Raw genomic sequence first — 115,343 nt, 5'->3', positions numbered from 1 at the left:
TGTTGTCGGCTCTGATCGGGTGAGACCTCTTGGTAAAACAAACTATGATGTAGCGGATCAACTGGCTAATCTCGGCATGGAAGCAATCCACCCGAATGCGGCTGCCGGTCTGCGTGAAAGTGGGATTGAACTTCAAATCAAAAACACTTTCGAACCAGAGCACTCTGGCACGTTAATCTCAGGCGCTTTTCGCCCCACAGTGGATAGGGTGGAGATCATCGCTGGTAAAGAGAAAGTCTTTGCTTTGCACCTTTTCGATCAAGCCATGGTGGGTTGCGTCGACAATGTCAGTTATGAACTTATGCAAATCATAACGGATGCACGAGTGAAATTGGTTGGTAAAGAGATGAATGCCAACTCAATGACCTACTATCTTACTGGGAGCAATGAAGCTTTGAACAAGGTGTTGTACAAAACTGAAAAGAGATTTCCTAACGCCAATATAAAAGGTCGAATGGTTGCGCTAATATCTGCAATTGGGTCACAATTTGATACCAACCAAGCCCTTGCGAAAGGTGTACTGGCATTAATGGAGAAAAATATCACACCAGTCGCAGTTCACTCTTCAATGCGAAATGTGAATGTTCAGTTTGTTGTTGATGATGAAGAGTACCAACCTTCCATTTGCGCATTACATGATGTGTTCTTTATTCAGCACTCTCAAATCCAGAGTGTTGCGGTTTGATTAGTCAGCGCCTTCGGTATCAATAGGGCAAAAAAGCCTGCGAGTGCAGGCTTTTTGATTCGACAGGCTTTTATCGTGATTCGAGCGGGTATGAGCGGTAGCTCCACATACCATAAGTACGCAGTGCATCACGGTAGATGCCAAGCAGTTCGCTGGCACTGGCTTTGGTTAACTCTTTGAGTGGCTTGTCAGGATAACTTACCGTGTCAAAGGTGATGTCTTGTGGGCCTGTCTGCCAGCTTGCGATTTCAAATAGAGTTTGACCACGACGAACGTGACTTGCCGAGCTAATAATCGTCGCATGCTGAATATTGTGGCGTGCTAAGGCATAGCTACTAAAGAGCGCATTACCCACCGTGCTGGTGGCGTAATTTTCCTCAATAATTCGTTCTTTCTTGATGCCTTTTTCAATCAACCAGTCAGCCATTAACTTACCTTCGGTCTTATGATTTTTAGGCACGCCACCGGTCAATACAATTAAAGCATCTGGGTTGTCCTTCGCCATTTGTAATGTCGTTTCTAGGCGCTCGACAAGTATTTGATGCATAGAGCCATCGGGATTTAGTGCGTAGCCCAAAGTGACAATTGCGCCTTTGTCATCCAGCTTACCGTTGTCTGCTTTTTCTTTCAGTGGTGTTGCCACGACACGATCTACGGTAGTAAAGATGCGTTTGATGTCAGCCGCTTTACCTGCATTCAGCTTGGACAGCGTTGCCATATGTTTGTTGGACTCGGCCTGGTTGCCTTCAAAGCGTTGCCATACCGCTAGATAAGCGTGCAAGTCGACATCATCTGGCGCAACAGAAAGAGCTTGTTCGAACAGCTCAATTGCTTGCTCGACGTTCTTGTTATAGATCTGTGCGTTTGCAGCTGAAATGAGTAAGTCAGTTCGGTACGGCTCAAGTTGGTAGGCTTCTAGTAATCGGTCGGTGACAATCTCCATATTACTTGGCATCTTCGCGGTGAAACCAGCGTGAGAGATACGCGAAGGAGATTTGAATGCGTCCACTGCATCACTCAAAAGCTGGTCTACAACTTGACGTTTAGTGATGAGTTGGGCGTAGTTATCGGAAGATTGAACAGCACTATCATTAGCTGCAAAGGTGTATGGGGCAGAAGCTAAGCAAATGACGCCTCCAAGTGCGATGGCAAGGAGTTTTTTCTTCATAGAGAAGTCCTAGTTTTATTATTTTGAACAGTAAGACAGGTGATTTTGTAGCTTAAATTCAAACGATTAATAAACTGTGAAAGGACTCGCAACTCAGGTTGGTGATTTTCCACTAATGGTAAATTTCAGAATTAGGATCACGAAAGTTTTACCTGATTTTTTACTTCAGGGTAGCTAAACGATCGGTGAATTAGGTTTTTGTTGTGTTTGGTGCCGAATAATTATCCAATTACTATCCCTATATTGAGCCCAAATACTCTCTATTTATTCTGATTGCCTGCCTGCGAAAGTTAATTTTTCACCCTCTAACATATTGAAAATACGTTTTAATTTTTGATAAGTAATAAATAACAACCTGATTTAGATCATGGTAACTGAGTTATTGAAAATTGACCTGTTACCATTCTAGCTCTTTGGGAGAGGGCTGACTTTTTGGGTTACTGATTGAAAACAATCATTATTTTAATTAGCCATGGAGAATACTTCGAAAATACCGAGCAAAAATGCAACTTTAAATTACTTTTTCAGAAAATGCTCTCAAGATAGCTTGAATAAGACACAACAAAATAATCAAAAATAAACATGAATAAATTGAATGTTCCTTATGCTGCCGTTTTTTCTGAGTTGTCTATTGCTGGTGGCAAACAATGCGCCCAAACCTATCCATTTTGGGGTGCTCAGTTGGGTTCAATGATTGATTGGAGGCAATGATGATTTTAACCAGTGAATTGAAGAAAGTCGGCACGATCATCACCAGTTTGGTGGATATCGTTAAGAAGCATGGCGTAGAGCTAAACAGTGAGTCAACGTACTACATCAGCAAAACTTTTAAAGAAAAAGTCATCCCTTGCAGCCGCAATGTGCATTACTACCTCACCTTGAACAATGATGTTGGCGATATCCTGATCACTAAAATTGTCCACGCGAGTAACTCGATTGATATCGGTTTTAAAGATATTTATGGCAACAAGCTAGCCAATGCGACCATTACAGATAAAGGTGAGCTTAAAGAGTATCGTTTATAATCAGGAGCCTGCGAACTCACTTAAGTCAATTCGCAGGCGTTGTCTTACTTAATTGCAGTGCAGAAGCTTACATCGGCGTGCTGAGTTTGCGGATCGTAGCTGTGATAAAGCTCGAAGCAAGGGCGGTCATCGTTTTCTACGCCAGTTTCAATCACCTTACTCATCAAATCATCCCATGCTTTAGCGTACTGATTGTGCTCGGTGATGTTTTGACGCATGACGGCATATTGCCCACCAGGAAAGTCCTGCAGTTCAATCCCACTCGGTACTTGCGTATCGGCAGGGACCATTAAACAAATATCGGTGCGGCATTTATCATTGGGGGTCACTTCTGGATTATCGTGGTAGATAAAGATACAGGTATTTCCTGCCAAGTTTTTCATTCCAGCCCATTGATACAAGCGATTTGCTGGCTCTTCATAGCCTTCACCATAAGGCCCCGTAACTCGTACGTAAGCCAGCTTCGTCGCGTCAAATTGTTGCATTTCCATTGTCTTTCTCCATGTCGTTGGTTCAGAGCCAGTATATGGAGTCGTCATGTCGCTTTCGTTTCCAATCTTGCGCAAGGTGTGTCCAATCTTGCTGTTTTGTGCCAGCGTTGAAAACTCTTGATAGTTCTTACAATCACGAAAAGCGGTCGGCGTAACACCGTAATGTTGCTTGAACGCTTTGGCTAAACTTTGCGAAGAAGAAAAGCCAAATTCTAGCGCAATGTTGAGGACGGGTTGTTTGGTTTTGAACAACTCATCGGCTGCTGCTGCAAGTCTTAATCGGCGAATGAAGTCGGCCAGTGTTTCTCCTTGCACCGCTTTGAAGGTGCGATGAAAGTGATAAGGAGAGAGGTTTGCCAAGGCAGCGACTTCGGGCAGGTTAAGAGGCTGATTGTAGTTTTGTTCGAGGTAACGGATAACCGGAATCAGCCGCTTTTGATAGTCTACACCCATTGATTGTTCTCTTCTTCCCTGAATAATCACACAGGCTAACCGATTAAGGCTGAGTTTAAAACTTGGGCCTTAAAAGATGAGATTGTTGAGCGTACTAGGACTTAGATCCCTTTCAAATATTGCGCATTGGTCGTGGGTTTAATGACTGAATACAGTGACTGACTGTTGTGCGTATTTGTCTCATCAAGCAGCGTCGTAAACGACTCAATCAGCTGCGCTTTTCCGCTACTCACTTGAGTTTCAGTCTGAATGTCGCGCAGATCAATCAACACATCGGTGAACAGGTCCGGTAGATCGCTTAATACTTGCAAGTTCAAGATATTGTGCTCGCTGTAAATCGCATTGTGACTGCCTTTGTGTTTTTGAATCACATAAGGGTTATCTTTCAAATTGATGATCGAGGTGCGTTTCTCACAACGCTTTAAACAGCCTTTATTGACTTTAATCTTGCGACAGCCTTCCGTCTGTTGGAATAAACATTGGCGACTAGTCAGTAAGGTATTTGGATGATAAATACTGTAGAACAGCTGCATATTGTCGCTGCGCTTGATATGGCGCATCTGCTTCATGTTGAGCTCGTTCGAGACAAACGCTCCGGTACAATCAAATTCATCTTCAAGGCATGCTAACGCATAAGAGTTGGTGATGTTCATTTGTGGGCCTGCGACCCAGCGAAGCCCAAGCTGTTTTGCGATAAACCCAACGCCTGAGTTATTGGTCACAAGCTGGCTAGGTTTCACTGCCGCCAAGAAACGTTGCGCTGCGTTGAAGTCATCACCAATTAAAATCGCTGGGAACCAAGGTCGAAGATTAGGCTGTTGCTTGAACAGCTCAATTAGTTCATCACACTCAGCGGTCAGCCCCATTGGCAGTTGATAGTAAAAGGTTGCATCACTCTCTTTAATCAAGGAAATATCGCACGGTGATGAAATCAGCACTGATAGCTTTTGCGATGGGGTCGCTGACGCTTGTGGTAGCGGTTTAAGTTGCGGGGCGTCAATGGCGCCTTTGAGACTTGCTCCACCCGTATTCGACGACTCTAACTTCATGGACTCGGTCTTTTGCGCGACGGTTTCTATGATCGCTGTTTTATCGTCATAGAGTTTTTTCTTTACTAGCGTTACCTGCTCGGCGCTGGTGCATTGGTACACCTTCGAGAAGTGGGTAACCGCATGGTCGCGAGGATTATCGATGTACATCGCTTTACCAAAACCGCCTTGCAGAAAGGCGTTAGAAAAATCACGGTTAAACACGGTGTAAAGCTCAGTGGTATCGCTAGATAATTCGACACCATCGCAGAAGCGATCGATTTGCTTACGCCAATTGTCGACCACGGTGTAAACGTAGTGAGATTTCTTGATTCGGCCTTCTACTTTCAACGAATAAACGCCAGCATCAACCAAGGCCTCTAAATCGCCAAATGCAGAGTTATCTTTCATGTTTAGAGGATAGTCGTTGCCTGTATTGGTCGTGGCGTATTGTTCACGACAAGGTTGGCTACAACGGCCACGGTTACCGGATGCGCCATTGCGAGCGGAGCTGATGTAACAAATGCCAGAGAAGCCAATGCAGTACGAACCGTGGACAAACACTTCCATTAACACATCATGTTGCTTGCCGAACTGAGCAAGGTGCTTGATCTCATTGATGTTCAACTCACGAGAGAGGTTTACGCGACTCGCGGTGAGTTGGTTTAGAAACTGGATCTGCCCTTCATTGTGGGTATTGAGCTGTGTCGAGGCATGAACATCGAGGGAAGGAAAGTGATGCTTTAAGATATAAGCAAGGCCAAGGTCTTGCACGATCACGCCATCAATCGCAGTGGTATTAAGTTGACTTAGTAGACGCACGATGGCTGGAATTTCACTTTCTAAGATCAACACATTGAGCGTTAGGAATATCTTGCAGTTGTGCTCGTGAGCAAGGTTTAGAACGCCATTTAAGTTATCTAACGTAAGATTGGTCGCTCGGTTACGTGCATTGAATCTATCTAAGCCACAATAGATAGCATCTGCCCCAGCCGCAATTGCCGCTTTGATAGAATCTAAATCACCACCAGGTGCCAATAACTCAAATTGATCGCGTCTCACTGCTGTTCTCTTAACTCAAATTAGAAATGAGCACGCATTCTACGGGTTTCAAAAGTGTGATGTTGCGCTAGTTAACCTTTTATTAATCTGGGTCAATATGATTGTGCTAGTTTGGGCCAAACAGCCGGCAAGTTTAAAACGGATGATGAGTAAAGATGTCGTCGATCATCTCTTGCAATAGTGCGTCATCATCGTTGGCTTTCGCATAGGTACGCAGACCTGCAATCTGGACTTGAAGATGTCTGGCAAGCATAGCAGGGTCTTTATCAGGAGAGATCTCGCCGTGCTGCTGTGCTTGGTTCAAGACATCGACAAAAGTATGCTCCATTTTCTTGAAACACTGTTTCGCTTCTTCTAGTAGCTCCTGATGCTCATCATTCAGTTCCGCAATCGTCTTAGCCAACATACACATTCCGTTTGGGGCGCCATGTTTGGTGTTGATAACGATGTGTTTTATGAACTCTTTTAGTCCCTCTAAGGGAGAGGAAGCCTCATCCAAACAATGAGTCAAATGCACAATGCCCATCTGGGTATAGTTATTGAGTGCCTCTTTAAACAGGCCATCTTTACTACCAAAAGCGGCATAAATACTACCAGGACGCATATCGATCACATCCTGCAAGTTACGCATGGACGTAGCATGAAAGCCTTTTTGCCAATAAAGGTCTGTGGCTTGATTGATTACTTGCTCACGATCGAATTTAGCTGTTTTGCCCATACACTGCTCTAGAATCTATATTTTGAACGCTAGTTCAATTATAGGTTTTTTGCTTTGTAGGGTAAAGCGGTCAAATCGAACACTATCTTCACTTGTGAAGAAAAAATATGACCTTCAAGAAAATTCTTTTACATCAAACTCTTAAGTCTAATTCACCTACTTATATTGAACGGCCGTTCAAAATATTACTTGAACACTCGTTCAAGTAAGTCTATCGTATGTTCATTCGCTAGGAGATGACCTAGCAAGTAATCAAGATCAGACTGAAAGGAAAATAAAAATGAACGAGTTTAAACGTCATACGATTGAATCAGCGCCACAAGCAGCACGAGCAATTTTACAAGGTGCCCAACAAACCATGGGTGCGGTACCAAATCTGTTAGCAACACTTGCTGAGGCACCTGAAACACTGAAAGCGTACAACCAGCTTCACACGCATTTTGTGAATAGCTCATTTGATAATGAAGAGCTAACTGTAGTGTGGCAAACCATCAACGTAGAACATGAATGTCGTTACTGCGTTCCAGCTCATACCTTGATTGCCAATTCTATGAAAGTGGATGGGGCGATCACAGAAGCTTTGCGCACGGGGTCTGCAATGCCAACAGAAAAGCTTCAGGCTCTGCATGATTTCACATTGAGCATGGTACGAGCTCGCGGCAATGTTTCTACAGCGGATCTAGAGGCGTTTTATGCGGCGGGTTATGGCCAACAACAAGTGCTAGAAGTGATTCTTGGCTTGTCACAGAAAGTGATCAGTAACTATGTTAACCATGTAGCTAAGACACCACTTGACCCAATGTTCCAACCATTCGCTTGGAGCAAGTAAACAGAGCCGTGAATCCATTGGGATAACACTTGCCAAATCGCACTGTTTTCGCCTTAATAGGATGAGACTAAGAAGGAAACAGTGCGGTAAAGATGGGCAAGCAGAACGGTCAAATGGATTTAAATGCACTCAGGATATTTTTCGTTCTTTACCAAGAGCGAAATATGAGGCTAGCGGCTGAACGTTTGTTCAGCTCTCAACCAGCGATGAGTCAGCACCTTTCAAAACTCAGAACTTATTTCGACGATGAACTGTTCGTTAAAGTGCCTACTGGTCTGGAGCCAACATCATTCGCGGATAACCTGTATCAAAGCTCTTATGAGTTGTTTACTCAGTTAGAAAATTCGATTGCCACAAGCCAAGCGTTTGATCCTTCAAATATTGAACACACAGTCGTGCTAGCGGTGTCTCCTTTACTTGCACCGATTATTGGTCATCAGTTTTTTAAGCGTATTCATGAATTGGCACCAAAGCTGAAAATTTTAATCCACCAATGGTCAAAACAAACGTTGGATCAGCTCAAATCAGATCAAGTACAGCTTGGGATTAATTATCAGATCGTCAGTGAAGATAAACAAATTCGTGAAAAGCGAGTCCTTCAAGACAACTTTCGTTGTTTAGTTCGAAAAGATCATCCCCATATCTCGACAATAATTACCATGGAGCAAGCCGCGCAATATCCATTTACGACTATCATTGCAAGCGATTGGAATTCACAGCTCTCTTATGCCGAGCAGGTTTTTGCTGCCAAGGGCTTCGATGTAGAGGTTCTCTACCGCTCTGAATTTCCTGCCAGTATCTTAGATGTTGTGCAAAACTCAGATACCATCTTTCCGTGCTCTCAGCTCTATCGATTTACCAATCCAGAGGTCTTCCGCTCTATAGAATTTGAAGGCAATCCTGACGTTCTCAAGCCGAGCATCTGTTTCTATCATCACTATAAAAATGATAAAGACCCGCTAACACAATGGTTGATAGAGGTATTAACAGAAGTCCTTGATACGCCATAAGCTCATAATGATTTTGCATGAGCGATATAATATATGATTAATATATTTTATATCGCCTGAACCATAAGATTTACCCATCAGTTAGCACAGCAGTGCCTAAAACCGAAAAAGGTAAATATTATGAAGAAAAGAATTTTAGCAGTAGCAATAAGTGTCACGGCATTTGGCGTAAACGCTCATGAGCATAACCATTTTACTCTGGGTGATACTGTTGAGTTGAACGGCGCTGCTCATATCGAACTGAAAAACAGCGAAGATAGTATTGCCGGTTACGTGGCTGCTACTCAAGTTCATACTCACGATACTCGTCCTTACCCTCAAGATTTAGAAGTCTTCAAAGCGGGTTCTCCCGATAATGCGTTGGTGAAAGTGAAGTTTAAATCAGGGACACACGCACAAGAAAATTTCCGCGCGTTAGAGGAGCTTAAAAGCAATATCAACCTTCCTGAAGTGATTTGGAGTGCGGACTACAACATCTTCGAATCTAAGCAAGAAGCGCAGCCTCGCAACCAAGCGATTCAGGGCAGTGAGCATGTTCACCCTGAGCTAAAACGCATGCATGACATCATGAAGCCAACCATCTACAAGTTGTCTGATCGAGTTTATCAAATCTATGGCTTTGAAATGACCAACTCGACCATTGTCGTTGGTGATACGGGCCTAATTGCGTTTGATACACACTATTCGAATGAGATTGCAGAAGTAGCAATCGAAAAATTCCGTGAAGCAACTGGTATTGATTTACCCTTCCATACGATCATCTACTCTCACCACCACCCAGATCAGCTATCGGGTACCGGTGCATACGTGACCCCTGAGCAAGTGACTAAAGGTGAAATCAATGTCATTGCTCATGACAAGTTGTTTGAAATGTTTGCACTAGAATCTGGTTTCTTGTCACCACTAATGGCACACCGCGGCGTATACGCATTTGGTGCCGCTCTTGATGTTGGCCCGGAAGGTTACGTAGGACAGGGCATTGGTTATGTGCCTAAAGAGGTTTACAACCCAAGAACAACATTTACTGCAAAGCCAAACATTACCATTGATGATCAACAGGTTATGGTCATCGACGGGGTAGAAATGGAGTTTTTCCACGTGCCGGGTGAATCTTCTGACCATATTGCTATCTACATGCCTGAAAATGGCGAAATGCTGTTAGGCGACTCTATTCAAGGTGAGACGATTCCGAATGTGTACACGATTCGCGGTGCGAAATATCGTGATATGGAAGAGTGGAAAGAGAGCGTTGATCGCATGCGCTCATACCACGCGAAAGGATTTACCAACCATCATGGACGCCCTGTTATTGGTGAGGATTACGTTGAGTCCGTATTTAGCGTTTGGCGTGACTCACTACAATATCAATACGATGAAACGATTCGTTTGATGAACAAAGGGCTAACTCGTGATGAGTTAGAAGAGCATATTACTTTGCCAACGCATATCAGTAACCATGAATACCATCGTCCTCTACGTGGTTCGGTTGAGCAGAACGTGCGAAATATCTATAACGGCTATATGGGCTGGTTTGAAGGTGACCCTACAGAATTTGCTCGTCCTGATCATATTGAGCGTGCCGAGTTATACGTTGATGCTCTTGGTGGTCGCGATAATGTCTATAAAATCGCCGAAAAAGCAGTAAAAGAGGGTAACTTTGGTTGGGCAATGGATATTACCACTTGGGCGGTTCGAGCCGACGCTGATGACCAAGAGATGCGTAACTTAAAAGCCGAAGCAATGCGTGAGTGGGGCTACACTCAATCAACTCCAGGTTGGAGAAACTGGGCATTAACAGGTGCTATAGAGCTGGAAAATGGTGCATTTGCTATGTCAGATATGATGATTAATCTGTCTGAAAATACCATGAACGAAATGGAGATGGACGACCTATTTAAGATTTTAAGAACGCGTTTAAACTCTGAGAAAATAGGCTCAACACCAGCGGATACACAACTAACCAATGTAACCATTGATGGCGAGGACTACACCTTCGGCGTGCGTTCTGGTGTGATGGTTCATGAACACGGTCATAGCGCAGCTAACAAGCCAGTGAGCATGAGCCGCAACGAGTTCTATGACCTATTTTTCTTCGACAAGACTAAGGCCAAAGATCCGGTACTTAAGCTGTTGATTGAGAATATCGAGTCACCATATGGTCACAAAGTGCCAGTAGTTTCTCGCTAAAGATATAAACAGTAGAGAGCCCACTCAATAGAGTGGGCTTTGTTTTTATGGGAGAAAATTTTATCTAGGTGTTGAAATATTGCTAAATTGCTTTAGTGTTATACCTATGTATAACACTAAAGCGAATTGATGAGGGCGATACCATGACGGAATGGAATGACAACCAGCCTATCTTTCGCCAATTAGCAGACCGAATAACTGAGCAAATTTTGCAGGGAATTTGGTGTGAAGGTGAAGCGCTTCCGTCAGTGAGAAGCGTGGCTGCCGATCTGAAAATTAATCATCTAACGGTGATGAAAGGTTATCAGTTACTGGTTGATGAAGGCTTAGTAGAGAAAAAACGTGGGCAAGGAATGTTTGTTGCTGATGGTGCCGTAGGTCAGCTTAAGAGTAACCAACGACAAGATTTTATTGAGCAGCAAATCCCTTCCATTGCGAGCAAGCTGCAGCAGTTAGATATCTCCCTAGACGAATTTATTAATCAGCTAAAACAACATGCTGAGGACAAATCATGAGTGTATTAGTTAAAGCGACTCAAGTATCAAAGCAGTACTCTGGCCAAGCCAAAGGGCAGGGTGAGGCACTAAAAAATATTAACCTAGAACTAAAAGCAGGCCAGGTGCTTGGTTTACTTGGGCATAACGGCGCGGGCAAATCTACCCTAATTAAAAGCTTGTTGGGTGCCCATGAGTACCAAGGTGATATCAAGGTGCTTGGGATGGAGCCGATCAGCAAGCGAGCACAAGTGATGGCGCACCTCTCTTATATTTCAGATGTAAACGTGTTGCCAGACTGGATGAAGGTCAATCAACTGCTGCGTTACACTGCTGGCGTGCATCCTAGCTTCGATATTGAGAAAGCGCGTAGCGTGCTTGAGAAAACCAATATCAAACCAAACAGCAAAATTAAGTCTTTATCGAAAGGGATGAAGGTCCAGCTGCATTTGGCGTTGGTTATTTCAACAGACACTAAGGTTCTGATTTTAGATGAGCCGACACTAGGTTTGGACTTGGTTTATCGCGACACGTTTTATCGCCATTTACTGGAATGGTTCCATGATGGCGAACGAGCATTGATTATTGCCAGCCACGAAGTGTCTGAAATCGAGCACTTACTAACTGATGTACTTATCCTGAAGCAAGGTGAAGCGGTATTACAGTCGGCGATGAGCGATATCGAGAATGAATATGTCATTGTCGAAACGAGCGATTCAGAAGCGGAAAAAATCGCCCGCTTTAATCCGTTATCCAGCGAAAAGGCGCTCGGTAGCACGCGTTGGCTATTGCGCTCTGAGCAGGTAGAACAATTGGATGATGTCGATCGAATTTACAATGTAAAACTTGCCGATTTGTTCTTAGCATTACAAAAAGGAGCAGCGTAATGAATGCCAATATCTATATGCTAGAAAAAGAGTGGTTAGAGCATAAGATGATCACTCGCGTACCACTGGCACTGCTTATCTGTGGTGTGGTATTCCTGTTTAGTATCATTATGAACACCTCGATTCAAAGCAATGTGACTTACGAGCTGACCTACAGCGATGGTTTTGAGTCGAACTTTGAACTTGGCAAGCAACTGAGTCATTTAGTGTTTGGTTTTGCGGGAATTCTGTCTTTGATTCTTACGGGACTTTACTTCCCGAAGACTCTGCGCAAAGAACGCCAAGAAGGCAGTTTGATGTTTTGGCGCAGTATGCCAGTGAGCGATATTCAGATTCATGTGGTTAAGTTGTGCTTCGGCTTGCTCGCCATTCCAGTGATCTGCTCAATCTTGGTGTTTAGTGCCGACTTTCTAATGTGGGTGATTAACTTGGTGGTGGGTGACAAGTTCCCGCTGTTTTCAACAGGGGAATCTGTGCTTTATGTGCTCACCAACTGGTTAGAATTTATTGGTCGTATGTGGCTGATTGGCTTAGCGCTAATTCCGATGGCAACGGTATCACTAGCGATATCGCAGAAGGTCAACTCTCCGCTGCTTGTGATGTTAGTGGCGCTATTTGTGATTCAATTAGTATCTAAGTCTCTGCTAGGCGCACATGGCGTTGGGCACTTTATTGAAGCGATATCTATTTTGCCGTTCGAGTTACTGACAGCAGAGAACCCGCTCAGTGCGTTTGCCAATATGGGCATGTTCAATTTACTGATTTACGTATTGCTTGGCGCAATAGGTTTAGTGGTTAGCTTAAGGTTTGCCAAATACGCAGACTAAAGTTTGTGACTTAGTGAAAAGAAGAAAAGCCACCTATAAACTAGGTGGCTTTTTGTTTTATCGCTTCGTTTATCAAGACTTGGTATTAAACATCTTTTCGTTTTTCTTATCTTTATCAGACCAGAAATTGATATTGAACTGAGCATCATCGCTGAGTTCTACTCGATGCCAATATTGCGGAGGGCTGGTAGCAAATTGTCCGGCTTCGATTTCCACTTTAGTTTCAGGTTCTTTCGCTTCAGAATCGGCGAAACCAAAGTAAGTGACCGTTCCTTCCATTACACAAAGCTGGCCGAAGACACCTTCAGCAGTATTGTGATGATTAAGTAATGCTGCTGGCACATTCTCTTTAGTAAAGAACGGAGTAGAACGTTGAATCGTCCAGTTTTTTGGGATGCGTAAATGACTCATAATAACCTCTCTTGGCTTACCAATAATTTTCACTACTAAACTGCCCCGGTTGGCGGCGTAAATGTTTTCTAAAACCTAGTTTCTTTAAGCTCTCACTGCTCTCTTTAACCATTGCGGGGTTGCCGCACAGATAGAAGAAGCAAGACGTCGGATTAGGCGGACTGGTTGCTGCTTGGAACAGAACGCCATTTTCGAGCAACATTGGAATTCTTCCTGACAGAGCTCCGCGGACCGATTCTCTAGAAATAATTGGTACATAAGTAAACCTCTCTCCAAATTTTGTTTTTAACTCTTGGATTTTCTCTGGGTAGCTTTGCTCTGCTTGTGTTCGGGTAGCGTTGACTAACACGATCGTATTAAAGCGATGTTCAATGCCTGGTTGTTCTAACATGGCTAAATAAGGGCCAATGGCAGTACCTGTGCTCAATAACCATAGTTCGTTTGAGTCGGGTGGGATCTCATCAAGTGTCATAAACCCTGCGGCGCTATCCGATACCAATATTTCGTCACCCATTTGCAGCTGCCGTAGCCTTGGAGACAGTTGCCCAGTTGGATTGGCAATAATTAAAAACTCCAGTTCACCCGAGCTAGCGAATTCTTTCGGATGATTGACGATCGAATAGGCTCGTCGAATGAGTTCACCTTGCTCGTCATGTAAGGCCAATTTTACGAATTGACCGGCAATATATGAGTTGAACTTACCAGCAACGCGGATGGAGAACAGTTGCTCAGTCCAATACGTTTTCTGAGTAATGACTCCTGAGATAAACCCTGCATAAGGCTTTAGCATACGTCTCTCTCTAAAAAGCTAGGTATCAATGATATGGACGATAGGATTACATTATCTATGCCAGCTTTTATATTTGTTTTATTTCAATAATTTAGAATGTTTTGCTAGGAGTTTTTTATCTATTTGATAAACCTACTGGAGTATCAAATAGATAAATGTATTATCATAAAGATAATTTGATTATTCGATGAAGTATCAATTATGGCTCTATATCAAAACCAATGGTTACAAGTCGCTTTGGACATTACGTCCGGCATTTCTGAACAAGATCGCTTTGAACGTCTGCTATCTACTATCCGTACCATGCTCAAGTGTGATGCTTCAGCACTGCTACTGTATAAAGAGCAAAACTTTATCCCGCTTGCGATTAACGGGCTTAGCGAAGATGTACTTGGCCGTCGTTTTGCCATTGAGCAGCACCCAAGATTTGAAGCCATTGCCCGCGCTGGTGATGTCGTACGCTTTCCGGCCACCAGTGACCTTGCCGATCCCTATGATGGACTCATTCCCAATCATGAAGGCAATCTCGAAGTTCATGCGTGTATCGGCTTGCCCTTGCTACACGATGAGCGTCTGATTGGTGCTATCACGATTGATGCATTTGATCCTGAGCAGTTCAACCATTTCGATGATGACAACTTAAGGCTCATCTCCGCCTTGGCATCTAACAGCCTACACACTGCACTTCTCATGGAAAAACTGGAAAAAGGCAGCGAAGTTAATACTAAGGGGACTCGACCAAAGCGTCTTTCTAGCGACAAGCATGAGATCATAGGTAACTCAACAAGTATGCTAGAGCTGAAACAGCATATTGAAGCGGTCGCACAAACCGATCTGTCGGTCTTGATCACCGGAGAAACCGGGGTGGGTAAGGAGTTAGTTGCGCAAAGCCTATACCTTCAGTCACATCGTAATCAGGAGCCTTTTGTTTACCTAAACTGTGCCGCGCTGCCAGAATCGGTTGCCGAGAGTGAACTGTTTGGTCACGTCAAAGGGGCGTTTACCGGAGCAATCAGTAACCGCAAGGGCAAGTTTGAGCTAGCCAACAAAGGTACGCTATTTCTTGATGAAGTCGGTGAGCTTTCTTTGGCGCTACAAGCCAAATTACTCCGTGCACTTCAATATGGTGATATTCAGCGTGTTGGTGATGATAGAAACGTCAAAGTTGATGTGCGTATTGTTGCCGCAACCAACCGCATATTACATGAAGAGGTCAAAGCGGAGAAATTTAGGGCCGATCTCTACCATCGTTTGAGTGTCTTTCCAATCTTTGTTCCGCCACTTCGAGAACGCGAAAAAGATGTCATTTTGCTCGCTGGTTTCTTTGCTGAGCGCTGTCAGCACAAACTCAATGTTGCTAGTATCCAACTCAGCCGAGCAATTCATCCACTGTTGGTTGCCCACCCATGGGAAGGTAATGTCCGCGAGCTTGAACACACCATCAATCGTGCTGCCGTTATTGCTAAAGCGGAAAGTAGCCAAGCGCACCTGACACTGGAGCCGCGCCACTTTCAATTCAGTACCACAACCGATGCTTTAAACCACAGTAGTAGCGAAAGCCTTGCTGCTGCGGAGAACATTGGCGATGCTTACCAAGGATTAAACCTCAAAGAGGCGACTGAACACTTCAAGCTCCAGTTCGTCGAAAAAGCGTATCAAGACAATGACCAGAAGCTCTCGGCTACAGCTAAACAGTTAGGAATTTTCCCTGCTAACTTGCACCGATTACTTAAGCGTTTAGATCTCAAGTAGCCTTATCAAAAGGATAATAAACTATCCTTTTGATAAAAGTAAGTGGGTTATCATTAGGATAACACACACCAGTATGTGTTTATAAGTGGTTGATATTTAATAATTTAAATTATTGGCACGCTACATGCTCTTACTAAAACAAGATGTATTAATTGTTTAAGGTAAGACAAATGACGATTCACGTTAAAAATAATATTCACTGGGTTGGCCAACGCGATTGGGAAGTGCAAGATTTTCACGGCACCGAGTACAAAATGACTAAGGGAACCAGTTACAACAGTTACCTAATACGTGAAGAAAAAACAGTATTGATTGATACTGTCGACCATCGTTTTAGCCACCAATTCCTCCAGAACTTAGAAATGGAAATCGATCTAAAAGAGATTGATTTCATCGTTGTTAACCATGCCGAAGAAGACCATTCTGGCGCACTTTCTGCGTTAATGGAAAAAATCCCTAATACGCCGATCTACTGCACAGAAGCTGCAATTGATTCAATTGTTGGCCATCACCACCACCCAGAATGGAACTTTAAGACCGTTAAAACTGGCGATACGATCGATATAGGTAACAATAAACAACTTATCTTTATCGAAGCACCTATGCTGCACTGGCCAGATAGCATGATGACTTACCTAACGGGTGATTCTGTACTGTTCAGCAACGACGCCTTCGGCCAGCACTACTGTGACGAGCACTTATTTAATGATGAAGTCGATCAAAATGAGTTGATGGATCAATGTCTGCGTTACTATTCAAACATTCTTACCCCATTTAGCAGCTTAGTCACGGCAAAAATTAAAGAGGTGCTGAGCTTTAACGTGCCAGTTGACATGATTGCAACTTCACACGGTATCGTATGGCGTGACAATCCAACTCAGATCATTCACCAATACTTAGAATGGGCGGACAACTACCAAGAAGATCGCATCACCATCTTCTACGACTCTATGTCGAACAACACCCGTATGATGGCTGATGCTATTGCACAAGGGATCCATGATGTTGATCCGAAAGTAGCGGTAAAAGTGTTTAACGTCTCCAAACATGATAAGAATGAAATTCTTGCCAATGTGTTCCGCTCAAAAGGGGTATTTGTTGGCTCATCAACCATGAACAACGTCATGATGCCGAAAATTGCGGGCATGTTAGAAGAGATCACCGGGCTACGCTTCAAAGATAAAAAGGCTGCTGCGTTTGGTAGCTATGGTTGGAATGGTGGTGCTGTTGACCGTATCCATGCTCGTCTGACTGATGCCGGCTTTGAGACGGCGGTGAGTTTGAAAACCAAATGGCGACCAGATGGCAAAGCGATGCGTGAATGCCGCGAGCACGGACGACAAATTGCGAAGCAGTGGACACTAGATAGCGCGAGCTTGATTTCGGCCATCCCGCTAGTTGAGCCTAAGGTCGTCACTAAAGAGCAGCCAGTACAGACAACACCTATCGCAGTGGATGAGCACCCAGCCGATTGCCAGTGCATGATCTGCACGGTGTGTAACTGGATCTACGATCCTGCTATCGGTGAGCCAAATCAAGGTGTTGAACCTGGTACCGCGTGGGATGACGTGCCTGACTACTTCCTTTGCCCTGACTGCCATTTAGGTAAAGAGGTGTTTGCCGAATACAGCAAAGATAAAACGGAGGCAGCATAATGACAGCCCCTCTGATTATTATCGGCAGCGGTTTTTCAGCTTATCAACTCGTTAAAACCTTGCGCCGAAAAAAGAGTGAACAACCAATCTTACTATTTACTGCCAATAGCGGAGATGAGTACAACAAACCCGATTTAAGTCATGTGTTTACCCGTCAGCAAAGTGCCGATGAACTGATTTCTCTCACAGGGCTAGAATTTGCTCAGCAGTATCAGGTAGAACTGTTCGCCAACACCCGAGTAGACAGGATTGATACTGAGGCTAAGGCGATTACAGCCAACGGTGTTTGTTACCCATATTCGGCTTTGGTGTTGGCGATGGGGGCGAGTACCTTCGTGCCAAAGCTAGAAGGGGATGCCGCCAAAGAGGTTATCACTCTAAATAGCCTTGATGAATATCGTTGTTCGCAGCAACGTATTGCGCTCGCCAAACGAGTCTTGATCATGGGTGGCGGCTTAATCGGCACAGAGCTAGCGATGGATCTTGCTGCAAGTGGTAAACAGGTACAGATACTAGAGCCAGGCACGCAGCTAATGGCAAGTGTCTTACCTGACTTTGTCTCAACTTCGTTGGAGAAGCACCTACGTCAGGAGCAGGTGAATGTCGACTGTCAAAGCTATGCGGTTGCTATGCAGTATGCCGAAGGGGCCATTGAAGTAACCAGCAATAAGGGGTTGACCTATCAGGTTGATGGGGTGATCTCAGCTGCTGGACTACGACCAAACCTGACTTTAGCAAGCCAAGCGGGTTTGCAGGTTAATAGAGGTATTGTGGTGGACAAGCAACTGAAAACATCCGCTGATGGTATCTATGCGATTGGTGATTGCGCAGAGATTGACGGCAAGGTGATGGCGTATCTGCAACCTATCATTTTGAGTGCTAACACATTGGCTAGCACTTTGATGTCTGAAAGTTCAACGCTGACGATACCCGCGATGATGATTAAGGTGAAAACGCCAAGCTATCCAATTCAGCTGGGTGGTTCTCATGATGTGGATTCTCAATGGAAAGTCGAGTTATCGCCGCAAGGTATTGTGGCTAAAGCGTACGATCAACAACGGCGTTTAACGGGCTTTATTGTCACCAAAGACAATATCAATCAAGCGTTTTCTTTGTTGCGTGAAGTTCAAACCGCTTAAAAATGCATAACAAACTCAAGCCTCTATTTACTTAGAGGCTTGAGGTCAAACACCCTTAAGTAATCTTGGCGCTAACAATACCATTGTTGCGGATCTTATTTACATTCAGGTTCATTAAGTGACGAAGGACATAGCGAAATACAACTTTTTTGATGCCCGATAAGTTGCTGCCGTGCTCGGAATAGAAATCTTCAGGTTGGGTGTATACGCCAAAATCATCGGCTATCCCTTCACTTTGTATATACGTATCCTGACCTTTCCAATCAATATCAGGGTTGGATAGGCATTTAGTCGAAATCGCATAGCCGGAAAATGACTTACCTTGCTCGGCAAATCGATTCTGCACTTGCTCTAAGTAATCGTTATCTAAGATATAGCCTTCCAAATTTATCCAGCGTCCATCGAGATAGACTTCAACCCAGCTATGAATGATACGCTCTGGGGCAATGGCGAACAGGTAATTTGGGATCGCGCCGCGTTGTAATTCGTTATAAATCGTAAATCCGTGGAATCGAGTTGCAATCCCTACCGCACGAAGTAACGCCATGAGTAAAGTTCCTTTGGTATTACACTGCCCGTAGCCGTCTTTTAATACTTGGCTCGCGGCTAAGCGGTCGTCTTTGTTGTAGCCGAAACGAATGTCATCGCGCACGTAATGGTAGATAGCGCCAATCGCATCGTAGTCAGACAGCGTGTGCCATTGTTTTTCGGCCACCAAACCTTGAATAGCCGGGTGATCAAAGTCCAGCATAGCCGTTGTTTGTAGATAATCTTTTGATAGCTCACTCATGGGTAACTCTCCTTCAATGAATACGTGAACAGAGTAACCACTGCTGAGCGGTAAAAATTGAATAAACTGGCTAACTTTTTAAAAAAATCGTATTGGCTTGGCGAATCGTCATACCAAAGGTTTGGCGAAAAGTACGGCTGAGATGTGCACTATCTGAAAACCCAGCCATGTGAGCGGCATCTGTTGCGGAGTCCCCATTTAGGATTGCTCTCACGGCACAGATCATCCGTCGCCATAGTAGGTATGGTCGCCAAGGGATACCGAGCTCTTGGCTGAACAAGTGAAGGAAACGACTTTCCGATAAAGCGAGTTGCTTAGCCACATCAGCAGCGCGCCAATGGCTTGGTTTTAGGCACTTATCACCTAAGCACTGATTTAACTCATCCAATAATCGCTTAATACGGGCATCAGTGACCGTGTTTTCATTGAGTAGCAGAAACTGGTTTGAAATCTCTAAGCCGGAAAATAATGGCGAAAGCAGCGTAGAAAAATCATCACTGTATTCGGCATCGTCAAACGTTGATGGGATAATGGTCATCGCTTTATAAGCGTGTCCATCGAGTTGCTGAGAGAGTGCGATACCTAAAGCACTGGTGGGCTCGACGAGTAATATCCAGCCTTCATCAAGTTGGAGTTGATGTTCGACGTTTGAATCGATAATGACAGGGGCTGATATGTCTGCGTGATCGAGTTTGCAGTTATGCCCAGTTGTTGGCCAAGCGAGTTGGATCGCATGGTGACGGTGTGGTGAGGCATCGATCGAAGAGCCATAGATGATGACCATTCCTGGCTTGAACCAAACTTTTGACTTCACCGTATTTCGCCTTTTAAAACCATTACCATGTCTTTAATTATGCGTATTCTGGCTACCGAATATAGCTTGAGAGTCGTTTTTATTGAGCTACGACGGTTTTAATGTAATCACTTGGAGTCAACCCAAACTTTCCTTTAAAACGCTGACTAAAACGCCCTTCAGATTGATAGCCACACATTTGCGATAACAGTGCGACATTAGTATGGCCATTTTGCATCAGGTATAAGGCGTGATTTAAGCGCACTTCTGCCAGCACTTCTCGATATTGGGTGCCTTCTTGCTTGAGTCTTCTTATCAAGGTGGCTCGGCTTATCGCAAAGCGCTCGGCTACCTTCTCTAACGGGTGCTCTTCACCTGGGGAGTAAGCGAGATAGCGGCTGATTTTTTGGCTAAAGGCCGCGTTTGAGTTAGCAAAAAGATGATGCAATACCCCACGCTCGGCTAACTGTTGATAGAGACCTTGCACCCAGTAAGATTGAGTTTGTTTGCTCATGCTCTGCTGGTTAAACGAGAATAGGGCATTGAGCGTATCTTGCATTGCTTTATCGCTGGCCAGTAGTGGACTTAGCTCTCCACCCTCATTATGTCTACTTAACTCCAACATTGAATCACTTGGCGAGTAATGAAAGCTGTATACGCGGGAAAGAAAACGTCCTTTTTGTGGCAGGTTTTCGAAGCTTAATGATGCTGAAGCCTCGCAAAGTAACAGCTCGGATTGGGAAAGATCCAACGCTGAATCTTTCCAAAACAGACGTTTACTGCCAGTAATGATCTGAATGATACTCGGGGAATGAATCCTCACGTTTCTGAGCTTTTGCAGTTGCTCGGCGCGAAATATCGTTACTTGATATGGATGAGTCATCAGTTCCCCCTCTGTACTTCAACTTAACGAGTATAAGTAGCGGTTAGTTTGGCTTTGTCTAGTGCCATGCTGTTCAATGTAAAGCCTACTACAGCAGATGGCGTATCTTTAGTGAGTTCAAGTTTCTCTGTCGGTAACGCCCACACAGTAAATTGGTAACGGTGCATCCCATCAGCTACAGGAGGACAAGCGCCACCAAAACCAACGCTGCCGTAATCGATACGTGACTCGGTAGCCCCCAGTTTACTCATATCCACACTACGTGGTAGTTCACTGACGTTAGCCGGAATATTGAATGCTACCCAATGCCAAAAGCCGCTGCCAGTTGGTGCATCCGGGTCATAAGCCGTGATGGCAAAACTCTTAGTCCCTGCGGGCGCATCTTTCCACATTAACTGCGGAGACTGGTTGCCACCATCACAGCCCCAGCTGTTGTATTCAAACGTTTTAGCCATAGGGTGGCCTTCTTGAATATCGTTACTGGTAAGTTCAAATGCGTGTGCAGAGCCAACGGCCAATAGGCTAAGTGCCAATACTGATTTAGTGATTACTTGCATAGTGGTGATCCTTTTTCTTAAGTTCGAATTTAGATTACGCCTCTAAGCTAGCTTCAGCTATTCAGTAAGTATCGATTATTAATGGTTAATAGTTAATTTTGATACTTGTGGAGTGTTTCATTGGGCTCGATATCAGAGGCTATGTCGTTTTCTCGATTTTCTAGCTTACGAATCAACTTCGCTGGCGTGCCGCCGTAAAGGCAGTCTGACGGGACATCACTATTCACTACAGAATTAGCCGCAATGACAGAGCGAGCACCAATCGTGACGCCCTGATTGATCACGCTATTGCCGCCGATCCAAACATCATCTTCGATTGTGATAGGTAGACAGTAGGTTTCCCACTTTCTGCGACTTAAATGATCAAGAGAGTGTGAGGCGGTATAGAGTTGCACGCTTGGTCCAATAAGGACGTTATTACCAATGGTGATTGCAGCGCCATCAAGCATAACAACGTTCATGTTGATGAAGGTATCGCTGCCAATAGAGATGGTTTTACCAAACTCACAATGAAAAGGTGGTTGGATAATACTTTGCCCGACCTGTCCAAACAGCTGTTGTTGGAGCTCAGCTCTTTGGTTTTCATCTACGCAGGTATTGAATTGTTGCAGAGTGCGGCTAGTCGCGGTTCGAATCGAGTCGATCTCTTGCGCGGCGCCATCAAACACTTGGCCTGACATCATTTTTTCTAGTTCATTCATGGGCGAGTTTTGCTGTAGAAGTGATGAGCTCAATATACTCTGAATAGTACAAAGAAAAAGAGAAAAACTAGGTCGTTATTACTTCCTATTTAATCGAGCGGTAGAAATTGGTGAGGTGCGAAAAAATAAAAACGCTAACCGAGTTGGTTAGCGTTTGGATCAAGCAACAGTTAATCACCTAGCGGTTGGCGATCGAGGCCACCACGGTAGGAGTCGAGTGCCAATTTGAGGCGACGCAGCTTATCGCGAGAGCGGCGTTTATGATTCACCGCCAGTGCCATAGAAAGCACATCAACCAGCGCCAACATGGCATAACGCGATGCAGAAGGTTTGTAGATAAAGTCGGTTTCTTGGTGCTCAATCGGTAGCGTCAAATCAGCGATATCTGACAGTGGGGTCGATTTGGGGGTAATCGCAATTACCTTCACGCCATATTCTTTGGCAAGCTCAGCGGTTTCAACAATGGTGGGTGTGTAGCCTGTCGCAGAGAGCATAACTAAAACGTCATTACTGTCAGCGGTAGAGGCAACCATTCTTGACATGAGTCCGTCGTTGTATGACACCACTGCATAGCCAAGGCGGAACAAGCGATGCTGCATTTCTTGAGAAGCAATAGTAGAACCGCCACCCATACCGATGGAAATGACTTGTCTTGCTCCGTGCAGCCACGCTACCGCGGTTTCAATATCGGCTTCATTGACCAGATTACGGTTAATATCGAGTGATTGCTTAATCGATTCGTATATTCCTTGGTAACCACTTTGATCGGGTGGCTCAAGAATAAAACGCTGACCAACTGTTAGAGTCTGAGCGAGTTTGATTTTCATATCACGGACGTTTTTGCAGCCCACTGCTTTGGCAAAACGCGTTATGGTCGCTTCACTCACTTCAGCGCTTTCTGCAAGTTCAGTGATGCTAGCGTTTGCGGCGGTTTCAATATCGTCCATGATCAATTTGGCGACTTTCTTTTCCGCATCTCGTAGTGCGCTGAATCGCTCGGTAATCCGCGAAATAATATCGACTTCTAAACTCAACGTATTTTCCTATTCTTATTGCTGGTGGTGTATAACCAAGGTTCGATTATGCGCCACCAAAACTTTGCTGATTAGTATACCCAAAAAGTAGGGTGACTAAAGCGAGCTGGGTTAGAAACGAGTCTCGACCCAATGTGTGATGTTATATTCGTCGTCACAAATCGCAATCGAGCGCCATTTATCGATCGTTAGGCATGGGTGTGAGGTAGAAAACGCGATGATGTCACCGACATTAAGTTGGCTATCAGCCTCAATTTCAATAAAGGCATGCTGGTCCATCACCGCCGTCGTCACTGCCTTACCTACCTCGATGGGTTGGCCATCTCGATAGGCTCTTTCCGCTATGGGCAGCCCTGCATCAAAAGCGACATCACGCTTGCCCAGCCCGGCAACAATCTTATTCGGTTCAGGACGTGAAATCACATGAGCCCAAACTTCTAATGAAGATTGCAGGTCGCCGCCAAGGTCACAGGCAGCGCCTTGGTTTTTTTTCGCGCGAGCAATGACTTTATTTTGCGCTTCGAGATAGATCCCTGTGTCATGGATGGCGTAACAGCCTGGGCGGATGATTGCCTCAACATCCTCTAGGTTGGCTAAGCATTCTGATACTACGTCGTACCAAGCTGAGCCCGCACCAGTAACGATTGGCTTGTGTATGATTAGCTGATCGCTCTTTAATGATCGCGTCAGTGTTAGCGCTTGAGTTAAGAAGGCACGAATGGTTTGTTCAGCATTGTCACCACCGATTACACCTTCATAGACTTCGATACCACGTAGTGACAGATAATGGTGTTTGTTGATCGCTTGAGCCATCTCGGCGACTTGATCTTCATTACGACACCCACAGCGACCACCCTCGACACCAAACTCGATCAACAGATTCAGCGTCACTTGGCGCTGGGCGAAAAAGGCACCCAGAGCATTAACGTTAAGTTTGGAATCCACGCAGATGTAGATCTCTACGCCTTGCTGTTCGATGAGGTCAGCAAGGATCGCCATATTCGCTTTGCCGATCACTTGATTGGCAATAATGATCTGTTTTGCGCCAACCATCGCGGCAATCTGAGCCTGCGCCGCTGTCGCAACGGTGATTCCCCAAGCTCCGTGCTCTAGCTGCTGACGGAAGAAGTCCGGTGTCATGGTGGTTTTGCCATGCGGACAGAGCTTTACGTTGTGTTTCGCCGCAAATCGCTGCATCCAATCGAGGTTATTCATTAATCGTGATTGCTGAATCACAGCAGCCGGTAAGCTGATTTCATCATCAATTAAACTGAATTTACCCCTCGTAGCCGACTGAAAAGGTTGGGATTTTTCTCCACTACCCGGCAGGGTGATGTGATCTGTATGATAGTTTTTATCACAGTTTGTGTGTTGATTTGTCATCGCAAGCTCACTTCTAACATTCAATAAGTGTTTGATTTTTAGTGTTTGTTGCTATCTATCTTAATTCTCATGTTAGAAACTATCAAACAAATCTGAATGTTTTGTGTGTTTTATCACTGATTTTGTTGTGGGGATTATTAATATGAACTCATGCAAACGAGAGACGAAAGGGTAAACAATGTTGTTCGATACCATTATCAAAAGTGTAGATGTCTTTGACGGTACCGGCGCCCAGTCATACATGGCTGATATCGCAATTCGTCATGATCGTATTGAGCAGATTGGTCAGCTAGGAGAAGCACAAGCGAAACAGGTCATTAATGGGCAAGGGCTGGCGATTGCTCCGGGCTTTATTGATGTACACACTCATGACGATACCAATGTGATTCGTTTTCCTGAGTGTCTACCAAAGATTAGCCAAGGTGTGACGACAGTGATTGTCGGTAACTGCGGTATTAGCGCAAGCCCGGTTGTGCTTGCAGGTGATCCGCCTGATCCAATGAACCTATTAGGTAGCCAGCAAGATTTTAAATACCCAACTTTTGCTACTTATGCCAAAGCGGTAGAAGAAGCGAAGCCAGCAGTGAATGTGGCGGCGCTAGTCGGCCATACTGCATTGCGTAATAACGTAATGGATGATCTGCAGCGCACAGCAACGGATGAAGAGATTACTCAGATGCGCGCTGCGCTCGATCAAGCTATGTCGGAAGGCGCTTTGGGTTTGAGCTCTGGCTTAGCGTATGCCAGTGCTAAACAAGCGAACGCCGATGAGGTAATGCGTTTAGCTCAAATTCTTGGTGAACACGGTGGTATTTACACCACCCACATGCGAACCGAATTTGAAGAAATCATCGCGGCGATGGAAGAAGCGTTTGAAACCGGTCAGTTCGCTAAGGTTCCGGTGGTTATTTCTCATTTGAAGTGCGCAGGAGCCGGTAATTGGGGCCGCACAGTAGAAGTGCTCGACTTGATGGACAAGGTTTCACAGCACCAAGATGTATCATGTGACTGTTACCCGTACTCCGCGAGCTCATCAACCCTCGATCTAAAGCAAGTGACGGAAGATTTCGACATTTTCATCACTTGGTCTGAGTCTCACCCTGAGCACGCAGGCAAAGTGCTTAAACAAATTGCGCAAGAGATGGACTTACCGATCATGGAAGCGGCTAAAGCGCTGCAACCCGCAGGGGCCGTCTATCACTGCATGGATGAAAACGATGTTAAGCGCGTACTTAAGTACAAACTGACTATGGTCGGCTCTGATGGCCTACCTAATGATCCGCATCCGCATCCACGTTTGTGGGGTACTTTCCCGAAAGTGTTAGGCCACTACTGCCGAGAGGAAAAATTGTTCCCGCTGGCAGAAGCGATTCACAAAATGACTGGCATGTCGGCGAAACGATACAACCTACAAGGTCGTGGTGAAATTCGTGTCGGTGCATTTGCAGACTTAGTTTTATTTAATCCAAATACAATTAAAGATACCGCAACTTTTGAAAATCCAATTTCAATGGCAAAAGGTATTGAATCTGTATTTGTAAATGGCGAACTGTCTTATTTTGAAGGCAATGTTAGCGAAAATAGAAATGGTAAGTTTATTTATAGAAGATAAATAATTACCACGATAAATATAAAACATTACTTATATTAATTAAATTTTGAAATACTGGAGAAGAATATGTCTATTAAGCGTTATGGTGTAGAAGGTGGAACAGGTACTGGCGGTCAACATCTTCCATTTGCTCGTGCAACGGAAGCGGGTGGCTTCCTATACGTATCGGGCCAAACGCCAATGACGGACGGTGAAGTGGTTGAAGGTGGTATCGTTGATCAATCTCGCCTAGCCATTCAAAACTGCGTCGACATCATGCAAGAAGCTGGCTACACATTGGCAGACGTCGTACACGTCAAAGTTGTACTGACGGATTCTCGTTACTTCCAATCGTTCAACAAAGTATTTAAAGAGTTCTTCGGTGAGCACCCGCCAGCGCGTATCTGTATGGTGTGTGATCTTGTGGTTGACGTTAAGGTAGAAGTTGACGTGACTTGCTACCGTGAAGATCGTCGATAAATATCACAAATATTTAGTATCAAGTGCCGGGGTATTTCTTATCCCTGTTAGAATTATCTCGGCGCTTCCTCTCCTACAATAATAAAATAAGCAACAGCGCTATAAATGGTTAGTTAAATATATATTTCATTTCTAACTGTTTATATAGGAATAAGATTTAATTGCTGCTGTTGTAATAAATCGAAATTAATACGGATTTTTCCCAAGAGGTGTTCGATGAATAGCACACTGTTTCTTACTGGCTTTGGCGCCTATGTCCTGTTTTTAATCTGGCTTGGTTGGTTCGTTTCTCGTAACCAAAAATCAGGTGAAGATTTTCTATTAGGTGGCCGTGGCCTTCCTCTGTTTCTTGTTTTAGGTACCACGGTTGCAACCATGGTTGGCACAGGCTCAAGTATGGGCGCGGTTGGCTTTGGTTACGCCAATGGTTGGGCTGGTGCACTTTATGGCATCGGCGGTGCCATTGGTATTTTGTTACTCGCGCTATGGTTTGCGCCAGTACGTAAACTCAATTTCATGACGATGAGTGAAGAGCTGGCCTACTATGTCGGTGCCAATCGCATCGTCAAAAACGTCGTTGGCTTGCTCATTTTCATCGCCTCTATTGGTTGGTTAGGCGCGCACATCCTTGGTGGCGGTATGTACCTCGCGTGGATTGCGGATATTGAGCTTAGTACCGCGAAAATGGTGATTGCAGCGGCATTTACTATCTATGTTGTTATTGGCGGTTACACTGCGGTAGTTTGGACTGATACCATTCAAGCAATCATCTTGTTCGTTGGTTTCATCCTAATGGCGGTGCTTTCAGTGCAGCATATTGGTGGCCTAGATAATCTATACGAAGCTATGGACCCTGCAGCAACTAGCTTCCTTGCGATTGAAAAACTCGGCCTGCTACCGGCAATCTCTCTCGCGGTAGTGATTGGTGTCGGCGTACTGGCTACTCCATCATTCCGTCAGCGCATCTACTCTGGTAAAGATGTGTCTACGATTCGTCGCTCGTTTGTTGCTTCAGGCATCCTTTACCTATTCTTCTCAATCATTCCTGCAATCATCGGTATGGCTGCCCATGCGATTGACCCAACATTGGATAATCCGAATTTCTCTTTCCCATACATCGCGGCGACGGTTCTACCTGTCGGTATTGGTATGATTGTTCTTATCGCTGGTCTTTCTGCGACGATGTCGAGTGCAAGTTCTGATGCGATTGCCGGTGTATCGATTCTATTGCGTGACGTATACGTGATGTTCACAGGTCGTGTACCAAACAAAGAGTCGATGCTCAACTACTCTCGTCTTGCTCTTGTGGTTGTGATTGGCTTTGCACTGCTGTTCGCTCTAACGTCGAATGACATCATCAGCTACATCACTAAGATGATTTCAACGGTCATGTCAGGCATGTTTGTGTGTGGAATGCTAGGTCGCTTCTGGAGACGTTACAACTGGCAAGGTGCGTTGGCGACGCTAGCGGGTGCATCAATTGCTTCATTCACGGTAATGCTTAATGCTGACCTAACGGCTTTCTGGGGTAACCCTGTCATCCCATCATGTCTGTTTGCTCTGACGCTAGGTGTGGTAGTGAGCTTGCTTACTCCGGCAAATCAAGTAACACCAGAGATGGCTCGCGCAATTCTTGATGATGAACGCGCTCTGATGGAGATGGAGTTATCAGATGATGGTCAGTTAGAACAAGACCCGTCTCTTGAGAACCGCAAAGCCGCGCAAAGCGCATCATAGTTAGACACTCAAACTAGGTGGCCCAATGAGCCACCTTCTCTGACAAGGTTAGCCTCGCAATGACAAATCCTCTTCATATCGCATTCTTTGGTGAGTGCATGATCGAACTTAGCGGCCTTCCTCTCAAAAAAGGGTTTGGCGGCGACACACTTAACACCGCACTGTATTTATCCCGCTTAACTGAAAACACCCCCGTTTCTGTTTCTTATGCGACAGGCTTAGGCGAGGACTCTCTTTCTCAGCAGCTTATCTCCGCTTGGCAACAAGAAGGCATCAATACGGCTCTTGTTGAGCAATACCGCGACAAACTGCCGGGTTTGTACATGGTTGAAACAGATCAGCAAGGTGAACGCAGTTTTATGTACTGGCGAGACAGCGCGGCAGTGAAAAGCTACTTCTCTGCCAGTGAGTTGAGCAAGTTAGAGCAGGCGATGGCTCACGCTGAGCTCCATTCTGTTTACCTCAGCGGCATTAGCTTAGCGATTCTTGATGATGAAAGTAAGGTGCGGCTTATTGAGGCGTTAATGGCATTTTCACAGGCGGGTGGTCAAGTCATTTTTGATAACAACTTCCGTCCACAGCTGTGGAATACCCAACAAGCGCAGCATTGGTATAGCCAACTGTTGCCTATCGTCGATATTGCGCTGATCACGGAAGATGATGATCAGCTTGTGTGGGGAGTCGACGAAAGCGTTGAGCAGCGCAGTGCCCGCTTTGGTTGCAAAGAGACCGTGATTAAACGTGGCTGCGAACCGTGCAAAGTGATTTGGCAACAAGGGCAAGAGTTTGAGTATGCCTACGTCAGCGCTGAGCGTGTCGCAAATGTGGCCGACACTTGCGCGGCGGGTGACTCTTTTGCCGCTGGTTACTTAGCGGCGCGCCTAACGGGTCAGACTCAAGCTGAGTCTGCGACATTAGGCCACCAATTGGCTTCAACGGTAATTCAATATTCAGGTGCGATCATTCCAAAGTCAGCAATGGCGCACCTCACTCTTTCTTAAATTTTTTGATTGGTAAAAAACAATGACAAACGAAATGATCAATAAACTCAAGCAGTTCAAAGTAATCCCTGTAATTCAAATCAACAAAGTTGAGCACGCGATTCCACTGGCCAAAGTGTTAGTCGACAATGGCCTACCTGTGGCTGAAGTGACCTTCCGCACTGAAGCAGCGGCGGCATCGATTAAGGCGATGAGCGATGCGTACCCTGAAATGTGTGTCGGCGCTGGTACTGTGCTAAATGCTGAACAAGTGGATCAGGCGAAAGCCGCCGGCTCTGAGTTTGTGGTTGCGCCAGGTCTTAACCCAAACACCGTGCGTTACTGTCAAGAGATCGGTATGCCAATCGTACCTGGGGTGAATAACCCAAGTCAGGTTGAGCAAGCGCTAGAGCTAGGTCTTAACTTCCTTAAATTCTTCCCGGCTGAAGCGTCCGGTGGCGTGCCAATGGTTAAGTCACTACTGGCTCCTTATGTGGATGTTTCTCTTATGCCAACCGGTGGTATTGGTAAAGGTAACGTCAATGACTACCTAGCGATTGACCGCGTAGTTTGCTGTGGCGGTACATGGATGGTTGCACCAAGCCTGATTGAAAATGAGCAGTGGGATGAGATTGGTCGTTTGGTGCGTGAAGCTGTCGAGCTAGTCGCATAACCGAAATCAAAAGTTAAAAATTAAAGGAATACTCGTATGAAAAGAACGACTCTAACTCTATTGATTTCTGGACTGTTAAGCACCAACGCGATGGCTATGGCTCCGAACACTGACCTTAACCTTATGCCTTACCCACAGGAAGTGGAGTTAGGTTCAGGCACTGTCAGCATCGACAAAGAATTTAGTATTTTTATTAAGGGATACGATTCAGACCGAGTGCAATTCAATGCGAAGCGCACCATGGAACGTTTGTACCGTCAGACAGGCCTGCCAATGCTCCACTGGCAGGCTGAGTCTGAAAAAGAGGCCACCTTGGTGATTGATATTCGCAAAGGGCCAAAAGATGCAGTGCAAAACCTTGATAGCGATGAGTCATATCAGCTTGAAGTGACTAACGGCCAAGTTCGTATTTCATCAGATCGTCCATACGGGGCATTCCATGGCCTAGAGACTTTCTTACAGTTGGTAACTACTGACGCGAATGGTTATTCGGTGCCAGTGGTGTCGATTGAAGATGAGCCTCGCTTTAAATGGCGTGGTGTTTCTTACGATACTTCACGTCATTTCATCGAACTTGATGTCATCATACGTCAACTGGATGCGATGGCGTCGGCGAAAATGAACGTGTTCCATTGGCATATCTGGGATGACCAAGGTATCCGTATTCAGCTTGATAATTACACCAAGCTTTGGCAAGAGACGGCTGACGGCGACTACTACACCAAAGATGAAATTCGCTATGTGGTGAACTATGCGCGCAATCTAGGTATTCGTGTTATTCCTGAAATTTCATTGCCAGGGCACGCTTCAGCGGTTGCTCATGCTTATCCTGAACTCATGTCGGGAATAGGCGAGCAATCTTACCCACAGCAGCGTGCTTGGGGTGTCTTTGAGCCGTTAATGGATCCAACCAACCCAGAGCTTTACACCATGTTAGCAAGCGTGTTCGATGAGGTGGTAGATCTGTTCCCAGACGAGTATTTCCACATTGGCGGCGATGAACCCAACTACCAACAGTGGATAGACAATCCTAACATCCAACAATTTATCGCTGACAATGACCTTGATGGCGAACGCGGTCTGCAATCTTACCTCAACACCAAAGTAGAGAAGATGCTTGAACAACGTGGCAAGAAGATGTCTGGCTGGGATGAGATTTGGCATAAAGACCTACCTAAGTCGATCGTTATCCAAAGTTGGCGAGGTCATGACAGCATTGGCCGTGCAGCGAAAGAGGGCTACCAAGGCGTATTATCGACGGGCTATTACCTTGATCAGCCTCAGCCTACCAGCTACCACTACCGCAATGACCCAATGCCAACCGGTATCACGGTCGATGACAAGTTGCACAGCGGTGAAAAGTTTGAAACTTATGACTGGGTTAAACCACGTAATAAGGGTGGTCCGCGTAAAGGTAACTTAACCATTATTGAAGCAACAGATGGCTCATTCCGCGCCTTTACCGACTACAACGGCAAGTCGCGTGAAGAAGTGCATATCTTAGAGTATGTTCCGGGAGTGAAATTCCGCGGTCATTTCGATAACTTCATGTCGTACACCGAATTTAACTATGAGTTTGCAGGCGGTAAGCTGAAAGAGGGTAGTTATCAGACTATTGGTAATGTTCGTTGGCCAGCCACGGGTGAGCTAGTGGCGGGGAGTTCGATGCAAGGCAGCGTTATTCCACAGCCAAATGGCGGTTATCCTGCTGAGCTAAAAGGTGACGAAAAAGATCTGATCTTGGGTGGTGAAATCACTATTTGGGGTGAGAACTTAGACTCAATGACCATTGAACAGCGTCTATGGCCGCGCAGCTATGCGATTGCAGAGCGTTTGTGGTCAAGCCAAGAACTTACCGATGAGCGCAGCATGTATCAGCGTATGAGTGTGATGGATACTTGGTCTGAGATCTCATTGGGTCTGCGTCACCATGCGGATGCGACCATGATGCTAAAACGTCTTGCCAATGGTGCCGATGTCACGTCACTACAGACACTAGCTAAGTACATTGAGCCTGCTCAGTACTATGCACGTCACTGGGAAAAATGGATTTCAACGCCAACCAAAGGCGACCTTTATAACCAGTACGAACGTTTAAATCGATTCGCTGATGCACTAGCTGTTGAAAGCCTATCGGTTTATGAAATGAACGACCTGGTGGCTGAGTATGCCAAAGGCGATAAAGCGGCGTTAGATAAACTGGCGCTACATTACCAAACGGCAGCTTTAGCAGCGCAGCAAGCAGAACCAATTTTTGCCAACAATGTGGCCTCGGTTGAGACGGTAAAAGTGGCGCAGGCAACGGTTAAAATTGCACAGTTAGCCAACACTTTGATTGAACTTGCTAAAAAGGGCGAGTCAGTCAGGGCGGCGGATGCGGCTGAATATCAGCGCGTTATTGATGAGAATGCTATCATTCTCGACGAAACCATTGTCGCGATAGTGAAACCAACTGAGAACCTACTCCACACTTTAGCTAAATAGCGTTGAAACTGATTGCCGCCAGCGTTTGCTGGCGGCATTGTGTTTACATAGATATTGATTGGGAACATCGCTATGCAAGCAAGTGGTCACTTACGTTTTCTCGTAGGTACATACACAGACTCACCGAGCCAAAGCAGAGGAATTGCTCAGGTTGGGTTAAATCAACAGACGGGTGAGTTGATTCGCCTTGATGATTACTATCCTCTGCGCAATCCCTCCTACCTTATTCAATCTCAGCAGCTGACCTATAGCTTTAGTGAAGTGTCGCAGCAAGATGGTGCTCAACTGGTTTGCTTGGATGGGCAGCACGCGCATGCTTTACCTATTGCTGGCGATTATCCATGTCATATGGCTATTTCTGCTGATAAAAAATACCTTGCCGTTGCCAATTATGGTTCAGGTAATGTGAGTATTTACTCGCTCGATAGCCAAGGTATTCCGCTAGCCTCAGTGGCCGATTTGTTTGAAGAAGGGCAAGGGCCAAACCAAGATCGCCAGCAGTCGCCTCACGCTCACCAAGTGGTGTTTCAGCAAACTGAGCCAGTGCTAGTCAGTGTGGATTTAGGCAGTGATGCGATTCGTTTTTATCAAATAGAAGACTCTACTTTTACTCTTAGCCAAACAGTGGCGATGCCTGCAGGTAGCGGCCCGCGGCATTTGGTGTTTAATCGCGCTGAAGACAAGGCGTATGTGGTGTGTGAACTAAGTGAAACGCTTATTGTATTGCACAAAACCAACCAAGGCTGGCAAGTTCAGCAACAAGTCGACTTACTTCCGGGTGCTGAAAAAGGCGAAGCAGCGTCAGCGATCAAACTGTCTGATGATGAACGTTTTGTCTACGTTTCTTGTCGCCATCAAAATGTCGTGAGCTGCTTTGAGGTATCAGGCGAAGAGGTCAAATGGATTAGCATGAACGACGCTGGTGGATTGTTTCCAAGAGACTTTACCACCACCTCATGTGGTGAGTGGTTGATAGTTGCTAACCAACATTCCAATAATCTGGTCAGTTATCGCCGCAACAAAGTAACCGGCAGTCTGGAAGCGAGTGGCTATCAATGTCACGTTGATGCGCCAGTTTGCGTAGTAGAAGCAAATATTTCATGGGTTTGCTAAACCGTTTATAGACCAGATAGTTATGGTCATAAATCGCCACTTTGACCAGCGGAATAGCGTTAGAATTGGGCCGTCCGAGCAAAAAAGAGCCAACTCTGTGTTAGTATAGCGTACCGGGGATGAGCAATAGAGCCAAAAATGCCTTATTGGAAAGGGTGTTTTTCATCAGCATGATGCGAGCTTATTGTTGCGAATCAAACTTTAACTAACATGGAGTTGGTCTTTATATCCGTTGAGTCGGATATGTAAACCTCATGATATATGAGCTTTAAATCTAAAAAATACAGTATTGAATCTACAGACTATCAAGTCGGTCAGGATAACGTAAGTAAGTGGGGTATGGATGTCCACAACACGGTTTTCACTGCTTCTGTCGGCTTATCTCTTCTCTTTATTATCTCGTTACTCCTGCTTTCTCCAGCAGATGCAAAAGCGGCCATCGATTCGGTAAAAGGTGCCGTTCTTTCTTACTTTGACTTCCTATTTATGTGGGGCGCAAACATCCTACTTGTGTTTGCCATTGTTATCGCTCTTTCTCCATTCGGTAAAGTACGCTTAGGCGGAGAAGGCGCAACCGCAGATTACTCGACGATTTCATGGATTACCATGCTGTTTGCTGCGGGTATGGGCATTGGTCTTATTTTCTGGGGTGTGGCAGAGCCTACGGCTTTCTACACTGGCTGGTATGGCACACCACTGAATGTGGAATCTCATACATTAGAAGCTCGTGAACTGGCGTTAGGTGCTGCGACGTTCCACTGGGGCTTCCACGCATGGGCGATTTATGGTGTAACAGCACTTTGCCTAGCCTACTTTGTCTACAACAAAGGTCTGCCGCTTTCTATGCGTTCGGTGTTTTATCCGCTACTTGGTGACAAAGTATGGGGTAAGATTGGCGACTTTATTGATGTCATGACGGTGCTAGTGACTCTGTTTGGTTTGGCGACGTCGCTAGGCCTAGGGGGCACACAAGCAGCCAGTGGTATTAGTCATGTATTTGGCTTAGAAAATAGCTTGCTACTCCAGCAATCGGTTATTGTGCTGATTATGGGTTTGGCGATTCTATCGGTACTGCGAGGTATGGATGGCGGCGTTAAATTGCTGAGTAACCTTAATATGGCGATTGCTTTCATTTTCCTTGGTTTGATGGCGGTACTGAACTTCACCACCGTTCTTGATTCAATGAAAACGTCGGTCGTTAGCTATGTGGAAAACATACTACCATTGAGCCAAACCACTGGTCGCGAAGACGAAACCTTCTTACACGGTTGGACAGTGTTCTACTGGGCTTGGTGGGTGGCGTATGCGCCTTTCTTTGGCATGTTTGTCGCACGTATCTCAAAAGGACGTACGGTTCGCGAATTCCTCGCCTATGTACTGATTATCCCAACTCTTGTGACGACCGCTTGGATGTCGACTTTCGGTGGTATTGCGATTCAGCAAATGATCGACAAAGTAGGTTTGCTAGGGGTACAGCAGCAACTGAGCAATGTTTCTCTCAGCTTGTTCTACATGCTTGAAGCTTACCCTGTCGGTGATATTTTATCGGTCATTGCTGTCGTTCTGATTATCGTTTTCTTCGTGACGACGCTGGATTCTGGCTCAATTGTTATTGATAGCATGACGGCGGGCGGCAAGCTAGAAGTGCCAATGAAGCAAAAAATTGTTTGGGCGATTATTTCTGGTTTGATTGCGATTGTGATGCTGTGGATTGGTGGTACAGAGTCGATTCAGGCGCTACAGTCGATTACCATCATTGCAGCAATGCCGTTTACGATCGTTCTGTTGCTTGCGTGTGTTAGCTTGGTGAAAGGCTTGTTTACTGAGGTGGATAAGCCTAAAGAAGCGGTAAACGTATCACGCTAAACGACTAAGTCGTATTAAATGCAAAGCCCCGACAGCATCGCTGCTGTCGGGGCTTTTTTATGACTGTTTGGGCAATTAAGCTTTCTTCAGGTCTTGTACTGGGTAAGTCAGCATCATGCCGTCTACAGTAACACGAACGTAGTAACCGCCGCTGCTTAGGCCAACAACAACCATCTGACCTAAATCAACGCCTTTAGTTGCTACAACTACATCATCAATTGCGAACATGGAAACACCTTGAAGTTAATTATTCGATTATAAAAAATCTCTCGGCGCGGATTAAAACAGCAATGATGTAATTGGGCTAATCGAGTATTTTGTCGTGATGATTAATTTCTTTTGCCTATATTGAGTGTCGATGAGACCTGCCAGTTTAGCGCTCGCTATCTGAATTTTTTCCTTGCTCTTTTTCGTGATCATAGCCCAAGGTGCGGATGTGTTGGCCATGAATGGTATTTTGCATTGCTCTCCATAGAGCGGCTAGAAAACGCTTGTGTGCCGCGTGGTGACGGATGTATTTAATGTGAATGAATAGGTAGAGGGCGCAGAATAAAACCAGCGCAGCCGTGACGCCATACGCTTCATATAAACTAAGAATATTCATAGAAAGACCTTAATAAAATAGAGAATTATGATGCTAAAAACTTTATCCAGCGTTTGGATCTAAATCGATAGATACACGCCACCCACTTGAACAAGGTTTCCAAAAAGAAGCAGGCAAATACCAATACTGGTGACAAACCGAAAACCATTGCTCCGAGCGCAGCAAGTGGAATGCCAAAAAACCATTGGGTGGTGATGTCTTGGTAGAGGCAAAACTTAACGTCGCCGCCTGCGCGGAGAATACCGATGACCATGGTGGTAGGCAGTGAACGCAGTACGATGCCAACACATAGTACTAAATAGAATTGGTCGGCGAGTTGTCTGGTCTCACCATCTAAAGCGCCAAAGAGACCTAGCACCGGTTCCCTCAACAGAAACAGAATGGCAGCGACTAAGATAGTGACAATGATCGCGAGCACGACAAATCCCATTGCTTGTTGATAGGCTTTGTCTGAGTCTTTGGCACCGAGATGGTTACCGACGATGACAGCAGAAGCATTGGCAATACCCGTCAAAAAACTGAGTGAGAAAGCTTCGATCGGAGATATCACCGAAAGGACGACTAAGCCTTGCTCTCCCGTCCTACCCATAATAGCGGTGTAGGTGAATAGACCTGCGGCCCAAAGCAAGAAGTTTGAGGTGGTCGGTATTGCCAATGCTAAAAATTGGCGGATACGCTTTATGCTCAATGCTTGCTGAATAGCGCAAACAGATGGGGTAAGCGGGTTCTGTTTGACTTGCAGATAAATGACGGTGATGAATACTTCTAGCGCACAACTTAAAGTGGTTGCGATCGCTGCCCCTTTGAGTCCGAGTGCCGGTAATCCCATGTGACCAAAAATCAAAAGCCAGTTAAGTATTAGGTTAAATAGGATACCTAACCCACTTAACCAAGTACTGGTGCTCGCTTGGCGGGTCGAGCGCAGTCCAGCTGCTATCGCCCCACTGAAGGAAGCAAAAAACAGGCTTGCAGCGGTATACGTGAGATATTCATGCCCTAACGCTTGGATATCCAACGATGTTGTAGAGAGCGCAATGATGTTATCGCCAACTTGCCAAAATATGAGCGCGGGAATGAGAGCAAAAAGAGAAGAGACAAGCCAAGTGAGAACAACCGTTCTGCGTATCGCATTGGTCTTACTGGCCCCAAAGTATTGAGCGATGAGTACTGATCCTGCAGCGGAAATTCCTGACAGTAAGATCATCGCGACAAACAGAGCTCGACTCGCGACACCTGCCGCCGCGATATTATTTTCAGAGAGCTGCCCAATCATCAAAATATCGGTGAGTCCCTTTGAGGCAAAGAGGATGGTCTGCAAAGTGATTGGGATGGCAATAGCCGCAATAGCAGATAGTTGCGCCTTATCGAAAGGGAACAACAGCAAAGATGGTTTTGAAGATATTGAACCAGTACGCATATTTATAGCTAGATTGGGTAAATAAGTTGCGATTATGAACTTTGACTATAAACATAACAAACCACATATGATGGGGTTGTACGTTCAAGTGAGAGTGGAAGAATGCATACATTGGATCAATTAGCTGCGTTTGTGGCTGTGTTTGAATGCGGTTCTTATAGCGCAGCTGGAAGATATTTAGCCAAAGATCGAACCACGGTACGTGAATTGGTCAAAGCTTATGAAGATATCTTGGGCTACAAATTGTTTACGATTGAAGGCAGACAAGCGATCGCGACTGAGGAAGCAAACCGACTGTACTCTCCGGCTACGCATGTTATTCGTCAGAACTCTTTACTCCAACAATTAAGTGTCGCTCAATTAGAGCAACCTTTTGCGGAGCTGATCTTTGGCTATGATGGCGATTTTCCTAGACAGTTCATGTGTGATCTCGATAGGCGCATCAGTGAACATTATCCTCATATAAGAACTCACTGGTTGCAGCGAGACAGAGAAGTCGCTCTGAATTCCGTTGAGGACGGTTCGTTAAACTTTGCGATTAGTCCTGCGAAAATGAACATCCAGCCGCAGCAAAAAGTGTTATACAAAAGCTTAGGATATGTTTCTTATAACCTTTATGTAGGGAGCCAATCGCCTCTGCGGAATAAGGCCGATTTTTCGTTATTGGATGCGCAGGCTGAAACTCAGCTGATCGCAGAACATACGAACAACGCGGGAACCGTCGTTCATGCCTATTCTGTTGATACTAAAGTGGTGGGGTGTAATGCGCTGTTGTTAGACTTGCTGCCCCAATTTGGTTGGGCGATTTTGCCTAAGCATGTTGCAGAAAGCTCAGTAAAACTAGGCCGTATTTGCCAGTTAAAAAGTTCCGCACTTGCTAATGACGTGCAAATGCCATTTAGTATTTATTACCCTTTCTCAGGTGATTCGAATGAGCTGTCGCAACATATTCTTGGCTGGTGTGAAGAACTTGCACAGCGTTATTTTTCGGACTAGTCAGGAATATTGCCCTGCTTAAAGCAGGGCTTAACGATGACATTGAGTGACTGCTGCTACCCGACAATCAAGAAGAAGACTAATGTGGCCGCAATACCAATCAAGGCGTAAGGAAACTGTGTGGTTGCATGTTGCATAGAGGTACAGCCAGAGCCTTGTGCGGATAGAACCGTTGAGTCACTAAAGAAGCATGAGTGGCTACCTGCAGCAGAGGCTGAAAGTAGAGCCGCAACCGTTAGGTGTAGTGGAACACCTAGTTGCTCCCCTAGCGGCAGAACGATTGGCATCGCCACAGCAAATGTCCCCCATGATGACGCCGTCGCAAAGACCAGTCCACCTGTTATCATAAAGATGATGGCAGGGAAGTAAGACGCTGATAGGTAAGGACTGACAGTTTCAATTACGTACTGGGTTACGCCCAGAGAGTCATTGACATTTTTCAGCATGAAACCACCAATCACCGTCGCCAATGGCAACAACATTACCTTAATGCCGTCATAGACCGCTTCAAACATATCATTCATCGAGATGAGTTTTTGCGCCCCGTAGAAACAGATAGTAAAGATGATTGCCACAAACACACCTGCCAATAGGTCGATACCGAAGTACCAACTTGCTGCAACGAGCACAACCATGGGTAAGAGGAAGTTTACAAGGCCTAGGGTTGGGTTGGTATGTGACTTGATGTCGGAACCAAAGTCGATATCTGTTGCGCCATCAGGACGCACTTGGCCGTTCTTAGCGCGCTGCTCTGCTTTCTTCATCGCACCGAGATCTGGCATTTTTTCCATCGCCACTAGGAATACGATAGTTAAGGTTACCCAGCCGTAAGCCATAAATGGGATGGCTTCAATGTACGTTTTGATGCCTTCGCCGGCTTCCGCGACACCATTCGCTTCAAGCAGAGAACTAAAGAAAATCGCCCAAGTGGAGATCGGCACTAAGATACAAATGGGAGCGGCCGTAGAATCAACCAAGTAAGAGAGCTTTTCGCGTGAAATATTGTAGCCGTCAGTGATCTTTTTCATTGATGATGAAATAGCGATCGCATTGAGGTAATCATCGATGAAAATTAAAATACCGAGGAAAAAGGTCATTAGCATAGATTGCTTACGGCTCTTAACCTTGGTAACGAGCATATCTGAGAAGCTAAGAATACTGCCACCTTTTTCGAGTATAGCGATTAAGCCACCCATCAAACCGCAGACCAAAATGATCCAAGCGATGGTTTCGTTCATCATTACGTCCATCGAAATACCGACGATCTGCTCGACTGCTTCCGCAGGATTGAGTAGTAATACCCCAGCAATGGTACCGCTGAATAAGGCTTCAACGGTTCTATGTGTTGTTAAAGCAAAAACCAGCACCAGCGCGGTAGGCAGCAGGCTCATCCATCCATAATCGGCGCCCTGTTCGTGGTTCATTCCAATTGATGTGAAGAAAATGAAGGTCGCCACCACCAATAAAGAGACCATGATGTGTTGACTGTTAATTTTCAGTGGCGCTTCCAGCGCCTTACTTTGCGTAGTCATAAAGTGTATTTCCTTTGTTTATGCCGAGTGCAACATCCAGTCGATTTCTAGTGGGGTGATAGCGCGTTCAAATTCGGCGAGTTCACTCCGCTTGCAAGCAAGATACAAATCGATAAATTCCCTAGAGATGTTCTGGGCTAGCTCACTACGTTCGAGTTGATCTAGTGCTTCTGGCATACGCAGTGGTAAGTCAATTGCATCATCACTTAAGGAAGGTGGACATTGTTCTTTGGTATAGTTATCACTCGCTAATACTGCGGAAAGTACTACGGCAGCGAGAATATAGGGGTTAACGTCAGCCCCTGCGATTCGATGTTCAATACGGCGATTGTTACTGTCACTAATCGGAACTCGTAACGCGACCCCGCGATGGTTTTCGCCCCAGTCCGCTTTTGTTGGCACGTAAGCACCTGGAACAAAACGGCGATAAGAGTTCACATTAGGACAAATCAAAGCCATGGAGTCTGATGTTTGAGCGAGCATTGCGGCCATCACTTGATGAAAAAGAGGGCTGGTATCGCCATTGGCTTGACTGAAGTGATTGTGACCTTCGCTGTTGACTAGGCTCAGGTGAATATGCATCCCATTCCCGGCCTGTTCTTCAAATGGCTTGGCCATGAACGTTGCGTCGAATCCGTGCTGGTGGGCGATTTGTCTGATTAGACGCTTAGCAATGATGATCTCATCGCACATTCTAAGTACGTCTTTGGAGTGGTTAAAGTTGATTTCAAATTGGCCCGGAGCGGACTCTGATAAGGCTCCAGAGGTGTCGAGGCCCTGCTCTTGTGCCACTCTATTTAGATCAGAAAGGAAGTCGGCATAATCATCTAACCCGTCTAAGTCATACACTTCTGTATCTTTTTCTCGGGTATTTTTGGTTGGGTTTATCGCGGTTTGCAATTGGCCTTGTGCATCGCGCTTTTTATCGATCAAATAGAACTCAAGCTCTAGCGCAACACATGGATACTGATCTTTAGCATGAAGTGTTTCTAGCATGTTTGAAACAATATTGCGTATAAAGAGTGGGCTTGGCTGAGTGCCACTTTCATCCATCATACTCAGCAATACTTGTCCCACTTGTTCTTTTGCGGTGGGCATCAAAGTCCCCGCGATTGGAAAACACATATTGTCTGGCTCACCAAGATCTTCACCAAGCCCCGCGCTTTCTACAACGTTACCTTTTGTATCAAGGCTAATGGTTGAAATGGGAAGAGCGACACCTTTAGATAGCTTCTCTAGGGCATTAGCGGGGACTCTCTTTCCGCGAGGCGTGGCATTAATATCGGTGAAAATAAGATCGATAAATTCGATGTTGGGCCATTGTTGTTTAAAATTTTTAACTTCCTGCAGGTACGATTCCATTCTTTAGCTCTCCAAACAGCCAGACGAACATCGGGCATAAAATAATTGAATTAACAACTTGATTACACTTGTTGGGCTGAAGTGTTGGTGTTTTCAATTATTTTGTTGTTACTCAGTAATTTAAGTTCAATTGAGTGCAATTTCTCAATTTGATGCGTTCTTTTTGTGTTAACTATTTTGTAACAGTTGGTGGTGTTTTGCTCAATATAATGAGCGCATTTAGCTGTTTTTTTGACCAAAAAGGTGGGCTTAGTCACGAAATGGTCATAATATCGAACATCTGTGTTGATAATTTTGTACATGATTTGTAGTGTAAATGTTAAATAAATCGAACGCGGAAGCATCATGTCTAAATCAAGCAAACCAATCATTGGGGTTGTGAGCTGCACAAAAGAGTTAGCTGGCTATCAGATCCAAGCTGTTAACGAGTTCTACCTCAAGGCGGTGAAAGATTTTGGTGGCCTACCACTGGTGCTGACACCTGATATATCGAGCGATGACTTGGCGGCAGTTTTAGAGTTATGTGATGGCCTTCTATTTCCTGGTAGCCATTCGAATGTTGCGCCATATCGATATAACTCGACCAACCATGAAGCCAAACAAGATGAAGCGCGTGATGAGTTATCCATCAACCTTATCCGTCATGCTGTAGATAAAAATGTGCCGTGTTTGGGTATTTGTCGCGGTTTCCAAGAGATGAATGTTGCACTTGGTGGGACTTTGAACCCCGCGGTGCATGAGTCAGGGTTCAGTGACCATCGCGAACGCCCTGTTGAAGATTTTGAAGAGAAATATGCTCCCGCACATGCTGTGTTAGTGCAAAAGCAAGGTGTTTTTGAACAATGGTTGGTGAAGAACCATTGGGAAAACACCACCTTTTTCGAAGTGAATACGCTGCACAATCAGGGCGTGGAACATTTGGCAAAACCGTTGCAAGTGGAAGCGAAGGCTCCCGACGGGTTAGTCGAAGCATTTAGCTTGCCAGGAATGACATTTTTTGTCGGCGTGCAATGGCATCCCGAATGGAAAGCAAAAACAAATCATTTTTCACAAATCTTATTCAAAGAGTTTATGATGGCAGCCTCTCTTTAAGTTAGGAGTCGCATGAATGGACAATCAAGAGATTGGTAAAAACATTGTTCTGTTACGAAAAGAACACGGATTGTCGCAACGAGAATTAGCCGAGCGCGCAGGGATCACCCACAGTGCCATCTCATCGATTGAGAATGGCAAGGTGAGTCCATCTGTGAGTTCTTTACAAAAAATAGTGAACGTTTTTTCTTTGTCGCTTTCAGAGTTTTTCACCTTTGAACAGCCACAAAGTGAAGAAGTGAAAGTGATCGTGACGCCTGAAGAACTGGTTGAAATAGGCAGTGAGTCGGTGTCGATGCAATTGGTGACAAACGGCAACAAAGATCAGGTGATCGGATTTTTGATCGAAGAGTATGCACCACACAGTACAACGGGCGCTGCAGAAATTAAGCATGAAGGCGAAGAGATCGGCACTATCTTAGAGGGCGAAATTACCCTCGAATATAACGGCCAGTCTCACGTTATTAAACAAGGTGAGTCGTACATTATCGATACGACGCAACCGCATAAGTTTACAAATCACACAGACAAGGCTTGTCGAATGATAAGCGCGCATACGCCTACTACGTTCTAGTGGAGTCTTGCCTTGTTGTGATAAACAAGGAGAGCGTATGAAAACCCAAGAGCAATGGATTGAACTTCAGAACAATCTGAACATCGAGAATAGGGCATATATCAATGGCGAGTACTGCTCTGCCAAAAGCGGTCAAACGTTAGCAGTAGTCAACCCTGCAACAGACGGCATTCTGACTGAAATCGCCCGTTGTCAAAATGAAGATGTGGATCTTGCGGTTAAATGCGCTCGACAAGTATTCCAGTCGGGTCAGTGGAGCGAGGCCTCTCCGGCTAAGCGCAAAGCGACACTTTACAAGCTTGCTGACCTCATCGAACAACATAAAGAACCGTTAGCACTTCTAGAAACCCTAGATACTGGCAAACCGATTTCTCATAGCATTTCCACCGATATTCCCGGTGCAGCAAACGCATTGCGCTGGTATGCGGAGGCGATTGATAAAGTCTATGGTGAAGTTGCACCGACAGAGAAAGATGTTCATGCCTTTGTCTCCCATCAAGCGATTGGGGTGGTTGCTGCCGTGGTGCCATGGAACTTCCCACTTTGGCTGGCATGTTGGAAGCTTGGCCCGGCGCTAGCCGCAGGGAATAGTGTCATCTTAAAACCTTCCGAAAAGTCATCACTGACGGCGATCTATTTAGGTCAATTGGCAGCGCAAGCGGGCTTACCTAATGGCGTCTATCAAGTGATTACTGGCTTTGGCCACGAAGCGGGTGACGCACTGGCAAAGCACCAAGATGTCGACTGTATTGCCTTTACGGGTTCAACGCGCATTGCAGGCCAGTTGATGATTCGTTCTGGAGAAACCAACCTCAAACGCGTCTTCGCAGAAGCGGGCGGCAAAAATGCCAATATCGTCTTTGAAGATTGTGACGATTTAGATCGTGCGGCGGCTGAAACTGCGGCGGGCTGCTTTTACAACCAAGGTGAAGTCTGCGTAGCCGCGACCCGTTTGCTGGTACATGAAAGCATTAAAGATCGATTCATCGATAAAGTGATTTCTGCTGCGCAAAATTACATGCCCAAAAATCCGCTAGATCCAAGTTCTTCAATGGGCGCATTGATCGATCAAGAGCATAAATCCAAAGTGCTTAGTTATATCGCTCTAGGCCTAGAAGAAGGGGCAGTGCTGCGGTGTGGCGGCGATGTATCTGGCGTGGGGGCGTTCGTTGAGCCAACTATTTTGGACAATGTCGATAACAAGATGCGCGTTGCTCAAGAAGAGATTTTTGGCCCTGTCCTGTGTGTTATTCCTTTCAAAGATGAGCAACAAGCCATTGATATTGCAAATGACTCTAAATATGGATTAGGTGCCGCTCTTTGGAGTAGCAACATCAACCGAGTTCACCGCGTGGCGAAACAGCTTCAGGCTGGCTCAGTATGGGTCAATAACTATAACGAAGGGGATATGACCGTCCCATTTGGCGGATTCAAGATGAGTGGTAATGGCCGTGATAAGTCATTACACGCAATAGAAAAATTCACAGAAACCAAAACAACTTGGATTCGCCTTCATCCTTAAGCCTGCTGACGATTATTAAAGGAATAATACTATGAACAAACATACGGATTCGTTCTACGCACACTCAGTCCCTAACATGCCTGATTACCCGCAGCTTCAAGACAATATTGAATGTGATGTGTGCGTAGTTGGTGCGGGTTTCTCTGGGTTGTCTTCCGCGCTGCACCTAGCAGAGAAAGGGTTTAAGGTCGTGGTATTAGAAAGTGCCAAAGTCGGTTTTGGAGCGACGGGTCGTAATGGCGGTCAAATCGTTAATAGCTACAGCCGAGATGTTGATGTGATTGAGAGTCGTTATAGCCAAAACCAAGCGAAAGCTCTCTGTGACATGATCTTTGAAGGTGGTGACATCATTCGTGGCTTGATCGACAAATACGACATCCATTGCGACTTTAAACAAGGCGGTCTATTCACCGCTCTGAATAACAAGCAGCTTAAAGGCCTAGAAGAACACAAGAAAAACTGGGAACGCTACGGCAACGATCAACTGACAATACTCGATGCTAATGAAGTAGAGCAAGCGGTTGGGACAAAAGTGTACACAGGCGGCCTTCTTGATATGCGTGGTGGTCATATCCATCCGCTTAAACTTGCACTGGGTGAAGCGGCTGCCTTTATGTCCTTAGGGGGACAAATTTTTGAGCAGTCAGCCGTGACGGATATTCAAAAAGGGATCAACCCAGTTGCGAAGACAGAGAAAGGCAGCGTGAAGTGCAAATATATGGTGCTGGCTGGCAATGCTTACCTAGGAGGGCTGGCCTCTAACATCAGTAATAAAGCGATTCCATGTGGTACTCAAGTCGTCGCAACCGAGCCCCTGACCGATGAACAACTCCAGCACATTCTTCCAAGTGACTACTGCGTTGAGGATTGTAACTACCTACTTGATTACTTCCGATTAAGTGCTGATAAGCGTTTATTGTTTGGTGGTGGAGTCGTCTATGGGGCTCGTGACCCACAAAATGTTGAAGCTTTGATTCGTCCTAAGTTGGAAACTGTATTCCCGCAGTTGAAAGGCATCAATATTGATTACACATGGACGGGCAACTTCTTACTGACTTATTCGCGTATGCCGCAGTTTGGAGCGTTCGCTGATAACATCTATTACCTACAAGGCTACAGCGGTCATGGCGTCACTTGTACCCACCTCGCAGGTAAATTGCTAGCTGAAGCATTGACGGGTCACGCAGAGCGTTTTGATGCCTTTGCGACACTCAAACATTATTCATTTCCAGGTGGTCGCCACTTCCAGATCCCGTTTACGGCAATCGGCGCGGCTTACTATAACTTAAGAGACAAACTGGCAATCTAGCCCATTAAAGATAAGGAACATCCCAATGAGTAAAGTAGTCACATTTGCCGCTCTCCAATTAACTAAGAGCTGGGACTTGGAAGACAACCTTAACAAAGCGAAACAAGCGATTCGCGAAGCGGCTGAAAATGGTGCAAACGTCATACTTCCTCAAGAGCTATTCGCTGCACCTTACTTCTGTAAAAAGCAGGAAGCGAAGTATTTTGAACTGGCAGAAGAGACAGAAAATTGCCGTTTGATCAAAGAGATGAGTGCGTTAGCGAAAGAGCTTGGTGTGGTTATCCCAGTGAGCTACTTTGAGAAAGCAGGCAATACCTTCTTTAACTCGTTGGTGATGATTGATGCTGACGGTACTGTGTTGGACAACTATCGCAAATCACATATTCCGGATGGCCCTGGCTACAGTGAAAAGTACTACTTTAGCCCTGGTGATACAGGCTTCAAAGTGTGGCAGACCCAGTTTGGCAAGTTCGGCGCAGGTATTTGTTGGGATCAGTGGTTCCCTGAATTGGCTCGAAGCTTGGCGCTTCATGGTGCTGAAGCGATTTTTTACCCAACGGCGATTGGTAGCGAACCACAAGATCCAACGTTGGATTCTCGTGACCATTGGCAGCGTACTATGCAGGGTCATTCAGCCGCGAATTTAGTGCCAGTCATTGCGTCAAACCGTGTCGGTACAGAAGTGGATGATGGAATTGAAACGACCTTCTACGGCTCATCATTTATTACCGATCATACTGGCGGCAAACTTGCTGAAGCACCACGTGAAGGTGAAGCGATTATCTACGCAAAAATTGACCTAGCTGAGACGGCGAAAGCACGTCACTCATGGGGCTTGTTCCGAGATCGTCGTCCTGACCTATATGGCAGTGTTGGAAAGTTGGCGGTTTAAAAGGGGGAAAGTATGCAGTTATCTACTACACCTGCCCAGGATGGTTTCTACTTTCCGGCTGAATTCCAGCCCGTGAGTCAAGTTTGGTTGGCTTGGCCTGAACGCCGAGATAATTGGCGTGACAGCGCGCTTCCTGCTCAGCAAACTTTTGCTCGAATTGCCAATGCGATTGCAGACGTGACCAAGGTGTGTGTGGCCGTTAGCAGCAAGCAGTTTGACCACGCTCGCCAAGTGCTTCATTGCGAGATTCGTTTAGTGGAAATCCCATATAACGACGCTTGGATGCGTGATATCGGTCCGACCGTGGTGGTAAATAAAGCGGGTGAGCGTCGAGGTATTAGTTGGACGTTTAATGCCTGGGGCGGTGCCTATAACGGTCTCTATGAAAATTGGCAGCAAGATGACTTAGTGGCGAGTTCAGTGTGCGACATTATTGGTATTGACCATTACCGCGCGCCATTTGTGCTTGAAGGGGGCGCAATTCATACCGATGGTGAAGGGACACTGTATACCACAGAAGAGTGTTTACTTAGTCCAGGTCGCAATCCTCAGCTGTCCAAAGCGGAGATAGAAAAAAATCTGCGCGAATACCTGAGTATCGAGAAAGTGATCTGGCTGCCGAAAGGTTTGTTTAATGATGAAACCGATGGCCATGTCGACAACCTGATGCATGTCATCGCGCCCGGAAAAGTTGTGTTGAGCTGGACGGATGACCCAAGCGATCCGCAGTACGCCTTATCGAGAGAAGCTGAGAAGGTGCTTAAGGCGCACAAGGATGCGAAAGGGCGATCAATAGAAGTGATTCGATTACCTCTGCCTGGACCGCTGCACTACAGTGAAGGTGAGGCAAGCGGGATCGATATCAGTAAGGGGATGAACCGCCATGCTGGAGAACGTTTAAGCGCATCATACGCTAACTTTCTTATCGTGAATGAGCATGTTTTCTTGCCCTTGTTGGACGAGAAAACGGATGCCGAAGCGATGGCAATACTCAATGAGGCAATGCCAGAGTACCAAATTATCGGCATCCCATCGCGAGAAGTGCTTTTAGGGGGCGGGAATATTCACTGTATTACCCAGCAAATCCCTGCATAAACCAAATTAATCATCATCCTTAAGTGGGTGATGCCATTGCTGTCAAAAAGGAATCACCATGCAACATATTAAAAATCAAAGCCTTGTTTCGTTTATGGTGTCGAACAAAGAGCAAGCTATTCAAGTGACCAACCCTGCAACAGGAGAAGTGTTAGGCTATGCGCCTATTTCCTCTGAGCAAGCAATCCTTGATGGAATAGAACAAGCGAATGTCGCACAAAAAGCGTGGGCGGCACTACCTGCGAAAAGTCGTGCTAGCATGCTAAATCGCTGGTATCAATTGCTGATCGAAAACAAAGAAGACCTTGGCCGATTAATGACGCTAGAGCAAGGTAAACCATTGGCTGAAGCGCAAGGTGAGGTGCTATATGGTGCCAGCTTTATCGAGTGGTTTGCGGAAGAAGCTAAGCGTACCTACGGTGAGACTATTCCAGCGCCGAGTGGTGACAAACGTTTAGTAACGATCAAACAACCCGTTGGAGTCGCGTGTGCGATTACGCCTTGGAATTTTCCTATAGCAATGATTACTCGCAAGGCGGCGCCAGCTCTTGCAGCAGGGTGCAGTTTTATTGTTAAACCTGCAGAGCTTACGCCGTTATCTGCGTTTGCTGTAGCGGAATTGGCCTATCAAGCAGGGATTCCTCGCCAAGTGCTTCAAGTAGTACTGGGGGAGAGTGCTCCGCTGGTGGGCGGGATCTTTACCTCACATCCTCTGATTCGAAAACTCTCTTTTACTGGCTCGACTCAAGTGGGCAGTGTGCTCATGCAGCAAAGTGCCCATGACATTAAACGTACCTCAATGGAACTGGGTGGTAACGCACCATTTATTGTGTTTGAAGATGCAGATATTGATGCCGCAGTGGTTGGCGCTATGGCGTCCAAATTTCGTAATGCTGGCCAAACCTGTGTGTGTGCCAATCGCTTTTATGTTCACAGCAAAGTGTATGACGAGTTCGTGACTAAGTTTGATGCCGCGGTTCAACAGTTAAAGGTCGGAAACGGTCTTGAAGAAGGTGTAAACATTGGCCCAGTGATCAGCGCTGCTGCGAAACAGAATATTCAATCGCTAATTGACCGCGCAATTGAGCAAGGGGCACAACCCGTATCTGAATTGCAAAGGTTAGACGGCTTATTCATGCAGCCAGTAGTGCTCAAAGGGGTGACTCACGATATGGACATTGTCTCTCAAGAGATTTTTGGTCCAGTCGCGCCGGTGATTGCTTTCAATGATGATGAGCAGCTGATTGAGATGGCAAATGACACCATCTATGGCTTGGCCTCTTACTTCTATAGTCAGAATATCCACCGTGTTTGGAAGATAGCAGAAGCGTTAGAGTACGGCATGGTTGGCATCAACGAAGGCATGATCTCAACTGAAGTGGCTCCTTTCGGTGGGGTTAAACAGTCGGGTATCGGACGTGAAGGGGCAAAACAAGGTATTGATGAATACTTGGACGTGAAATATCTCTGCTTTGGCGGCAACTAATTTAAGGATGAAACAATGACAAACCAACAACTACACCAAAGAAGAAGTCAGGTTATTGCGCAGGGAATGGGCGCGTTATATCCGCTCTACGTTGAAAAAGCAGATAACGCTCACGTATGGGATATTGAAGGCAACAAGTACATCGATTTTGCCGCGGGCATTGCGGTAACGAACACAGGTCACTCGAACAAGCGTATCAGTGAAGCGGTCAAAGCGCAGTTGGATAATTTTTCGCATACTTGTGCCATGGTGACACCTTATGCTTCATTCGTTGAGTTGGCTGAGAAGCTGACACAGTTGGCGCCAGGACGCTCGGAGAAAAAAGCAATCTTCTTGACCACAGGTGCTGAAGCGGTAGAGAACGCGGTGAAGGTTGCACGTGCACATACCGGGCGTAGTGGTGTAATCGCGTTTAAAGGTGGTTTCCACGGACGTACTAATATGACCATGGGGCTGACAGGGAAAGTGGCACCGTATAAGGCAGGATTCGGGCCGTTCCCAAATGAGATTTTTCACGCGCCATACCCAAATGCTTTTCATGGGGTTAGCGTTGAACAAAGCTTACAGGCGTTAGATGACTTGTTTGCGTGTGATATTGAAGCGTCGCGTGTCGCGGCAATCATTTTTGAGCCAGTGCAAGGTGAAGGGGGATTCTATCAAGCCCCAAAAGCGTTTGCTCAAGGGCTAAGAGAAGTGTGTGATAAGCACGGAATTATGTTGATTGCTGATGAAATTCAAACTGGTTTTGCACGCACGGGTAAAATGTTTGCGACTGAATATCTAGATATCGAACCTGACATGATGACCATGGCGAAAGGGATTGCTGGTGGTTTTCCTATCTCTGCTGTGGTAGGTAAAGCTGAAGTGATGGATTCGGCCTTGCCAGGGGGCTTAGGTGGGACTTATGCGGGTTCACCACTTGGGTGTGTAGCGGGTCTTGAAGTGTTGAAAATCATTGAAGAAGAAAACCTTTGTGCCAAAGCCGTGGGTATCGGAGAAGTGGTGAATGCGCGCATGAGCAAGTTGCAACAGTCACTGCCTGCGATTGGTGAGATTCGCACTATCGGCGCAATGATGGCCATTGAGTTTACGGACCCAGATTCAGGGGCACCATTACAAGAGTTGACCAAAGCTGTGATCAGCAAGGCTCAAGAGAATGGTTTGATTCTGCTCTCTTGTGGCGTGAAAGCCAATGTGATTCGACTTTTACCACCGCTCACGATTGAGCCAGAAGTGCTCAATGAGGGCTTAGATAAGTTAGAGAAGATCATTCTCGAAGTCTCGTAACTTGTTATTCTAACAACAAAAAAAGCTGACCTAAATTTAGGTCAGCTTTGCTTTTGAATGGCTATTTAGTTAGTCATTGCTGCGGTTTGATGCCCATGCGTACATGAGTTCAAGTGCCACAGTTGCCCCTGCTAGGGCGGTAAGGTCGCTGTGGTCGTATGGGGGTGATACTTCCACAACGTCCATACCAACAATATTTACACCCGCAAGTCCGCGCAGAATCTTCAGAACTTTGTCTGAGTTCAATCCGCCGCAAACTGGCGTGCCTGTTCCTGGCGCGAATGCTGGATCAAGACAGTCGATATCAAACGTCACATAAACTGGCTTGTCACCGATAATGTCACGGATACGTGCAACGATGCTTTCCGCTGAAAGATCGTTCGCTTCCATGGCATTAATCACGTTAAAACCATGTTCGTCTTTCTCATACTCAGTACGAATGCCGATCTGTACCGAGTGCTTTGCAGAAATTAGACCTTCATTTGGCGCATGATAGAACATGGTGCCGTGATCGTAGTTACTGCCGTTAGCATAGGTGTCAGTGTGGGCATCGAAGTGAATCAATGCCATTTCACCATGGTGCTTCGCGTATGCGCGCAGAATTGGCAGAGTAATGAAATGATCACCACCCAAAGCCAGCATGGTTTTACCACTTTTTAGAATCTCGCTTGTTGCAGCTTCTAGTCGGTAGGTAAAGTCTTCAGCGTCACCACAATCAAATACCAAGTCACCAGCATCAATGACTTTTGCGCGGTCAAAGACATTGAAATCCCATGGGAATTTCTTGCCTTCCCATGCAAGGTTTACTGACGCACGGCGAATCGCGTCTGGGCCCATTCGTGCGCCTGGTCTGCCGGATGTGGCCATATCGAGTGGTACACCAAGTACCACTAGGTCAGCGTCTGCTGAGACAGGGTTGCGCAGATAGGGTCTGCGCATAAAACTCATTGAATTCGAGTAAAGCGAATAATCAGTCTTTGTAAACAAATCATTCATTTAGAAATCCTCTAAGTAGGTGTAACCCGTTAGGCCACCTTCTAGTTCTTGTAGTACAGTTTGCTGTTCGCTAGAAGCGACGCGCTCAGCGACCAGTTCACGATAGTTGCTGCGAATCTTATCGACGTCGATGTGTACGTAGCGCATCATATCTTCCACGCTATCACCTTCATCGACGCGTTCAATGATCGCTTCGCCATTTTCATCAACAGTGACAACTGCACTGTGCGTATCACCAAATAAGTTATGCATATCACCAAGGATCTCTTGGTATGCGCCAACGAGGAAGAAACCCATTAGGTATGGTTTGTCTTTATTCCACGCAGGCACTGGCAGCGTTGTTTCGATACCTTGACCTTCCACATACTGCTCAATTGCACCGTCTGAGTCACAAGTAATATCGAGCATGACAGCACGACGATCTTCGACTTCTTCCAAGCCAGATAGCGGTAGTACAGGGAACACCTGATCAATACCCCAAGCATCTGGTAGTGACTGGAATAGCGAGAAGTTCACAAAGAACTTGTCCGCTAGTCGCTCGTTCAACTCATCCAAAATAGGACGGTGGAAACGGTTCTTGTTGCTCATTTGGCGGCTTAGTTCGAAGTAAATTCGCAGAGAAAGCTGCTCAGCCCACGCGCGTTGCTGCAGGTTTAATACCCCGGTTGCAAACTGTGAGTGCACTTCTGCCAAATCGCTTTGTGTATCGTTGTAAATCTCAATTAGTGCACGAGCATCACTGCCGTCTTGCAAATTCTCCCAGTTGCGCCACATGTTTTGTAGTAGCGTTGGGTCTTCAGCACTTGGCTCAACCACCGCTTCTGGGTGGTAGGCTTCAGTACCAATCACGTTAGTGATCAAGACAGCGTGGTGCGCCGTCAATGAACGACCTGATTCTGAGATAATCACAGGAACAGGTTGCTCGTATTGTTGGCAAACATCGCCGACAGTGCTGACAATATTGCGCGCGTACTCAATCAAACCATAGTTCATAGAGTTTGAAGATTGGCTACGTGTACCGTCATAGTCGACCGCAAGGCCACCACCGATATCGAAGTACTTAATGTCCGCGCCCATTTCACGTAGCTCACAGTAGAAACGCGCTGACTCGTTGACCCCATTACGGATGTCACGAATGTTCGCCATCTGTGAACCAAGGTGGAAGTGCACTAGCTGCATTGCGTCTAGCTGCTCTTCTTGCTTGAGGCGCTCGATAACAGTGAGAACCTGCGACGCTGATAAACCAAACTTGGATTTTTCACCGCCGCTTGATTGCCATTTACCCGCACCTTGTGATGCAAGGCGAATACGGATACCTAGACGAGGTTTCACGCCCAAGCTTTTCGCTTCTTTTAATACCAGATCAAGCTCAGAAAGCTTCTCTAGTACGATAAATACTTTATGACCTAGCTTTTCACCGATTAGCGCAAGACGTACGTATTCACGGTCTTTGTAGCCGTTACATACAATCACAGAACTCGCTTTTTGCGCTAGTGCCAGTACTGCGAGTAATTCAGGCTTGCTGCCGGCTTCTAGGCCTAGCTGTTTTGTTTCTAGCTGCGCTTGGCTTTCTAGAATTTCATCAACTACTTCTTTTTGTTGGTTTACTTTAATTGGGTACACCAGCAGGTAGTTGTTTTGGTATTGGTATTCTTCAATCGCTTGGTTGAACGCTTGGCAAATACCGTGCACGCGTTGGTGCAGGATTTGTGGGAAGCGAACCAGTACCGGTAAATTAAGCTGTTTTTGTTCTAGCTTAGAGACGATATTGCTCAGAGGAACCTGGTGCGCGTTATCGTTACGAGGTGACACATATACTTCACCTTGGTTATCGATACCGTAAAAGCCTTGGCTCCAGTAATGAACATTGTAATCAGCACGAACACGATCAAGTTTGGAATTGTTTTCCACTTCAAATCTCACAAAGATAGGGAGAGAAATACATGACCCAGTGGAGCTGAGTCATACCTGACACGGGTCTGAATTTGGCTCTCTAAGCTTCCGCGTCGAGCGCATTAACGGATAAAAAGACAGCAGAGTCTAACAAAATAGATTTGTCGTCACGACAAGGTTTTGGTGGCTTGATTTGGGATGATTTTCTATGCAATTTTGTTGATGACTTTATCTTATTTATAGCCTTTATTTGCTAGGTTTGAAGCGTTAAAATGAGGGCAAATTGATTACGTTTGGAACTATGATGGCAAAACTGACACTTCAAGAGCAAATGCTGAAAGCGGGCTTGGTAAACGAGAAAAAATTAAAGAAAGCTAAAAAAGGCTCGAAGAAATCTCGTGTGCAAGCACGTGAAGTAAAAGCGGCGGTTGAAGAGAGTAAACGCCAGCAGCAAGAGCGTGATAAAGCGCTCAGCGAAGAGCAAAAAGAGCAGCGTCTATCGAAAGAGATCAAAGCGCAAATCAAACAGCTGATCGAAATGAATAAGATCGATCAGAAAGATGGTGACATTAAGTACAACTTCACTGATGGGACGCTTGTTAAATCACTGTATGTTGAGCAGCTGATTCGTGACCAGTTAGCAAAAGGTATTCTTTCTATTGCGCGTACTGATGAAACTTATGTAGTTATCCCAAGCAGCGTAGCGAATAAGATTGCGATGCGTGATGAGAGTGCCATCATTGAACAAAATGCCCCGGCGGAAGATATCCCAGCAGAAGATGACCCATACGCAGACTTTGTCGTACCCGATGATTTGATGTGGTAGGTGAAATTCTCGCTAATCAGTGATTAGAAGAGCGCAGCATAAGTAGCACTTCGTTCATACTCAACAGACACTCGCTTAAAATCATAAGGCTGAACGTGGGAACGTTCAGCCCTTTCTTTAATCTAGTAACAATTATGATCATAGCTAGAGGTTAGCAATCTCAACTAAGCATACCATTATCTTTAAGCTAACCCTTCATCAGCCCCATCGATAATAAATACCACTTTAACTATTTTACCCTTGAGCTAGGAATGGGTATGTTTGACCATGAGGCTCGCTAATTACCGCAATATAAAAACACAAATATTCTTATGGTCGAAGATAACCATTCTAATTAATGATTTTAAAGAGTATTTACTCTATATTTCAATGGTTTTATCATCAAGAAATATTAATTATTTGACTTATATAATTGAAGTTGATTTACAGGAATATTCCTACATTTGGTGGGATTGAATTCCTACGAAATGTGGGAATTTTACTGTGTATCGTTGGAAGTATTTGTAATATCCTTGATATAAATCATTCCAGTAATATTTAAAGGGTAATATGCCAATTCCTAAAGGTAATACTAAAAGATTTATATTAAAAGCGACTAGGTTATGGGGAGAGAAGTATGATTACCATCAAGTCGAATATATTAATAGCAGAACACCTGTGACCATTGTTTGTAGAAAGCATCAGCATGCATTCCAACAAACACCCAAAGCTCACTTTACGGCAAAAAGACACTGTTGCCCCTTGTGTTACAGAGAGGTAGTGGGAGTCTATCAGAACCAATGGAGGAGCAACACGCCACCAATAAGCACCGCATTGCTGGCTAACTTATCTCCATTAATCAACCATGTGTTCCGATGAAATATTAAACATACCTTATCCATGTTTATTGTAAGGTTTATTTTTAATATTTTATTCTAAATAAAAAGTTTGAAAGTATCTTGTCCATAACATAGTCCAGTGGTCAGGGTTATCTATATCTGTATGTAATTTTTATATTGAACTGTTTTTTAATTTAATCTCATTGCTAATTAGAAATACTAAATAAATAAGGCAATGTCGCCTCTGAGATTATTGTTGTCCAAAAAATAAAAACTAAATGTAAACTAGGAGAAAAATGTTGAAAAACCGTGTTCTATTAACACTGCCTATGTCAATTCTAGCGGCAGATGTTGTCGCTAGTGTGAATTTAAATGGCGGAATGGTGGGGGAGTTGGTTCAACCGGCGTCACCTTCATCCCATTGGAATAATTATCAGATTACTCTCAAAAACAACGGAAGTAGTGCTATTGAATTACATCAGAACGAGTTTCGTTTTGATACCCCATCGCCTATGCATAGCGCACCATGGGGAGTCAGCGGGGCTAGTGTGACTCTGAAATCCTCACAGGCGAATCGCGACATGTTCACCAATACGTTGGTATTTGCGTCATACAACGGTGCATCTCGTTTGCTTAAGCCTGGTGAGTCAGTCTCGATGACATTTGGCTATAGCGGAACCTTGGACAGCACGCTGATTGAGGCTTCGTTTCGTTTTACGGGTGATGACAATGTGGTCGAGCCCAACAATGCGCCTAGCGTTACGCTATCTCGCCCTAGTTCAAATATCTCGATCGTAGAAGGCCAGTCTGTAACTTTAACAGCACAGGCTTCTGATGTTGATGGTGATTTGGAAGGCGTTAAGTTCTTCGTCAATGAACGCCAGATCTCGGATGATAAAGCGTCACCATACGAGTTTAATCTTTCCGATCTAGGAGTTGGTACACACTCTGTTTATGTGAAAGCATACGACTCGAAAGGGAATATCACGCAAAGTGTTACTCGAACGGTTACTGTGGAACCAAGCAAAGGCACTGCTCCTGAAATTGGCATTAGCCAACCAACGGGTCAAGTTGAGCTGCAATTAGGCGACTCTTTGAATGTCATTGCTGATGCTAGTGATGTAGATAATGACCTCGCTGGTGTTGAATTCTATGTGGATGGACAAAAGCTAGCGACAAAAACACAACCACCATTCAATTTCCAATTTACTCCTGTAAATGAAGGTCTCTATTCATTCCATACTGCGGCTTATGATATCGCAGGGAACCGAACGGAATCTCCACCTCAAGCATTTAAGGTCACGGCTCCAGCTGTTGAATCGACACCCCCTGTCATCAGCATTGTTTCTCCACAGTCTCATGTAAACACTCTATCTGGCGAATCAATCGTGGTGGCTGCCCAGGCCTCCGATGTAGACGGTGACTTAACTGAGGTGCGTTTCTATGCCAATGGTGAGTTATTTGCGACAAAGAAAAGTGCGCCATATTCCGCTGTTGTTATCGCCCAAGAAGGTAGAACGGCTATCGTAGCTGAAGCGATTGATGCTGCGGGCAATACAACACGCACATCAGAGATCAATATCAATGCGAAATCCTTGTCTGGTGGAGAGAGCTCAGGTGGAAGCTGTGATGTGCCTCAGTACCAGAATGGTGGTAATTATGCCTTTGGTGACAAAGTTCAGAACAATGGGTCGGTCTATCTATGTAAACAGTTTGGTTGGTGTGGTCAAGCGCCTTATGAACCAGGTGTTGCGTGGAATGGCAGTGACTATTGGACAGACGCCTGGCAATTAGAAGGCGCATGCGCTGTTGAATCAAACAAAACACCATCTGTCTCGATGCAAGTACCAGAGGTGGTGGCGAATACAGGTTTTGAACTCAGTGCTAATGCGACAGATGAAGATGGCCAAGTCGCGAAGGTAGAGTATTACATTGATGCTATTTTAGCGGGAACTTCAAGTCAGGCTCCATTTACACTTAATCACCAAGGGCTAAGTGAAGGAGACTACCAACTTTTCGCCGTTGCTACCGATGATAAAGGAGCCCAAACACGTTCAGAAAATGTCGCATTAAATGTTGAGCAAGCATTTGAAGGCAATCGTTTGGCTATCACTTTCCCAAGCTTTGACCACAAAGACCTTTTAAATCCTCCCGCTGAGCTACAAGACCAAGTTTTGACTGGCTCTCTTTATTGTCCAACAGACGGTACTACCACTCAAATTGAAGGGACATGGGGTGAAACCGTCAATATCGATGGGTTAGGTGAAGATTGTTTGTATCAATTAAACCTTGATGGCTTTAGCGGTTACGTTGCGCGTTTTTCACCTTGGGTGGTCAACTTCTCTAAAACCGAAGAGCGACAAATTGATATCGATGCGCTCTATCGTGCCCCAATTGCGACTGAAGCGCTTTTCCCATTAGGTGGGGTGAAAGTTGAAACCTATCTAGAAGGGATCTATCAACCTCGCTCAATGGCAATGGGAGAGAACATGATCTTCGTTGGCTCCTCTTCAATTATGTTGGATAGCGAGCCTTTGGGTGGAACGATTTACGCGGTTCAGCTTGATCCTCAAACGAAACAGCCGATCGGTACTTATGTCGTGGCGGAAGGTGAAGAGCCTCATGGTGTCGCGTATCGTGATGGTAATCTCTACTACAGCACAGTAGGTGCTTTATACAAGATTGAGAACATCAATGAGACCTTTAAGTCACGCCCTGTGGCTGAAAAGATTTTCACTTATCCTGCTGACGGTACTAAAACGCCGATCCCAACAACGCAGTGGTGGACTCGGATGCAGCACCAAAAACATCCATTGAAGTTCAATACTGTCGATCCGACGGACAAGAAGCTTTATACCGCTGCTGGCCTACCATGTAACATTTGTACCACACCAGAAGAAGAGCTTTACGGAACAATCTTTGCGATTGACTTGGAAACGGGTGAGTATGAAATCCAAGCGAATGGTATCCGTAACTCTGTGGGCTTTGACTGGCACCCGAAAACGGGCGAGATCTGGTTTAGTGATAACAACCGCCAACAGTTTGATAACCCGGATGAGATTAACCGTATCTCAAACCCAGGTAATCAAAACTTTGGTGCGCCAATTTTCTTCGGTAAAGACACGCGCGGCCTGACAGATCATGAGATGGCGAACTGGCAAGACCTACTACTTGGTGGTGAAGGCAGTGATGGCTACCCAATCATCCCGCCAAAAGCAATTTTGCCTCAGATCGATTATGACGTGGTTAAACCAACAGACTATGCCGGCGCAGAGTTTGATGTGTTCACCAACAGTGCTCCTTTAGGGGTTAAGTTCTGGAATGCTTATTCGCAGTCAGACAATATCCAGCACCTTGTTTATGCAACTCACGGTAACAGTAAACCAGAACACCCAGGGTTAGAGCTTCGCATGGTGACCATTCAAAATGGTACTGATGTGATTCATGAACGCCCATTGGTGACGGGTTGGATGAAAGATCGTCAAGCGGTCGAATCTTACGCCTGTTTAACGGATGCATGTATTGGTCGTCCAGTCGAGTTCCTAGAACTAGATGATGGCTCAATGCTGGTATCAGACGATAAAGCAAGCGTAATTTACCGCGTCTCTTATGATGCAATAGGAGCGAATCAGAAACAGATCACCTTCACCACTACTGAAGCACCGGATAGCAGTCTAAGTGATGAGTTGGTCAGTGGCGCTCTGATTCATCCTAATGGTCATGAAAGTAAGTTCCATGTTGCGTGGAATGCGCCTTCGATGAACATTGATGGTCTGGAAAATGGTACTTATCAAGTTCGTTTGAATGATGTGGGGGAATATATTCCAGAACAACGCTTCCATACCATTACCATTTCAAATAGTCGTCCTACATCCACAGTCGCACTCAAATACATTGAGAAGCCTAAGGATTTGGAAGGTGTGGTGAAGTTTACTGCGCCAGCTCGTCCAGTAAATGCGACAGAGTCAAGCTTGGTTGTGACGTTCGAAGACAAGACGCTGAATAAAACCTATGAGCGCGAATTAGCATGGGGAGAATCTTTAGAAGAGACGCTTGATTACGGTGGTTATGAGGTACGTTTCCCTTACCTAAAGAACTATTTCCCACAGCCATCAAAACTAAACGTAGAGATCAATGAATCCAGCTTAGAGCATAACCTAGATGTAGAGTTTATTGAGTACAGCTCAGGTGGTGATTTAATGGCGCAGAATTGTAATGCCTGTCACTCAACGGAGTTTTTCGACAACGCCAATAAAGCTAATGCATGGAACAATGCGGGTTATCAGGCACTGCTTGACAAAATCATGTCGATGCCAGTTGCGGGTCACTGTGATTTGACGTGTGCTAAAGAAATTGCTGATTACCTATTTGATGAAGTATGGAGCGACTACTTAGAACAAACGGAATCATATGGTGATCGACAAGTTAGACTCCTAACAAGCTACGAGTATGCGAACACAATCCAAGATCTATTTGGTCTAACAGTGGATAAGCAGAAACTGCCGAAAGACAAATACGAACGTGAGTTCAAATTTGCCGGTCAGTCTAACCAAGGTGTCATTCTTGCGGAGGACATGAAGCAGTATCACTCGATGGCTGTCGATATTGCAGCACGCTTGGATCTTGCGAAGATCGGTTACAGCGAGAGCGTCAATAAGGCTCAGTTTGTTGCTGACCTAGGTAAGAAAATCTACCGTCGACCACTGACAAGTGATGAACAGTCTCGCTTCAACGGTTTTATTAACCAGTATGGTGCAAGAGACCTAGTCGCTGCGATGGTTCTATCACCTAACTTCCTCTACCGTTCGGAATTGGGGACTTTAACTGAAAAAGCGGACGTCTACGAGTTGAGTCAATACGAAGTCGCAACTGCGCTTTCGTACAGTTTCCTAGGTACGACCCCAAGTGCGTCTTTGTTGGCGAAGGCTGAGAGTGGCCAATTAGAAACGAATGAGCAAGTGGCTGCTGAAGTCGCGAGCATGTTGACCAGCGCGAAAGGGATAGAGCGCTTTACTGACTTTATTGGTTACTACATTCATACCCAAGTTCAAGAGCTACCGGAAAAACCGGGTCTGACCAACGATGTTGTGAATGCGATGGTTGAGGAACAAGCTGAGTTTATTCGTTACTTCTTAACGGAAGGTGAAGGCACAGTAGCTGAGCTATTCAACCCAAGCTTTACCTTTGTAAACGGAACGTTGGCTAAGCACTACGGGATCAGCGGAGTGACGGGTGAGGAGTTCCAAAAAGTAGAAAGCGGTCAGCGTGGTGGATTGCTTCAACATGGCTTAACACAAGTTGTGAACTCCGATTACGCTGCGACTTCACTAGTCAAGCGTGGTTTGATGATTCGTCAGAACCTGATGTGTCGCACGATTGGTGTTCCTGTTGATGTAGATCCAGATTCGATTGAGTTGCCAGATACCCCAATCACTACGCGTGAGCGCTGGGACACTATCAATGGTCAAGACGCCTCCGCTGGACAGTGTTGGCAGTGTCATGAGTTTATGAATGACACGGGTGCTTCGATGGAGAACTACAGCCAAACAGGCCAATGGCGCGAAACCGAGTCTGCTTATAACGAGCCGAGCGTGACGTTACCTATCGATGCTTCAGGTCCATTAGTGGATAACTCAGGCGCACATGTGCTGCTTCAATTTAACGATGTACGTGATATTTCAGCGCATTTCCCTACCAACGCGACAGTATTGCAGTGTTTAGCGGATAGTTACTTCCGTTATGCCATGGGCCAAGAAGCGGATGTGAATTCGACAGCTGGTATCCAAGACATGACGAAGCAACTTGAGAAGAGTGGCTCCATTACAGAAATGCTGGAAACCCTAGCAACATCGCAAATGTTTAAATTTAAAAAGGAGACTGACTAATGTCTTTTCTTAAAAGTCGTAGACGTTTTTTAAAAGCAGCGGCAGGTGCTGGTGTATTGGCTCCAATGTCGCTACCAGGGTTGACGAGAATCGCTCATGCAGGAACAACAGGTAAGGCCAAAACTAAGGTGGTGTTCTTTGTTGTTCCAGATGGCTTTGCTACAGATAGCTTTCGAGGTCAATTTAACCAAGGGTTGTGGTTTCCTCAAACGGCACAACAAGGAGCTGACGATACGACTAACTTCACCCTAAATGAAGTGAGTAGTGAGCTGGCAGCCTACAAAAATCGTTCTCTATACCTACAAGGCATCATCCTAGGACAGGGTAATGCCGGTCATAACGGTTGGACAGAAGTGCTGCGAGATAAAAACAAAAGTCAGTCTTCTATCGATGTCTTGTTAGGGCGAACGATGCCGGGAACGGATCCTTCTCAGCGAGCTATATTTGCTGGTCCTCATGCGACAGATAGCGTGAACTGGTATGTCTCTTGGGATGGTAATAATAAACGCACGCCGCAGGGAAACCCGAACCTATTGTTCGAGAATATTTTTGGTACTAACTACAGCGGGGCAACAGCGCGCACAGCACAAAATAATAATGGCACTCATTTGTTTGACCCGATTAATGATGATATCCAAACATTGCGTTCAAAGTTGTCTGGTCGTGAGCGTCAAAAGTTAGATACCCACCTAGATTCAATGGAACAAGTTGTCGCGGATATGGATGCAACATTGCCGATTACTGCGGAATGTAGCCCAATTATGCCACCGGATCATCCAATGATGTCAGCAGATTTTCGTAATCAGGTTCAGTCAAGTCACCATCAAGTGGTCGCCACTGCATTGAGTTGTGGGGTTTCACGAGTAGCAACCGTTCAGGTAGGGCGTTCTGCTGACCAAGTGGTGATTAAAGAGGCGAGTGTGCGGGCCAACCCACATGACTTAGCGCACCGCTATAAGAGTGAGCAAGAGTGGAAAGAGAGCCGTAAATGGTACGCGCGTCAGGCGAAACTGTTCTTAGATGAGCTTTCTCGTCATGCCGATCCGGATGTACCGTCTGATTCGCTGCTGGACCATACCTTAGTCGTTATTACTTCTGAAATGTCAGATGGTGCCCCTGAACACCAGTATAACCAGCCAATGTTGTTAGTTGGTGGCGCTTCTGGATTGCTTAAAAATGGTGATGGTCAAGGACGATACTTGAATATTACATCTCAGGGTGATCGAAACCATTGGGCAGCAGGGCGTCAGGTGGACCAACAACGTATTTGGGCAACCGTTGCTCAAGCGATGGGGACGTCCGTGCCGTATAGCGGAAATAGCAGCTCTGTAACAGGTATTTTCACTAACGTAAGTTAATGTTCACTTAAGCCGTTTGGTGGGAGAGATTTCTCCCACCTCATTTCAGGAGTAATTTCATGATCACCATTCTCCAGCGGTGTGTATTTTTCTTGCCGCTATTAGTGATGACAGGATGTGATAGTTCGGATGCCGCAAAGCAAGTTACCGTGACTTCGCAAGTCTCAGTTACGGAGCAAAAAGCGACAGAGCTGAAACCGAAAAATAATCTAGTTTCAATTCAAGGTTGGCTTAAACCAGGTAGCCCTGACCTTGAGTTTGTTGAGGTTCCCGTGAATGTGGCTTTGGAAGAGTTTAATTCGAGTGGAGAGGCCAAAATTGTCGCGACCACCACAACAAAAGCGAGTTACGAGACGGGTTTCTTAGCTCGCTATGTTTTGGAGTACAACACCAATCAGCTAGATGAAGATGCAAAGTACTTTGTTCGAGTAGAAGCAAAGCGAGGAGAGAGCGTCCTTTGGCGCAACAATATCTTTTTTTCAGGGCTGAGCAATCCCTACCAAGACTCAACAATCAACATCGTCGTTAAATAAGCCAACAGTCTTTGCATCGAAACGACAGTTGTACGTCGCTCATTGATACCCAAAATCCAATCAATACTAATAGCTCTTACCTACGCAGTGGAAAGTTGTGCAATATCAATAACTAGGAGCAATAAATGAAACAAAGGAAAACCAAAGTAAGTTTGCTAGCGGGCAGCGTAATATTAAGCATGGCCGCATCTGCACAGAATGTGGCATTTAATACCACAACGATTGAAAACGATTTGCAGGGTGATTTTGAGGCTATGATTAGCTATGCGCAAAATATCACCATGCCTCACAACAATAAGATGGGGGACCCGCGCCCTCATTTGACCGCATTGCGCGACACTTTGTTAATGGTTCAACCCGTGGCTGATATGCCAATCGAGGGCAATAGCGTGTCAGTAATCGGTCGTGATGCGAACAACAATATGCTGGGCGAATTAAACCTTACTACGCCAGAACAACTCCCCGCACATGATGGTCATGACAATAGTATTGTTTATGCCACCGATATGTGGTCAGTGACACTACCTGCCTCTTGGGTTCAGCCTGGCTTGACGTTGGAAATTTCAAGTGGTGAACGAACTGGTCAGCTAATAGATCTTGAGATTGGTGCACCTAATCAGTTGATGATCAACACTATGGACCTTGGCATGTTAACGGCTCCAAGAGACCGTTTCGATTTTATGAAGGATACGAAATATCACGAGGACTACTTTCAGAAAATCCCGGTCAGCAAACTGATCGTCAACCCTTATGAACCATTGAAACTTGACGAAGTAATGTTACCAACAGGCGCGTTACTTACGGAATACGATCCAAGTATGGGGACTTGGCACCGAGGTGACATGCGCGAGTATATTTCTAAGGTTCTTATTGCTCATGGCATTAACAATGCTAACTACGGCATTAACGCTTCTGGTGCGAAAGGAAAAGGCCACCCATTTACCTCTGCCCAATTAACAGCAGTGACACCAGTCGGTCGCTACCAAAATGGCGTTGTAGTACATGGGGGCAGTGGCGGTGCGGGAATGGTTACCTTAACCAAAACGCTAGGCAATGAATGGAGTCACGAGATCGGCCATAACTTCGGTATTGGCCATTATCCAGGAGGGACAGATGGCTCTACTCATAGGCCATCAACGGATATCAATTCCGCTTGGGGCTGGGATCTATCTCAACAACGTTTCATTGCCAACTTTATGTGGAACAAGCAGACAGGAGAGGATCAAGTTTGTTGTAGCGACGGTATCGGTATCCCTGCTTTTGAAGGTTACAAGTTCAATCGGGATGCGATGGCAGGCGGGGAACCATCCTCTCCCATTTCTAAATACACTCTCCATACACCATACGTGCTGAGTGACATACAGACGTTTTTAGAGAATAAAGCTATTTTTGATGAAACGTCCGAGTCAGGTTTTAAAAAGTGGAATAGTACCACTAGGCAAATGGAAGAGTTTGTGCAGCCAGAGCTGGTTGAATATAAGAGCATTGCAAGCCAAAGTGAACTCGACACGATAAAAGGTGACACTCAAGGGCGGGTTCTTTCAGACTATATCAGCAAATATGATGTTATCAGCGTTCAAACATATGATGGTCGTTGGATTAGGGATATTTACTTACCAAATGCACAAGAAGTGGCGCTAGGTAAACAGATCAGCGTGTCACGATATTCAGGCTACGGCGTGACCGTTCATGTTAATGGTGAAAGCATAAGCTTGAGTCGAGGTGACACTAAATACTACGTGAATGACAACTACTCTTGGGTTGAATCTAATCCAGATGACGGGTCCAGTAATCTACCTGCACGTGTTCCTAGTGATTTTGGTGTACCAGTGACAACGCTTGTCGGGTATTACGACCCAACACAGCAACTCGATAGTTATTTATTCCCAGCTCTTCATGGTGCGTATGGCTTTGTCTATGAACCAACTCAGTTGGATGAACTGAATACACAAGGCTGTTATGTCAAAGTTTATAATGGGCAAAACCATGACACTGATAACTATCAGCTAACAGGGTTCCGTTTCGATGCCAATCTGATGAACAAGCTACACATTAATATCAGACAATCTGATGACCCGACTAAAGCGGAAATCATTTGTGATAATAATGTCCTTAGCACACTGCAAATCAGTAAGCCAATGCAACCATTAGAAGTTTCTATTGTTCAGTCTGACTCTTTGAACCCAACCCAACCAGACAGCAATACGGCACCCGTTGCCAACGCTGGTGGTGATCAATTGGTTAACTCAGGCTCGACGGTGACTTTATCTGGTTTGGCTTCAACAGATATTGATGGTGATAGTCTAAGTTATCAGTGGCAGCAAGTAGCGGGCGATCCTGTGACCATACGATTTGACCGTGAAGCAACTGCAGAAGTGGTCCTGCCTGATTCTGCTAAGTCAGAAAGCTATACCTTTATGCTGACGGTCTCTGATGGAAAAGCGAGTACAACCGATACGGTGACTATCTCTGCTACCCCAAACCTTAATGAAAACAGTACCCCGAACGTAACCTTGCCAGTATCAGTGAATGGCAATTCTGGGCAGTCAGTTGATGTGAGAGCTTCGGCATTTGATCAAGACGGAGATGCTCTTTCGTACCGTTGGAATACTTCAGGCTTAGCTTATCAAGTGACTGGTCAAGGTGCGATAAGAGTAACGTTACCTGAGGTGCAAAGCGATCAAACATATTCAGTATCAGTCGTGGTTGCTGACCCTCATGGCGCTCAATCTCAGGCGACGACGCGTATAAATGTTAAAGCGATGACAGGCAGCTGTGATGTCAATGATCCCAATGCGAACAACCATCCTCAGTGGTCTTCTAGTCAAACCTACGTTGGCGGTAATACCGTCAGTTTCAACGGCTTGGTTTGGAAAGCAAAACACTGGACTCGCAACAATCAACCAGATACTAGCGCAGCTTGGGAATTGGTTAGCGATGTGAGTCTAGCTTGGTCCAGTGAACGAGCTTACACAGGCGGTGATGTCGTCACTTATCAAGGGGTTAAGTATCAAGCTAAGTGGTGGACAAAAGGTGAACGCCCTGATGCGAGTGGAGTATGGGCTATACAAGGTCCTGCCTGTTAGTTACTGAGTAAATCTTGGTAGTTGTGCTGTCGGGAGAAGAGCGTTTCTCCCGACATAATCGCATCGCTCGAATGAGAGCGTCGCCTCAGTATGAATAGGATGGTTGGCGGCGCGTCGTTCATTTGAGTTGGATGGAAGAAAAATTGAAATCGAAAGGATTAAATTATGATGAAGCATAGGCTTAAAACACTGGCCATGGCGATCTCGCTTTCAGGCTTGGTGTCAACGAGTGCTTTCTCTAACACAGAAGTTCCACACGAACTGCAAGTGACGGTGTCAGAAAACGTTTCTTCTGTGTCGTACACTGCGTTAGAGCTAGGATTAGAAACATCTCAACAAATCGTTATTGAAGTGATAGGGGCAACGTATGAGCGTATTGGCCTTATTGAACTTGAGAACCCTCTGTATACCCAATTTGAAGAATTCGATGAACAGACAGGCGAGTTTATCTCATCTCAAGCACAGTGGTTTGAACGCGGATTTATCACATTAAGTGCTGCTCAACAGGCTATTTTAAATCAGGGTGAGTCAATTCGAGCTTATACCTTAAATGAGAATGGAAGTGTAGTGGAGCTTTTGTTGAGTGGTCATAAAGCGATGTCTTCGCCAATGGTGCGCAGTGCAATGACTTCAGCCTATAAACTTATTGATAATGGCTCTGCTCAAGACAAAATCGACGTGGTTTTATTGGGCGATGGTTATCGAGCTGATGAAAAAGAAAAATTTCGCCAAGATGCGGCTTCAGTGATGGACGGTTTTTTTTCAAAAACACCTTATCGCGACTATCGCGACTATTTTAATGTGTGGTTAATTGAAAAACCAAGTCAACTGTCCGGTGTAGCAGAGAACGGGAGTCCGTTAGAGGGCAGTGCTTTTAAGAGCTATTTCCGTAGTGCTTCAGATCGCTTACTTTTGCTAAAAGATCGTTATCAATCGATTGATGAAGCTAAGTCGGTACTTCCAAGTGATGCCGATGAAATCTATTTAGTCGTCTCAAATACCGATAAGTACGGTGGTGCGGGTTATCAAAACATAGCAACAATGACCACCAGTCTTAGTGCAGTTGGTTTAGCTTTGCATGAGGTTGGGCATACGTATGGCAAATTGGCCGATGAATACAGCTATGGGACCTGTAACTTAAACCGTGAACCAAGTGCCAAGAATGTCACTATGAAATCGAGCGATGTCAAATGGTCACACTGGATGGAACATGATCCTGAAGTTGGAATATTTGAAGGTGCACAGTATTGCGCTGAAGGCAAATATCGTCCGACAAAAAACTCATTAATGCGTTCGCTAGGTTCAAGCCGAGAGTTTGATGCAGTTAATACCGAAGCGCTGATCTTGAAGATATACGAGACTATCAAGCCATTAGCCTCAGTAAGTCCAATTGAACAGAGTATTGATATGCAAGGTATTCAATCTTTCTCAGTGACAACGCCAATCCCGATTAATCGCTTGAATATTACGTGGCTGCTAGATGGCAAGGTGGTGGATTCTGGTCAGAATATGCAGTTAACACTCGATGCTGAACAACTGGAGTCAGGCAGCCATACATTAAAAGCAGTTGTAAAGGATACGACGAGTCAAGTGAAGTCTGATCCTAGCGGTCGATTGGTCAATGAGCGCCAATGGCAACTGAATGTTGCGGACCAGACCCCTGATGAGACAGGTGAAGGTTTCCGTTATGTCCGACTCGTCGCTGATTCAGAGATCAAAGATCAAAGCTTTGCATCTGCTGCAGAGTTGAGCTTTGTGGATAGTCAAGGGGCTTATGTGCCAACAGAACAGTTGTCCATAGTGTCGGTGTCAAGTGAAGAGACTCGCTATCCCCGTTATGCTGTTCAAGCGATTGATGGTGATCCAAAAACGTTTTGGCATAGTCGTTGGAGTGAATCTCCATTAGCGAATCCACCTCATGAAATGGTGATTGATTTAGGTGGTCGTGTTGAATTGTCGCAGATTAACTACCTTCCACGACAGGATGGAAATGTTAACGGCACAATTAAAGATTACCGCTTGTACTTTAGTAACAGTGCAGAACAGTGGTCTTCGCCAGTAGTTTCGGGGTCGTTTGATGCCTCGACACAAGAAAAACAGATCCTAATTCAGGAGCCGACAGAGACAAACCAAGCGCCAAATGCGATTGTAACAACCGACAAAAACACATTGGAAGGCGCCGGCTCTTTATTGTTAAGCGGTGATAAATCAACGGACCCTGATGGTGATAGCTTAGTTTACCAATGGCAACAGATTGCGCCGACATTCCCGTTAGCGGTACTAGAGACACCAACTGAAGCGAATACGGTCGTTCGTTTAGCTGACACTGACGCTAAAACGACGTATCGATTCTCTCTTACAATTAGTGATGGTGAGCTTTCCGATAATGCAGAAGTTTCAGTCGTGCAGTCACCAATTCCAGAGGTGACTCAATCTCCGCTATGGCAAGCGGGTAAAACTTACTCTTCTCCGTGTCAACGAGTGACGTGGCAAGGGGCTGAGTGGGACAACCAGTGGTGGACACAAGGTAACGAGCCAGGTTCTGATGGTCAGTGGGGCGTTTGGCGTAAAGTGAATAGCAGCCAGCATAATCAATGTGAATAGAACACTAAGCAATTCTGCATAAAGTGCATTTTTCAATCGGTTGTTTGAAAGGAGCTCTACTTCGGTAGGGCTTTTTCTTGTTAGGGGAACACAGGTTGAGCTATTTAATGGCAGGCATAAAAAAACCAGCCACTAGGGCTGGTTTTCAAAATCTTAGTAATTGACTAGGTCAATTAAAATTAAGCTGGTACTACGTTAGCAGCTTGTGGGCCTTTTTGGCCTTGTTCAACTTCGAAAGAAACCTGTTGGCCTTCTTTCAGAGTTTTGAAACCGTCTGAAGTGATAGCACGGAAGTGAACGAATACGTCAGCACCGCCGTTTTCTGGAGTGATGAAACCGAAGCCTTTCTCTTCGTTAAACCATTTTACGATACCAGTAGTTTTGTTAGACATAATGTGTCCCTTATATAAAAAATTAAATTGTAGTGCGCTGAAAAATCGAACTATTTAATGTGTAAACAATGAAGCTAAGGGAAACACTGAGGATAACAACGGTAACGCAGAATTCTAAGGATTTACTTTTACTTGCAGTTTCACAAATAACCCTGTCTTGCAGAGCGATCTAAATATTACCTGATTACAGTGTGATGTAAAGATATATTTTGTGTTTCCGTTAGCTAAAATCGCTAGTGAAGGGCTAATCTCCCTAGCGATTTTATAAACTGAGCATTTAAGCGCTTTGTTTTTGTTCGGTTTGGTCTTCGCCGATGAAGCCTCCAGTCTGGTGCGCCCATAGTTGAGCGTATATACCGCCGCTTTGAACGAGCTCGTGGTGAGTGCCCTGTTCAACCACTTCACCTTTATCAAGTACGATCAAGCGATCCATCGCCGCAATTGTCGAAAGTCGGTGAGCAATCGCTATCACCGTCTTGCCTTGCATTAGCTCGTTTAAGCTTTCTTGAATCGCTGCTTCGACTTCTGAATCGAGCGCGGAAGTGGCTTCATCAAGGATCAGTAGCGGTGCGTCTTTAAGTAGTACGCGTGAAATCGCAATACGCTGACGCTGACCTCCTGAGAGTTTAACGCCTCGCTCCCCGACTTGAGCGTCATAACCAACGTTGCCAAATGGGTCATTCAGCGTTTCTATAAACTCATGTGCATGGGCTTGTTTGGTTGCACGCAATAAATCTTCTTCAGAGGCATCAGGATTACCATATAAGATGTTGTCGCGGATCGAGCGGTGCAGCAATGAGGTATCTTGCGTCACCATGCCAATCTTGCTGCGCAGTGAGTCTTGCGTGACATCCGAGATAACTTGGCCATCGATCTTTATGTTACCGCTCTCAACATCATGGAAGCGTAGCAATAAGTTTACCAGCGTCGACTTACCTGCACCTGAGCGCCCCACTAATCCCACTTTCTCGCCTGGTTTGATATTGAGGTTAAGGTTACTGATCACCCCTTTCGATTTATCACCATAGTGGAAGCTGACATCATCAAACTCAATGCCACCCTGGTCTACCACGATTGGCTTAGCGTTCGGCTTGTCTTGTATGTCGATGGGTTTCGCTAGGGTTTTCATCCCGTCTACTACCGTACCCATGTTTTCAAACAGAGCACCGACTTCCCACATGATCCACATCGACATACCGTTGATACGCAGGGCTAAAGCGATAGCAATGGCAATCGCGCCAATACTGATCGAACCATCCATCCATAAGAAAATAGACAGAGCACCAATTGAGAACACAAGAATGTAGTTAGTGATTTCAACCGCGACATCAAAACCAGTGACCAGACGCATTTGGCGATAGACGGTGTCTAAGAAACCGTTCATGCCTTTTTCTGCGTACTCGGTTTCGCGCTTACTGTGCGAGAACAGCTTCACTGTGGCGATGTTGGTGTAACTATCGACGATGCGTCCCGTCATGGTTGAACGAGCGTCTGCTTGTTCTGACGCGACGCTCTTTAGTTTAGGCACAAAGTAAATCTGGATAGCGATATAACAGCACAGCCATATCACCATTGGGATCATTAGACGCCAGTCTGCTTGAGCTAACAGGACAACCATTGAAGTAAAGTAAACTGAGACATAGACAAAAACATCCATGCTTTTCATCACGGTTTCACGTACTGCCAGCGAGGTTTGCATCACTTTAGTTGCCACTCGACCGGCAAAGTCATCTTGGTAAAAGTTGAGACTTTGTTTTAGTAAGTAACGGTGTGCTAGCCAACGAATAGACATTGGGTAGTTGCCAAGCAGCGTTTGGTGGATCAACAAAGAGTAGCCGATCACCAATATCGGCATCACAACGAGTAAAAGAGTACCGTAAAATAGGAGCTCGCTTTGATTCTGTTGCCAAAAGGTTTCCGGATTACTGGTTGATAGCCAGTCGACGAGGTTACCCATCGCACCGAACAGAGATACCTCTACAATGGCGACAATCGTCGACATAATAGACATGATGATCAGTGGAACTTCAAATCCCCGCGTATAGTGGCGACAAAAAGCAAAAATGCCCGATGGCGGCTGGCTAGGCTCTTGCTCGGGGAAAGGCTTGGTAAAGCCTTCAAATTTCTTAAACATAGTAAATTCCTAAACACACAAAAGACAGGTGTTACGCCACACGGCGTAGGTGTTCGTCCATAAATAGGAAGGAAAACCAATGGTATAACGTTAATGTGTGAAATGTAACCAGTTTATTACTCCTTTCGATGCATAATATTCAGCACGATTTGATTAAAAGTCATCGTGGCAATAAAAATTGCTGCAAATTTAGATTCTCTCATGCTATTTAACTGGATTGACAGCCTTTGCATAGGTTATTTCAGTAAATCTTATTTTAACATTATGTCTACAATTAGCCGTAATGAGTGAGATTAATTGAGTTTGTCCTAATGTTGAAACAGCAATCCCTACTACAAAAAAAACAATCAACAGTACAAAACGCTAACTGTGTGGTGATGGTGCCGCCTAAAGAGTTTGCGTTTAACGCAGAAACTGCACAAGACAATGAATTTCAGCACCAAGTGACTGAGTCGACGAGCCAAGTTCGTCTAGCTGCCATGCAAGAATTCAACGCGATGGTCATTTCGTTGCGCCAAGCGGGCGTCCAAGTGGTTGAGTTTGATTACCCGCTCGGAGAAGTTGAAACACCGGATGCAGTTTTCCCAAATAACTGGTTTAGTACGACTGCTAAAGGTGAGCTATTTACCTTTCCAATGGCATGTAAAAACCGCCAGCATGAAGTCAAAGTAGATGCATTGGCTGAAGCGCTGCAACAAGCCGGCCGTACGATTACCCTTCAAGATTCTTTGACGGACTACCTCCAGCAAGATGCGCATTTAGAAAGTACCGGCGTGATGGTTAAAGATCACGTAAATAAAACTGTCTATGCCGCCTTATCACAGCGTTGTGATCGCGAAGTATTGGAAGATTACTCAAAGCGTATTGGTTACGATCGAGTGGTCTCATTTCAAACAGCACTTCCTTCAGGCAAGCCGATCTACCATACCAATGTGATGATGGCGATTGGGGAAAGCTTCTGCGTTATTTGTGATGAAGTGATCCCTGAATTTGAGCGACGTTTTGTGATCAAATCTTTGGCAAAAGATAAGCAGGTGATTTCAATTTCACTTGAGCAGATGAATAACTTCTGTGGCAATATCCTCCAACTTGAAACCATCAATGGTGAGAAGGTTATCGCGATGTCGCAATCTGCTTATGATGCGTTCTCTCCAGCGCAACGTGCACAGCTTGCAAGCCACGGTAAATTACTGCCATTCAATGTGAAGACGATTGAAAACATTGGTGGTGGCAGCGTTCGTTGTATGTTGGGTGAGGTATTTTTGCCAAGCCGTAAGAAACAGCTATAGCAAAGTGATTATAGAAAAGCCGCCCAACGACGGGCGGCTTTTTATTCGCTGTTCAGTTTAAAACTTAACTTGATAGTTTAGTGTATAGGTGCGGCCACGGCCTTTGTAGTCATACGCTTCAGGCGCATAATGGCTTGAGTAAAGAATTTGTGCACGCTGACCCCAAATCGTGGTGTAGTCTTCGTTGAATAGATTCTGAATTCCGAAACCTAGGCTACCGACAGGAAGCTGATAGCTACCCACTAGGTCAAAGACTGTGTAACCATCAAGCTTGTTGTCAGCTTCATCTTCATAATCAAACATGGTTTGGCTTTGTAGTTTTAGCGCTAAATTGGCATCGTACCAACCTGCCCAAGCACTAGCTTTTGAAGTACTTGCTTCGCCCGCTGATAGATCTTCCCAACCATTGTCACCATCGAGTTCAGAAATCACGTAATGACCAGAGGCACCGAGCTGTACGTTGTCATGAACCCAGTAAGAAGCAAGGGCTTCTAGGCCGTAAACTCGTTTTTTGTCCTCAACGTCTTCAATCAATAGCGTGGTTTTGTTGTACTTCACACTCTTATCGGATTGAGAGTAATAAGCCGCGGTCTGTAAGTTGAGCTCTCCTGTATCTAAGCGGTAACCTAGCTCAAAGCTGTTGGTTTTGATCCCTGATAGCTTAGAGTCAGAGACATTAATACTGTCGTTGAGCTGCCAGTGCTCGCCAACTAGAGTGTAGTCACCTTGGCCGTAGTATTTAGCAGGGTCGGCAAGATCAAAGCCTTGCGAGAAGTTCGCCCACACCTGAGAGTTACCGTTGATGTGGTAAATGGTACCTAGGTTAAACAATCCAACACTGTAGTCGGTTTCTCCCCCAGGAACAGCATCTGCACTGCTGCCTTTGCCTTTAGCAATGTTCTTTTGCTGGGTATAGCCGACAAAGTCATCGATCTTGTTGACCATGTACTGGTAGCGATAGCCCCCTTCGACAGTCCAGTTATCAGTAATGGCATAATCTGCTTGAATAAACCCGGCGACTGAGCCGACTTCGACACCCGGATAACGACCTACTTGAGCATAAGTCTTATTGATCAAATCGCCTGAGCTGTTGGCGATCGTCGGATCGTATAGGGCTTGATTACTTTCCAATGAGTCTTGATAAGCATCGATACCATAAACGAAATTGAAGCGGTTATAGCTTTTCGCCAACGCAGCTTTAAGAGACAGCACGTCGGTGATCTGCTGGCCTGAAGACTGATAGTAAGGAGTATAGGTTTGATCTTCCTTACGGTAGGCGGCTTCTGCAAGAAGCTGGTGGCCTAAGAATGCTTCATCCACATACGATGCGCTGAGCATAATACGCTCAGTACCATGCTCGCGATCTGACTCGAAACCTTTGCGTACATCGATAAACTTATAGTTTTCAATGTATAGGCCATATGGAGAGTCTTGTTGGCTGTCATAATATTGAGCTAAGAAGTTGATCTTCTTAGTGTCAGAGAGATTTACACCGACAGTCGTTAAGAAGTCGATGGTCTGGTTAAACTGCAGTGAGCCCTGTGAAATATCAGGAATAACGATGTCGCCATTGGCATCAAAGAAGCCTTGCGTTTCGGTATAGATTACCGACGCTCTCGCTTGTACTTTCTCATTGCCACCCGCAATAGATTGGCCCAGCTTATAATCAAAATCTTCGCCGGAATTGAAACCTGACGAACCGCCAACATAAGATTCAAACTCGAGTTCGTCACCCTGCGCTTTCTTGGTAATGATGTTGATAACACCCCCTGATGCGCCTGCTCCATAGATCGAGGTTGCTCCAGAAAGTACTTCGATGCGCTCGATGTTAAATGGGTCGATGGAGTCTAAATGGCGGCTTATCTGGCGTGAAGATTGTAGTGACACACCATCAATCATTACCAGCATTTTGCGGCCACGTAAGTTTTGACCGTAATTGGTTCGACCGCCGCTACTCATATCTAAAGAGGGAATGGTTGCGGCAAGAATTTCACCAAGTGTTTTACCACCTCGATATTCTTGCTCGATCTGTTCCGAATCTATGTACCAAACGGTGCCAGGAATGTCGCTGAGCGCTTTAGGGGTGCGGCTAGACACCACCACCATTTTCTCTTGTGTTGTTGTGTATTCTTGAGCATGAGTCATCGCTGGTGTGCTTGCTGCCGCAATGGCCAACGCGATAGAAGATAGCGGAAAAATTCCTTTTATTACGTTCATTTCTTTCTCTATGGTAATTGTTTTGGTTAACACGCCTTCATCTTTGGTGGGCTCAGATAGAGGTGAAGGCTGCAAATTCACTATCTAGAAAAGTAAACGCAAATTGTTATTTTTATCATTTCTAAATAAGAATCATTATTATTGTGTTTTTGTTGCGAAAAAACAATACATAAGCATGATTTATTTTTGATAGGTATATCGACAACGATATTGTTTTTACGTGTTAGGTGGGAGCAGCGGGGTTGTTCAGTTGAGTATTAACGTTATCTTGTTGGCAAGTGAGGGTTTATAGACATGAAAAGGCAGCCGGAGAGGCCGCCTGTAGAGAGATTAACTTGGGGTAGAAGTGATGCTATTTATCAGGCTTTCTCGTTGTTGCCGAGATACATTCATTACATCCTTGTAGGTCCGCGTCATCACTCGAATGTCGTTTTCTAATAGTTGGGTTAACTTCGCGGCAGCGGTTCGATTGTCACCATTAAGTAGTAATTCGATGATATCTAATCGACGTTGGCAGGACTTAGCGACAGATGACTGAATGTGCATAGAAACGAGGTCGGTTGCCTTACGCAATCGGTTATGCTGCTGCATAGTGCCAAGTAAAAAGCGATTTCCCGAACAAGCTGACAGCAGTTCATGGAAGCTAGCACTGAGTTCATACAGCTGGCTAGCGGAAACCAAATGTGGCTCGTTAATCGCTTGGATATGATTGTTTCGGCAACGTTCAAACTTGGCGAGGTTGAGTGCCCAAGTTGGCTCCAGTAGACCAGCGGGCTCGAAGATGAGTCGACATCGATAACTTTCTGCATGTCTTTCTAGTGTGTTCAATACGCCATCAACATACCATTTGTATCCAGGGCTACGACGAAAGATGCCATCGGTTTCTAGCAATCGAAGGACATTTTGGATTTCCCCTCGGTTAGCGTCGTAGCGCTGTTGTAATTCATTTTCTGAGAATGATGCGTCAAGCTCACCAAAAAATAGATCCATTAAGATACGCAGATACAATAAATCTTGACGGCATGGTTCGCCATCTGTAGCGAAAGAAATAGTGATCTCCTCAGCGTCGGTTAGCAACACAAACCCCTTGTAGGGAACGGCCTTGGTTACGCCTAAAGTGGACAAATGCTTAAGTACTGCTCTTAGCGGGGTTCGGGATACTTCGAATTGCTGTGCTAATGAAGACTCATTCAGGCTATCACCTGCTTGTGCATTGTCTTCTTTAAGCCGAGTAATAACTTTAACCAACAGATCTTGCTGAAGCTGAGTGATGGCTGTCGTATTCATAATAATCAATGAGTTGTTATTCTTATTGGCTTAATGGTAAACACAAATTGGCTGGAAAGTCACTGATTGTATTTTGGTAACGAAAATACCTGGCGTTGTAGAGGTCGGAGTCTAGCAAGACCTGAAGCCAATAAGCCCTCGCAATTTGGAGGGCTCTAGAGTTAACGTCTCATTAAATACAAGAAGTATCCACCGCCAATCAAAGACGCGAGTAAGCCTGCTGGGAATTGCCAAGGGAACCAAAGGGTTCGTCCTATCCAATCAGCGATAACCATGATTATCGCGCCCAATACTGCGGCAGTGAGCATTTGCGGTAGTGCGCGGTATTGATGCAGAGATCTAGCCATATGAGGGGCCAGCAAGCCGATGAAACTGAGTGGGCCAATAACGATGGTACATAAAGTGGTTAATGCCGCGACCAAAAGCAGTAGTACCAGTCTCACCACGGTCGAGTCCATACCTAGGCTGTTGGCGGTTACTTCTCCGATACCAATCAGTTCAACCCAGCGATTAAGTGATAAAGCGATGGCTCCGGTGAGCGTAACTCCAACCGCTAGAATGAGAATATCTTGGCCTGCTACTAGGTAAGTTGAACCAGACAACCAGGTGAGCAACGTTGTGGCATTGTCATGTCCAGAGCTCATCGCAATACGCAGCAGGGCATCAAGACCCGCGCTAAGCGCAATTCCGGTTAATAGGGTTTGGGTTGGTGCAAAGTTATGCCTTCTTCCCATTAACCACACCAGAGCAGTCACGGATAGTGCGCCTACCGTTCCGATCAGCATTTGCTGTTCTCGGCCAACGGTAATTCCCAAAACTGTCCCTAACACCAGCGCTAGAGCAGCGCCTGAACTGATTCCTAGTACTTCTGGGCTAGCCATTGGGTTGTTAGAGATACGCTGAATCAGTGTACCGGCAAACGCGAGACCGACACCTGCCAATAGTGCGACTAACACTCGTGGTGCGCGCAAATCAAATATTGAGCGATTAAAATTTAGTTCCCAACCTTGCGGCGTTTTGCCAACGGTCAGTGCAAATAAGGTGACTAGGATGAGCACCACAACTATTACTGTGACAAGCTTGGCAGTGTCAACTTGGCGGTAATGCTCTACATGTTCAGAGCGAGCTTTTAGATCGGCCTGAAGCTTAGTTCGCTGCAGTAACCAAAGCAAAAATGGTGCGCCGATCAATGCCGTCATCGCCCCGGTTGGTAGTAGCTCTCCGCCAACACCAGAGAATGGTTGAATCAGCAGGTCTACAGTCAGAAGAATAAGACTACCAATCAATCCACTGAGAAGGATTTGCTTCACCAAGGTTCGGGCGCCTAGCATTCTGGCGATAGCCGGAGCAACAATGCCGACAAAACCGATCAGTCCTACTTCGCTGACGACGGCCGCGGTAATGAAGATAGCGAGAGATAAACACAGTAGTTTTATTTGTTTGATGTTTACGCCTAACGAGGTTGCGACATTGTCACCAAATTGGAGTGCAGATAACGGGCGTTGTAACAGCAGCAATAATAGCGTCGGTAGGGTAACTAACGGGATCAGCATCAGCGTGCTAGTCCAGCCATTTTGGTTCAGTACGCCGGCACCCCAAACAAATATGCTTGTTAGCTGTTGTTCATGCAGCATCAATAGCATGGTGTTTAATGAACCTAAGAACAGGCTAACGATCATGCCGGACAGCACCATGTGAAGGGGTGAGAAGCCTCTGCTTGAGCTTAACGCAAACACTAATCCCGTCGCCAAACAGCCACCAATGAACGCAGGAATAAAATGAGGTACAGCCATGTTGACAGGGATCAGAAGGATCCCCAGTACCATTCCAAGCTCAGCCCCTGCCGCGACGCCAAGGGTGGTTGGTGAAGCGATGGGGTTGCGCAGCACAAACTGCATCACACAACCTGCCACCGCGAGTCCAAATCCACAAATAATGGCGACAGCTAACCTAGGAAGATAGGTTAAGTGGGTAATCAGATGTTGATAGTTAGCAGGGTCATAGTGAAACAAGGTATCCCATATCAGTGGAATGCCTAATGTATAAGGAGCCGTGATCTCCAGTAAGCCGACAATACTAACGAGCGCGGCTGCGAGTAGGGCAGCCGCTTTGAGGTTGATATATTGTTGTGGAGCGTTATTTATCTTTAAGGTGTTCATTGATTATTAGTAAGCTGCTCAGTGATATGATCACTAAAACGTTGTGCTGCGATTAAGCCACCAAATGTCCAAATTGCTGGCAGTTCATACACGGAATTAGTACGAGTAAACTCCATTGCTTGCCAAAGGGGGGACTGCTTGAGTTTGTTACGTTCTGGCTGAGTGAGCGGCCCAAAGATCATCACATTGGCACTTTGGTGCTCAGCCAGCTTTTCGGTTCCAGCAGTGGTGAATCCCCATAGGTTCGTTTCTTGCTGCCAGTCATTTTCTAGACCCATGGCATCGATAGTGGCTTGAGCCAGTGAGCCTTGACTGTGGATACGAAGAGTTTTGTCGTTAATAAAACGTGCGAATAGCAGCGCCTTATCCGACTTACCTGATTGGCGCACTTTATCTGCGTTGATGGCGAAAATCTTATCCGTTTGAGCAATGACCAACTCTGCTTGCTGCTCTTTATCGAACAACTTACCTAATGATTTGGTGATCGACTTTGCTGCGTTTAATGGCTGCTTTTTCTCACTGTAAACGCTGAATACTAGAACGGGTGCAATACGCTGTAGTTGTTCATAGGCTGGCGCCATATGTTTACTGATTAAGATGACGTCTGGCTTAAGTTCCATAAGCAGCTCAAGGTTCGGCTCTCGACGTGCGCCCAAATCAACTTCAGTACCACTCAGAGCAGGTTCAACGACCCATTGTTGATAGCCTTTTGTATCGGCAATACCCGTAAGCTCGACACCTAAACTCAGTACGGTTTCCGTTAGCGCCCAATCGAGAGCGACGACTTTCTTAGGTGTTGATTCAAAAGTGGTGACCCCCATCTCGTGGGTGATGTCCAACGCATAAACATTGAATGTCAGTAGTGCTGACAACATAAGTACGAATCTTTTCACAACGAATTCCTTGTAGTTAGGGGATGTAGCTAATGGGTTGACCTGTTTGAGGGTGTTGGAATAGAGCTAACTCCATTCCGTAGATTTTCATCAGAGTATCCGGTGTCATGAGCTCAGCAGGTGAACCACTTGCGATGACTTGCCCTGAATGAAGAGCGATCAACTCATCGCTGAACTTAGCGGCCATGTTGACATCATGAAGCACCATAATGACGCTTAGCCCCATGGATTGGTTGAGCTCGCGGATGAGTGCCAATAATTCGTGCTGGTGAGCGACATCGAGTGCAGAGGTAGGCTCATCAAGCAAGATGCACTTACTTTGCTGAGCGAGTAGCATCGCGACCCAGGCTCTTTGTCGCTCACCACCAGAGAGAGTCGCGACAAATCGTTCTGAGAATTTGCTCAATCCCACTTTATCTATTGCCTCGTCGACAATCGCGTAATCCGATTTGCTATAACGACCAAATGCGCCTTTCCATGGGTAGCGGCCAAAGCAGACCAATTCACGAACCGTCACGCCATCAGTCACTGGAGGGTGCTGAGGTAAGTAAGCCACTCGGTGAGCGAACTCTAGGTTGGTATAGGAAGAAACCACTTGATCGTTGAGCAGTACCTTCCCTTGAGAAGGAGAGTTCTGACGGCTTAACAGTTTGATTAAGGTCGATTTACCACAGCCATTGTGACCGAGTAGTGTTGTCACTTTTCCAGGAGAAAAATCTAAACTGGTAGGAAGCAGGATATTTTTACCGTCGATTTCGAACGACGCATCGACAAGCTGGAACATGATTTAACTTCAAGGTCGAGTATTGATGAATAAGCAGCGATGCTATCACATTAAAATGCAAATGATAATACGTATCATAATTAGTTGTCTGTAATGTTTACAAATGCTTATTATTTGGATGACGAGGGCAGTCACCGCACAGTTTACGACCTTGGCATTTATAGACCAAACAGCAGCTGGTTCTGACAAGTGTTAACTGTTTCGTTGTTTCATCATATGTGAGTCTATCCATAAACTTTTCAGATAAACCGCAAGCTTGAAGCCATAAACGCGCTTGCTCAAATAAATAGTCTTTTGGTAGCGCAGGGGCGTATTGGCTTAACTTGACCAAGCAACCCAGTATGCCGTCAGCAAATAAGTGGCGGGTAAACCCTGGGCGAATTCGCGTCCATTGACTCATCTCAGAACGAAAATAGTCAAACAGGAGGTTGAGGTCATGGCCTGCTTTAGTGATGAGCTCTTGCTCGCTACCCTGCTGATAGGTTGTTGATTCAAATTGATAGCCACTAACAAAGCCGGGCTGTATGGATTGAACCATAGCTGAAATGTTGGGTAGTCCTCGGCATGAATAAATGGCAATAAAAGCCACATAAATTGGTTGCCAGCAGAGCAAGGTCCAAGTTCTGGTTAGCCAGTAAGGCGCGCCAGCTTCAGGGTGAAGTAATTTTAGCTGTTCATAGAGGGATTGTATCTGCTCAGCACTAGAGCTATCGATATGTACGATAGGGTGATCAGTATTTTCGTTAGGCTGATGATTGATAGAGCCGCTTAAATAAGGGGTAACTTGCTTTGAATGTTCGAACAAATGTTCAAAGAATGATTGGCCGCTCATCTTGATGTGCTTCTATGGTAAAAATCGCATTCAAGAGTAATCTTATCTTCACCATGTTGCAATTGATTCTTATTTCCACTTTTCTTTGGTGGTAAAAAAAAGCGACTTACTCGAAGCCGCTTGTAATGACATGCGCGATTTTTACAGATCGCGATTCTCGGCAAATTTCTCTAACCCTAGCACTAACGCAATCGCGCAAAGCATCATCACAACGGCTAAGCCAAGTTGAGCTGGCTGAGAACTGATCAGTTCAAAGTCAGACGGCATTAGGTTGTGTTGGATTAATGGAACTTGCTCTCCGTGTGAGTTAGTTCTCCAACTGATGGTCTCTTTCCACGGCCAAATCTTAGGTAACGTGCCAATCATCAAACCGGTTAGGAACACAAGAGTTAGGTCTCTAAAACGTTTGAGTAGCCAAGAGAGAACGTGAGAGAAGGTCAGTAAACCGATCACGCAGCCAGACAAAAATAGTGCAAGAATCCCAATATCAAATGATTTCACGGCGCCAAGTACCGGTGTATACATACCAATAAGCAGTAAGATAAAGCTGCCTGAAATGCCGGGTAAAATCATGGCACAAATAGCAATGCCACCTGCAAGCAGCACATTAATACTGGTGGGTTCTAATTGCAGTGGATTAAGGACGGTGATGCTGTAGGCAAAGGCGACGCCTAACAGTAGCAAGACAAAACGACTTAGGCTTCTTTGCTCAATCTGCTTAAGCATGTGGAACACCGAAACCAAAATTAAGCCAAAGAAGAATGACCACAATGGAATTGGGTGAGTCACTAATAGCCACGAAATCAGCTTTGCAAGAGTGGCAATACTGGTGAGCACACCACCAAACAATGCGATGAGGAACAAGCCGTTGATATGTTGGAATGCTGCTTTAAAACCTTCACGTTTCCAGATGCCTAGAACTGATGGGTTAATGCGTCGAATGCTTTCAAGCAAGGTGTCGTAAATACCAGTAATGAATGCGATGGTACCGCCTGAAACGCCGGGTACCACGTCAGCAGCACCCATCGCCATGCCTTTTAGAAATGTAGTTAGGTAGTTCATTCTTGTTGATACGTAAATTAAAGTGCAATGAGTATATCGGCTCCGACGTAAAAAAAGTATGAAAATCATTCTTTGACAAATGTATCTATAAGAATCGAGTTTAATATGCTTTTGCGAATCTTTGCAAAATGCAATTTTCAAATTGCATTTTGGGAGCTAAAAATGACAAAAAAGTGCGAATGAGCACAAAAAAATCGTGGAAATAAAGTTGGCACGCTATCTGCATTACTAAGAGTGACCCTTCTTAAGCCGAGGGTCACCTAGCCAACTGACGTTGTTAGTGAATACAATTTGTTCACACAATATATAAGCCAATCGCACCATTTGCGGTTGGCTATTTTTTTGCGTGATGGATAAATAAAATTTCTCTTCTTCCACCTTCGTTTACAGTCAATTATCCGGAATATTGACAGGATTTTGCGCTCTGGGCTCGACAAACAGGGTCAAGATTATTAATAATGTGCGCTTTCTTTTCTAAACCCTAGTTTAAATTTATAGGGTCAACTGTTGAAACGAGCATCTTGAGGCTGTTTGTATAAGGACTAATTTCAATAGAAAAAATGAATCTATGAGCATTGCTCATCAGAGCCTGTAGGGCTTTGTACTCGTTAAGGAAGATGAGTTAATAACTAATAAGAGGTTATATGAATCAGATAATTTCAGTCGGACCACTAGAATCTTTCTTGATCGCAATCAGTGTTCTTTTTTTAGGACATTTTGTGAACGCAAAGCTTCCCATCCTTAAAAAGTTCAATATCCCTGAACCTATCGTTGGTGGTCTTATTGTCGCGCTCATCATAACGCTAATGCATTTTAATGGTATCGACTTAGAGTTTTCTTTACCGCTTCAAAAAATCTTTATGTTGATGTTCTTCAGTACTGTTGGACTTGCTGCGAACTATACCCAGTTAATGAAAGGTGGCGCGAAGGTGTTTGTTTTCCTCGCCGTAGCCTCTTTCTACATCATCATCCAAAACGGTGTCGGCGTTTCAATGGCAACAGCGCTAGGGTTAGATCCTTTGATGGGCTTGATCGCAGGTTCAATAACGCTATCTGGTGGCCATGGTACTGGTGCAGCTTGGTCACAGACGTTTACAGAGACATATGGTTTGTCCAATACGCTTGAGATAGCGATGGCTTCAGCGACGTTTGGTTTGATTATTGGTGGCATCATCGGTAGTCCAGTGGCGCAGAAACTGATCAATAAAAATGGTTTTGAGTCGGAATATGGCACAGGTACAAAAACTCACGAACGTTTCCCAGAATTGGTGACTTATAACGAGTATGAAGAAGATAAGGTAACCGCTAAGAAAGTCGTTGAAGTCCTGTTTATTCTTCTGATCTGTGTAACGGGTGCGAAATACTTAGAGCAGTGGGTAAGTAGTTTTAATGTCAGTTGGCTGATGATTCCTGATTTCGTTTACGCGCTATTTATCGGGGTATTTATCACTAATGTGATTGAGGTGACTAAAGTCCATAAAGTGGATACAGAAACGGTCGATATTCTCGGTACGGTTTCTTTGTCGTTGTTCTTAGCGATGGCGTTAATGAGCCTGAAACTGTGGAACATCTTCGATCTTGCGATTCCATTCCTCATTATTCTGGCGGTACAGTCAGTGGTACTCGGTGTTTTCGCTTATTTCGTGACATTCAAAGTAATGGGTTCAAACTATGATGCGGCGGTTATCTCTGGCGGTCATTGTGGATTTGGTCTAGGTGCGACACCGACAGCGGTGATGAATATGGGCTCGCTAGTCAATCGATATGGTCCGTCACCGCAGGCGTTTATGGTGGTACCGATCGTCGGCGCTTTCTTTATCGATATCGTTAACCTGATTATCCTTCAGGGTTATATCTCGTTTATTGGATAAGCCTAGACAACTAAAAAGCCCCGCTACAATGAGCGGGGCTTTTTTGTGTCTGTAAGGTTACTTTAACATAAGCTTAGTGCCATTGAACTTAAGATGGCCGAGTAACACCTTCGCATTATTCTTGCCGTGGTCGTTGAATGAGACTCCATAGCGAGCATAATGAAGAGAGCGCTGTAAATTACATACCGTGCCAAATAGGGGCTCAAAGTGAGTCCCTTTATTATTGGCGAGTTGTACGTGCAGTGCAATTTCTTCACCGACTTGAAATGGTCGGCTTAAAGGTGCAGTTATAAAGCGACAACCACCTTTGGACAGATCCCTGATTTCGCATTCAAGCCGATGGCTATTTGCGACGACTTTCGCCGCTAGGTTGACGTCAAAGCGAGGTTCTTTTCGTAGTTGAGTGACCTGCATGGTTTGTGGAATAGAGAGCGCAACCATCGCGACGGGTGATTTAAGCACGTGTTGAATTTGGCTTCTGAAGGAAACAATCGCCCCTTCTCCACGTGGTGATATGGCGCGAATCGCTATCCAAAAACCTTCTTGAAAGAAAAAGCTCAAGTCATCTTCAGAGATCTTAGGTAACTCGATAAGAATAACGTTGCTAGAGTGAGAGCCGATAAAGGAGGACTTACAACGGAAAGTGGTACCCACCGGTGTAGAGATACCTAGGGTGAGCTCCCCACCATGCTCGATCATCGCAAGTGCATCAGTGCTGTTGAGTGTTGAGATACTCCTATCATTAGAAGAGCGCGTTGGCTGCGCTTTCACTGCTACTGCTTGGGTGTTCATCTAGCCTCCATGATCCCCACCATGTTATTGTTTTAGTGGTAGGTTGACGTATACATTTCGAATCGATATATGTCCGATTCGAGGATTATAAATTTTATGTGTGCTTTGATGTTTATTCAAACACCAATATGTCGCATTAACATGATCTGAGTATCATTTTTGGGAGCTATTTTGCCGCATTCACTGATTTTTGATGAAGTAAACTCACAGTTTAGAGTCCATTTAGACGCTGATCATTACGCTGTAATAAAGTTCGTGGACAAGGGAAGCACGTATGCAATTACCTCTACCAAGATACCAGAAGAGCTTCAAGGGAAAGGATATGGCAAGGTAATGATGGAGGTACTACTCTCTGAAATCGCCAAGCGTGGTGTCACAATTGACCCCATCTGTCCCTATGTAGCTCACTACCTAGAACGCAATCAACAATGGTCTTACCTTAAAGCACAATGACGAAGCAATACGACTATCAATTACTACTCGACTCTCTGGGGTTTGAAGCATTAACGCATACCGAGGTACTGCAATCGCTGTGGGGGGGATATGGTGAGCTGGTTCGGCTGCATTGTGGCAGTGGTAGTATTATCGTTAAGCATATTAAACTGCCGAAGCCTGAACATCACCCAAAAGGCTGGAATAGCGAGTTCTCACACCAAAGAAAGCTACGTTCTTATCAGGTTGAATTGAACTGGTATAAGTCAGCAGCCAATCTTTGTGAAGCAAAAGTGCCTGCAGCCCTGAAAGTGGATCAGCAAGGGCAAGCGTTACTGATCGCAATGGAAGATTTGTCTGTGCTTGGTTTTACTGATGTTGTTGCCGAAGCAAAACAGTCCCACTTAAGTGCTTGTTTAGAGTGGCTAGCTTGTTTTCATGCTCAGCACATTGGTCATCAAGGAGAAGGGCTTTGGGAGTGCGGCACGTATTGGCATCTAGATACACGTCCTGATGAACTCGCGGCACTCGATGATGAGTTACTCAAGCAGGCTGCCCATAAGATAGATCGAGTGCTCAAAGAGTCGCCCTATCAGACTCTTGTCCATGGTGACGCTAAGTTAGCTAATTTCTGTTTTTCTGCCGATGGTACTCGTGCTGCAGCGGTGGACTTTCAATATATTGGTCGCGGTTGTGCGATGAAAGATGTGGCGTTATTTATGAGTAGTGCAGTAAAGCCCGAGCAGTGCCAAGTGATGGAAGGTTGGATTTTAGATGAGTATTTTGCTCACTTGCGTCGAGTACTCAATAACTATCAACCTACTTTGGATGTCGCTGATGTTGAAGCCGAGTGGCGACCACTATTCTCCATTGCATGGGCTGACTTTCAGCGCTTTGTTAAAGGTTGGAGTCCAAACCACTGGAAGATTAACCCATATACTGAAGCGCTTGCTGATCGTGCTCTAGATACGTTAAAGGCTTACCCATAGAGGTAAGCCTTACTATCAATCTTGAGGTGTTTTGGGCTATAAGCCAGGTTTGATGCGAGCCATATAGTAAGTATTGATGAACTCACCGTCACGGAACGAGCCAAATTTTGACTCGCCTTCTATTTCAAAGCCAAACTTCTTATAACAAGCGATCGCTCCTTCATTGTCACTGTTGACTTCGATTTGTACGCGTTTTATTTGCAACCAGTTGTCTGCCAAATCTAGAACCGTTTCAATCAACTTGCTACCAATACCTAAGCCGTGGAAATCGTCATGGACACCGATACCAAAGCTACCACAGTGTGCCGTTCTCGGGCGCTGTGAATGTTCGAAGCCTATATTACCTACGACTTTTCCATCCACTTCAGCAACAAAGCTATAAACACCTTGAGGCATGTTTTCCAGTCGTTGTGTCCACATTGCTACCGATGGTTTTGGCAGTTGGAGTGTCTCGCGTTGCGCTTTAGGTTGTGAATAAATTTCACATAATGCGGCTGCATCACTCACTAATGTCGGACGTACGATTATTTCCATTTTTCTTCTCTCTCGACTGGTTGAACATAAAAACACCATAACGAGAAGTTAACAATATTTAAAGCATTGTTTTTAATATTTTTATTCACTTAGATTTTTACACTAAAGGTAGCGCTAATTCTCAGAATCTTTACTGCTAGGTATAAATTGTAAATAAGTTTGTTTATTGGCAAGAGGCGTTTTATTGTAACAGGCTATTCACATAAGGACCGAAACATGAACCACTCAGCGAGCTGGAAAACGCCACAAAACTTCCTCATGCTCATTTCCATTGTCGTGCCTATCGCTTTTTCAAGTTGGATGGCACTCCTGAATAACTTCGTAATTGAACGCGCCAACTTTGATGGTTCAGATATTGGTTTATTGCAGAGTGTTCGTGAAATACCGGGTTTTTTGGCTTTTACGGCTGTATTTGTTCTGCTGTTTATTCGAGAGCAGCGTTTTATGATTTTAGCGCTTGGTGCGCTAACACTAGGTACCGCAATCACGGGCTTTTTTCCTTCGCTATTTGGTTTGCTGTTTACCACATTGCTTATGTCGACAGGCTTTCACTACTTTGAGACCTTGAAGCAGTCGCTCTCTTTGCAATGGCTTTCTAAAGATGAAGCGCCGGAAATGCTGGGTAAATTTATTTCGATCGGTGCACTGGCATCACTCATTACTTATGGCGCGTTGTGGTTCTGTTTAGAAGTGTTAACAATGGACTTCGAGTGGGTTTACCTGACTTTTGGTGGTGTTGGCTTCTTGCTGGTGGCTTGGATGAATTTTGCATTCCCTCAGTTTGAAACCCATGTACAGCAAAATAAGAAACTGGTGCTAAGGAAACGCTATTGGCTCTACTATGCACTCACCTTCATGAGTGGGGCTCGTCGCCAGATCTTTACCGTCTTTGCGGGCTTTCTAATGGTTGAGCGTTTTGGCTATTCGGCTGCGGATATTACTTTGTTGTTTCTAATCAACTATTTGTTTAACTTCTTGTTTGCGAAACGTATCGGACGCTTTATTGGTAAAGTGGGTGAACGTAAGGCACTGACATTTGAATATGTAGGGCTGATTGGTGTGTTCGTTGGTTATGCTTTGGTTGAAAGTGCGGAGTGGGCAGCGGCGCTGTATGTAATTGATCATCTGTTCTTCGCTTTAGCTTTGGCGATTAAAACCTACTTCCAGAAGATTGCCGATCCTGCAGATATGGCCTCTACCGCAGGTGTAGCTTTCACTATCAACCACATTGCAGCCGTATTCATCCCGGTTTCATTTGGTTTGATTTGGTTAGTCTCTCCATCAGCGGTGTTCTATATTGGCGCAGGTATGGCGCTAGTGAGCCTAATGCTTTCACGCAACATCCCAAGAGCTCCTGAAGAGGGGAACGAAGTTCGGGTACTTAAGTGGACCTAGCACCTACCTGAAACCTTGGCCATTTAGTCTAAATATCCAATGATAGAATGAAATAAAGGCGCGTTGATTTCCAATACGCCTTTATTTTTCTTTGTTAGAGAGCCTTACATTGCCCGTCAGTTATTGGCCGATTCTACGCTTCATCTCAAGTCAGATTTAAGGAAAAATAAGTGACTTATTTGTTTCCTACATTGGACAGAAACAAGTTACTAAAATATCCCTATTAAATAGCTACTTAAAAATCAGTCTCACAAATAATAATTATTAATCAGTTTTGTTGTAAGAAAATACTTGCTTACGTCTGAATATTTGCTAAATAATAAGTGTAGGAAAAATATAAGGGGTGTAAGAAATGAAATATTTATCATCGTTACTATTATTAATTTCAGTGTCGGCAATGGCAGAGAGTGAGTTTAATAAGCCATTGAATGACATTTCAGAAGTGAAAAGCAAACCTGTCAGTGGTCAAATTACATTTAAAGGAAGAATCATGCAGGAACCCTGTGCGTTGGATGTAAGAAACTTCTCGGCCAAGAGTCAGCAGAAGACTAATGGTTGCGTAGAGTATACAGCTGAGAAAATTGAGATTATTAATAAACATAGTATTGAAAGTTCGTCTGTACTTTTAGTTAGTTACATCTGATAACTAGAGCAACTATTCAAATTTATAAATAATTGAGTGATGATGATCTCTGTTTTTAATTAATAATAATTAACACTAAGTAATAGGATGGTTTGTTCTTTTCTTATGTTTAAGCTTAGGTATGTAAGTCGCATCGGTTTACATTAAGTCTTAAATATGAGGTAAGTATGAAAAACTACATTTTAATATTTGGTAGTTTGGTCGGTTCATCTTTAGCGTATGGGTTAGAGATAGAATCAGTAACAAGAAGTGATGAGTCTACTGCTGTAGGGTTTCCTATTATTGCATCAGATAATTCCGACTTAATCTTTCATTATAAAGAAGATGGAAGTGTTAACGACTATGTTTGGATGGTCGATAATAAAATTAGGCATAAAGGTGTTGCTTATACTCCAAATGAAAATGATAAAAATAAAGATATTAAACTCTGTTTAATCGAAGAAGGAAACGTTCAGTGTTCCAATACACTAAAGGTTATCAGTGCCTTTGCTAATAATAATGCTAAACCACGAAGTGCAAGATCGGCAGTAGCTGATATCAATGATTATTGGGAAGTTAACAACGCAATAACCAATGAAGAGATACTAAATGACGAAGACACCTCTGTAAAAGTAAGGTTTAGTGTTGACTATATTGGGACCGATAGTATTGACGATTTGCCATCTAGTGCACCTAGTGTCACTAGTCTATTCTACACCTTAAAGTCAAATACAACAGTCCTTCAGTCAACGTCTATCCTGCCTGGTTTTAGCCACAATACTTCAAATCCATCAACAAGCTACAACACAACCATAGCAAGGCTAGACTTGTCATCGGTACCATTGGTTAGCATATGTTCCTTTGGTTTATCGTCACACGGTGCTAATCCTCTCATTGAACCCGAGTCATGCGGTACCCGACTGGTTACAAAGCGACCTGATAACTTAGGGAACTGGGTTCAACCACCAACTAAAGTGCAATTCGATCTATTGTTTCCAGGTCAAAGCTACTTACAAGAAACCGTTGGTAGTAAAACTTACGTGGCATCTCCACGTTTGACAAGTGATGGCGTAAACCTTGTCGAAAGTTACTGTAAACACATTTCTCCACGTGCCACCCCCCCAACAAGCAGTGAGCTTAAGTCGCTCGCTCAAAATACAACAGTATTTGATGATACTTGGCCAGGAATGACCAATTATTGGACAAATGCGACTACAAATAATGGTCCGTTCAGTTTTGCAGGAATAACTTGGGCAGAGACAGTTTCTATATCAGGGACAAATACAACTCAAGTCGCACCTAGTGAAGTCTATAACGGTTACTTGAGTTGCATTGTTAAAGAAGACGAAGAATCTTAATACATACTCATTCTTTTGCAAGAATTTGGAAGTAATAATAATTAAATTTTGGAGTTAATAATGAATAAGAATTTCATGTTAATCCTATTAGGTGTAATGGCACCCGTAGGTAGCGCATTTTCAATGTCATTAGATATTGAAAGCAAAGCTGATGATAGTGAGATTTTGCTAGGCAAAATTAATAATGAACTAGCGACGAACTATATTAATGATAAATATATTGAACTAAAATGGATTAATGACTCTGGGGAGATTGTTTCAAATAAACCTTATTTGATCCCTAAAAATCCAACGGCTGGAGTGCGTTTTTGTGCATCAACCGAAACGACTTCTAAGTGTACTAGCCCTTGGTCAAGTCGTAATATGTTGAGATCTTCAGTTGCACCTCGATTTATGGCGGGTAATTCTGCTGACCTGACGGTGCGAGTACTTGATAACGACTCGCTAAAACATGACGAGCCGGCTACTTCCATTAGTGACTTTGATATTATTAGCGGTAGGTTTGGCTTTCATTACACGGAACAATTGGACCAAAACGGTCATGTGTTAAAAAATTTAATCAGTTATAGTCAACAGTCAATCTATCTAACACTACCTACAATCGAATCAAATACAGAATCGATCAAAGCGTGTTCTGTAGGCGGTTTCTTGCTTAATGAGCCCACTTATATCGAATCGTGTACACCTAGCTATGAAATTGACGTCTCACCAGTGCCACCTGTGCCTGAAGAGTCAGTTGTGTGCCTTTACAAGCATGTGGACTTCGATGGGAAAAAGGAATGCTTTAGTGAAGATGAAATAAACCATTCAAAGGAAATGGACTCACCGAAATTTCCATATTTGATGGCTAATTATGGCCTAGTAGATTCGAGTAGCTTGACTGTTAAACCAGGTTATAGGGCGACGTTAGGAAACTTTTCAGGCCATAACTCAAAAGTAAATGGGACGTGGAATAAAACAAATTCTTATGTAGGCGCGAACCTTAATGATAAGGGTAAACACCTATTTATTGAGAGAGATGATACGTACGGCTGCTTTTTTGAACATCATGCGCTTCATTCAGTTGCTTTTGAACGAGCAGTGAGTCAGTGTGTGGAAGTTGGAGAAAAAATCGACGAGCTAACAACGTTAAAATCTGGGCTTCAACGCACTTTGTCAACAATCACCATACATCCAGGTCTTGAGATAACGTTATATTCCGATTTGAGCGGCAATAATAAACTAGGAACTTACAATCAGGCACGATTCTGGACTGGCTCTTCTTATCCAAACGATCGAGCTAAGTCATTCAGTATTTCTGTTGATAAAAGTTATAGTTTTTTCCTAGTCAACGGCAATACGTTGCTACGTAGCCTTGAAAACAGTAGTTTGGCATTAAAGAACCTAATTGCTGAAAAAGGTGATTTGCATTTGGTTACATCGGATGGCCATTGGACAAGGAACTTCGTTCTTCCGGAAGGTGTGCCAGAGTACACAAGGTTGAAGTTTGAGCGCAAATCGACTTATCATTTTAACGTCATTGATGGCGAAATGACCTACACACCTAAGCGCGGCGAGACTTTAGTTGTCACGTATATTAATAACCGATGGGTGCTGAGTGGGGATACAACATTAAACAAAAGTGATTCATTTTCGATCTTTAATGATCTCTATAATGGTTGTTTTGACTTTAAGGGGGGAGCAAGTTCGAAGAACAATTTAATTCTCGAAAGAAACTGCCATCAAACTGGTGCCCAGAAGCTAATTTATGACGGAGCAACTAAGCAGATTAAAGTGGAAGGAACGAACTATTGCCTTGATGTAAAAGCCGCTCACAACGGACATCGCCAACCAGTGATTTCTTATCAATGCCATAGTGGGAGTAACCAAAAATGGGAATTTGGTTCAGATAAGACGATTCGAACTTTAATGGGAGGGAAACGTCGTTGTTTAGATGTCGACCAACATCGCCGAGATTCTGCTGGTAACCCCACGTTAACTATTTGGACTTGCTCTCCAGGTTCAGGCGATCAGCAATTTGAGAAACAAAACCTATAGGCTTAGTATCTTTAAGTCGTGAACGACGTTTTTCTATTCTAACGCAATAAATCAACAGGTTAATTATTGTAAAGGTTCCTATTAGCATAGGAACCTTTTTACGTTCTCTAGTTCTCTTTAATGTTTAGCAATAGAAAATACCGACACATAAGTAAGAATAATCGTACCTTGATGTGTTTCTATCGAATATACAATAGTGTGTATTTCATTTTGAAGGGGGCGACATATGACGAACCAATTTAGTACGATACTATTCCTGCCACTTCTCCTATTGAGCAACAATGTGTTTGCTTTAAATAGAGGGGAGTGTACATTTTTAAATCAAAAACTAACATACACAGGAGTAGATTTACCAAGTTCCAACGATATTTATAAAAATGGGGACATATTAGGGCAGTTGATCCTATCAACTGACTACTCCTGCAAGACTCAATCATTTACAAATAATGATGTCGTGCTTCAAGCCGGGACTCGTGGAGCGTCAGGGAGCTTTATCGGTGACAACAGGTACCGCAGTAATGTTGAGGGGATAGAACTGGAAAGCTTGCGCGCTGTTGGAGGTGTTGCAGGGTCGAATAATGAAGTTATATTTCATCAGTTCAAAACGCCAGAATATGGCCACGAAGAAATTGTCAATGGAACATTCAATAGCCCAATATTTAATGTGATTAAATCGGGTGAAATTCCATATTCTAATTCAGTAGCACTTAACCTTGCTACATCGTACAACCTAGCTAGTTTTATCTATAACACAGGAGGTAGTCCCTATATTAGCCCTTCAAGTGTTCCTAATTCGCAGCCAATCCCGGTATACAACGCTTCTTGCAATATCACGCACCCTACCAATGTCGAAGTACCTGCACTAATCCCGAACGTAAGAAATGAAGTGAGTAGCTACTTCAATGTAGTACTCAATTGCGCAGATAAATCGGTAATGCAAAACAATGTACAATTGACCGTTAATCCGGTCATGACGACAGGTGTATCATTAAGTGTTGATAAGACATCGTTATTGCATAACTCTGGTGGTCAGATAATATTAATGCACATATTCAATAGCGTTGGTGCGGAAACGCAGATGTCATTTTCAACCATGTACCAGTTTAGTAATAGCAGTCAGGGAAATAGCTTTACCATACCTATGCGCGCTAAGTTCTTGCTTGGATCCACAGGGTACGGAAACTTCAGTTTTCAAACGCAGTTATCTGTCCGATACAATTAATTTATCTCCAAAAAACTCCAATTTAGAAAGGTTTAGTGCAGTGCGACATTAGAAGTGCAAATACCAGTTGCTCAATCTTTCATAAGTTTCTTCATGCATATAATGATAAATAAAAGCCTACTGTCATACAGTAGGCTTTTATTTATTAAGTAGAAAGAGTATTGGTTATAACGATTTAGATTTCTCGGTTTCAAAATATAATATTTGAACTAGTGGTTGGCCAAGTTTGTCGTTGATCGAAGAACTAACCTTTAGTCGTTGTACATCGATTCCATTTTCTGCGTAAAACACACGTAGTCTTTCTACTCTTCGTTGACCTAGCCAACGGTTGTAATCTAGGGTTCCGCCTATAGAGTGTTTGTTGATGATACGTACGCTCATATCAGGGTGTTGATGAAGATATTGAATACTCTCTTTGAGTACTTTTTCATTGGAAATGTAACTGGAATCAACTTTGAACACATGCGTTGCTTCAACACTCGCTTTTTCAGGAGGAAGTGTTGCTGCTGGCTGCTGCGGTAGGGTCTCTGTTACTTGTTTATCTATGTTGCGTAAAGACTCAGGGGGCAATGTAGGACTTGGCTCTGAAATTATTGTGCGGGCTGGCTCTGAAGTAGAGAGTGCCCATGTAATACCCAACGTTAATTCTGGAACGACGTCCACAGAGGTTTCTTTTTTTACAACGGCTGAAACTCCGCCCCAGATCGCCACCTCCTTATCCAGTCGGTGCTGTACAATACTTGAAAAGCCAGCTCGAAATGGGTTGGTGTCATCTTCATACTGAATAAATGGCCCGTACAGTAGCGAAGTGTTCGAAGTAAACGACGAGCGTCCATATAAAGTGACTCGAGCTAGGAAGTTTTTGTTGTCCAGCTTTGTATTGTTGTTATAACCAAGTTGAGATTCAATCGCTAATGATGGAGAAATATCGAACCCGTAAATAACGTTAGGAGAAAAGTAGTCTTCTGTTGGTTGGTAACCTGCTGCAAAACCGAAATAATCGTTACGCTTTGCATTGTCATCTGCAGTGTTGGGAGCTGACCATGCTCCCGAATACATCGTCATACAAATACTAAAAGTTAACAGTTTGAATTTCACTTAAACCACCATAGTCGTTAATAATGCCAAATTCCAAAGACATGTTTTTTAAATTGATTCCCCTTGGCACTGCATACTTCTGCTGACTGAAAGGCGGAGTCATGTTGAATCTGTCATCAAGCATTTTTGATGTGCTACCACTAACTGCTTGTAGGTGGCCAAGGCTTAGGTAATAAGGGCTATTATTCGTTGATTGGAAGTATTTTTTCCCATCTTCTTCAATAACTTTCCAAGAAAGCTGTTTAGCCGCATCAAGTAAGCCTTGTAAATTAAACTGCTCTGGACGAACAATGACTTTAATTCGAGTTCTTACTGCAATGTTTAACTGGTTTTGGTCAGTTTCAGATTTTCGTGGGATCTCTTGTACGGAAAGGAAAAAGATACTTTCTCTGTCCTGAGCAAGCTTGTTTTCGATAGGTAGAATTCTGACAAAACCTTGTTCGTTAGCGCCTAGCTTGAAGATAGGTGGTGTCAGCACGAGCGGAAGGTCGCTAGTGTTCTCGTCGCTATCTTCTATCCAAGACTGAACAAGGTATTCCCCCGCAGAATCGTTGATAATATCGACTTGGTGTTCTTTAGAGGTTGTAATTATTTCCCTTGTGTTTATTGGGCGCACTCCCGCATGCGCTTGAATAATTGGTAAAAGACTAACAACAATAATTAGTAAGGATCTCAATAACATATTTGTACCTAATTACAACTTCTCTCTACGATGTCCTGCAGACTTTTAGAGTCGGGACTTACGTTGATCGAAAATTCACAACGACCAGAACCAACAACGAAGGTGGCTGATTGGTCAGGTTTAATGCCTGACAGATAAACAATATTGTCAGTACCTACAAAAGACATCTCGTCAGATTGGTTGTCTAGTGAAACAACTGGCTCTCCAAATAAGTTTTCTTCCGTATTCAGTTTCACTAGTACGCGTTTGCCTACACGAGCTTTTAAGTTGACTAAGACAGTAGAGCCTCGTCGTGGAACGTAGTTTTTGCTGAACTCTACGAGTTGAACGTCAGAGTTTTCTTCAGCGTTGATATAAACTTTGTTGGAGCCATAATCATTTGCGTAAGGAATAACAACGACACCGTCCTTATTCGTTCTTAGTGTCGGGTTGTGGTTAACAATCAACTCTTCAGCGTCATCCACCTGAACGATGGCGGTAGTTTCACCCAGGTACTGAGCAGCAACAACGCCACCCTCATAAATGAGTAGTCCGCCATTGGCACTTAGGCTTCCGGATGTTGTTTCTCCATTTGACTCAATATTTGCAGAAAACTGTCCATAGGGCGTCGAGTTTCTCACCATAGCAGAGACTGACTCGTTACCCGTGCTTGTGTCATTCGTTGTTTGGCTTACGGTCGTGCTGTAATCGTAATTTCCAGTTCTCCCATTGTACGAAAGCTGATTGTTAAACGCGCCAGTGTTTTGTTCATGGGTGGATGAGAACACAACGCTAGAGTCATTTTTTTCGCCAAATGGTAAAGATAGAGATAGACCCAACCTTTTATCACTACTTACCCCATAGTTGGCTAGAACAGTATCGCTTATGGTGTAGTTCATACCTACTGAGATACGACCAAGGCTAAAGTTGAGCGACGAGTAAAGTGATGTGCCACTCAGCGATGAATTATGATAAGTGTCATATCTATAGGACAAGTACAGTGTCGCTTCGCTGATTGGCTGATTGACTGAGACTTCAAATCGATTTCGTAAACCAAGCCCTGCTCTTTCAGGGTCAGATTGATTCGCGGTAGATACATACTCTTCGAAGCTAAGAAAATCAGGGGAGCGATATTGATAACCGACCAACTGTAAGCTTGTAGCCGAACGATAAAACTGTTTTGCATACAAGCTTTTAAGAATAAACCCACTGTAATCCTGATTATCGTCAAAACTAGAATAGCGAGTGGCGCCGCCTTCAAAAGACATCGCACCAAATCGACCAAGATCGTAAGTTACACCTAACTCACCATAATAGTATTGCTCGGACAGTAAAGAGGAGAATTTAGGCGTAATTACTCCTAACCCGTATTCCAAACCACCAGTAAGCACCGCAGGTTGAATCGAAGAGTTCGAGTTGCGATATTGTCCTGCCGAAATGGAGTAGTTAAAACTACCTTCGCGAAGTAACGATGGTAGCTTGGTAAATGGTATTGTTCTGCGTCGAATTTGCCCGTTGCTTTCTTCGATGACTAGCTCTAAATCAGCACCAGTGCTCGATACGTCAAGATCATCGATTTCGAACTCGCCTGGCGGCACAACTCGGCTGTACAGAACTAATCCGTTCTGAAGGACGGTAACTTTGGCCGAACTTAGGGCAGTATCTTTTAAAACAGGAACATAGCTGTTCCAATGTGACTTGAACATACTTGTTGCTTTTGCGACACGAAGGCCTGTCAACGGTAGTGAACCGTTGATGGCAGAAATATTGCTGGTGCGTATTTCACCGAAATTTGCCCGAGAGGTAATCGAGTCGATATCTCTGTAGACAAAAAAATCGCTCAAGTTAGAGTTGTAAACACTGCCATTTTTGTAGAGGTTGCCTCCCCCTTTTAAGCGCCACATACCAAATGTTGCAAGTGCTTGAGCGCCAAGATAGCCATTCACATTGGAAGAGTTGCTTGTATCGCTAATATACGAATTGTAATTCAGCTTAACGCTATTAACACCCTCATCCCATTTAGAGCGAGGTGTTTTGAGTTTGCCATCTTTCTTTTCGATATTAATATCCGGCACAGTGAGGACAAGCAACGACTGCGAAGAAATATAGTTAGCTGTTGCCATTGTGCTGATGTCTGTTGCGACATAGCAGCTTTTACTCACTTCTGGCACTTTGATGTTCAAATCGACCAATTGAGCTTTTGAAAGGCAAGGTTGAATATTATTAGTTGCGTACTGTTTGAACTCAATTAGCATGCGTTGAGCACTAAGCCCATTGAGCTCGACGTCAATCATATGCTCACCTGGTGCGATAGCCTGTTCAAACCAGCTTGTATCAAGTTTTTCACCCGAAATATCGCTATTCATAAAGCTCAAATCGAACTCTGAGCTCATCGCTTGAGTTGAAAGCAATAGTGGGATAAAGCGTAAAAATTGATAATTATTCATGCTGTACCGACAGAAATCAGGGAGTCAGTCCCAAAAAGGAACTGACTCTAGGTGGGGATGTGAGCGCGACAGTATTAGTTATATTCGATTGTGTAGTTTGCTACTGAAGTTACGGTACCCGCAGTAGGTGCTGAGCCGCTTACATTGACATAAGCTGCGTTGAAATTGAGGATGTAAGACTCTGCAGTATCGGTGCTGATTGGAAGCGTTGTTTCGTCCGCTTTGTTGCTACCACCGTTGATGTCGATAATGCTAGTGCCATCTTCTTTAAGTAGCTGGATACCAACGCCGGTAGCCCCACCTGTGCTTGCGGTATTCTTTAAGACATATTGGTTGGTTGGATCACCTTGACCAGAGAAAGCGACTCGCATTTTTTCAGCTGTGGTTGATTGGCTCTTACAGTCTGTAAGTGTGATGGTAAATGCTGTCATACCAGCTAAATCACCAGCCGTAGTACCAATACTTCCAGTAGTAATGCTTGGCATAGTCACGTTAAGGGCAGTTGACGCGCTACCACCACCAGTCGCACCACCAGTTACGGTACATGAAGCTGCAGTTACTTTACCATTAAAGGTAACGGTACCATCGGCAGCGTAAGAACCAGCACTAGCTAGTAGCATGCTGCTAGCGATAACCGTTTTAATTAGAACACTTTTTTTCATTCGATATATCCTTTTGGAATTTACAATAACACCTAGTAATACTGGTATAATTTCTTGCCTTCCAAAGCAAAAGGCCTGTGCTATTTTACGGATTCATTTGGATATATTAATGAGAATCAAGGATAGTGGATGTAGTATTATTCCGATGAAGGTGTAGGGATTTCCCTTTAGGGTGGATGGTGAAGAATTAACACATTGAAATTATTAGGTTTAATACATTCTCGTATGTAGGTAGTATTTCATTAAATAGAGTGATTTTTTCCACTCCATAATTATTATTATGAATTCAGATTGGAGTTTATTGGATTAAATAGTAACTTTCTAGCTCATTATATCTATTAACTAGTACAGTGTGATCACTATTCATAAAAATCGTCAAACAACCTGCAATTATCTGGAGGGGGTCTTTATAATTTTTGAGATAGAGTCGTAGACGGCAGCCGTTAACATCTCGTTTTGTTGGGCATGATGGTAAAGTCCAATGACAATACCTTTTGTGGGCAGTGGCCATGAAATATAGGGTGCTTGATAATAATCTGCGAAATCTTGAGGTACAATGAAACAAAGGTTTTCACGATTAACTAATTTCATCGCAATGTTAAAGTTATCGACTATCAAAGACGAACGATTAATAGAGATACCGTTATCGCTTGCTATATCGAAGAAGTTTGTTTCAGTGTCATTCCAGTCTTTGAGCCGACAAAACATAAAATCACGCTCTTGCGATAGTTGTTCCAAAGATTTATCAGTATCCCCTTCGGGACAAATTACGACGAGGTTACTTGCGGTAATACGTCTATACCTGATTTTACCAGGATGGAATACGAGATTAAAATGGATACCAAAATCGATCTGCTCGTTTTGAAGTTGTTGATTTGTCACCGAGTCCCAAGTTAATAACTCAATACTTGCTTGTGGGAACTGTTTGGATAGCTGGAGTGATATTTCAGCACCATATAGTTCCATTAATATATGTGAAATTCCGACTTTTATAGGTTTGCAATAGTTCTTGTTAGAAATAGTATTTTTTGACATTAGAGTGTGACCAATATCACGTAACATCTGTTCTATCTCTGGTGCAATACTTTTCACATATTCTGTAGGCAGCATGCGATTATTCGAACGTACAAAGAGAGTATCATCAAATTGTTCTCTCAGTTTCGAGAGCTCCTTACTTACCGAACTTGTCGTTTTGCCAAGCTTTCGCCCTGCTTCCGATAAATTTTGCGTATAATATACTTCCAATAGGGTATACAGTAACTGAAGGTTTTCTACCTTTTTCATAGGCTTAGGGTACTGAAATAATCAAACCAATAATACGTAGTATATTTCGTACTTAATGCATCATCCAGTCTTACATCGAAATTTCGTGCAACAAGATAAAATTAATCAATATTTCTTATGGGCGTCATGTAATGCGAAAGTCGTTCGGTTCATTTGGTTTCATAGTTGTATGCCTTGTTCCCTCATTAGATTATGTATTTGGTGATTATTATTTATCTATCAGTGGTAACTCTAGTGGCGGTGAATTGAGCCAATCAAACTATATTCTCTTCTTGGATCAAGACTTTCCTAGTCTGAGCTCTTCATTCATGGAAGGAATAATGATGAACCTAGTTATTATACTGGCATTGGTCATTTCAGCACTACTATTGTTTTTGGTAAGAACTTGGTCGAAATCAAGTATAGGAAAGAGCAGAGCACCCGCTTGGACTGAGAATATTATTTCTCAGTTACCTAGTCTTATTTTTCTCGAGAACGATGAAGGCCTGGTAGATTGTAACTGCCCTTATTATGAGTCGTGTAAAAAGTCTGGAGGCTGTGGAGTACATCAACAGATAGATGGACAAGAAAATAGTATCCACGATCTTGAAAATACACACTATAAAAAGCGTTGTGAATTCGGGTTTATTGATAAAATACGTGTTACCAAGCGAGCGATCCCTGATAGCCAAAAAATGCTGACGGTGGTTGACGATGTAACTTCCGAGTATCAGCAACGCACCGCATTAGAAAAAGCTCACTCGCTTGCAGAACAGGCTGTCCAAAGTCGGGAGCGTTTTCTGGCGACGATGAGTCATGAACTTAGAACCCCTATAGCATCTATGATTGGCTTATTGGAACTTTTATCGTTCGAGAATGGCAATATTGCGGATGATTATAAGTTAAAAAGTCTCATGTCTTCGGCCAGAAATCTGCAGTTATTGGTTAATGACATTCTTGATTACAGCAAGTTAGATAGCCAAGGTATCTCTTTAGTTGAAGAGTTGGTCTCGTATACAGATCTTCTTGGTGACTTAGTGAGATTACACGAAGCGTCAGCAAGGGAAAGAGGACTGGTATTTGAAACGCAATGGGATAACAGCGACGTCGAGTACATTTTGACTGATGCTCTAAGGCTTAGCCAGATAGTAAACAATGTTCTATCCAATGCTGTGAAGTTTACCGAGCAAGGGAAGATTAAGGTTACCGTGCGTGTGGCTACGCAAAGCATCCAGATAATCGTTGATGATACGGGCATTGGCATTTGTCCCGATAAGTTGGAGTCTATATTTGACCCGTTTCGTCAGGCGGATGATTCCATTGAACGTAAGTATGGCGGTACAGGTCTAGGTTTAGCCATTATTAAAAAGCTCACTACGTTAATGTCTGGGTACATCTCCATTAATTCGGCAGAGGGTAAAGGGACAAGCGTCATGATCTCGTTACCATTGAAAAACTATGAATATAAGAAGAAGAAGAAGGTTTGTTTCGACTATGCCGGAAAAAACACGAAGGTGAGTAACTGGTTTTCTTCATGCGAAGAAGATAAAGAAAACTGCATCAAGATTATCGATTCAATAGATGAACTAAAGCACAGCGAAGACAAAGATCGTTATGTGTTGATTAATAATAACCGATTAGGCATGGGGTTTAACGAGCAATATGGTGTCTGGGAAATCAGCACCGAGCCTTTTTATCCTGATTTGTTTTATAAGTGTAAAGAAAAAATCGGTACAGTTAATAAAGGCTTCACCAGCGGTGGTGCAAACATATTAGTCGGTTTGAAGGTATTGATCGCGGAGGACAACCCTATTAACCAATATATGCTGAGTGAACAGATGGATCTATTGGGCGTCAATGCAGTAATCGTTTCAGATGGCCTTGAAGCCAAGAAGGAACTACAAGCAAATGGAGAATACTACGATATGCTGATTACCGATGTTCATATGCCAAAGATGGACGGAATATCGTTAGTTAGGTGGGTTAGAGAGAATTTAGCATCATTCAAATACAAACCGATTTTAGGTTGCACTGCTGAGCATTCGAAATCATTACGAAGAAAAATGATTGATTTTGATGATGTCATTCTAAAGCCTTTTGAAGTTAAAAGGTTATTCGAAGTGATATCGAGTAACAAAGCCAAATACAAAACATCTTCTAGGAAGAACAAAAAAATCTCCAGTTATATGTCCACTTTATCAGATGACAAAAGACAGCACTTAGCTCAGGTATACAAAGATACAATGACAAAAGATTTACACCGCCTCGAATTAGCGGATGATGAGGAAAAAATTCGAAAAATCGCTCATAGAATTAAAGGAGGTTCTAACTCTGTAGGTGAGTTTGAAGTTGGTGATGCTGCAGAGCATCTAGAGAATCAATGTCTTGGGTCGAGTAAGACTGAAGATATTTTTGAAGGAAAGCAGGTCTTGATTGAGGTTCTATCAAATAAACTAAGAGAAGTTGGGGCTGGCAATGTATAACAATGTTTTATTGATTGATGATAGTAATATTGATAGAGAAGTCACGAGTGTTTATTTAAATGACCTCGGGGCTGATACTGTGCAGCATGCGAAAAATGGCGAGATTGCGTCTAGAATTTTAGCTACCGAGACATTTGAACTGATCATTTGTGACGTGGATATGCCCGTATGTGATGGTCTGGATTTTCTTCGCAAACTTGCATCGATTGATAAATCTGTACCTATATTAATGATTAGCTCTATTGCTCAGGGGTTTTCTCAATCTGTGGTGTTAATGGCCAATCAACTTGGGTTTAAACACGTTAACTTTTTACAAAAGCCCTTTTGCATCGACACATTAGAGGAAACGTTACAGTCGCTAAAGCTAAGCGAAAGCATAAAGCCAACAGGTTTGGATGACGACTTTCAACTACATGACTTGCTTACCGCTTTGTATCGAAATCAGATAGTGAATTACTATCAGAAAAAAGTGGCAACAGAATCAGAAAAAACGGTCGGCTATGAGGTGTTGTCCCGTTTTGAGCATCCTATACAAGGGACAATACCAGCCGCTCGTTTTTTAACAGATGAATTACCAACAAGTTTTTATTGCCAGCTTTTTTTACTTAGCTTAGAGAAAGCGATACGTTATTGGAAGCGAAATGGAACCGATGTATCGTTTTCGATAAATGCACCGCCTGATATCTTTGTAAACCCAGGTATGGTGAATTCGATCATTGATTTAGTAGAGTCATTTGACTTTGATTTCGATCAAATCATTATAGAGATTACAGAGGGGAGAAGTTACCTATTGGATAGCGCATTTTTATACGCTTTTAATAAGTTATCTCTAGTTGGTGTGAAGTTTTCTATTGATGACTTTGGTGACGATCATGCGACATTTAGAAAACTTGCAAATCTTTCATTTCATGAACTTAAGATATCTAGGCAACTTCTCCTCGCTGGAAACGAAGACGAAAAAACGTATGCCTTGATAAAGAATATCGTTTCAGTTTGTCGAGAGTTGAATATTCAAACTGTAGCAGAGGGAGTAGAAAATCATGACCTACTTCGATTAGCTCAAGAGTTAAAATTTGATATATGTCAGGGTTTTCTATTAGGTAAACCAAGCCCCCAAATAGAGAGGTCTAATTGATGAATATTTTGATCGTTGATGATCATCCACTAGTATGTGCGGCACTTAAAAACGTAATAGAAGATAACTTTGAAAACGCAACGATAGTGCAAGCTTTTAATGCCAAGAAAGCCTTTGTATATTTGGCGGAAAATAAGGTCGATATACTAATATTAGATATCGAGTTGGGCGACGATGACGGTTTTGACTTGCTGCATAAAGCAAAAGGCTTTGGTTTTGATGGCAAAGTGATCGTTGTTTCAAGTAAAGATGAAAAATTGTGCTCTGATTTAGCGATTAGTGCTGGCGCTTCAGGTTATTTAGATAAGAAAGAAAGCGTCTCTCGTGTGGCTGACGCGATTAAAGCGGTGAACAGTGGTTACACTTATTTCCGTCAGGCGAATGCTGCTTCCACTCAAGGAACTGGTGCAATAAAACTCTCTACTCGCGAGAGCTCTGTACTGAGATTGCTACTCGATGGACATACCAATAAGGAAATTGCTAGAAGGATGGACATCAGTGAAAAAACGGTGAGTACGTATAAACGTCGAATCCTCGACAAATATGATGTGAGATCAGTTTTCATGCTTGTCAAAAATTCGAGCTATATCTTAAAGTGATATCCTTTGGGGAAAACTAACTTTTCCCCAAAGTAAAACAAAACCCCCTATTATGAAACCTCGGTAATGGATTACTCAAATCAATCAATCTACGAGGTAGTCATGTTACAAGACAATTCAATTCATTTTATTGTTATCGAACCGCAGCCACTATTACGTCACTCTTTGACAGAACTTGTTGCTAGCCAACCATTTGTTGGAAATGTCTACGCTCTCAGTGATTGTTCTGATGTTGAGGCGATCTTACAGACTAAACCGGTGCACGGTATAATATTTGATCCGACGAATGATTTGTCTGCAGCATCCGAATTGATGACTTTTCTAGCAGAGTCACGTCCTCATATCTACACGATTGCGTATAGTATGAATATGACCTCGTCTTACAGGCGACTTTTCGACACTATGAACATTATGGGTATTGTCTCACGTCTAGATTCGATTGAAACGCTTCAAGCTTCTCTAATGGCAGCTGCACATGGTTATGCATTCAAAAAACATAAGAATTGCGAACAAGCTAATGAAGTTTATTTGTCACAACGAGAGCTAACGGTACTTAAGTTGCTAACCGCAGGGCATAGAAATAAAGAAGTGGCTCGTCGACTTAATATTAGTGATAAAACCGTATCGACATATAAAAAGAGGGTTCTCGATAAATTCAATGTATCTCATATTATGGATCTTGTACCGAAAGTAAACTCATGTGAGAGCTTTCTTACGGCGAGGTAGTGGCACTCCTATAATATGCATGCTGACTATTAGGTATCATAATACGTAAGATAGTAATGATAGCTAAATAAAATTTAAGGCGGTATCTCGTTGAAATGTGAGCATGTATGTAGTCTGAGTTCTTGCACGGGGTGTGAGCAATTAAATAGGCTTCAAACGTATCTAGGATTGAAGCTGAAAGTTGAAGAAGAGATGGTGGTAGAGATGAGCTCTCTAACAAACATGTCGATGCTAACTGTGCGTACGCTATGTGTATTCTCTCGTTATGGGGAAAATCACATAGTGTCGAAATACAGCATTAAAGACTATGTTTGGCAACGTCCAGTAACCGATAATAACTTAACCCACACTATTCACAAATGTCGCAATGTTCTTAAAGAGTCGAAAACCGAATTTGACGTTGTCAACATTCGTGGCTTTGGCTATTGCTTAATGAATACCAATTTAGCAGGACATAATATAGGTTAGTTTAGAGGCGTTTAGTAAGTTTTGAGATATTGGCAATGAGTGAACAATTGATTAGACAAAGGCGTATTGAGTGCAATACGCCTTTATTTTTAGTTGATAACCTTATGGCAATGCTTTTGAAAGACTGAGGTGGTGGCTTTTGTCATCAAGCCATGAACAGAATAGAAATTTTGTACGCTATTTAGTTTTCTTCTGCCTCTGTATGCTCTTTAATCCAAGATATGAGCGTAAAAGGATAAAAGATGAGAAGAGTTAAGTGGGGTATCGCGGGTTTAGGAAATATTGCTCAGCGTTTCGCAACAGCATTGACCCAGTTTAGTCAACATGGTCAGTTACATGCGGTAGCAGCGAGAGATTTGCAGCGAGCTCAGTTCTTCGGTGAACAGTTTGGTGCGCTAGAGCAGTATGGGGCATACCAAGAGATGGCTGAAGATCCTAACGTAGAAGCTGTGTATATTGCCACGGTACACCCTTATCATAAGTCCTTGGCTGAGCTATTTCTAAGCCATAAAAAGCACGTTCTCGTCGAAAAACCAGCATTTACCAATCTTAAAGATTGGTTAGAGATGAAAGCGTTGGCTGAGCAGCACGGTGTCTTACTGTTAGAAGCAATGAAAACAGTGACGTTTCCTGCCTACCGAGAGCTAAAATCCTACCTTAAAAACAATCATATTAAACTCACTTCTATTGAAGCCGGGTTTGGCAACCATAATGACTATGACCCGAACGTGTTTATCTTTAATGATCAGCTTTCAGGTGGATCGACCTTAGATGTTGGCGTTTATAGCTTGTGGCTCTTCTATGATTTATGCCACGGTATGGGCGTCGATGTTTCACCACCTCAGGTAAAAATGCTCAATACGCTAGAACAATGCCATGTCGATACTGATGCCAGTTTTATCTTCAGTGGTGAGGTAAAAGGCAAGATTTCCTCTTCAATCACAACTGATTTGCCGCGCAGTGCAGTTTTAAAAGCGCAGGACCTGACTATTACGATTCAAGATAAGTGGTGGAATCCGCAGCTGATTGAGATTGAGCATAAAGGCATCACCACTATTATTGAGTCACAAACCAAAGGCAACGGGTTCGAGTTCGAAATCGATCACTTTTCGCGACTGGTGAGTAACAATGAACTAAAGTCAGATGTGCTTTTACATCAAGTGACGGAGCGTGTACTCACTACGATGGAGCAAGCGCTGATAGACAATGGATTAGGTCATTTAACGCGTTTGGAGAACCTTAAAGCGGTATGAAAAACCTTAAGCGTAAGCTAGAACTCTATGAACAGCTATTTCGTACGTTTGGCCCAGGAGAGTCTCACTGCCAGATTGGTCAACTCGCTTCTTTGTGGCATGTGACTGAAAGGTACGTATTTACCTTGCTTAGAGCGATGGAAGAAAGTGGTTGGATAAACTGGCAAGCAAGTTCAGGGCGTCATAAAAAAGCATCATTGGAGTGCCGAGTGGAGCCAATGAATGCCTGCTATCAGGCGGCTGAGCAGTTAGCAGAACTTGGGCGAGTCGATGAGCTGCTAAAGATATTGAGTTTTGGCGGACGTGATGCAGGTAAAGAACTTCAGATCTTTTTAAACCATCCTAACCCAAGCGCACAACAGATTGTTTATATCCCTTTCCATCGTGCGATAGAGCCGCTGCATCCTCATAAGGTGTTACGCAGAACAGAGCGTTTTCTGGTGATGCAAACCTATCAACGCTTAACTAAAGTTGCGAACAATGAGCTTGAAGGAGATTTAGCTTACCACTGGGCGTCAAATACCAATGGCACGGTTTGGACATTCCAAGTGCGAAATAATATTCAGTTTCATGATGGTCACCCGCTAAGTATGCAAGACATTGTTAGAAGTCTAGAAGGGTTTATCTCTCATCGACATTGGGCTGCTTGCTATCAACATGTGGAGTCGTTCAGGGCGATTTCTGGCAATGTTATTGAAGTCAAATTGAATCAAACGGATTGGCACTTGCCTCGAATGTTTGCCAAGGCTGAAGCGTCGATTTTTCGCTATGGTGCGTCTCTAAACCCGGTGGGTTCTGGCGCATTTTATCTCGACGTATTCTCGACCAACATGCTGCGATTGAACAGAAATCCGTTATACAGTCACCGAGCGCCAATCATCGACCGCGTGGAAATTTGGTTTTATCCTGATTGGGCGGTAAGTAAGCAATGTTCTCATAACCAACTTCGCATACAAATGCCAGAGAATACCGCAACGATAGAGAGCAATTTTCCCGCTACGTTTATGCTGATATCGAATCCATTAATACCTAAAGAATCACGTGTCGTGGCGGTTGAAGACACCTCTGATGCTCAGCAGTTGTTTGCCGAGAATGGCCTACAAGGGGATAGTGCGCTTGTGATTGATTATGGTGATTATCACGCTACAAAAGACGCTCTCCTGTGCAGTATCATTGAAGAAGATGACGGCTACGCAGCTTGGTTAAGTCTATTTTTGCGCTGTCCATTTGAAACCTTGAAGCTAGCTGATGACGTGTTACTAGCAATTCAATCTCAGCTTAAGGCGATTCGTAGTGAACCTGATGTAACAAAGTCATTAAGCCTGATGAATAATCTAAGAGCGTGGCTCAATGAGCAACGAATCATGACTGAGCTAAAGCAAGAGAACTTTCGTCTTGAAGTCTCTGAACGTATTAAAGGTAGTGCAGTCGATGGCTTTGGTTGGTGTCAGTTGGGCAAGCTTTGGATAAACCAAGGTTAAAAGTGCTAAGCCTGAAACCTTTGTTGTAGGTACTCGACAAAGGTTTTGATTTGTCCAGGAATGAATTTCGATTGAGCGTACTGAGCAATAACCTTCCCTTGATAGTTTCCGCCTACATGCCAGTCTTTTAGTACTTCGACCACTTCCCCTGAGTCAATATAGGAGCGAATGGCAAATTCAGGGAAAACGGAGATACCTACACCACGAATAACTGCTTCACGTCTTATTTCACTGTGGTTGACGGCAAACGAACCGCTCACATTAATTGATACCTTTTTTAAGTTATGGGAAAAATCCCAGACGCGGTCACGCGGGTTTTCGCCTAAACATAAACAGTTGTGCTGCGCGATATCGTCAGGGTGAATAGGCATACCATGTTGTTCGATATAACTGGGACTGGCGCACATGATTAAGCGACATTCATCAAGTGTTCTGGCAATCAGTCCTTCAGTTGGTTTATCAGTGATATGAATAATCACATCCACCTCATCGCCAATAGGATCAATGTAATGGTCAGCAACTTTCAACTGCAATGCAACGTTGGGGTAGGTTTCAATAAAATCGAGAATCATCGGCATTAATACTTGGCGAGAAAGGGCTTTGGGCGCTGCCACTCGTAGGGAGCCAGATACTTCACTTTTGTCAGCTTGTGCGGCAGAGACGGCCATTTTTGCTGAGTTCATCATGTCATTACATAAGCTGTAAACCTCTTGTCCAGTTGTACTTAGACGCATCTGTCGAGTAGTACGCTCAAGTAGCTTCTCTTCTAGGGCGTTTTCCAATCGCGTGATCGAACGACTGACTGAAGACGGTGAAAGTCCAAGCTTCTTCGCCGTTTTTGAAAAGCTGCCAGACTCGACCACATTTACGAAGATTGCCATCTCTGAAAGAAGAGGAATAAGCTTATTTGTGTCCATGGTGCAAAAATCCTTTGCAAAATAGCTGTATTGTTTCGTTTAAGTTACTTATGGATACTAAATAAGTCAATGAAAGAGAGACGAATGGAAAGGACACCATGAAAAAGCTAAGAAGTATTGAAGATATTCAAACCATCTCAAAGTCAGTTGACCACGTGCTTACGCTATTTAGTGGCGGCTTAGATAGCACTTATCTGCTGGATCTTTTGAAGACGTCAAAAGTAAAAGTGACAGCAGTTGCGATTGACTTAGGCGAGGGGGTTGATGAAGAAAACCTAACGCTGATTACCGATCATTATGGTGTCGATCTACGCATAATCGATGCAAAACCGGAGTTTGTAGAGCATAGCCTTGTATCTGCAATTCAGGCACAAGCGCTTTACCTAGGTGATTACCCGGTTAGCTCGTCGTTATCTCGTCCTATCATTGTCCAAAAAGCGGTGGCTCTGGCCGAAATGCTCGGCTGCGGAGCGATCATTCACACCGCAAACCAATCGCAAAACAGTTTAAGGCGCTTAAATGGCGCCATCGAAGCGAGTGGTTATAAAGGTTTTTATGGCTCGCCGTATGAATATTCGGCGTTAACTCGTGAAGATAAAGCAGCGGAGCTGTTTCATTCAGGCTTAGTTGGCTTTAAGTCACGTAATGTCAGCGGTGATGCAAATCTGTGGTGCCGCGAGTTTGAATCAGGGATTCTTGATGACCCTGAAGCCTTCACTTTATCCGAATCATTGTTTACTTGGTCGAAATGGAACAGAGAAAAACAATTTGATAAGGACCAAGTGAAAATTGGATTTCGCAAGGGGTATCCGGTGACAATCAATGATTTACCTATGCCACTTGAAGACCTAATTGCTTTCATTAACAACCACGTTGGCGCGTATGAAATCGGTCGATATGTAGGGTTCGACCACCTAGATGAGGATGAAAAAGTCTTAGAGGTGCGAGAAGCACCCGCAGCACACATCCTTATGAAAGCATATAAGTTGCTGGAAACAGCAACGTTACCTACTGATGTTCTCAAAGTAAAAGCAATGCATAACGACATTTGGACTCAAGAGGCTGTCGAAGGCCGATGGGGAAGTTTGTTGCAAAGCTCGAGCTATGCGTTCATCGCCCACACTGCCGAGTCTATCTCTGGCAGTGTTTTATTCAGTCTCTCACGCGGTCAAGTATTGGCGACCAGTATCAAAGCTGACAACCCAAAATACATACGCGATAGAGACCATTGGGAGATTCAAACCGCGAAGAAGAGAAGTCTACGCAGGTTGGACTCCGTTACCAAAGCCCAAGTTCATCAAATGACCAAATAGAGAGGTCGGTATGGATACAATAAAAACGCCAGTCGATAGGCACGCTTCGGTTATTTCACGTCTTTTAGCGCAAAACCACTATGTTTTCATCAGTGGTAAGCAGATGACGAATATGCTCACGACTAATGTAGACGAAGTGATTCGTTTCAAGAATTGTTGGAATCAATTAGAGCGAGATCATTACATGGCGGATGGCGGGACTTATCGTTATCGCCGCTATGGTCAGTTCAATAAACTTGGCCAAGGGCGACAGATAACAATATTGCCACATGAACCGTATGTTCAGCCTGCCTATATCAACACTCTTAACGGTGATATTGAACGCCATTTTGAACCTTTGACCAGTAAGTTTGTTACCTCTCCTATATTGGAAAAATTGCTGCTTCTTATGAGTGATGTCTATGACGCTGTTGAAGGAAAAAAAACAGACTGGAATATTCGTCTACACCCTTATCGAATTGTGGCGAACCATTCGGAAGTGGGCCGACCAACACCGGAAGGGCTGCATAGAGACGGAGTGACTTATATCGCTTCATTATTGATCAATAAGGTCAATATGGTCGGTGGTGAAACAACCATCACTGATGACCGACAGCAGGTTCTAGAGCGGCTTACTCTAGATAAGACACTGGATATTGTCATGGCAGACGATGAAAAAACCATGCATGAAGTGTCACCAATACACCCCGATAATTCAGAAAAATGCGCGTACAGGGACGTACTCGTTATCGCGTTTACAAAAATAGGAGAATAGGATGTCAACGGCTACGGGATTACTAAAAAAAGGAAGTTTTAAGTTTCCGTTAACCGAATCATTGCTGCTGTTAGTAGCGGTATTTTGGGGAACAAGCTATGGCTTAACAAAGAGTGCATTGGTTTACACCAGTGTGCTGGTATTCATTTCGATTCGTTTCTCGATCACTTTTCTATGTATGCTACCTGTAGTGATCCGAGACTTTCGCCGAGGGTTAAATAAAGACTGGAAGATCGCCATACCGACCGGATTTATACTCTCGGCGATTTTTTTCTGTGAAGTGTTTGGGGTCTCGCAGACCTCTGCATCGAATGCGGCGTTTTTAATAAGTTTGTCTGTCATCTTGACCGCGTTTGCCGAGCTCATCATTAATAAGAAGCGAGTAAGTAACACCCTATGGATGCTCACTCTGTGCAGTGTGATGGGTGTGTTACTACTGACCAGTAATGAGGGCATTGAACTGTCATTGAATACCGGCGATTACTTTATTCTGACAGCGGCTTTACTGCGTGCACTGATGGTTACATTAACTAAGCGTTTTACGGAAGGAAAAGAGATTACCACCAGTACACTGACGTCACTACAGTCGTTAGTGGTTGCGTGTGTCGCAATTGTTTGTGCGGTGACTTATTTACCGGCAACCGAATTTGTTATTCCTACCAGTACCGAATTTTGGATTACCGTAGCTTACTTGGTACTGTTTTGTACTCTGTTTGCCTTCTACGTGCAAAACTACGCAGTACGCCGCACATCACCAACACGAGTTTCTCTTTTGATGGGTAGTGAGCCTTTGTTCGGGGCCATATTTGCCATGGTGTGGCTGCAAGAGTCGCTCAGCGTTGTACAAGTTGCTGGTGGCGCGTTGATCTTGTTCAGTGTGATAGTGACCTCAACCAAAGAATCGTAAAACGAAAAGCGGGCTCAAGAGAGCCCGCTTTTAGTGTTGAATTATTGAATATTGATTTTATGTCCTAAGTGCGTGATTTGAGTTGACGCGTAACCCAGTGTCACGGCTTCAAACTGTTGGCTTAGGTCTTGAGCATGCTTGGCATCTTTGGCTAGAAATGACACTGAATAGACTGGGCGAACTACGCCATTATCGAGTTTTTGCGTATCTAAGTAAGATGCTGTAACAAGCCCCGCCTGGTTTAAACTGATGACACGCTGCAAGTCGATAGCGAGCACACGATCCATTTCTAGCGCCTCAATTCCTTCCTTCCAAGTGATCGTCACGCCATAGTTGTTGTACACCGGCGTGTTATCTAGCCATTTCGCTCCCATAGGTTGGATATTGGCGATTTTTACCAACTCTTTCTTATATAAAGGAAGATCTTTTAGTTTGTTGCTCACCTCTTGCTGGTTATCCGCCTCAATCACAAAACGAAGCATTTGTACTGAGCGGCCATCGAGCTGGGAGCGGTAAACAAACATGTCTTTTATTTCCCCTTTCTTGATCAGTTCGCCAAAGGCGGCTTTTTGTTCTGGCATGGTATCTAAGACTTGTTGAGCGTCGTTGGTATTCCAAGCCAGTTCGACGCCAAAATCAGCGGCAGTTGCGATAGTGGTGGTAAAGAGTGATGTGATAAGTGCTGCAAAAGTTAGTGTTTTCATAATTATTTCCTATGTTATTGATCGCTGAATATGTGTGTGCTTGGTGGTTACCAACGCGAACGGTAACTGCGGTGGCAACTGCCGCATGTGTCTTGTGCTCTCTCTAACCCGAGCTCTGCTACTGAAGAGTCTTGATTCAGGCTAGCTTGATAGAGGGTTTGAAATCCGTCGTCCATCTGCTTAAGCAGTCGTTGAAACTTGTCTGGAGAGTTCCAAACGGATGCTTTGGCTTTACTGTTTTCCTGACTTCCTTGAGGAAAGAGTGACAGCAAGGCATGACTATGATTTTTTAATGATTCACTGTTCTCAGTAATAAGTGGCCAGTTGATATCTGATTTGCTTAACGCTTCTTCAGTTTGTTTCGCGAGTGAGTCAATGTCATTGAACGCATCTTGGCGCTGCTCGATGACGTTTTGTTGAGCAAATACGCATAAAGGCAAAGCAGCAAGTAGAGTGGTTAGGGTCTTTTTCACGTTTGTTATCCCGTTCGGTTGTTTGATCAACTGAGGATCATTCCTCGTTGTTGAAGTTAATTTACACAGCAATAGTTGCAATTGCAACTATTGCTGTGTAAATTATTGCAAATCGATTGAGATGAATGACACAAGAGAGTAACAAATGAAAGTATGGGATTTAGCGACACGCCTGTATCACTGGGCTCAAGCGGGACTATTTGTAGGGTTGATGGCGAGCGGATTCAACGGAAATGGTCCACATGTTCAACTGGGTCTGGTCTTATTCACGCTGCTAGTGTGGCGAATTGTTTGGGGAGTCATTGGCAGTGAAACCAGTCGTTTTCGCCAATTTTTACGCTCACCAAAGACGGTAGTGCTCTACTTATTAGGTCGTCAACCTGAAGCAGCAGGGCACAACCCGGCAGGTGGCTGGATGGTGATGATAATGATCAGTGCTTTATTGCTGCAATGTATTTCGGGTCTAGCCTTAGCAGGACTGTTAGATGGCCTTCCATTGGCACAATATTGGTTAACTGATGGTCTGTTTAGTGCTTTAGAGTCCATTCACTTTGGTTTAGTGAATCTACTTCCTGTCATGATTGGGTTACATGTTGGTGCTGTATTGTTTTATAAACTACGTGGTAAACCACTGACCAAAGCGATGATCACTGGTATACAACTCCGCCTAACTGATAGTGTGTCGGTAAAATTTGTGTCGCAACTGCGTGCATTCTTAATGCTTGTTGTGAGCGCATCAGTTACCATGGCAATAATTGCATTTTCATCTTAGTGAAACGGAAGGTGAGTAGTACCATGAGTCACGATTTTGATAGACAAACGAGCTTTGGCTGGTTGATTAACGTTTTAGCGAATGACGCATCCAAACTCTTTGATAATGAGCTTAAAAAACATGGCTTGACCATCGCATTGTGGCCAACTTTGATGTGTTTATGGGAAGAAGAAGGGGTGACTCAACGTGATATCGCCAAGAAATCCAAAGTCGAAAACTCCACAACGACACGCACTCTAGATAAGTTGGAAAAGCTCGGCTTAGTCGAGCGTCAAGTTGACCCTGCAAGTCGCCGTTCTTTCCGCATTTACCTGACTGATGAGGGCCGAGCACTTAAAAATGAGCTTATCCCTATTCCATCAGGAATGAACAAAGATTACCTTAGTGTTTTAGAGCCAAGTGAGCAGAAGGAGTTGATTCGTCTACTGCAGAAATTGGTCAGCCAAGTTTAATCTTTACTTCCCATTGAGAATATTAACTCAATAATTAAACCTTTATTTAACTATTCATTTACTAATTTAGGGGCATATATTGTGTCCCTGATCTCATATCTCCGTTCTATTTTTATATTAGTCACACATTTTGTATGGGAAAAATAGCTTCCCTTGTTTGTTTCATTATATTTATAGGAAAATTATCCCATAAGAACTTTCTTATGGGAAAATGGGATGAATAAAAAACAGTTTGGAGAGCAGGTTAATCAGCTCGGGGCACTAAGTGGCGCTGAGCAGTTGATCGTTCGCTACTTTAGCAATAATTATACTGTGCTCCCTTTTGCCAAAATCGACGAGCTATGTAAGCAAGTCGGTGTCGGTAAAGCGACCCTTGGGCGGTTCCTTAACCGACTTGGATTTAGCGGCTTTATTGAATTTAAAAAGTGTGTTTCCGATGATTTAGTTCAAGAGTTATCAACTCCTATAGACAGGTGCATGAATGGTCAGTTAGAAAGCCAATCAGGTTGCCTTTTAACTAAACACTATCAAGAGGTTAAGTCCAACCTTGAAGGCACGTTTAATCAGCTTTCTCACCAAAACTTTCAAAGTACCATCGATGCATTTACTGACCCTAAAGGCAAGCTTTATGTTATCGGCAGTGCCTCAGCGGAAGCGTTGGCGAACTATTTCTACCTTCTCGCTCGTTACTTGCGTAAAGACGTTGTTCTTATCAAAGCGGACCCTTCCACACTGCCGCATCAACTAGTAGATGTCACCGAAAATGATACGCTTTTTGCGATCTCATACCATCGCTACTCCAATATTACATTACGTCTTGCTAAGTGGTTTAAAGAGCATGGCGGAGAGGTGGTCGTGCTTACCGATCAGGCAGTTAACCCATTTGTATCCTACGCAGATATATTATTTTCAGTAGAAAGTCAGAGCGAAGGGATATTTAATAACCGAACATCTGGCCTATTTTTAATTGAAGCTTTTATTAAAGGTATGTCAAACGTAGAAAATAAAGAAGATAGATTTTCAAGGATAGAAAAAACATTTGGAGATTTTGATTTCTTTAAAACTAACTAGCTTATAAATAAATTTAAATTCTGATCCCTATTATTCGAGGTGTAATATGATTACTTACCTAGCGATTCCTATTATCTTTTTTGTCGGGTATTTTATAATTAAAAAATACAATACTCAGTCCGTTCTATTACTGGCCGGCCTTTTGATGATTGCCTTGGGCGTGCTTACAGGTCACGAAGACTTCATGCCGAAAGGCGGTAAACCGACCGGTTCGGTTATTGTCGATTTCTTTGAAGTGATTAAAGTCATTTCCTCCTCAACGTTAGCGAAACTGGGCCTAATTATTATGGCGGTCGGTGGTTTCTCTAAGTATATGAGTCATATTGGTGCCGCGAATGCGATGGTGAAAATTGCCACTAAGCCGCTATCGCATATAAAGAACCCATACCTTGTTTTGGCTATGGCGTATATCACTGGTCAGTTGATTAATATCTTTATTCCTAGTGCAACAGGTTTGGCATTACTACTATTAGTGGCGATGTACCCAGTATTAGTCGGTGTCGGTTGTAATCCAGCGGCAGCAGCAGCGGTTGTTGCAACAACAGGATGTTTGGACTTAG

Annotated in this window: 96 protein-coding genes (2 of these 96 running past the window's edge); 57 read left to right on the top strand and 39 right to left on the bottom strand. The window is 44.3% G+C overall.

Features of this window, described 5'->3' with window-relative positions:
• Nucleotides 1-685, top strand: partial view of an aspartate kinase gene (locus VIA_RS09680; RefSeq protein ID WP_004412781.1) — the 3' end only. It extends 740 nt beyond the left edge of the window; only the last 685 of its 1,425 coding nucleotides appear in the window; its start codon lies beyond the left edge, outside the window; its stop codon occupies nucleotides 683-685.
• Between the two features lie 70 nt (nucleotides 686-755).
• Here the strand turns inward: VIA_RS09680 and VIA_RS09675 are convergent, their stop codons facing one another.
• Complete coding sequence (locus VIA_RS09675) at nucleotides 756-1,853, bottom strand: ElyC/SanA/YdcF family protein (RefSeq protein ID WP_004412780.1); 1,098 nt, start codon at nucleotides 1,851-1,853, stop codon at nucleotides 756-758.
• Nucleotides 1,854-2,560: 707 nt separating this feature from the next.
• Here VIA_RS09675 and VIA_RS09670 point away from each other — a divergent pair.
• The gene (locus tag VIA_RS09670) at nucleotides 2,561-2,878 is read left to right on the top strand and encodes a hypothetical protein (protein WP_235801289.1); all 318 of its coding nucleotides are present in this window, start codon (nucleotides 2,561-2,563) and stop codon (nucleotides 2,876-2,878) included.
• A 44-nt stretch (nucleotides 2,879-2,922) separates the two neighbouring features.
• Here VIA_RS09670 and VIA_RS09665 read toward each other — a convergent pair whose 3' ends face one another.
• The 3 genes from VIA_RS09665 to VIA_RS09655 all read right to left on the bottom strand — a co-directional run bounded on the left by VIA_RS09665 (nucleotide 2,923) and on the right by VIA_RS09655 (nucleotide 6,630).
• Entirely contained in the window at nucleotides 2,923-3,822 is a 900-nt protein-coding gene (locus VIA_RS09665; protein WP_004412777.1) for an AraC family transcriptional regulator, read from the bottom strand.
• Between the two features lie 101 nt (nucleotides 3,823-3,923).
• Entirely contained in the window at nucleotides 3,924-5,912 is a 1,989-nt protein-coding gene (locus VIA_RS09660; protein WP_004412776.1) for a U32 family peptidase, read from the bottom strand.
• A gap of 133 nt (nucleotides 5,913-6,045) precedes the next feature.
• Nucleotides 6,046-6,630: a TetR/AcrR family transcriptional regulator gene (locus tag VIA_RS09655; RefSeq protein WP_004412775.1), complete on the bottom strand. Its 585-nt coding sequence runs from the start codon at nucleotides 6,628-6,630 to the stop codon at nucleotides 6,046-6,048.
• A gap of 280 nt (nucleotides 6,631-6,910) precedes the next feature.
• Here VIA_RS09655 and VIA_RS09650 point away from each other — a divergent pair, with 280 nt between their 5' ends.
• From VIA_RS09650 to VIA_RS09625, 6 genes are all read left to right on the top strand, one after another.
• Nucleotides 6,911-7,459, top strand: coding sequence for a carboxymuconolactone decarboxylase family protein (locus VIA_RS09650; RefSeq protein WP_004412774.1), 549 nt, complete (start codon nucleotides 6,911-6,913; stop codon nucleotides 7,457-7,459).
• Nucleotides 7,460-7,551: 92 nt separating this feature from the next.
• Nucleotides 7,552-8,469, top strand: coding sequence for a LysR family transcriptional regulator (locus tag VIA_RS09645; RefSeq protein ID WP_004412773.1), 918 nt, complete (start codon nucleotides 7,552-7,554; stop codon nucleotides 8,467-8,469).
• A 120-nt stretch (nucleotides 8,470-8,589) separates the two neighbouring features.
• A complete protein-coding gene (locus tag VIA_RS09640) occupies nucleotides 8,590-10,656 on the top strand; it encodes an alkyl sulfatase dimerization domain-containing protein (RefSeq protein ID WP_004412772.1) in 2,067 nt (688 codons plus the stop codon).
• 143 nt (nucleotides 10,657-10,799) lie between these two features.
• The gene (locus VIA_RS09635; protein ID WP_004412771.1) at nucleotides 10,800-11,171 is read left to right on the top strand and encodes a GntR family transcriptional regulator; all 372 of its coding nucleotides are present in this window, start codon (nucleotides 10,800-10,802) and stop codon (nucleotides 11,169-11,171) included.
• Nucleotides 11,168-12,037: an ABC transporter ATP-binding protein gene (locus VIA_RS09630; protein ID WP_004412770.1), complete on the top strand. Its 870-nt coding sequence runs from the start codon at nucleotides 11,168-11,170 to the stop codon at nucleotides 12,035-12,037. Before VIA_RS09635 ends, VIA_RS09630 begins: the two co-directional genes overlap by 4 nt.
• Nucleotides 12,037-12,864, top strand: coding sequence for a hypothetical protein (locus VIA_RS09625; RefSeq protein WP_004412769.1), 828 nt, complete (start codon nucleotides 12,037-12,039; stop codon nucleotides 12,862-12,864). Before VIA_RS09630 ends, VIA_RS09625 begins: the two co-directional genes overlap by 1 nt.
• Before the next feature lie 72 nt (nucleotides 12,865-12,936).
• Here the strand turns inward: VIA_RS09625 and VIA_RS09620 are convergent, their stop codons facing one another.
• Together VIA_RS09620 and VIA_RS09615 are read right to left on the bottom strand one after the other, a co-directional pair.
• On the bottom strand, nucleotides 12,937-13,275 hold the full coding sequence (locus VIA_RS09620) for a TehB family protein (protein WP_004412768.1): 339 nt from the start codon (nucleotides 13,273-13,275) through the stop codon (nucleotides 12,937-12,939).
• A gap of 16 nt (nucleotides 13,276-13,291) precedes the next feature.
• Nucleotides 13,292-14,065: a ferredoxin--NADP reductase gene (locus tag VIA_RS09615; protein ID WP_004412767.1), complete on the bottom strand. Its 774-nt coding sequence runs from the start codon at nucleotides 14,063-14,065 to the stop codon at nucleotides 13,292-13,294.
• Between the two features lie 201 nt (nucleotides 14,066-14,266).
• Between VIA_RS09615 and norR the strand changes: the two genes are divergently transcribed.
• The 3 genes from norR (at nucleotide 14,267) to norW (ending at nucleotide 18,611) form a co-directional block, all read left to right on the top strand.
• On the top strand, nucleotides 14,267-15,817 hold the full coding sequence (gene norR / locus VIA_RS09610; protein ID WP_004412766.1) for a nitric oxide reductase transcriptional regulator NorR: 1,551 nt from the start codon (nucleotides 14,267-14,269) through the stop codon (nucleotides 15,815-15,817).
• A 170-nt stretch (nucleotides 15,818-15,987) separates the two neighbouring features.
• Entirely contained in the window at nucleotides 15,988-17,472 is a 1,485-nt protein-coding gene (gene norV / locus VIA_RS09605; RefSeq protein ID WP_004412765.1) for an anaerobic nitric oxide reductase flavorubredoxin, read from the top strand.
• A complete protein-coding gene (norW, locus tag VIA_RS09600; protein WP_004412764.1) occupies nucleotides 17,472-18,611 on the top strand; it encodes an NADH:flavorubredoxin reductase NorW in 1,140 nt (379 codons plus the stop codon). Before norV ends, norW begins: the two co-directional genes overlap by 1 nt.
• 55 nt (nucleotides 18,612-18,666) lie before the next feature.
• On the opposite strand, the gene VIA_RS09595 is transcribed toward norW, so the two are convergent.
• The 7 genes from VIA_RS09595 to VIA_RS09565 all read right to left on the bottom strand — a co-directional run bounded on the left by VIA_RS09595 (nucleotide 18,667) and on the right by VIA_RS09565 (nucleotide 24,752).
• The gene (locus tag VIA_RS09595) at nucleotides 18,667-19,401 is read right to left on the bottom strand and encodes a transglutaminase-like domain-containing protein (protein ID WP_004412763.1); all 735 of its coding nucleotides are present in this window, start codon (nucleotides 19,399-19,401) and stop codon (nucleotides 18,667-18,669) included.
• Nucleotides 19,402-19,471: 70 nt separating this feature from the next.
• Entirely contained in the window at nucleotides 19,472-20,215 is a 744-nt protein-coding gene (locus tag VIA_RS09590; RefSeq protein WP_004412762.1) for a helix-turn-helix transcriptional regulator, read from the bottom strand.
• Nucleotides 20,216-20,294: 79 nt separating this feature from the next.
• Nucleotides 20,295-21,077 (bottom strand): AraC family transcriptional regulator, encoded by a 783-nt coding sequence (locus VIA_RS09585; RefSeq protein ID WP_004412761.1) that lies wholly within the window; start codon nucleotides 21,075-21,077, stop codon nucleotides 20,295-20,297.
• 23 nt (nucleotides 21,078-21,100) lie between these two features.
• The gene (locus VIA_RS09580) at nucleotides 21,101-21,634 is read right to left on the bottom strand and encodes a YbhB/YbcL family Raf kinase inhibitor-like protein (protein ID WP_004412760.1); all 534 of its coding nucleotides are present in this window, start codon (nucleotides 21,632-21,634) and stop codon (nucleotides 21,101-21,103) included.
• 92 nt (nucleotides 21,635-21,726) lie between these two features.
• Nucleotides 21,727-22,335 carry a sugar O-acetyltransferase gene (locus tag VIA_RS09575; RefSeq protein WP_004412759.1) on the bottom strand — a complete coding sequence of 203 codons (609 nt, stop codon included), beginning with the start codon at nucleotides 22,333-22,335 and terminating at the stop codon, nucleotides 21,727-21,729.
• 170 nt (nucleotides 22,336-22,505) lie between these two features.
• A complete protein-coding gene (locus VIA_RS09570; RefSeq protein ID WP_004412758.1) occupies nucleotides 22,506-23,369 on the bottom strand; it encodes a MurR/RpiR family transcriptional regulator in 864 nt (287 codons plus the stop codon).
• A 111-nt stretch (nucleotides 23,370-23,480) separates the two neighbouring features.
• Complete coding sequence (locus VIA_RS09565; protein ID WP_004412757.1) at nucleotides 23,481-24,752, bottom strand: amino acid deaminase; 1,272 nt, start codon at nucleotides 24,750-24,752, stop codon at nucleotides 23,481-23,483.
• A 178-nt stretch (nucleotides 24,753-24,930) separates the two neighbouring features.
• Here VIA_RS09565 and VIA_RS09560 point away from each other — a divergent pair, with 178 nt between their 5' ends.
• From VIA_RS09560 to VIA_RS09525, 8 genes are all read left to right on the top strand, one after another.
• Nucleotides 24,931-26,364 carry an N-acyl-D-amino-acid deacylase family protein gene (locus tag VIA_RS09560; protein ID WP_004412755.1) on the top strand — a complete coding sequence of 478 codons (1,434 nt, stop codon included), beginning with the start codon at nucleotides 24,931-24,933 and terminating at the stop codon, nucleotides 26,362-26,364.
• 66 nt (nucleotides 26,365-26,430) lie between these two features.
• Complete coding sequence (locus VIA_RS09555; protein WP_004412754.1) at nucleotides 26,431-26,823, top strand: RidA family protein; 393 nt, start codon at nucleotides 26,431-26,433, stop codon at nucleotides 26,821-26,823.
• 216 nt (nucleotides 26,824-27,039) lie between these two features.
• On the top strand, nucleotides 27,040-28,560 hold the full coding sequence (locus VIA_RS09550; protein WP_004412753.1) for a sodium:solute symporter family protein: 1,521 nt from the start codon (nucleotides 27,040-27,042) through the stop codon (nucleotides 28,558-28,560).
• Nucleotides 28,561-28,619: 59 nt separating this feature from the next.
• Nucleotides 28,620-29,561 carry a sugar kinase gene (locus VIA_RS09545; RefSeq protein WP_004412752.1) on the top strand — a complete coding sequence of 314 codons (942 nt, stop codon included), beginning with the start codon at nucleotides 28,620-28,622 and terminating at the stop codon, nucleotides 29,559-29,561.
• A gap of 22 nt (nucleotides 29,562-29,583) precedes the next feature.
• Nucleotides 29,584-30,213: a bifunctional 4-hydroxy-2-oxoglutarate aldolase/2-dehydro-3-deoxy-phosphogluconate aldolase gene (locus tag VIA_RS09540; RefSeq protein WP_004412751.1), complete on the top strand. Its 630-nt coding sequence runs from the start codon at nucleotides 29,584-29,586 to the stop codon at nucleotides 30,211-30,213.
• Nucleotides 30,214-30,249: 36 nt separating this feature from the next.
• Nucleotides 30,250-32,697: a beta-N-acetylhexosaminidase gene (locus VIA_RS09535; protein ID WP_004412750.1), complete on the top strand. Its 2,448-nt coding sequence runs from the start codon at nucleotides 30,250-30,252 to the stop codon at nucleotides 32,695-32,697.
• 72 nt (nucleotides 32,698-32,769) lie between these two features.
• Nucleotides 32,770-33,810 carry a lactonase family protein gene (locus VIA_RS09530; RefSeq protein ID WP_004412749.1) on the top strand — a complete coding sequence of 347 codons (1,041 nt, stop codon included), beginning with the start codon at nucleotides 32,770-32,772 and terminating at the stop codon, nucleotides 33,808-33,810.
• A gap of 261 nt (nucleotides 33,811-34,071) precedes the next feature.
• Nucleotides 34,072-35,676 carry a BCCT family transporter gene (locus VIA_RS09525; protein ID WP_004417042.1) on the top strand — a complete coding sequence of 535 codons (1,605 nt, stop codon included), beginning with the start codon at nucleotides 34,072-34,074 and terminating at the stop codon, nucleotides 35,674-35,676.
• 75 nt (nucleotides 35,677-35,751) lie between these two features.
• On the opposite strand, the gene VIA_RS22340 is transcribed toward VIA_RS09525, so the two are convergent.
• The 3 genes from VIA_RS22340 to VIA_RS09515 form a co-directional block, all read right to left on the bottom strand.
• Nucleotides 35,752-35,904, bottom strand: a complete 153-nt coding sequence (locus VIA_RS22340; RefSeq protein WP_004412746.1) for a hypothetical protein — start codon at nucleotides 35,902-35,904, stop codon at nucleotides 35,752-35,754.
• 145 nt (nucleotides 35,905-36,049) lie between these two features.
• A complete protein-coding gene (locus VIA_RS09520; protein WP_004412743.1) occupies nucleotides 36,050-36,280 on the bottom strand; it encodes a hypothetical protein in 231 nt (76 codons plus the stop codon).
• A 25-nt stretch (nucleotides 36,281-36,305) separates the two neighbouring features.
• Nucleotides 36,306-37,697: an MATE family efflux transporter gene (locus VIA_RS09515; RefSeq protein WP_004412741.1), complete on the bottom strand. Its 1,392-nt coding sequence runs from the start codon at nucleotides 37,695-37,697 to the stop codon at nucleotides 36,306-36,308.
• Nucleotides 37,698-37,799: 102 nt separating this feature from the next.
• Between VIA_RS09515 and VIA_RS09510 the strand changes: the two genes are divergently transcribed.
• Nucleotides 37,800-38,693, top strand: a complete 894-nt coding sequence (locus tag VIA_RS09510) for a LysR family transcriptional regulator (RefSeq protein ID WP_004412740.1) — start codon at nucleotides 37,800-37,802, stop codon at nucleotides 38,691-38,693.
• A 56-nt stretch (nucleotides 38,694-38,749) separates the two neighbouring features.
• On the opposite strand, the gene VIA_RS09505 is transcribed toward VIA_RS09510, so the two are convergent.
• Together VIA_RS09505 and VIA_RS09500 are read right to left on the bottom strand one after the other, a co-directional pair.
• Nucleotides 38,750-40,225, bottom strand: a complete 1,476-nt coding sequence (locus VIA_RS09505; RefSeq protein ID WP_004412739.1) for a Na+/H+ antiporter NhaC family protein — start codon at nucleotides 40,223-40,225, stop codon at nucleotides 38,750-38,752.
• Nucleotides 40,226-40,243: 18 nt separating this feature from the next.
• A complete protein-coding gene (locus tag VIA_RS09500; protein WP_004412738.1) occupies nucleotides 40,244-41,587 on the bottom strand; it encodes a glutamine synthetase family protein in 1,344 nt (447 codons plus the stop codon).
• Between the two features lie 345 nt (nucleotides 41,588-41,932).
• On the opposite strand from VIA_RS09500, the gene VIA_RS09490 reads away from it, so the two are divergent.
• From VIA_RS09490 to gabT, 8 genes are read left to right on the top strand one after another with little or no spacing between them, the layout of a single operon-like run.
• Nucleotides 41,933-42,679, top strand: coding sequence for a gamma-glutamyl-gamma-aminobutyrate hydrolase family protein (locus VIA_RS09490; protein WP_004412736.1), 747 nt, complete (start codon nucleotides 41,933-41,935; stop codon nucleotides 42,677-42,679).
• Between the two features lie 16 nt (nucleotides 42,680-42,695).
• Complete coding sequence (gene puuR, locus VIA_RS09485; protein ID WP_004412734.1) at nucleotides 42,696-43,253, top strand: HTH-type transcriptional regulator PuuR; 558 nt, start codon at nucleotides 42,696-42,698, stop codon at nucleotides 43,251-43,253.
• Nucleotides 43,254-43,290: 37 nt separating this feature from the next.
• Complete coding sequence (locus tag VIA_RS09480) at nucleotides 43,291-44,775, top strand: aldehyde dehydrogenase (RefSeq protein WP_004412732.1); 1,485 nt, start codon at nucleotides 43,291-43,293, stop codon at nucleotides 44,773-44,775.
• 31 nt (nucleotides 44,776-44,806) lie between these two features.
• The gene (locus tag VIA_RS09475; RefSeq protein WP_004412730.1) at nucleotides 44,807-46,084 is read left to right on the top strand and encodes an NAD(P)/FAD-dependent oxidoreductase; all 1,278 of its coding nucleotides are present in this window, start codon (nucleotides 44,807-44,809) and stop codon (nucleotides 46,082-46,084) included.
• 25 nt (nucleotides 46,085-46,109) lie between these two features.
• Complete coding sequence (gene aguB / locus VIA_RS09470) at nucleotides 46,110-46,976, top strand: N-carbamoylputrescine amidase (protein ID WP_004412729.1); 867 nt, start codon at nucleotides 46,110-46,112, stop codon at nucleotides 46,974-46,976.
• Between the two features lie 12 nt (nucleotides 46,977-46,988).
• Nucleotides 46,989-48,071 carry an agmatine deiminase gene (gene aguA / locus VIA_RS09465; protein ID WP_004412728.1) on the top strand — a complete coding sequence of 361 codons (1,083 nt, stop codon included), beginning with the start codon at nucleotides 46,989-46,991 and terminating at the stop codon, nucleotides 48,069-48,071.
• A 58-nt stretch (nucleotides 48,072-48,129) separates the two neighbouring features.
• Nucleotides 48,130-49,557, top strand: coding sequence for an NAD-dependent succinate-semialdehyde dehydrogenase (locus tag VIA_RS09460; RefSeq protein ID WP_004412726.1), 1,428 nt, complete (start codon nucleotides 48,130-48,132; stop codon nucleotides 49,555-49,557).
• 15 nt (nucleotides 49,558-49,572) lie between these two features.
• Nucleotides 49,573-50,844, top strand: coding sequence for a 4-aminobutyrate--2-oxoglutarate transaminase (gene gabT / locus VIA_RS09455; protein ID WP_004412725.1), 1,272 nt, complete (start codon nucleotides 49,573-49,575; stop codon nucleotides 50,842-50,844).
• Nucleotides 50,845-50,913: 69 nt separating this feature from the next.
• Here gabT and speB read toward each other — a convergent pair whose 3' ends face one another.
• Entirely contained in the window at nucleotides 50,914-51,840 is a 927-nt protein-coding gene (gene speB / locus VIA_RS09450) for an agmatinase (protein WP_004417040.1), read from the bottom strand.
• On the bottom strand, nucleotides 51,841-53,751 hold the full coding sequence (gene speA, locus VIA_RS09445) for an arginine decarboxylase (RefSeq protein WP_004412721.1): 1,911 nt from the start codon (nucleotides 53,749-53,751) through the stop codon (nucleotides 51,841-51,843).
• 286 nt (nucleotides 53,752-54,037) lie between these two features.
• On the opposite strand from speA, the gene VIA_RS09440 reads away from it, so the two are divergent.
• The 6 genes from VIA_RS09440 to VIA_RS09415 all read left to right on the top strand — a co-directional run bounded on the left by VIA_RS09440 (nucleotide 54,038) and on the right by VIA_RS09415 (nucleotide 68,843).
• Complete coding sequence (locus tag VIA_RS09440; protein WP_004412719.1) at nucleotides 54,038-54,559, top strand: DUF2058 domain-containing protein; 522 nt, start codon at nucleotides 54,038-54,040, stop codon at nucleotides 54,557-54,559.
• A 1,114-nt stretch (nucleotides 54,560-55,673) separates the two neighbouring features.
• Nucleotides 55,674-61,262 (top strand): Ig-like domain-containing protein, encoded by a 5,589-nt coding sequence (locus tag VIA_RS09435; protein ID WP_004417038.1) that lies wholly within the window; start codon nucleotides 55,674-55,676, stop codon nucleotides 61,260-61,262.
• Nucleotides 61,262-62,620, top strand: a complete 1,359-nt coding sequence (locus VIA_RS09430; RefSeq protein ID WP_004412716.1) for a DUF1552 domain-containing protein — start codon at nucleotides 61,262-61,264, stop codon at nucleotides 62,618-62,620. The genes VIA_RS09435 and VIA_RS09430 overlap by 1 nt, the downstream gene beginning before the upstream one ends.
• Before the next feature lie 59 nt (nucleotides 62,621-62,679).
• Nucleotides 62,680-63,153 carry a hypothetical protein gene (locus VIA_RS09425; RefSeq protein WP_004412715.1) on the top strand — a complete coding sequence of 158 codons (474 nt, stop codon included), beginning with the start codon at nucleotides 62,680-62,682 and terminating at the stop codon, nucleotides 63,151-63,153.
• Nucleotides 63,154-63,278: 125 nt separating this feature from the next.
• Nucleotides 63,279-66,239, top strand: coding sequence for a M66 family metalloprotease (locus tag VIA_RS09420; RefSeq protein ID WP_004412714.1), 2,961 nt, complete (start codon nucleotides 63,279-63,281; stop codon nucleotides 66,237-66,239).
• A gap of 165 nt (nucleotides 66,240-66,404) precedes the next feature.
• A complete protein-coding gene (locus VIA_RS09415) occupies nucleotides 66,405-68,843 on the top strand; it encodes a M64 family metallopeptidase (protein WP_004412712.1) in 2,439 nt (812 codons plus the stop codon).
• Nucleotides 68,844-69,022: 179 nt separating this feature from the next.
• Here VIA_RS09415 and cspE read toward each other — a convergent pair whose 3' ends face one another.
• On the bottom strand, nucleotides 69,023-69,235 hold the full coding sequence (gene cspE / locus VIA_RS09410) for a transcription antiterminator/RNA stability regulator CspE (RefSeq protein ID WP_004412710.1): 213 nt from the start codon (nucleotides 69,233-69,235) through the stop codon (nucleotides 69,023-69,025).
• 277 nt (nucleotides 69,236-69,512) lie between these two features.
• Nucleotides 69,513-71,369: an ABC transporter ATP-binding protein gene (locus VIA_RS09405; RefSeq protein WP_004412708.1), complete on the bottom strand. Its 1,857-nt coding sequence runs from the start codon at nucleotides 71,367-71,369 to the stop codon at nucleotides 69,513-69,515.
• 311 nt (nucleotides 71,370-71,680) lie between these two features.
• On the opposite strand from VIA_RS09405, the gene VIA_RS09400 reads away from it, so the two are divergent.
• A complete protein-coding gene (locus tag VIA_RS09400) occupies nucleotides 71,681-72,658 on the top strand; it encodes an arginine deiminase-related protein (RefSeq protein ID WP_004412707.1) in 978 nt (325 codons plus the stop codon).
• 57 nt (nucleotides 72,659-72,715) lie between these two features.
• On the opposite strand, the gene VIA_RS09395 is transcribed toward VIA_RS09400, so the two are convergent.
• The 7 genes from VIA_RS09395 to VIA_RS09365 form a co-directional block, all read right to left on the bottom strand.
• Nucleotides 72,716-74,875 carry a TonB-dependent receptor gene (locus VIA_RS09395; protein ID WP_004417036.1) on the bottom strand — a complete coding sequence of 720 codons (2,160 nt, stop codon included), beginning with the start codon at nucleotides 74,873-74,875 and terminating at the stop codon, nucleotides 72,716-72,718.
• 330 nt (nucleotides 74,876-75,205) lie between these two features.
• A complete protein-coding gene (locus VIA_RS09390) occupies nucleotides 75,206-76,162 on the bottom strand; it encodes a GntR family transcriptional regulator (protein ID WP_004412703.1) in 957 nt (318 codons plus the stop codon).
• Between the two features lie 161 nt (nucleotides 76,163-76,323).
• On the bottom strand, nucleotides 76,324-78,321 hold the full coding sequence (gene fhuB, locus VIA_RS09385) for a Fe(3+)-hydroxamate ABC transporter permease FhuB (protein ID WP_004412702.1): 1,998 nt from the start codon (nucleotides 78,319-78,321) through the stop codon (nucleotides 76,324-76,326).
• Nucleotides 78,318-79,214 carry an ABC transporter substrate-binding protein gene (locus tag VIA_RS09380; RefSeq protein ID WP_038211068.1) on the bottom strand — a complete coding sequence of 299 codons (897 nt, stop codon included), beginning with the start codon at nucleotides 79,212-79,214 and terminating at the stop codon, nucleotides 78,318-78,320. Before VIA_RS09380 ends, fhuB begins: the two co-directional genes overlap by 4 nt.
• Before the next feature lie 16 nt (nucleotides 79,215-79,230).
• A complete protein-coding gene (locus VIA_RS09375) occupies nucleotides 79,231-79,998 on the bottom strand; it encodes an ABC transporter ATP-binding protein (RefSeq protein ID WP_004412699.1) in 768 nt (255 codons plus the stop codon).
• Nucleotides 79,999-80,095: 97 nt separating this feature from the next.
• Complete coding sequence (locus tag VIA_RS09370; protein WP_004412697.1) at nucleotides 80,096-80,830, bottom strand: siderophore ferric iron reductase; 735 nt, start codon at nucleotides 80,828-80,830, stop codon at nucleotides 80,096-80,098.
• Nucleotides 80,831-80,971: 141 nt separating this feature from the next.
• Nucleotides 80,972-81,892, bottom strand: a complete 921-nt coding sequence (locus VIA_RS09365; RefSeq protein WP_004412695.1) for a polyprenyl-phosphate transporter — start codon at nucleotides 81,890-81,892, stop codon at nucleotides 80,972-80,974.
• Nucleotides 81,893-82,536: 644 nt separating this feature from the next.
• Between VIA_RS09365 and gltS the strand changes: the two genes are divergently transcribed.
• Nucleotides 82,537-83,763 carry a sodium/glutamate symporter gene (gltS, locus tag VIA_RS09360; RefSeq protein WP_004417034.1) on the top strand — a complete coding sequence of 409 codons (1,227 nt, stop codon included), beginning with the start codon at nucleotides 82,537-82,539 and terminating at the stop codon, nucleotides 83,761-83,763.
• Between the two features lie 57 nt (nucleotides 83,764-83,820).
• On the opposite strand, the gene VIA_RS09355 is transcribed toward gltS, so the two are convergent.
• Entirely contained in the window at nucleotides 83,821-84,555 is a 735-nt protein-coding gene (locus tag VIA_RS09355) for a flagellar brake protein (RefSeq protein WP_004412692.1), read from the bottom strand.
• 171 nt (nucleotides 84,556-84,726) lie between these two features.
• Between VIA_RS09355 and VIA_RS09350 the strand changes: the two genes are divergently transcribed.
• Entirely contained in the window at nucleotides 84,727-85,008 is a 282-nt protein-coding gene (locus tag VIA_RS09350) for a GNAT family N-acetyltransferase (RefSeq protein WP_004417033.1), read from the top strand.
• On the top strand, nucleotides 85,005-85,976 hold the full coding sequence (locus VIA_RS09345; RefSeq protein WP_004412688.1) for a phosphotransferase: 972 nt from the start codon (nucleotides 85,005-85,007) through the stop codon (nucleotides 85,974-85,976). Before VIA_RS09350 ends, VIA_RS09345 begins: the two co-directional genes overlap by 4 nt.
• 36 nt (nucleotides 85,977-86,012) lie before the next feature.
• Here the strand turns inward: VIA_RS09345 and VIA_RS09340 are convergent, their stop codons facing one another.
• Entirely contained in the window at nucleotides 86,013-86,510 is a 498-nt protein-coding gene (locus VIA_RS09340; protein WP_004417030.1) for a GNAT family N-acetyltransferase, read from the bottom strand.
• Nucleotides 86,511-86,726: 216 nt separating this feature from the next.
• Between VIA_RS09340 and VIA_RS09335 the strand changes: the two genes are divergently transcribed.
• The 5 genes from VIA_RS09335 (at nucleotide 86,727) to VIA_RS09315 (ending at nucleotide 93,144) form a co-directional block, all read left to right on the top strand.
• Nucleotides 86,727-87,905, top strand: coding sequence for an MFS transporter (locus tag VIA_RS09335; RefSeq protein ID WP_004412684.1), 1,179 nt, complete (start codon nucleotides 86,727-86,729; stop codon nucleotides 87,903-87,905).
• A 352-nt stretch (nucleotides 87,906-88,257) separates the two neighbouring features.
• On the top strand, nucleotides 88,258-88,548 hold the full coding sequence (locus VIA_RS09330) for a hypothetical protein (protein WP_004417027.1): 291 nt from the start codon (nucleotides 88,258-88,260) through the stop codon (nucleotides 88,546-88,548).
• Nucleotides 88,549-88,715: 167 nt separating this feature from the next.
• Entirely contained in the window at nucleotides 88,716-89,885 is a 1,170-nt protein-coding gene (locus VIA_RS09325; RefSeq protein ID WP_004412682.1) for a hypothetical protein, read from the top strand.
• A gap of 60 nt (nucleotides 89,886-89,945) precedes the next feature.
• Nucleotides 89,946-91,922, top strand: a complete 1,977-nt coding sequence (locus tag VIA_RS09320; protein ID WP_004412680.1) for an RICIN domain-containing protein — start codon at nucleotides 89,946-89,948, stop codon at nucleotides 91,920-91,922.
• Between the two features lie 454 nt (nucleotides 91,923-92,376).
• Nucleotides 92,377-93,144 carry a hypothetical protein gene (locus tag VIA_RS09315; protein ID WP_235801288.1) on the top strand — a complete coding sequence of 256 codons (768 nt, stop codon included), beginning with the start codon at nucleotides 92,377-92,379 and terminating at the stop codon, nucleotides 93,142-93,144.
• A gap of 165 nt (nucleotides 93,145-93,309) precedes the next feature.
• On the opposite strand, the gene VIA_RS09310 is transcribed toward VIA_RS09315, so the two are convergent.
• From VIA_RS09310 to VIA_RS09290, 5 genes are all read right to left on the bottom strand, one after another.
• The gene (locus tag VIA_RS09310) at nucleotides 93,310-94,242 is read right to left on the bottom strand and encodes an OmpA family protein (protein WP_004417023.1); all 933 of its coding nucleotides are present in this window, start codon (nucleotides 94,240-94,242) and stop codon (nucleotides 93,310-93,312) included.
• The gene (locus tag VIA_RS09305; protein WP_004412675.1) at nucleotides 94,217-94,924 is read right to left on the bottom strand and encodes a fimbrial biogenesis chaperone; all 708 of its coding nucleotides are present in this window, start codon (nucleotides 94,922-94,924) and stop codon (nucleotides 94,217-94,219) included. The genes VIA_RS09310 and VIA_RS09305 overlap by 26 nt, the downstream gene beginning before the upstream one ends.
• Nucleotides 94,925-94,932: 8 nt before the next feature.
• The gene (locus tag VIA_RS09300) at nucleotides 94,933-97,350 is read right to left on the bottom strand and encodes a fimbria/pilus outer membrane usher protein (RefSeq protein ID WP_004412673.1); all 2,418 of its coding nucleotides are present in this window, start codon (nucleotides 97,348-97,350) and stop codon (nucleotides 94,933-94,935) included.
• 74 nt (nucleotides 97,351-97,424) lie between these two features.
• The gene (locus VIA_RS09295; RefSeq protein WP_004412671.1) at nucleotides 97,425-98,012 is read right to left on the bottom strand and encodes a fimbrial protein; all 588 of its coding nucleotides are present in this window, start codon (nucleotides 98,010-98,012) and stop codon (nucleotides 97,425-97,427) included.
• Nucleotides 98,013-98,402: 390 nt separating this feature from the next.
• Complete coding sequence (locus VIA_RS09290) at nucleotides 98,403-99,296, bottom strand: LysR family transcriptional regulator (RefSeq protein WP_004412669.1); 894 nt, start codon at nucleotides 99,294-99,296, stop codon at nucleotides 98,403-98,405.
• 131 nt (nucleotides 99,297-99,427) lie between these two features.
• On the opposite strand from VIA_RS09290, the gene VIA_RS09285 reads away from it, so the two are divergent.
• The 7 genes from VIA_RS09285 to VIA_RS09255 all read left to right on the top strand — a co-directional run bounded on the left by VIA_RS09285 (nucleotide 99,428) and on the right by VIA_RS09255 (nucleotide 107,420).
• Nucleotides 99,428-101,758 carry a sensor histidine kinase gene (locus VIA_RS09285; protein WP_004412666.1) on the top strand — a complete coding sequence of 777 codons (2,331 nt, stop codon included), beginning with the start codon at nucleotides 99,428-99,430 and terminating at the stop codon, nucleotides 101,756-101,758.
• Nucleotides 101,751-102,893, top strand: coding sequence for an EAL domain-containing response regulator (locus tag VIA_RS09280; RefSeq protein ID WP_004412664.1), 1,143 nt, complete (start codon nucleotides 101,751-101,753; stop codon nucleotides 102,891-102,893). The genes VIA_RS09285 and VIA_RS09280 overlap by 8 nt, the downstream gene beginning before the upstream one ends.
• Nucleotides 102,893-103,492: a response regulator transcription factor gene (locus VIA_RS09275; RefSeq protein ID WP_004412662.1), complete on the top strand. Its 600-nt coding sequence runs from the start codon at nucleotides 102,893-102,895 to the stop codon at nucleotides 103,490-103,492. The genes VIA_RS09280 and VIA_RS09275 overlap by 1 nt, the downstream gene beginning before the upstream one ends.
• A gap of 102 nt (nucleotides 103,493-103,594) precedes the next feature.
• Nucleotides 103,595-104,218, top strand: coding sequence for a helix-turn-helix transcriptional regulator (locus VIA_RS09270; protein WP_235801287.1), 624 nt, complete (start codon nucleotides 103,595-103,597; stop codon nucleotides 104,216-104,218).
• A 168-nt stretch (nucleotides 104,219-104,386) separates the two neighbouring features.
• Entirely contained in the window at nucleotides 104,387-104,686 is a 300-nt protein-coding gene (locus tag VIA_RS09265; protein ID WP_004412659.1) for a helix-turn-helix domain-containing protein, read from the top strand.
• Between the two features lie 242 nt (nucleotides 104,687-104,928).
• Entirely contained in the window at nucleotides 104,929-105,939 is a 1,011-nt protein-coding gene (locus VIA_RS09260) for a Gfo/Idh/MocA family protein (protein ID WP_004412656.1), read from the top strand.
• Nucleotides 105,936-107,420: an ABC transporter substrate-binding protein gene (locus VIA_RS09255; protein WP_004412655.1), complete on the top strand. Its 1,485-nt coding sequence runs from the start codon at nucleotides 105,936-105,938 to the stop codon at nucleotides 107,418-107,420. Before VIA_RS09260 ends, VIA_RS09255 begins: the two co-directional genes overlap by 4 nt.
• Nucleotides 107,421-107,425: 5 nt before the next feature.
• On the opposite strand, the gene VIA_RS09250 is transcribed toward VIA_RS09255, so the two are convergent.
• A complete protein-coding gene (locus tag VIA_RS09250) occupies nucleotides 107,426-108,337 on the bottom strand; it encodes a LysR family transcriptional regulator (protein ID WP_004412653.1) in 912 nt (303 codons plus the stop codon).
• 98 nt (nucleotides 108,338-108,435) lie between these two features.
• Here VIA_RS09250 and VIA_RS09245 point away from each other — a divergent pair, with 98 nt between their 5' ends.
• Genes VIA_RS09245 through VIA_RS09235 form a run of 3 tightly spaced genes read left to right on the top strand, consistent with a single transcriptional unit; the run spans nucleotide 108,436 to nucleotide 111,311 of the window.
• Nucleotides 108,436-109,650 (top strand): argininosuccinate synthase-related protein, encoded by a 1,215-nt coding sequence (locus VIA_RS09245; RefSeq protein WP_004412652.1) that lies wholly within the window; start codon nucleotides 108,436-108,438, stop codon nucleotides 109,648-109,650.
• A gap of 10 nt (nucleotides 109,651-109,660) precedes the next feature.
• Nucleotides 109,661-110,404, top strand: a complete 744-nt coding sequence (locus tag VIA_RS09240; RefSeq protein ID WP_004412650.1) for a 2OG-Fe dioxygenase family protein — start codon at nucleotides 109,661-109,663, stop codon at nucleotides 110,402-110,404.
• A 1-nt stretch (nucleotide 110,405) separates the two neighbouring features.
• On the top strand, nucleotides 110,406-111,311 hold the full coding sequence (locus VIA_RS09235) for a DMT family transporter (protein WP_004412648.1): 906 nt from the start codon (nucleotides 110,406-110,408) through the stop codon (nucleotides 111,309-111,311).
• A gap of 41 nt (nucleotides 111,312-111,352) precedes the next feature.
• On the opposite strand, the gene VIA_RS09230 is transcribed toward VIA_RS09235, so the two are convergent.
• Complete coding sequence (locus VIA_RS09230) at nucleotides 111,353-112,015, bottom strand: hypothetical protein (protein ID WP_004412647.1); 663 nt, start codon at nucleotides 112,013-112,015, stop codon at nucleotides 111,353-111,355.
• 47 nt (nucleotides 112,016-112,062) lie between these two features.
• Nucleotides 112,063-112,488, bottom strand: a complete 426-nt coding sequence (locus tag VIA_RS09225; RefSeq protein ID WP_038211064.1) for a cytochrome c — start codon at nucleotides 112,486-112,488, stop codon at nucleotides 112,063-112,065.
• A gap of 145 nt (nucleotides 112,489-112,633) precedes the next feature.
• Between VIA_RS09225 and VIA_RS09220 the strand changes: the two genes are divergently transcribed.
• The 4 genes from VIA_RS09220 to dcuC all read left to right on the top strand — a co-directional run.
• Nucleotides 112,634-113,260: a cytochrome b/b6 domain-containing protein gene (locus tag VIA_RS09220; protein WP_004412643.1), complete on the top strand. Its 627-nt coding sequence runs from the start codon at nucleotides 112,634-112,636 to the stop codon at nucleotides 113,258-113,260.
• 23 nt (nucleotides 113,261-113,283) lie between these two features.
• Nucleotides 113,284-113,712 carry a MarR family winged helix-turn-helix transcriptional regulator gene (locus tag VIA_RS09215; RefSeq protein WP_004412641.1) on the top strand — a complete coding sequence of 143 codons (429 nt, stop codon included), beginning with the start codon at nucleotides 113,284-113,286 and terminating at the stop codon, nucleotides 113,710-113,712.
• A 216-nt stretch (nucleotides 113,713-113,928) separates the two neighbouring features.
• A complete protein-coding gene (locus VIA_RS09210) occupies nucleotides 113,929-114,783 on the top strand; it encodes a MurR/RpiR family transcriptional regulator (RefSeq protein WP_004412640.1) in 855 nt (284 codons plus the stop codon).
• 46 nt (nucleotides 114,784-114,829) lie between these two features.
• Nucleotides 114,830-115,343, top strand: partial view of a C4-dicarboxylate transporter DcuC gene (gene dcuC, locus VIA_RS09205; RefSeq protein ID WP_004412639.1) — the 5' end (the start) only. Its footprint extends 848 nt past the window's final position; the window shows 514 of its 1,362 coding nt (coding positions 1-514); the start codon lies at nucleotides 114,830-114,832; its stop codon lies beyond the right edge, outside the window.

This window comes from Vibrio orientalis CIP 102891 = ATCC 33934 (assembly GCF_000176235.1).
Lineage (GTDB): Bacteria > Pseudomonadota > Gammaproteobacteria > Enterobacterales > Vibrionaceae > Vibrio > Vibrio orientalis.
The sequence above is the reverse complement of the archived record's forward strand: the minus strand, read 5'-3'. Positions and strand labels throughout refer to the sequence as shown.

Coding starts and splice junctions, on each gene's coding strand:
- norV (WP_004412765.1), top strand. CDS start 15,988: ATGACGATTCACGTTAAAAATAATATTCACTGGGTTGGCCAACGCGAT.
- VIA_RS09245 (WP_004412652.1), top strand. CDS start 108,436: ATGAAAAAGCTAAGAAGTATTGAAGATATTCAAACCATCTCAAAGTCA.
- cspE (WP_004412710.1), bottom strand. CDS start 69,235: ATGTCTAACAAAACTACTGGTATCGTAAAATGGTTTAACGAAGAGAAA.
- gabT (WP_004412725.1), top strand. CDS start 49,573: ATGACAAACCAACAACTACACCAAAGAAGAAGTCAGGTTATTGCGCAG.
- VIA_RS09620 (WP_004412768.1), bottom strand. CDS start 13,275: ATGAGTCATTTACGCATCCCAAAAAACTGGACGATTCAACGTTCTACT.
- VIA_RS09325 (WP_004412682.1), top strand. CDS start 88,716: ATGAAAAACTACATTTTAATATTTGGTAGTTTGGTCGGTTCATCTTTA.
- VIA_RS09300 (WP_004412673.1), bottom strand. CDS start 97,350: ATGAATAATTATCAATTTTTACGCTTTATCCCACTATTGCTTTCAACT.
- VIA_RS09630 (WP_004412770.1), top strand. CDS start 11,168: ATGAGTGTATTAGTTAAAGCGACTCAAGTATCAAAGCAGTACTCTGGC.
- VIA_RS09365 (WP_004412695.1), bottom strand. CDS start 81,892: ATGAACTACCTAACTACATTTCTAAAAGGCATGGCGATGGGTGCTGCT.
- VIA_RS09415 (WP_004412712.1), top strand. CDS start 66,405: ATGATGAAGCATAGGCTTAAAACACTGGCCATGGCGATCTCGCTTTCA.
- VIA_RS09240 (WP_004412650.1), top strand. CDS start 109,661: ATGGATACAATAAAAACGCCAGTCGATAGGCACGCTTCGGTTATTTCA.
- VIA_RS09555 (WP_004412754.1), top strand. CDS start 26,431: ATGTCTATTAAGCGTTATGGTGTAGAAGGTGGAACAGGTACTGGCGGT.
- VIA_RS09510 (WP_004412740.1), top strand. CDS start 37,800: ATGCATACATTGGATCAATTAGCTGCGTTTGTGGCTGTGTTTGAATGC.
- VIA_RS09345 (WP_004412688.1), top strand. CDS start 85,005: ATGACGAAGCAATACGACTATCAATTACTACTCGACTCTCTGGGGTTT.
- VIA_RS09320 (WP_004412680.1), top strand. CDS start 89,946: ATGAATAAGAATTTCATGTTAATCCTATTAGGTGTAATGGCACCCGTA.
- VIA_RS09575 (WP_004412759.1), bottom strand. CDS start 22,335: ATGAATGAACTAGAAAAAATGATGTCAGGCCAAGTGTTTGATGGCGCC.
- VIA_RS09430 (WP_004412716.1), top strand. CDS start 61,262: ATGTCTTTTCTTAAAAGTCGTAGACGTTTTTTAAAAGCAGCGGCAGGT.
- aguA (WP_004412728.1), top strand. CDS start 46,989: ATGCAGTTATCTACTACACCTGCCCAGGATGGTTTCTACTTTCCGGCT.
- VIA_RS09650 (WP_004412774.1), top strand. CDS start 6,911: ATGAACGAGTTTAAACGTCATACGATTGAATCAGCGCCACAAGCAGCA.
- VIA_RS09625 (WP_004412769.1), top strand. CDS start 12,037: ATGAATGCCAATATCTATATGCTAGAAAAAGAGTGGTTAGAGCATAAG.
- VIA_RS22340 (WP_004412746.1), bottom strand. CDS start 35,904: ATGTTCGCAATTGATGATGTAGTTGTAGCAACTAAAGGCGTTGATTTA.
- VIA_RS09635 (WP_004412771.1), top strand. CDS start 10,800: ATGACGGAATGGAATGACAACCAGCCTATCTTTCGCCAATTAGCAGAC.
- VIA_RS09425 (WP_004412715.1), top strand. CDS start 62,680: ATGATCACCATTCTCCAGCGGTGTGTATTTTTCTTGCCGCTATTAGTG.
- VIA_RS09335 (WP_004412684.1), top strand. CDS start 86,727: ATGAACCACTCAGCGAGCTGGAAAACGCCACAAAACTTCCTCATGCTC.
- VIA_RS09505 (WP_004412739.1), bottom strand. CDS start 40,225: ATGACTACGCAAAGTAAGGCGCTGGAAGCGCCACTGAAAATTAACAGT.
- VIA_RS09255 (WP_004412655.1), top strand. CDS start 105,936: ATGAAAAACCTTAAGCGTAAGCTAGAACTCTATGAACAGCTATTTCGT.
- fhuB (WP_004412702.1), bottom strand. CDS start 78,321: ATGAACACCTTAAAGATAAATAACGCTCCACAACAATATATCAACCTC.
- norW (WP_004412764.1), top strand. CDS start 17,472: ATGACAGCCCCTCTGATTATTATCGGCAGCGGTTTTTCAGCTTATCAA.
- VIA_RS09435 (WP_004417038.1), top strand. CDS start 55,674: ATGTTGAAAAACCGTGTTCTATTAACACTGCCTATGTCAATTCTAGCG.
- VIA_RS09250 (WP_004412653.1), bottom strand. CDS start 108,337: ATGGACACAAATAAGCTTATTCCTCTTCTTTCAGAGATGGCAATCTTC.
- VIA_RS09545 (WP_004412752.1), top strand. CDS start 28,620: ATGACAAATCCTCTTCATATCGCATTCTTTGGTGAGTGCATGATCGAA.
- VIA_RS09370 (WP_004412697.1), bottom strand. CDS start 80,830: ATGAGCGGCCAATCATTCTTTGAACATTTGTTCGAACATTCAAAGCAA.
- VIA_RS09395 (WP_004417036.1), bottom strand. CDS start 74,875: ATGAACGTAATAAAAGGAATTTTTCCGCTATCTTCTATCGCGTTGGCC.
- VIA_RS09330 (WP_004417027.1), top strand. CDS start 88,258: ATGAAATATTTATCATCGTTACTATTATTAATTTCAGTGTCGGCAATG.
- VIA_RS09280 (WP_004412664.1), top strand. CDS start 101,751: ATGTATAACAATGTTTTATTGATTGATGATAGTAATATTGATAGAGAA.
- VIA_RS09615 (WP_004412767.1), bottom strand. CDS start 14,065: ATGCTAAAGCCTTATGCAGGGTTTATCTCAGGAGTCATTACTCAGAAA.
- VIA_RS09540 (WP_004412751.1), top strand. CDS start 29,584: ATGACAAACGAAATGATCAATAAACTCAAGCAGTTCAAAGTAATCCCT.
- VIA_RS09275 (WP_004412662.1), top strand. CDS start 102,893: ATGAATATTTTGATCGTTGATGATCATCCACTAGTATGTGCGGCACTT.
- norR (WP_004412766.1), top strand. CDS start 14,267: ATGGCTCTATATCAAAACCAATGGTTACAAGTCGCTTTGGACATTACG.
- VIA_RS09520 (WP_004412743.1), bottom strand. CDS start 36,280: ATGAATATTCTTAGTTTATATGAAGCGTATGGCGTCACGGCTGCGCTG.
- VIA_RS09295 (WP_004412671.1), bottom strand. CDS start 98,012: ATGAAAAAAAGTGTTCTAATTAAAACGGTTATCGCTAGCAGCATGCTA.
- VIA_RS09340 (WP_004417030.1), bottom strand. CDS start 86,510: ATGGAAATAATCGTACGTCCGACATTAGTGAGTGATGCAGCCGCATTA.
- VIA_RS09420 (WP_004412714.1), top strand. CDS start 63,279: ATGAAACAAAGGAAAACCAAAGTAAGTTTGCTAGCGGGCAGCGTAATA.
- VIA_RS09305 (WP_004412675.1), bottom strand. CDS start 94,924: ATGTTATTGAGATCCTTACTAATTATTGTTGTTAGTCTTTTACCAATT.
- VIA_RS09675 (WP_004412780.1), bottom strand. CDS start 1,853: ATGAAGAAAAAACTCCTTGCCATCGCACTTGGAGGCGTCATTTGCTTA.
- VIA_RS09535 (WP_004412750.1), top strand. CDS start 30,250: ATGAAAAGAACGACTCTAACTCTATTGATTTCTGGACTGTTAAGCACC.
- VIA_RS09655 (WP_004412775.1), bottom strand. CDS start 6,630: ATGGGCAAAACAGCTAAATTCGATCGTGAGCAAGTAATCAATCAAGCC.
- VIA_RS09260 (WP_004412656.1), top strand. CDS start 104,929: ATGAGAAGAGTTAAGTGGGGTATCGCGGGTTTAGGAAATATTGCTCAG.
- VIA_RS09290 (WP_004412669.1), bottom strand. CDS start 99,296: ATGAAAAAGGTAGAAAACCTTCAGTTACTGTATACCCTATTGGAAGTA.
- VIA_RS09595 (WP_004412763.1), bottom strand. CDS start 19,401: ATGAGTGAGCTATCAAAAGATTATCTACAAACAACGGCTATGCTGGAC.
- VIA_RS09405 (WP_004412708.1), bottom strand. CDS start 71,369: ATGTTTAAGAAATTTGAAGGCTTTACCAAGCCTTTCCCCGAGCAAGAG.
- VIA_RS09525 (WP_004417042.1), top strand. CDS start 34,072: ATGAGCTTTAAATCTAAAAAATACAGTATTGAATCTACAGACTATCAA.
- VIA_RS09565 (WP_004412757.1), bottom strand. CDS start 24,752: ATGACAAATCAACACACAAACTGTGATAAAAACTATCATACAGATCAC.
- VIA_RS09230 (WP_004412647.1), bottom strand. CDS start 112,015: ATGAAAACACTAACTTTTGCAGCACTTATCACATCACTCTTTACCACC.
- VIA_RS09210 (WP_004412640.1), top strand. CDS start 113,929: ATGAATAAAAAACAGTTTGGAGAGCAGGTTAATCAGCTCGGGGCACTA.
- VIA_RS09490 (WP_004412736.1), top strand. CDS start 41,933: ATGTCTAAATCAAGCAAACCAATCATTGGGGTTGTGAGCTGCACAAAA.
- gltS (WP_004417034.1), top strand. CDS start 82,537: ATGAATCAGATAATTTCAGTCGGACCACTAGAATCTTTCTTGATCGCA.
- VIA_RS09220 (WP_004412643.1), top strand. CDS start 112,634: ATGAAAGTATGGGATTTAGCGACACGCCTGTATCACTGGGCTCAAGCG.
- VIA_RS09560 (WP_004412755.1), top strand. CDS start 24,931: ATGTTGTTCGATACCATTATCAAAAGTGTAGATGTCTTTGACGGTACC.
- VIA_RS09515 (WP_004412741.1), bottom strand. CDS start 37,697: ATGCGTACTGGTTCAATATCTTCAAAACCATCTTTGCTGTTGTTCCCT.
- VIA_RS09530 (WP_004412749.1), top strand. CDS start 32,770: ATGCAAGCAAGTGGTCACTTACGTTTTCTCGTAGGTACATACACAGAC.
- speB (WP_004417040.1), bottom strand. CDS start 51,840: ATGAATGATTTGTTTACAAAGACTGATTATTCGCTTTACTCGAATTCA.
- VIA_RS09215 (WP_004412641.1), top strand. CDS start 113,284: ATGAGTCACGATTTTGATAGACAAACGAGCTTTGGCTGGTTGATTAAC.
- VIA_RS09580 (WP_004412760.1), bottom strand. CDS start 21,634: ATGCAAGTAATCACTAAATCAGTATTGGCACTTAGCCTATTGGCCGTT.
- VIA_RS09440 (WP_004412719.1), top strand. CDS start 54,038: ATGGCAAAACTGACACTTCAAGAGCAAATGCTGAAAGCGGGCTTGGTA.
- VIA_RS09585 (WP_004412761.1), bottom strand. CDS start 21,077: ATGACTCATCCATATCAAGTAACGATATTTCGCGCCGAGCAACTGCAA.
- VIA_RS09640 (WP_004412772.1), top strand. CDS start 8,590: ATGAAGAAAAGAATTTTAGCAGTAGCAATAAGTGTCACGGCATTTGGC.
- aguB (WP_004412729.1), top strand. CDS start 46,110: ATGAGTAAAGTAGTCACATTTGCCGCTCTCCAATTAACTAAGAGCTGG.
- VIA_RS09375 (WP_004412699.1), bottom strand. CDS start 79,998: ATGTTCCAGCTTGTCGATGCGTCGTTCGAAATCGACGGTAAAAATATC.
- VIA_RS09235 (WP_004412648.1), top strand. CDS start 110,406: ATGTCAACGGCTACGGGATTACTAAAAAAAGGAAGTTTTAAGTTTCCG.
- VIA_RS09390 (WP_004412703.1), bottom strand. CDS start 76,162: ATGAATACGACAGCCATCACTCAGCTTCAGCAAGATCTGTTGGTTAAA.
- VIA_RS09550 (WP_004412753.1), top strand. CDS start 27,040: ATGAATAGCACACTGTTTCTTACTGGCTTTGGCGCCTATGTCCTGTTT.
- VIA_RS09355 (WP_004412692.1), bottom strand. CDS start 84,555: ATGAACACCCAAGCAGTAGCAGTGAAAGCGCAGCCAACGCGCTCTTCT.
- VIA_RS09665 (WP_004412777.1), bottom strand. CDS start 3,822: ATGGGTGTAGACTATCAAAAGCGGCTGATTCCGGTTATCCGTTACCTC.
- VIA_RS09285 (WP_004412666.1), top strand. CDS start 99,428: ATGCGAAAGTCGTTCGGTTCATTTGGTTTCATAGTTGTATGCCTTGTT.
- VIA_RS09270 (WP_235801287.1), top strand. CDS start 103,595: ATGTTACAAGACAATTCAATTCATTTTATTGTTATCGAACCGCAGCCA.
- puuR (WP_004412734.1), top strand. CDS start 42,696: ATGGACAATCAAGAGATTGGTAAAAACATTGTTCTGTTACGAAAAGAA.
- VIA_RS09460 (WP_004412726.1), top strand. CDS start 48,130: ATGCAACATATTAAAAATCAAAGCCTTGTTTCGTTTATGGTGTCGAAC.
- VIA_RS09475 (WP_004412730.1), top strand. CDS start 44,807: ATGAACAAACATACGGATTCGTTCTACGCACACTCAGTCCCTAACATG.
- VIA_RS09400 (WP_004412707.1), top strand. CDS start 71,681: ATGTTGAAACAGCAATCCCTACTACAAAAAAAACAATCAACAGTACAA.
- VIA_RS09480 (WP_004412732.1), top strand. CDS start 43,291: ATGAAAACCCAAGAGCAATGGATTGAACTTCAGAACAATCTGAACATC.
- VIA_RS09670 (WP_235801289.1), top strand. CDS start 2,561: ATGATGATTTTAACCAGTGAATTGAAGAAAGTCGGCACGATCATCACC.
- VIA_RS09645 (WP_004412773.1), top strand. CDS start 7,552: ATGGGCAAGCAGAACGGTCAAATGGATTTAAATGCACTCAGGATATTT.
- VIA_RS09500 (WP_004412738.1), bottom strand. CDS start 41,587: ATGGAATCGTACCTGCAGGAAGTTAAAAATTTTAAACAACAATGGCCC.